This is a genomic window from Paenibacillus sp. MER TA 81-3, from assembly GCF_023713585.1.
GTDB classification, from domain to species: domain Bacteria; phylum Bacillota; class Bacilli; order Paenibacillales; family Paenibacillaceae; genus Paenibacillus_B; species Paenibacillus_B profundus.
In genome coordinates, this window is record NZ_JAMAWB010000025.1 from 1 (window position 1) to 93,212 (window position 93,212).

Consider the following 93,212-nt stretch of genomic DNA (forward strand, 5'->3'; position numbering starts at 1 on the left):
CCTGTTTGGTGGCGATAGCGGAGGGGTTCCACGCGTACCCATCCCGAACACGACCGTTAAGCCCTCCAGCGCCGATGGTACTTGGACCGCAGGGTCCCGGGAGAGTAGGACGTTGCCAAGCAGACAAACCACTGACATTATGTTAGTGGTTTTTTGTCTTGTCCACAACTTATCCCCATAATTTGTGGAATTGTGAGTAACTATAATTTATGAAATCATTCTTTGGAAATAATCCACAAGTTGATAACTCAGCAAACTAGATCCAGAAGTGCTTTATTATATTGTTTTAATTCACACTTTCCTCTATAAATGTTCATAACCCGTGGGTAAGTGCGACTATCGCTCCCTTTTTAAGTAATGTATGCACAAAGGGTGACGAATGAATTAGTTATAAGGTTATAAGTATCGTCATATCCACATGTTAATAAGTTGACGTTGGATACCAATGGCACTATCTTTCAGCATTGTAAGGCAAGCGAAAGTTAATTCGATGGGACGGACTCTTTCTTTTTCATACAATGGTAGTATAGAAAGGAGGTCGAGTCTGATGAGAAGCATTAAACGAGAGTATACGATTAACGCATCGGTTCTGATTCCGTTACACACGAAGGTTGCACATGTGTGCTGCGAGATGAAACAGGACCCAGAACAGGAATGTGCCATCACAGAACTGCGACCTGACTCAATGGAAAGCACCGCCTGTCAACCACGCTCTATTCGGTGGAAGCGTTGGGTTATTTATAGCTTGTTAATTGCGCTTATTGTTCCGGTATTAATCTGGGCAGGGATGGCCGCTATCGCTCCGGCATGGATGGACCAAGAGAAGCTGGCTGCGTTCCGTCAGGAAATTGAACGGGATGCGGTGACGATACAAGGACAGCATCGGGTACATATCGAGGAGATGCCAGTCTATGTATCGAATGCGCTGTTAGCAATTGAAGACCATCGATATCGTCTTCATCCAGGCATCGACCCAATCGGATTGGCACGTTCAGTATGGATTAATGCGACGAAGCAGAAAAAGGCCCAGGGCGGGAGCACCATTACGATGCAGCTTGCACGGAACCTGTTTTTGACGCATGACAAGACATATTCCCGCAAGCTGAAGGAAATAGCAATCGCGGCGAACTTGGAATGGAACTACAGCAAGCAGGACATTCTAGAAATGTACTTCAACAAAGTGTATTTCGGCCACGGTCGTTACGGTATAGAAGATGCAGCACGTTACTATTTCGGCAAAACGACGGTTATGAACGGTGAGCTGCCGACGATTAATGTGGAGGAAGCGGCAATGCTGGTCGGGTTGCTGAAGGCCCCGGAACGTTATTCCCCGGCTAAAAATATGGACCTTGCCGTCAAGCGCCAGCGAGTCGTCCTAAAGCGAATGACCGATCTGGGCATGATTACAGAAGCGGAGCGGCAACAGGCGTTGAATACGGAAATTAACGTAGGTTCAAATAAGAAATAGCAAATGGCACACGATTCGGGCAATGACCTGGTTCGTGTGTTTTTCTTTTCTCATGAAGGATACATATCGTCTGATGATGCTTAGCTTCATTCTCCCCTTAACTCAGTGACGATTGAGATGAAAATAGTAGGGCTGAATGTTTGAATGCTTGTATTCTGAACAAGTGGGAGAGTGGTGATAAGGAACTTAAGGCAGGACCATGGGCAACAAACCTGAACAAAGAACCTGAGTTACATAGACTCGCTCCCCATTAACTCAATGATAACTGAGAAGAGTATGAAGTAACGCAATTGAGCGCAGCTATACGGATGTCCTGAATAAGAGGGAGAGTGTTACTAAGGAACTAGCGCAGGGTATTGGAGCACGTAACCTAAGCGAGTTATTATTTATGGATATGGGTGCATCGTAGTATAATGAAGACAGGAGAGGGGGAATGTCTGCCGGATGAAGGAATGGACGTTTGTCGTATTTATTTATTTGCTAGTCGTCAATATTGTTGGCTATCAGTTGATGGTAATCGATAAGAAACGCGCGGTAAGGCAGCGTTACCGCATCCCTGAGCGAAAGCTGTTCTTGACGGCATGGCTCGGTGGAGCACTGGGTGTGCTCACGGCGATGTACAACAAACGCCATAAGACGCAGCACGCTACGTTTACTGCCGGCATCCCGTTTATTTTACTCGTTAACATTTTTGTGTTTGGTTTCATATTGATTCGTTTTGGTTAAAAATAGGTCAAGAGTAATATGTTGTGGTATGCTGGTTATATAGCGGTGAAAAATAGAGAGAGTGGTGATAGGTATGGTATTCCAACGCATTTTAGTAGCTTATGACAGCTCAGAACCTTCCCGCAAGGCGTTAGACCACGCCATTAGCATTGCAGAAAATAACGGAACGACGCAATTGCGCGTGGTGCATGTGTTTCAATTCCCGCAATATTTCGTAGGTACGGCGTATGCGACGGCCTCGGCCGAGACGAATGAAGAGCTGTACGAATATGCGGAACGCATTCAGCAGGAAGCGGAGCAAAAGGTATCGCTGCTTGGCGACCGTGCGGCAGTCACGTTGCTGCAGGGTCCTGCTGGACCATCGATTGTAGCTGAAGCGGAAGAGCACAAGTGCGACCTGATCATCATCGGCAGTCGCGGCTTGAGCGGGTTGAAGGAATTCGTGCTGGGCAGCGTCAGCCACCATGTGGTGCAGCATGCGAAAGTACCAGTTCTCGTCATGAAATAATGCATCTCTCTACAGACCGGCAATGGGCGTAAATCGCATCGTTGCCGGTTTTTTGGCGTCTTGATTAGCAAGCAGCACTCAAAACCGAACATTGAAAATGCAAATGACAATATCATTCGCTTTTAATGGTTGACATCCTCAGTGACGCCTTGTTAAACTTAAGTTGCACTCATAATTGGCGAATGTTGATTTGCCTTGACAATCGAATAATTGATTCTCGTATAATTCTGGGAATATGGCCGGAAGTTTCTACCCAAAGACCGTAAATTTTTGGACTACGAGAATGACGAACATACGGCGGTTATTTAAGTTGGCGTCTTCTGTCTTCATGGAAGAGCAGGAGGTGCGGACATGCTCATTATAGATAGTCTGCCGGCCGTTGTTTGCTCATTTCTCATATTGACCAACCGATAAACGTTCAGGGGAGACATCTGCTTCCACTGAATTTTTTTATTTATTTGGATAGGGAAAGCATGGAACTTGTCGAAAGCGGGTGGATTACATGGAGAATGTGACGAACAAGGAACAAGAACGCCTGCCGTTAGTGGGCGTCATTATGGGCAGCACTTCCGATTGGGAGACGATGAAGCTGGCGTGTCAAGTGCTTGCGGAGCTGGGCATTCCGTTCGAGAGCCGCGTCGTCTCGGCGCATCGGACGCCGGATGAGATGTTCCGCTATGCGGAGTCGGCGGTCGAGCGCGGATTGCGCGTCATTATCGCGGGAGCTGGCGGCGCGGCGCATCTGCCCGGCATGGTGGCGGCGAAGACGGTACTGCCGGTCATAGGCGTACCGGTGAAGTCGTCCCATTTAAGCGGGATGGACTCGTTGCTGTCCATCGTGCAGATGCCAGCCGGCGTGCCGGTAGCGACCGTAGCGATTGGACCGGCGGGAGCGACGAACGCCGGGCTGTTGGCCGTGCAGATGCTTGGCATGCACGATGAGGCTGTGCGCGCCCGCTTGGAGGCGCGCAGGGAAGCGGTGCGGCAGCAGGTGCAGGCCACGGGGGCCCTCGAATGAGGGCGCCTGTGGACAGCTGCACGCTGCCGGAAGAGCGAAGCTCGCGCGCCGATGCGCCGGTGCTTGCACCCGGCGCGACCGTCGGCGTGCTCGGCGGCGGCCAGCTGGGCCGCATGCTGGCGCTTGACGGCGTGCGCATGGGCTACCGCTTCGTCGCGCTCGAGCCGGCGCCGGATGCGCCTTGCCGGGACGTAGCCGCGATCATCGCGGCCGACTACGGCGACGAAGAAGCGGCGCACCGCCTGGCGGCACGTTCCGACGTCATCACGTATGAGTTCGAGAACGTGTCCGCCGAAGCGGTCGAGCGGCTGGAGCGCGCAGCGTACGTGCCGCAAGGAAGCCGCCTGCTGCGCCTGACGCAGCATCGCCTGCGCGAGAAGGAAGCGCTCAGCGCCGCCTGCGTGCCGGTCGCGCCATACGCGGCCGTAGCGTCTGCCGCCGAAGTGCGTCAGCACTTGGCGGCCTTCGGGGGAGCCGGCGTGCTGAAGACCGCCACCGGCGGCTACGACGGCAAAGGCCAACGCATTCTCCGCCATGAGGATGAGGCCGAGGATGCGTACAACGCCCTCGCTGCGCTAACGCCCGAGCTCATACTGGAAGCGTTCGTTCCGTTCGTTCATGAACTATCCGTCATAGCTGCTCGCAGTCCGCGAGGTGAAATTGCTACCTTCCCGGTGGCCGAAAATGTCCACCGTCATCACATCTTGCATCTATCGATCGTACCAGCGCGCATTCCTGGAGCCGTGCAGGCGGAGGCGGAACGATTGGCCCGGCACATCGCCGAAGCACTTGATGTCGTCGGCCTTATCGCCGTCGAAATGTTCCATACCGCAGATGGCAGCCTTATCGTTAATGAGTTGGCTCCGCGCCCGCATAACTCGGGGCATTATACGATGGATGCGTGCCGAACATCCCAATTCGAGCAGCACCTGCGAGCGATATGCAACCTGCCGCTTGGGGATACTACGCTGCAATCGCCGGTCGTCATGGCGAATCTGCTCGGCGATCATGCTGCGGACATGGTACAATGGTTCCGTGCCGAAGATCTGGCCGCGAAGCGCTGCGGTGTTACGCCGAAGCTGCATTGGTACGGGAAGTCGGAAGCGAAGCTGAAGCGTAAAATGGGGCATATTAACATTTTGGCGCCTACCATCGACGCTGCGCTTGAATGGATGAAAGAAACGAACATGTGGAGGAACGTAAACGATGATTGAACGGTACTCACGCCCGGAGATGCGGGCCATTTGGACGGAAGAGAACAAATTTAAAGCCTGGCTTGAAGTCGAACTATGCGCTTGCGAAGCATGGGCAGAACTCGGTGTCATTCCGAAGGAAGATACAGTGGAGCTGCGTGCGAAGGCAAGCTTCGACATCGATCGGATTATTGAAATTGAGGCGGAAACCCGCCATGATGTCATCGCCTTCACGCGTGCGGTCTCGGAGACACTCGGGCCGGAACGGAAATGGGTGCACTATGGCTTAACGTCTACCGATGTGGTAGATACCGCTTTGGGATACTTGATGAAGCAAGCGAATGAGATTATTGAGCAGGACCTGATCCGTTTCATTGAAATTCTGAAGAACAAAGCGCTTGAATACAAAGATACGCCAATGATGGGACGCACCCATGGCGTGCATGCGGAGCCGACGACGTTCGGCCTCAAGATGGCGCTCTGGTATGCGGAAATGCAGCGCAACCTGGAACGGTTCCGCCAAGCGGCGGACGGCGTCCAGTACGGCAAAATTTCCGGGGCGGTCGGCACTTATGCGAACATCGACCCGTCAGTAGAGAAATTCGTCTGTGAGAAGCTCGGCACGAAGCCGGCGCCAATCTCCACGCAGACACTGCAGCGCGACCGCCATGCCGAGTATATGGCGACGCTGGCGCTGATCGCGACTTCGCTCGATAAGTTCGCGACTGAAGTTCGCGCCCTGCAGAAGAGTGAGTTCCGCGAAGTGGAGGAAGCGTTCGCGAAAGGACAGAAGGGTTCTTCCGCGATGCCGCATAAACGCAATCCAATCGGCAGCGAGAACATTTCCGGCTTGTCCCGCGTGATGCGCGGTTATATGCTCTCCGCATACGAAAACGTGCCGTTATGGCATGAGCGCGATATTTCACACAGCTCGGTTGAGCGTATCATCTTGCCGGATGCGACGATGCTGATGAACTATATGCTGAACCGTTTCATGAACATCGTGAAAAATTTGACGGTGTTCCCAGAGAACATGAAGCGCAACATGCAGCGTACATTCGGCGTGCCATTCTCTGGCCGCGTTATGACGAAGCTTATCGATCATGGCTGGAGCCGCGAGCAAGCGTACGACACGGTACAGCCGCGTGCGATGCAGGCATGGGAAGAGCAGCGCAGCTTCCGCGACATTATTGAGAGCACGCCGGAGATTACGTCCGCGCTGAGCGCGGAAGAGATTGCCGATGCTTTTAACCCAACGTGGCATCTGAAGCACGTGGATACGATTTTCAAGCAAGTGGGATTGATTGAATAGAATGTGAACCAGACTGGAGTTGCCGCCTATGTGCGGCAATTTCTCCATAGAGCGCGTCATGCGCTCTAGTTCGCTATGTCGGCCAGTCATTTGGCCGCTAGCCGTGCAATAGGCTGAAGCGTAATTCCGCTTTGATTCGCATCATGCTTGGGGGAGGCTGTTAACGTGTCAACCGTAGCGATATCATCTGCAGTAGATTTGGTGAAAGCTCCGCTTGTGTATAAGGGGAAGGTGCGCGAGCTGTATGACTTGGGGGAACATTTTCTCATCGTGGTGACGGACCGTATTTCGGCGTTCGATTATGTGCTGGACCCGGCCGTTCCTGAAAAAGGAAGCGTGCTGAATCGCTTGAGCGCGTTCTGGTTCGAGGAGACGAAGCCCCTCATCGGCAATCACGTCGTGCATACCGATGTGGATCGTCTTGGTGACGTTGTCACGGACAAAGAGCTGCTGCGCGACCGCATCATGGTGACGAAGAAGGCGGAGCGCATCGATATTGAGTGCGTCGTGCGCGGCTATATTACCGGCGGCGGCTGGCGCCAATATAAGCAGACACAGGCCGTGAACGGTATCGATCTGCCTGCCGGGCTGCGGAAGAACGAGCGCTTTCCTGCGCCGCTGTTCACGCCTGCGGCGAAGAACGACGTCGGCCATGACGAAGACATTTCATTCGCGCGCATGCAGGAACTGGTCGGGGCGGAGCTGGCGGACAAGCTGCGCGACAAAAGCGTCATGCTATACGAGCATGCCCGCAGCTACTGCGAGGAGCGGGGCATCATTCTGGCGGATTGTAAATTCGAGTTCGGCCTCGTCGACGGAGAGCTCATCTTAATCGACGAAATGTTCACGCCGGATTGCTCCCGTTTTTGGGCGAAGGAAAATTATGCGCTCGACATTGAAATCGACAGCATGGATAAGGAGCCTGTGCGCACCTATTTGGCGAATTCGGACTGGGATCAGAACAGCAAGCCTGATTCGCTGCCGCAGCACGTCGTTGAGGAGACGACGCGCCGGTATGTGGACATTTGGACAAGATTGACGACATAGGGTATGGGGTAAGCTGACTGCATGGTTCGTGCTTAGTGAGGGCCCATAGAGGACCGATTGAACAGCCACTGTCATATGTGGAGTGTGAATCGTTTATGAGTGATAGTTGGGAAAGGGAGCATCGCCACGGTATGAGCCGAGCGGTGCTTTTTTTGTGTTAACAAATACAAATTGACTATTTGCGTAACTAGTGATAAATTAAATCATACTAAGTCTATAGGAATTTATTGATTTAATTATTTTCTAAGGATAGTGATAGAGATGAGAGGTCAACTGATTAACGAGTTAGCAGAGCAATATGATCAGATCGTTTCTTGGCGCAGACATTTGCATCAGCATCCTGAGCTTTCATTTCAAGAAACGAACACGGCAAAGTTTATTGCCGAGCAGCTCACAAGTTTCGGAATAGAAGTGAAAGTGGGCGTAGGAGGCGGAGGCGTTATTGGATATTTGCGCGGTAAGCAAGCTGGACCGACGATTGCATTCCGTGCCGATTTCGATGCGCTTCCGATTCACGAGGAGAACGATGTTCCTTATAAATCGACCGTCGATGGAGTTATGCACGCTTGCGGACACGATGGGCATACGTCCACGCTGCTTGGTGTGGCCAAAGTTCTGAGCGGCTATCGCGAGCAACTTCAAGGAACACTCGTATTTATTTTTCAGCATGCCGAAGAGAAGCCGCCTGGCGGCGCTAAATTGATGATCGAAGACGGCGCTCTAGACGGAGTAGACTATATATACGGTGCTCACTTGTCCAGCGAGATCCCACTCGGACAGATTGGATTGCGGGAAGGAGCCTTCATGGCAGCGGCCGATGCGTTTGCCATTACGATTCAGGGGAAGGGCGGGCACGGTGCTAAGCCTCATCAGACCGTTGACGCTCTTGTCATCGGCAGTCAGCTCGTTCATGCCTTGCAGCTCATTGTGGCCCGCCGCGTGAACCCACTTCACTCTGCCGTCGTGACAGTCGGTGTATTTCAAGCCGGAACTGCTTTTAATGTCATTGCCGATAAAGCGCGAATTGAGGGAACGGTGCGCACATTCGATCAAGCCGTGCGCGAGCAAATCGAAACCGATATCCGCTCGATAACGAAAGGCATCAGTGAAGCAAACGACGCAGGCCACGACGTTGCGTATACGTATGGTTATCCCGCGCTCGTCAATCCGCACACGGAGACAGAACAGCTCCGCGGTCTCATTGCAGACTTGTTGGGCAACGATGTTTTCTATGATCAACAACCATCGATGGGGGCTGAGGATTTCGCTTACTATCTGCAACACAAGCCGGGGGCGTTTTTTAACGTAGGCTCCAGAAATGAGAGTCAGGATACGGCTTATCCGCATCATCACCCGCGTTTTGATATCGATGAGCAGGCCTTGCTCGTCGCAGGCAACGTATTTTTAGCTCTGGCAGCTCATTATTTACTTAAATGAGGTAGGTACAATGATTGAATTACAAAATGTGCACAAAGTGTACGCAGGCAAAGAAAAAAGTGTAGCAGCTCTGACAGGGATCAATCTTAAAGTTGAACAAGGGGACATTTTCGGTGTCATCGGATTTAGCGGAGCGGGCAAGAGCACGCTTATTCGCACGATTAACTTTTTGGAAAGACCCTCTTCCGGGCATGTAATCGTTGATAATAAAGAGTTGGGCAGCTTAACAAGCAAGCAGTTGCGTGAAGCAAGAAAACGAATTGGCATGATATTTCAAAATTTTAATCTGTTAGATTCAAAGACGGTTTTCAAAAATGTTGCCATTCCTCTTATATTAAACGGTACGGACAAAAATCAAATTGCGCAGAGGGTACATGAGTTGCTAACATTTGTTGGACTGGAAGATAAGGCTGACAGTTACCCAAGCGAGCTCTCAGGGGGGCAAAAACAGCGTGTGGGCATTGCTCGCGCCTTAGCGACCAACCCGTCGGTTCTGTTATGTGACGAAGCTACATCAGCACTCGATCCGCAAACAACGGCATCCATCCTGCAACTGCTGGAACGAATTAATCGGCAATATAACATTACCATTTTAATCATTACTCATGAAATGCATGTCATTAAAAACATCTGCAATCGTGTGGCTGTGATGGAAAATGGAGAAATTATTGAACAAGGAAATGTGCTGGATGTGTTTGGCAACCCACAGGCAATGACAACGAAAAATTTTGTCAGCACCGTTATTCATGATGAGGTGCCGCCAATTATTTTGGACAGTATCCGCAACGCACAGGGGAATAGCCGCTTTTTCAAACTCAAATTTATTGGGAATAGCGCTCAAAAGTCATTATTATTCGATATTGCCAAAAAATTTGATGTGCAAGTCGATATATTATTCGCTACCGCCACAGAGATGCAAGGCACGACGCTCAACAACTTCATTATTGAACTGCGCGGAGCAGAGACACAGGTTGAACAAGCCTATCATTTTATGACGAAGCAGCATATTACGGTAGAAGAAGTGATGAAACATGAATAATGCGATAACAAGTGAACAAGTCATTCAGGCCATACAAGAGACGTTGCAAATGGTAAGTATTTCGTTGCTTGTCGGTGCGCTTATCGGGATTCCGCTAGGGCTGCTGCTAGTTCTTACGCGCAAAGGCGGAATTTTAAAAAATAGCGCCATTTTTTCCGTTTTAAACAACATAATTAATATTGTACGCTCGTTGCCATTTATTATATTGCTGGTAGCGATTGTGCCTTTCACGAAATTTATTGTCGGATCATCGATTGGAACTAATGCCGCGATTGTGCCTTTAATCGTATATATAGCTCCTTATATAGCCAGACTTGTTGAAAATTCAGTGTTGGAAGTGGACCAAGGCATCGTCGAAGCGGCAGAAGCGATGGGAGCGACACCGCTGCAGATCATTTGGCATTTTATTTTGCCTGAAGCTTTGAGCTCCTTAATCTTATCACTAACGACTGCGACCATCGGCTTAATCGGCGCAACCGCTATGGCGGGCACAGTCGGTGGCGGCGGAATTGGCGATCTTGCCATCAGTTATGGTTATGAACGGTTTAATACGGTGGTCATTGTGATTACGGTCATTATTCTCATTATTTTGGTGCAGGGCATTCAAACATTGGGCAATGTGCTGGCTCGTAAAATAAGAAGGCAATAATTTCGTGCAAAACACTAGAATGAAATAGATAAGTGGAGTCAAATGGGGAGAGATAAAATATGAAAAAAAGAGGTAAGCTGCTGCTGATGGGTTTACTTGCGGTCAGCGTGTTCATGCTTGCGGCTTGCGGGAATTCCAACGAACAAGCGAGTGATAAGAAAACGTTGCGGGTCGCTGTCTCGGCTGGTCCTTACAATGAATTATTCGATACCGCAGTCAAACCTATTCTCGAGAAACAAGGTTATACGATTAAAGGGGTAAATTTCTCGAATATGTTGCAAGCGGAAGTTGCCATAACCGAAAATGCGATCGATTTTAATGTGTCTCAGCATACTGCCTACGTGAATGCGTTCAACAAGGAAAAAGACGCGCAGCTCGTTCCGATTGTCCATATTCCAACTGTGCCGGCAGGCATTTTCTCTAACAAGTTCACATCGATACAAGACGTTAAATCGGGAGCTAAGGTTGCGATTCCGCAGGATCCTTCTAATGCGGCGCGCGCCTTTGCATTGTTGCAGAAGGCAGGTTGGATCAAATTGAAAGAAGGCATCGATCCGACGCTTGCGACGAAAAACGATATTATCGAAAATAAACAAAATCTCGATATTACGATGATGGACTCTTCGCAGATCCCGCGGGCGATGGATGATATTGATTTTGCCGTCTTGCCTGGAAGTATCGTGTATGCTGCGAGCATTGATGCCTCCAAATCCTTGCTGGCTGAAGATGTCGTTGCCGATCTGGAGCTGAACGTGGTCGTTAATAAAGGAAACGAAACGAGTCAATGGGCGAAAGATATTGTGGCTGCCTATAAATCCGATGAATTTAAAAAATATATGAGCGAGCATAATAAAGATAACTATTGGGTCATCCCTGATGAATTAAAGTAAACAAGCTGATATCGCAACCTTGTTCCAATGTTCGATTGGAATAAGGTTGTTTTTTGAGACTGCCCAACAAGCCGAAGTCCATACTGCCGCGTGAGAGAGCAGATGAAGCAGTGAGATAGATGGGAGAGGAAGATAGCGTTCAGGGTAACCAAATTGCTGTTGACAGAGAACAGGGGAGCATTTATGATTACGATGCAAGCGTTTTCAGTTAGTCATCTAAGGGATTTATCCCATAACGGAAAGAAATCAACTGATTTTAGTTCCGTTTTTTCTCTATTTAATGCAAACGTTTGCACAAATTGAGGAGAGGGGTTAAGGCATGAGGAGGACATGGAAAGCTGCAATTTCCCGTATGCTTGCCGGTGTAATGCTGGTAGGCATGCTGCAGGGGACGTTTGGAGGTGAAGTTTATGCTCTATCGCCACTGCTTGATCAACGTGATCAACCATTTCAGGATCGGCAAGATCAGAGTCAAACTCTAGTAAAAAATCAATTTGAAGCTCTAAGGCAGGCTGAAGCCAGCCAAACAGCGGAAGCCGCGCTCAAGACCATTGATTGGAGCATGGTGAAGTCGCTCGGGACTTCGCCGACGGCCGGATGGCAGGGATTCAAGCTGGATCAGGTGAAGCTGACGAATGACGGCAGCTATCTGTATTTCAGGGTCGATGCGGTCAAGGCCGAGCCATGGCAATACATAGACATTGCTTTGCAAGTAAACGGTGCCGATTCCGGCATCTTAGACAATCCGTTGAATCGGCAGTTTAATTATGTTGGAACGGCGGCGAAGCCAAAGTATCACATCGTGATGGAAGCCAAGCCTGGGGGTGAAACGGACTTGTATGAAAGCGGTTCCAAGAAGCCGCTGCTGAGCATGGGTGATCTGAAGGGGGCCTACTTTGAAGTTGCAGCTAATTCAAGCCTATTGATGGGGGCTATACCGCTGCAGCAGCTCCTCCTGAAAAAGGGAGACGAGTTGCGAACCATTGTCGTACTAAGCGGGGATAGAGCCGATGAGCATGGCGCGTTTGATGTCATTCCCGAAATGCCAGACAACGCTATCGCGGACGATTGGAATATGAAGGAGAACCCAAGCCGTCAATCGAGCTACAGCCAAGCTTACACTGTCTCCTATTCTCCGTCAATTGACGGGGAGAAGGATGCATCGTGGGGCGAGGTGCCTGACTTGGGCTTTTCTGTTACCGATAGCACATACGGTAAACCAAGCAAACTGGGCGGAGTGAAGCTGACAAATGACGGTAAGAAGCTGTATGTCTGGGTAGATGCTGAAGTACCGAACTGGGGAGAAAAGGGACAATTTATCGATATTGCTTTAAATGTGAATGAGGCAGATTCGGGTGTGTCCGACAATCCGTGGGGGTCCCCGTATAACTTTAGCGGCACGGCTCAGAAGCCGCAGTACCATATTATGATGCGTGTGCAGCATGATAACGGAATTAACGGAGCGGCGCTGTACGATTCCATGAATATGAAGACGCCTATCCTGTCCAGCTGGACGGAACAGAAAGGTGCGGAATTCGCCGCTAATGGCAAATCCGGCTTCGAGGCAGCGATACCGCTTCATCATTTGAAGCTGAAGAACGGGGATCGTCTGCGTCCGCTCGTCGTGTTGAGCGGCAACCAAGATGCCGAGCATGGGGCGTTCAATGTGATTCCCGAAGCTGCCGGCAATGCGCGCGCAGCTAGCTGGAATGAAGCGGCGGCCCCTAACGTGCAGAGCGAATACGGAGGCGCGTATGTTGTGGCGCGCATGAGCGATAGGCTGGAGCTCATCAGTACAGAGCCGGCCGAACATCATATGCAGGCTGACGTGGATCAGCCCATCGTCATGACCTATTCCGAGCCGATTGAGGTTACCGGAGCAGGGATAACGTTGATGGATAATAAGGCGACGGCAATTGAAGCTGCCGCCACGAGCAGCGATCAGCAGTTGATAATTGTTCCGAATCAACCGTTGGCTTACGAAGCGGAGTACACGGTAACGGTTCCCGCTGACGTGCTGACGGGGCTCGGGACCAAAACGGCCAATCAGGCGTATTCGTTTGCATTTAAGACGAAGTCGCAGCCATCGATGCGTGCGGCAATTGCCGATCAGGACAATGAGATACTTTTGACATTGAATGATGTCGTCCGCGATCTCGATTACAAGGCATTTGCCGTATATAATGGCGCAGTGAAATTAAACGGCAAGTCTGAAAAGGGGGAAGATGATAAATCGGTTGTCATTCGTCTGACCGATCCGATTGACGATGTAGCGAATCCATATGTCGTTCGATACGAAGGAAATCCGCAGGGTATTTATCGCGACCGTCCGCTTACGATGCGCGGCATTCTGGACAGCTATGTTTATATGGGTGACGAGTTGGGCGTTACATTGAGCCCGGAGGCCAGCACGTTCAAAGTGTGGGCGCCGACAGTTGCCAAGGCAACGCTTGCTTTGTACGATAGCGCTGAGTTGGCGAAGGAAACGCCGAGCCGGGAACTGCCGATGGAGCGCGATGCGGATACGGGCGTATGGTCGGCTGCGGCCAGCGGCAACCTGAACGGAACGTATTACATGTATAAGCTGCAGTTCCCGGACGGGACGATGACGTATGCGCTTGATCCTTATGCGCGGTCTTCTTCCGTAAATAGCGGGAAGTCGGCGGTCGTCGATCTGGCAGCAACCAATCCGTCCAATTGGGCTGCGGATGTGAAGCCGCCGTTCCTCCAGCCGACGGATGCCGTCATCTATGAGCTGCATATGCGCGACTTCTCCATCAGCTCCGATTCGGGAGTGTCTGCCCCTAACCGTGGCAAGTTTACGGCCTTTACGGAGACCGGAACGACACTCACAGGGAAGCCGGATATGAAGACGGGCATCGACCATTTGAAGGAGCTTGGGGTTACGCATGTGCATTTGTTGCCTACTTATGACTTCGGCTCCGTCAATGAGCAGAAGGTGGATGAACCGGCATCGGCTGAACGTAAATTCAACTGGGGTTATGACCCAGTGAACTATAACGTGCCGGAAGGTTCCTATGCGACCGCTTCAATACAGGAGGACCCGGCGAAGCGAATTCGTGAATTCAAGGCCATGGTGCAGGCGCTCCACGATCAAGGCATTCGTGTCGTTCTGGACGTCGTATACAACCACACGTTCGTAACCGGTATGGAATCGGACTTGTCCGTATTCGACAAGATCGTGCCAGGATATTATTACCGGACAGATGCTGCAGGAGCGTTGACGAATGGATCAGGCGTCGGCAACGAAGTGGCGACCGACCGGCCGATGGTCAGCAAGTATGTGCGGGATTCCGTCAAGTATTGGGCGGAGCAGTACAATGTGGACGGCTTCCGCTTTGATTTGATGAAGCTTGTCGATCTCAATACGACACGTGGCATTATCAGTGATTTGAAGGCGATTGATCCGAGCATCATCGTGTACGGCGAGCCTTGGTCTGGCGGCAATACGCCGCTTGCATCCGAGCTGCAGATAGAGAAAGGCAAACAGCGCGACGAAGGCTTTGCGGTGTTTAACGATAATTTCAGAGGGGCGATCAAGGGCGGCAGCGACGACGCATCTAAAGGGTTCGCTACAGGAGCGAGCGGTCAGGAAGCCGGCATTGTGAAGGGAGTACTGGGAGCGACGACAGACTTCACTGCGGCACCGACGGAGACGATTAACTACGTCACGGCGCATGACAACTTGAATCTGTGGGATAAGGTGCTGAAGACGCAAGGCAAGGATGCGGACATTAAGACGAATCCATTTGCAACGTTGACGGAGCGCAATGTGCTCGACAATGAGACCGTAAAGCGCTCATTGCTAGCTAACGGCATCGTGCTGACTGCGCAAGGGATTCCGTTCCTGCATGCGGGCGACGAACTGCTGCGCAGCAAATTCGGCGATCATAACAGCTATCAGAGTCCGGATGCGATTAACCAGATTATCTGGAAGCAGAAGGATGAATATAAGCCGGTATTTGATTACTTGAAGGGGCTGATTGAGCTCCGCACATCACATCCGGCCTTCCGGATGACGACGAAGGAAGCGGTAGCCTCCAATCTGGAGGTGTACCGTCAAGACGGACAGATTGTCGCCTTTAAGCTGAAAAACTACGCGAATGGCGACAAGTGGCGTAATATTGCCGTTATTTACAATGGCGCCGCTGTGGAGCAAGATGTCGCACTTCCATCCAGTGAGACATGGAACGTGGTCGTCGACCATACAGCTGCGGGCGTGCAGACGATTCGAACGGTACAAGGCGGCAAGGTGAAGGTTGCCGGATTGTCGATGATGGTGCTGTACGATCAAGCTGACGACTATATGCAGGTGCCCGCGAAGCTGGAGTCAGAACCGAAGGAGATCGGTTTGGAGCCAGGCGCTTCCAAGCAGTTGACGGCGGTTGTTAAGGATCAGAACAATCGTCCGATGTTGACGGAGAAGGTGACGTGGACTACCTCCGATGCAGCAGTAGCCACAGTTAGCGGAGCGGGTAAAGTTACCGCGATGAAGGAAGGAACAGCCGTCCTGACAGCAGCCTCCGGACAGCTTCAAGCCAAAGTCAAGGTAACGGTTGCCAAGCTGGAGCCGACCACGCTGACTATTTACGGTACAGACCAACTTTATATAGGGCGTACGGCGCCTTTTACGGCTGTAGTGAAGGATCAGTTCGGACAGACGATGTCTGGCGCGAGCGTGCGGTGGAGCTCCTCTGATCCGACAGTGGCACGGGTTGATCGCGCCGGGAAGGTATCCGGCGTTCAAGAAGGAACCGCCACGATTACGGCTCAAGCCGGCTCTGCTCAAGCCTCGCAGAAGGTTGCAGTCAAGCCGCTCTTGAAGCGTTACGTACAACAAATTAATTACGTTCGTCCAGACGCTAACTATGATAAGTGGGGGTTATGGGTATGGCAGACAGGCGTACAGGACGATGGACATGAGTTCCAACGGTACGAGAACGGCATGGCAACGGCGATGATTGAAGTCGGGCCGGAGACGGAAAGCATCGGATTTATTATTAAGAAGGGCGATTGGGAGGAAAAGGACACCGATTCCGACCGATTCATACGCACGAATCTGAATGATACGCTGACCAAGGTGTACGTTTATAGCGGACAATCGGCGTTGAGAACGCTGCCTGCCGTGACGGGACCAGTTCTCGACAACGGGAACATTATGTTCTATTACCGGGACGATGCGTTATTCGAGAGCGGAGAGCTGGACCGAATTTCAAAGGTTGAAATTGTCGTCAACGGCACCGCTTATCCGATGATGTATGATACCGACAATGAGCGCTATGTATACACGCTGAAGGATGCGGTTACTGGGGAGTATGAATACAAATTTGTTGTAACTAAGGACGGCAGCACGACGGAACTTACCGATCCGAAGAACACGGTGAACGGACGCTCCGTCGTCAACTATAAAAAACCAGAGTTAGCAATTCAGGCGACCATCGAGGGCGGCCCTATTTATGCAGGACTGCATCGTGTGCTGAACATTCAATATGAATCCAAAGACATGATTGGTATTCGCGAAATCATTGCAGACTTATCGACTCTGGGCGGCAGCGCGGCGACCAACGTGGATACGGAACTGCTTGCGCACTCCTTTACGGTTCGGGATGATATCGAACCGGGTATGAAGGAGAGCCCGATTACGCTAATTGACGAGTACGGAAATCGGCATAAGTCATCCGCACAAGTGGAAGTTATCGCGAAGCCGGCATCCACGGGCAAGCTCGGATTTGATTGGGATGAAGCCCGGATTTATTTCGTGCTGATGGATCGGTTCTATGACGGCGACCCTAGCAACAATGGGACAGCCGAGCAAGGCTATGACAAGCACCATTTGGAAGCTTATCATGGCGGTGATTTCCGCGGTCTGATCGACAAGCTTGACTATATTGAACATCTTGGCATCAATACGCTTTGGATTACGCCGATCGTCGAAAATATCGATTTCAATCAAGGGGCGAGCTTCAACGGCAAGCAATATGCTTACCACGGCTATTGGGGTAAGAACTTTGAGAAAATCGATAAGCATTTAGGGGACTTGGATACGTTCAAGGAGCTGATTGAGAAAGCGCATGATCGCGGCATCAAAATTATGGTGGATGTCGTGCTTAATCATACTGGCTATGGGTTAAAGCCGGATGATCGCAGTCCAGGCATTACGGCAGAGGATAAGCAGCGATTTGAGGGCATGCTGAGAAGCGACGGCGTCAGCGCCGATGCGAACCCGGTTCGCGGCGAGCTTGCAGGTCTGCCGGACTTCATGACGGAGCTTCCGCATGTCAGGGATACCATTATCAACTGGCAGGCAGGTTGGTTGGAGCGGGCGAGAACCGATCGTGGGGATACAATCGATTACTTCCGGGTCGACACGGTCAAGCATGTGGATGATACGACATGGAAGGCATTCCGCAACAAGCTGACCGAGCTCAATCCCGAATTCAAGCTGATCGGGGAATACTTCGGCGCTTCCGTGGATAACACGGGTTCATACTTGAGAGCGGGTGAGATGGACTCTTTGCTGGACTTTGATTTCAAAGGCAAGGCCAAAGATTTCGTCAACGGCAAGCTTGATGCGACGGAGGCGGCGCTGCAGGATCGTGAAGCGCGCATGGATAATACCGCGATGCTCGGCCAGTTCCTGAGCAGCCATGACGAGGATGGCTTCCTGAGCCGCTATGTGGGCGGCGACAAAGGCAAGCTGATGGTGGCCGCGGCGTTGCAGATTACGGCAAAAGGCCAGCCCGTCATCTACTATGGGGAAGAGCTGGGACGATCGGGTGCTAACGCCAAAGATATGTCTCAGGGGCATCTGAGCGAGAACCGGGGCGATATGCCGTGGGATAAGCTCGATGAGGAGAGGAAGCTGTACGATCATTACAGCAAGCTGCTCCACATCCGCGCTGCTCATTCCAAGGCTTTCTCGAAGGGAGAGCGGACGAAGCTGGCGGGTGGAGACGCTGATGGTTATATGATCTTTGCAAAAAGCTATCAGAATGACACGGTTATCGTCGGCTTAAATCCAAATGCCGATGTGAAGGAGAAAGTGACGTTCACCGTTCCTTATGCGCCTGGCACGAAGGTGGCGGACGAATATAGCGGCACCGACTATGTGGTTAGCGCCGAGCAGACGGTTACGGTAAATATTCCGGGCAAGGATGACGGCGGTACCATTGTGCTTGCTGCAGAGAAAAAGGATACCGACACGAAGTCTGATGCAGAAACTGGAAACGTAAGCGATGGAGGCACAAGCTCTGGCGGCGGTACAGGCAACGCTAACGGAACAGCCGGTACCAGTGGAATGGAAGCGGGTGATGCGGGATTTACAGTTACGGCAGATGGTGTTCGTTACGAGCCGGGAACATTCACCAAAGTGACGAACGTCGATGGCACGGTAACGGCCGAGGTTCGAATTAGCGACGTGTCGGTTCGTACCATGTTGAAGCTGTTAGGCAAAGCGCAGGACAAACATATGTGGACAATCGCCATTCCTAACGAATCGGCAGACGTTCGAATCGTGTGGCCGATGAACGCGCTGAAGAAGGCTGTTCAAGAGCAGCCGACGCTGGAAATCGCCGTGCAAACGGGGGCGGGCAGTTACCGTCTTCCGATGACACACGTAATGAAAAATGAAAGCGGCGACGCTGCATTGAACTTGGCGTTGCAAATAAAGCAGCTAGCCGGTGAACAACTGAAGCTGATTCAAGCAGCAGCATCCTATTTGATAGGTTCCAACATGCCGACAGCAGTACAATTCCAATTAGGCTGGGAGGAAAACGGCAAGTTAGAAGCATTAGAGGCAGACGGCAGCTTCACGGCACGTTCGATCACCGTGCCTGGACACCATGCTGCTTCTCGTATTGTGGCTGTGAAATATAATGAGGCAACGAAGGCCTTCTCGTTTGTTCCATCGCGGGCAGAGCGTTCTGCAGATGGGAAGCATACCGTTCTTACGATGAAGCATCACGGTACTGGCATCTATGCGGCATTGAGCTATGCGCCTACCTTCGCGGACTTAAACGGCCATTGGGCGAAGCATGACCTGGAGTTGTTGGCTTCTAAGCTCATCGTCAACGGCCAGGAGCACGGGCGATTCATGCCGAATGCATCTGTGACCCGAGCTGAGTTCGCAGCAATGCTTATACGAGCATTGGGATACGGTGACCGGCTAGGTCAGCACCCAATCCAACAGGCTCCATTTAAAGATGTGTCAACTTCCGCTTGGTTTGCGGATACAATCGCATTGTCTGTGGAGTTAAAGCTTGTTCGAGGTTATGCGGATGGCACGTTTAAACCGAATGAGCCAATTACACGAGAGCAGATGGCGCAAATGATCGTGAATGCCGATGCACTTACGGAAATGAAGCAGCTGGGTGCGGGCAATGATGCAGCAGCGGCTAGCTTCAAAGACAGCAAACAGGTTGGAGCATGGGCGAAGGAGGCTATCGATTCCGTGGCAGCTTCCGGTCTGATGAACGGATTCGAGGATAAGACGCTGCGCCCTGGCGCGAATGCAACCCGTGCGGAAGCCGGATCTCTGCTGAAGCGGTTGCTTTTGCAGCTGCATTACATCTCTGAATAGGGCTGAGCTAAGCATGACCATGCAATAATACTCGGTTTAAACAGATAAACTCCCAGGCTGCTTTTATAGCGGCTTCGGGAGTTTTTTTATATTGCCGCGAATGGGGACAAGTTGTGGAAATTCGGGCGTTAGCAAGTATTGACATTAAATCTGTTGATGAGTATAGTTAATTACACGAGTAACTAACTAATCTGGTGGTGGATATCATGGGATTCATTATCGATGACAGCCGTCCGATCTTCATGCAGATCGCCGAACGAATTGAAGACGATGTCATTGAGGGAAGGCTGCTTGAAGAGTCGCAGGTGCCTTCCAAGATTCAGATCGCGACTTTTTATCAAATAAATCCGGCGACTGCTGCGAAAGGGGTAAGTCTGTTGGTGGAGCAAGGCATTCTGTACAAAAAGCGCGGAATCGGCATATTTGTAGCGACGGGCGCGCGCACGTTATTAATGGAGAAGCGGCGGGAGCAATTCTTTGAACAGTATGTCGTGTCGATGATACAGGAGGCGGAGAAGCTTGGCATTACGGCGGAGCATTTATCGGAAATGATTAAGAGAGGGGCGAAGCGCGATGAGTAATATTTTGGAGGTGCAGCGGTTAACGAAGTCATACGGTGGTGCGACGGCAGTTAATGAAGTGAGCTTTGCGTTGGAGCAAGAGAAGATATATGGACTGCTCGGAAGGAATGGCGCCGGCAAGACGACCATTATGCATATGATTACGGCTCAATTATTCCCGACGAGAGGTGAAGTGAAGGTATTCGGGGAGAATCCGTATGAGAACGAACGCATTTTGAGCCGAATCTGCTTTATTAAGGAAAGCCAGAAGTATCCGGACACTTATCGTGTTGTGGATGTTCTGGAGGTGGCGGCAGCTTTTTATCCCAATTGGGATCGCGACTATGCGTACGCCTTGCTCGAAGATTTTCGGCTCCCGCCGAAGCGGAACATGAAGAAGCTGTCCAGAGGGATGCTCTCGGCCGTAGGAATCGTTGTAGGTCTGGCGAGCCGTGCGCCCTTAACGATATTTGACGAGCCTTATCTGGGACTCGACGCCGTATCCAGGAGCTTGTTCTACGACCGGTTAATCGAGGATTACGGGGAGCATCCGCGAACTGTCATTTTATCAACGCATCTTATCGACGAAGTCAGCCAACTGTTAGAGCACGTGCTAGTCATTGACGAAGGCAAGCTGATTATGAACGAAGATGCTGACGATCTGCGCGGACGCGCATTTACGGTAGTCGGTACGTCTTCCACAGTGGATGCTTATACCGCGGAAAAAGAAGTGATTAACCGCTCCTTGTTCGGCGGATTGGCCTCGGCCACCATAGTTGGGGACATGACCGTGAATGACAAGAAACAGGCAGAAGCGCTTGGGCTGGAACTGGCTGCCGTATCGCTGCAGCAGCTTATCGTCTATCTGACGCGTGGCAATCTCGAACGAAAGGCGGTCGAAGCCTAATGAACCGTATAGCCAGCATCATAAAAATGCATTACAGAGATAAATGGACATGGTTCATCATCCCTTGGTCGATTATGATGTTTAGCTTTGTCGTAAACCTTATAGTCGGTGTCTTTCTACGCAGTGAAGAAGTTCATTATACGGGTGGTATATCCTCCATCTTTATTTATCTATTCATTGCAGGCATGTTTACCTTGTCACAGACGTTTCCGTTCGCCATCAGCCTGAGTGCGCGAAGGAAGGACTACTTCTTAGGGACAGCAGCCATGGTTGCAATGGTAAGCGCCGTTACGGCAGCTGCGTTGCTTCTGCTTGGTATCGTCGAGACACAGCTAACGGGAGGCTGGGGCGTAAGGGTTCAATTTTTCCATCTGCCGTATGTGAATGACGGAAATATGCTCCAACAGCTATGGATTTATTTCAGTGTATTGCTGCACTTGTTTTTTTTCGGATTTGTAATGGCAAGTGTGCATCGGAGGTTCCGGATGACTGGCTTAATTCTGTTATTGGCCATCATGCTTGTCGTTCCTGCTGTAGCCGTCACAGTGCTGACATATTATCGCTGGTGGGGCGATTTATTCGGTTGGCTCTCCGGCTATACCGCGTTCCAGCATACTTTATGGATGCTGCCGCTGACCATCGTATATGCGCTGTTATCGTACCTGTTTCTTCGCAAATCAACCGTATGAAATTGAAAATGATTGCTGCCATGCCGTCAGGGATACACCTTGGCGGCTTTGTTGTGACGAGGAAGAACATGCGATAAATACAGCTGATCATCGTATAAAAAAGCGGCGTCCTTAGCTGCATTCTACAATTCGTTCAGCGAGAGTATGTTGCATAGAAGTACCCTTAGCTCCACTCATCTTTGTGCTCAGAGGAAGTACGATGCATGGAAGCGCCCTTTGGCCCACTCTCCCATGCGCTCAGCGAGAGCACGTTGCTTAGAAGTACCTTTAGCTCCACTCTCCCACGAACTCAGAGAAAGCACGTTGCATGGAAGCGCCCTTAGCTCCACTCTCCCATGCGCTCAGCGAGAGCACGTTGCATGGAAGCGCCCTTAGCTCCACTCTCCCATGCGCTCAGAGAAAGCACTTTGCATAGAAGTACCCTTAGTTCCACTCTCCCATGAACTCAGAGAGAGTACGTTGCATGGAAGCGCCCTTAGCTCCACTCACCCTTGTGCTCAGCGAGAGCACGATGCATGGAAGCGCCCTTAGCTCCACTCTCCCATGCGCTCAGCGAGAGCACGTTGCATGGAAGCGCCCTTAGCTCCACTCTCCCATGCGCTCAGAGAAAGCACGTTGCATAGAAGTACCCTTAGTTCCACTCTCCCATGAACTCAGAGAGAGTACGTTGCATGGAAGCGCCCTTAGCTCCACTCACCCTTGTGCTCAGCGAGAGCACGATGCATGGAAGCGCCCTTTGGCCCACTCTCCCATGCGCACAGAGAGAGCACATTGCATAGAAGTACCCTTAGCTCCACTCTCCCATGCGCTCAGAGAAAGCACGTTGCATAGAAGTACCCTTAGTTCCACTCTCCCATGAACTCAGAGAGAGTACGTTGCATGGAAGCGCCTTTAGCTCCACTCACCCTTGTGCTCAGCGAGAGCACGTTGCATAGAAGTACCCTTAGCTCCACTCTCCCATGCGCTCAGAGAAAGCACGTTGCAAAGAAGCGCCCTTAGCTCCACTCTCCCATTTGCTCAGTAAATTTAGTAAACGATGTCTCTTGGCTTTGTAATTAAAGTGTCTGAGTACGAGTATCATTTTTCGTAGCTAGTTCCAGATGATTCATTTTGCCTCAGTAGGTTCATTAGCAGCACCTCCCCATGAAACAGAGGGCGATACGGAAATCCATGAGCTGAACAGTGGAAAATAGCGTGGAATCGCAATGACTTGTTTTTTCTGACTCAAGGGTAGAGTGTCGCAAGGCACTTGGGACGAGGCATAGCTGGATGGAATCGGAAATGGATCGGGATGTGGAATCGACAATGGCAATTCGACTTCGCTCGGGAACATAAACAGGAGGTCTAGGTTAAAAAACGAACTATATATTTTAATGTTGTTTTAATGTTCGTGTTTTGCGGTTGACAGGGGGTTGTAACCTTGTTAAACTAAACTCAAATTCAATATATAACGTATGATGATAGCTCTCGTATAATTCCGGGGATATGGCCCGAAGTCTCTACCCAAAGACCTTAAATTTTTGGACTACGAGAGAAAGCGTCAAGTAGCCGTGTGCCCTCTTAGGGCGGGCTTGCTTTCGTTTTCTTTCCTCTGTTCGAATGGGTCCGAGATAGAGCTACTGCAGCTATCAGCGGGCCTTTTTATGTCATTCATCCAGAATCTTCTTCATCCTTGCCTCACATGTTCAGCATTCCAGCCAACGATAATTCATTTCGTTCGGCACCCATTTCATACTCACACTGGGGAGGACCTATCCAATGTTCAAAGTAAAGGTTTATGTCACGACGAAAGCAAATGTACTTGATCCGCAAGGCACGGCCGTTCAACAGGCGCTGCACACGATGGGTTACGGCGATGTCGAAGAAGTGCGCATCGGCAAATACTTGGAACTGACGATTGACACGGAAGACCGCGCCCAAGCGGAAGCGGATGTGGAGAAGATGTGCAAGCAGCTGCTCGCGAATCCGGTCGTTGAAGACTATCGTTACGAGTTGGAGGACTAAGGGCATGAAGGTAGCTGTACTCGTTTTTCCGGGTTCCAACTGTGATTGGGATTGTGTGCATGCGGCAGAAGAGACGTTGGCGGAAGCGACGGTGGAGCGTGTCTGGCATACGACTGAAGATTTGACTGGCTATGATTTGATTATGGTTCCGGGCGGATTCTCGTACGGCGACTATTTGCGCAGCGGCGCGATTGCCAGGTTCGCTCCGGTGATGAACGCGGTGGCGAAGGCGGCGGACAAGGGCGCCTATGTGCTCGGCATTTGCAACGGATTTCAAATTTTGACCGAAGCGGGTTTGCTCCCGGGCGCACTGCGCCGCAATACAGGGTTGAAATTCCGCTGCCATCACTCGAAATTACGTGTCGTTCAATCTAACACGGCGTTTACGAGCGAATACGGGCAGGATGAGGTCATCGATATCCCAATCGCTCACGGCGAAGGCAACTATTACTGTGATGAGCAGACGCTGGAGCAGTTGAAGCGCAATAACCAAATTGTATTTACGTATGAAGAGAACCCGAATGGGTCTTTGGAACATATAGCAGGCATTATTAACGAACAAGGCAATGTGCTCGGCATGATGCCGCATCCGGAGCGTGCGGTCAGCGACCTGCTCGGATCGAAGGACGGCGTGCGCATGTTTCAGTCAATTATGAAGGCTTGGAGGGAACGTCATGCAACGAACGTTAACTAAGAACGAGACGGGTACCGCATTGGAGCAAGGCAAGGCAAACATGCTGAAGGAGCCGTCGGCACAGCAAATTGCGGAGGAGCGGATTTATGCGTCGATGGGCGTGACGGATTCGGAATATGCGCATATTTGCGAGCTGCTCGGCCGTCAGCCGAACTACACGGAAATCGGCGTATTCAGCGTCATGTGGTCGGAGCACTGCGCCTACAAAAATTCCAAGCCCTTGCTGAAGCGGTTCCCGACGACAGGCGAGCGTGTGCTGGTCGGTCCGGGTGAAGGCGCCGGCATCGTCGACATTGGCGACGGTCAAGCGGTGTGCTTCAAAATCGAGAGCCATAACCACCCTTCCGCCATCGAGCCTTATCAAGGCGCAGCGACAGGGGTTGGCGGCATCATCCGCGACATCTTCTCGATGGGCGCGCGTCCGATAGCGCTGCTGAACTCGCTCCGCTTCGGCCAATTGACGGATGAGCGCGTGCGCTATTTGTTCGAGCATGTCGTATCTGGGATTGCAGGCTACGGCAACTGTATCGGCATTCCAACGGTCGGCGGCGAAGTGATGTTCGATGCGAGCTACGAAGGAAACCCGCTCGTGAACGCGATGTGCGTCGGCTTAATTGATCATCAGGATATTCAGAGCGGTGTGGCGAGCGGCATCGGCAACCCGGTCTATTATGTTGGACCTCCGACAGGGCGCGATGGCATCCACGGGGCGACATTTGCTTCGGAGGAACTGACGGAAGAGTCGGAGGCGAAGCGTCCGGCGGTTCAAGTCGGTGATCCGTTCATGGAAAAATTAGTGATGGAATCGTGCTTGGAGCTCATTCAATCGGGTATCGTCATCGGCATTCAAGATATGGGCGCAGCGGGCTTGACCTGTTCTAGCGCCGAGATGGCAAGCAAGGCGGGCAACGGTCTGGAGCTGCATCTGAACGAGGTGCCGCAGCGCGAACGCGGCATGACGCCTTACGAGATGATGCTGTCTGAATCGCAGGAGCGCATGCTGTTCGTCATCGAAGAGCATAACGAGCCTATAGCGATGGAAATATTCAACCGCTGGGGCGTCATCTGCCGCCAGGTCGGCCGCGTGACGGATGATGGCCGACTCCGCCTGACCTATGGCGGTGAGGTGGTAGCGGATATGCCGGTGCGCGGCTTGGTGGACGAATGTCCGGTCTATGAGAAGCCATCTCAGGTTCCGGCTTACTATACAGCGAACGAACAGGTGGATACAACGAATTATCCAGAAGTGACGGATGTTAACGATGCTTTGTTCAAAGTGCTTGGTTCCCCGACGGTGGCGAGCAAAGAGTGGGTATACCGCCAGTACGATAGTATGGTGCGCGCCAGCACGGCGGTAGCGCCTGGATCGGATGCCGCAGTTGTCATGGTGCGCGGCACGCGCAAGGCGCTTGCGATGACGACGGATTGCAACGGACGCTATGCGTATCTTGACCCGTATATGGGCGGTCGCATTGCGGTGGCGGAAGCGGCGCGCAACATCGTATGCTCTGGTGCGGAACCGTTAGCGATTACGGACAACTTGAACTTCGGCAATCCAGAGAAGCCAGAGAACTTCTGGCAAATGGAGCAGGCCGTCGATGGGATGGCGGAAGCGTGCCGTCACCTGTCGACTCCGGTAATCGGAGGGAACGTCAGCTTATACAATGAAAATGCAAAAGGGGCCATCTATCCGACTCCAGTAGTCGGCATGGTCGGTCTCGTACATGATGTGGATCATATTACGCAGCAAGGCTTCAAGCAGGCAGGCGATATTGTGCTCCTGCTCGGCACAACGAAAGTAGAGCTTGGCGGCAGCGAGTTCCAGACTGTTATCCATGGCGTGACGGAAGGGCGTCCGCCGGTGGTGGATTTGGATGTGGAACAGCGTCTGCAGCGCGCCGTGCTTGGCGCGATTCAAGCGGGTAAGGTGCAATCTGCTCATGATGCGGCGGAAGGCGGGATCGCGGTTGCGCTCACGGAGTGCGCCATCAGCGGAGGCATTGGTGTGACGGCAGATTGGCAAGTGGAAGGTATGAGACCGGATGTGGCGTTGTTTAGTGAATCTCAATCCCGAATCGTGCTATCGGTTGCTCCGGAGCATGAGGAAGCGGTCGTTGAGTGGTGTGCCCAATATGAAGTGCCTGTTCAGCGCTTAGGCGTCGTTGGCGGAGACCGGATTCAGCTGCGGGTGAACGGCAAGGATGCCATTGACGTGACACGATACGAAGCGGAGCGGGTGTGGAAGGATGCGATTCCATGTCTGATGCAATAAAGCAGCATGCGAAGGAACGTGAAGAGGCGGCCCGGGTGTACGACTTGGCGGGTATGGACGAGAGAGGCAGTTACTTCAACGAAGGAATAGGCAAAGACGGTCCGTTCGACCGTCTGCGCGAGGAGTGCGGCGTATTCGGCGTATTTGGATATGCCGATGCCGCCTCGCTCACGTACTACGGCCTTCATACGCTGCAGCACCGCGGTGAGGAGAGCTCAGGCATCTGCACGTCAGACGGCCGCGCGTTCAGCTATCACCGCGGCATGGGCCTCGTGAAGGAAGTGTTCGACAAGGACCGCCTAGAAAGCTTGCTTGGCGACCGCGCCATCGGTCACGTGCGCTATTCCACGTCTGGCGACAGCCGCTTGACGAATGCGCAGCCGCTCGTGTTCAAGACGCGGGACGGCGACTTGTCCGTAGCGACGAACGGGAACATCGTCAATGCGCCTGCTATTCGGCGGGAGCTGGAGCAGAAGGGCTCCATCTTCCAGACGACGAGCGACACTGAGGTCATTGCCCATTTGATCGCCCGTTCGGAGGCCGACCTGGTGACGGCGGCGAAGGAAGCTCTTCGCCAGCTCGCCGGCGGCTTCGCGTTTCTCATTATGACGAATGATAGGCTGCTTGTTGCATCAGATCCGCATGGCTTGCGTCCGCTGGCGATGGGGCGCATCGGTGATGCGTATGTGTTTTCGTCTGAATCATGCGCTTTGGACGCGGTGGGCGCGGAATTCATCCGCGCGATCGAGCCGGGCGAGCTGCTCGTGTTCGACGAGATGGGCTACCGCTCGGAACGATTCGCGCCCGTGGAGCGCCGCGCTTTGTGCGCGATGGAATTTATATATTTTGCACGTCCAGATAGTCAAATGCATGACATCAATCTTCATACCGCCCGCAAGCGGATGGGGAAGCAGCTGGCGCAAGAGTCGTTTGTCGAGGCGGATATCGTATCCGGCGTGCCGGATTCCAGCATTTCCGCCGCTATCGGCTACGCGGAGGCGACAGGCATTCCCTATGAGATGGGCATGATTAAGAGCAAATATTCAGGCCGCACGTTCATTCAGCCTAGCCAGGAGCTGCGCGAGCAGGGCGTCAAGATGAAGCTAAGCGCGGTGCGCAGTGTAGTGGAAGGCAAGCGTGTCGTCCTCATCGACGACTCGATCGTGCGCGGCACGACGTCACGCCGCATCGTCAAGATGCTGCGCGATGCGGGCGCGCTGGAGGTGCATCTGCGCATCGCGTCGCCACCGTTCAAGCATCCGTGCTTCTACGGCATCGATACGCCGGACAGCAATGACTTAATCGCTTCGACCCATTCCGTAGAAGAGATTTGCGGCTTGATCGGCGCGGATTCGCTTGCGTTCTTGTCTCACGAGGGCACGGTGGAGGCGATCGGAGGCGCGTTCGCGAAGGAAAAGAAGGGCGGTCTGTGCATGGCCTGCTTCGATCACGATTATCCGACGGAGCTGGCTGCCGCGGCGAAGACATCGGGCTGTAGCTGCTGAAAAAATGAACCGTACATGAGGATGCAAAGTTGTTGCCCATCGGTATTTGAATTTTGCAAATGAAAAATATATGTTCAAACCGGACACTTTTCAGCACCGAGAAGGTTGCAAGAAACCGAAGAAGGAGGAGCGGAGTGTAGGCGGGACTACATGAGCACTGGACTTCAAGGTTGAATGCAAGATTCGATGTCGAATATGCTACTAGATGATCATCGTGATCAAAAGGGGCCTTTTTGAATAACCTCTAAAACATGAGTAAGGGAGAGAAACCCATGTCTGAAGCTTACAAACAAGCGGGTGTCGACATCGCGGCAGGCAATGAAGCCGTCGAACGTATGAAGAAGCATGTGCGCCGCACGTTCCGCCCTGAGGTGATGACGGATCTCGGCGGCTTCGGCGCTCTATTCCAGCTGAACAGCAAAAAATACGAGGAGCCTGTGCTCGTATCGGGAACCGATGGCGTTGGAACGAAGCTGATGCTTGCCTTTGCCATGGATAAGCATGATACGATTGGCATCGACGCGGTGGCAATGTGCGTGAACGACATCGTCGTGCAGGGGGCGGAGCCGCTGTTCTTCCTGGATTACTTGGCCTGTGGCAAAGTGAAGCCGGAGCGCATCGAGAGCATCGTGAGCGGGATTGCGGAAGGCTGCGCGCAGGCGGGCTGTTCGCTCATCGGGGGCGAGACGGCAGAAATGCCGGGCATGTACGAGACGGAAGAGTACGACATCGCAGGCTTCAGCGTGGGGGTTGTCGATAAGAGCCGCATTGTTAACGGAGCAAGCATCAAGCCGGGAGATGTCATTCTCGGTCTGCCATCGAGCGGCGTGCACAGCAACGGCTTCTCGCTCGTGCGCAAGCTGCTGCTGGAGCAAGCGGGCTACAGCTTGAATGCGCAGGTGCCGGAGCTAGAGACGGAGGCGACGCTCGGTGAAGTGCTGCTTACACCGACACGCATCTATGTTAAACCGCTGCTTGAACTGATGAAGCAGGTGCAAATTAAAGGGGCGGCGCACATTACGGGCGGCGGCTTCCTCGAAAATATTCCGCGTGTACTGCCGGAAGGGACAGCGGTTCATATTGATTACGGCTCATGGCCGGTGCATCCGGTGTTCCGCTTGATGGAGCGGGTGGGCGCCTTGAAAGCGGAGGAGCTGTTCACAACGTTCAACATGGGAATCGGCATGATCGTCGTCGTATCGGCACAGGATGCGGATGCCGCAGCGGCATGCTTGTCAGAGCAGGGGGAAGCGGTGTACCGCATCGGGACTGTAACGGAAGGTGCACGGGAAGTACGGATACCGGAGGTCGGGATATAATGCGTCCGATGGATACGATTTCTGTTCACAAAGAAACGGCAGACTTCAGCGTGCCGTCGTTAGAAGTGCGTGACGGGGAGCGGATGCCGCGTATCGCGGTGTTCGCCTCCGGTTCAGGCTCGAACTTCCAAGCGCTTGCAGATGCGGCTTATGCGCAGCAGTTGAATGCGGATGTGGCGCTCCTTATTTGCGACAAGCCTCGCGCTTATGTCCTTGAGCGGGCGCAGGCGGCGAACGTGCCCTATGTGGTATTTGAGCCAAAGCAATATTTGTCACGCGAGCAGTATGAACACGATGTGCTGCATGTGCTGGAGGAATACGACATCGATTGGATTGTGCTTGCCGGCTATATGCGGCTCATTACGCCAGTGCTCCTTCATGCATATGAAGGGCGCATGGTCAACATTCATCCATCGCTGCTCCCGGCCTTTCCGGGCCTGCACGCGGTACGCCAAGCGCTGGATTACGGCGTGAAGGTGACGGGAGTGACGGTGCATCTCGTAGATGAAGGGATGGATACGGGTCCGATTGTGGCGCAGCAAGCCGTCATGATTGAACAGGGTGATACGGAAGCGGCATTGACTGCACGTATTCAGGCGGTGGAGCACGAGTTGTATCCGCAGGTGGTAAGCCGTCTGGTGAGCGGGAAGAGCTAGTTGTTCGGATATAGGAATCCGGACAAGAGAGAAAGCGTTTTGCAGGTGAGCATATGGGCAGCGGGTTCCAACAGCATTGCTGGATGCGCAGGTTGAGGCTGTCTGGACGAATGGACTTTATCACATTAAAATGGTATACAATCATAATTCCAAATGTTAGCACAACGGAGCGGGGATGGAAGCGAGCTATACATCCGCCGGGCTCGGAAGTGGCAGCCATATATTTTTAGCAAGGGAGAGGACAACATGACGATTCAAAGAGCGCTTATTAGTGTATCCGACAAGACGGGTGTCGTTGAATTTGCGCGTGCGCTGGCAGAAGCGGGCGTGCAGCTTATTTCAACCGGAGGAACGAAGTCACTGCTGGAGCAAGCGGGCGTGCCGGTAACGGGTATTTCGGATGTGACTGGATTTCCCGAAATATTGGACGGACGGGTAAAGACGCTCCATCCAGCCGTACACAGCGGTCTGCTTGCGGTACGAAGCAATGAGGAGCATCGCAAGCAGCTGGAAGAGCTCGGCTTATCCGCGATTGATATGGTCATTGTCAATCTGTATCCGTTCCAGCAAACGATAGCGAAGCCAGATGTGTCCTATGAAGATGCGATTGAAAATATAGATATCGGCGGGCCAACAATGCTGCGCTCAGCGGCCAAAAACCACGGTGACGTTACTGTAGTGGTCGATGCGGCGGATTATGAGGCGGTGCTGGAAGAAATCCGTAACGGCGGAGATACGACGCTTGAGACGCGCAAACGCTTGGCAGCGAAGGTATTCCGCCATACGGCGGCGTACGATGCGTTGATCGCGGACTATTTAAGCGGGCAGGTCGGCGAGACGTGGCCAGAGCGCTACACGGTCACGTACGAGAAGGTGCAGTCGCTTCGTTACGGGGAGAACCCGCACCAGGAAGCGGCGTTCTATCGCCAACCGTTGGCAGCGCCGGGCAGCATTACGACGGCGGAGCAACTGCACGGCAAGGAGCTGTCCTACAACAATATTAACGACGCAAACGCCGCTCTCTCCATCGTGAGCGAATTTCAGATGCCAGCGGTTGTTGCCGTAAAGCATATGAATCCTTGCGGGGTCGGTATCGGTGCTACCGTGTTTGAAGCGTATCAAAAGGCGTACGAATCTGATCCAACGTCCATCTTCGGCGGTATCGTTGCCGCGAACCGGACAATCGATGGGGACACGGCACGCTTGCTGCACGAAATCTTCCTCGAAATCGTCATCGCGCCGGATTTCACGCAAGAGGCGCTGGATATATTGCAGCAGAAGAAAAATTTGCGTCTGCTGCGCACCGGCGTCGTTCCGACTCCGGCAGAGCGCGGCGCGTCCCGCCAGCTCACCTCGGTGAACGGCGGCTTGCTGGTGCAGGAGAATGATCTGCATACGCTTGACGCTTCCAAGCTGCAGGCTGTGACTGAGCGCAAGCCATCAGAAGCCGAACTGGAGCAGCTGTTGTTCGGTTGGAATGTGGTCAAGCACGTGAAATCGAATGCCATCGTGCTCGTGAAGGATGGCATGACTGTCGGCGTAGGCGCAGGACAGATGAACCGCGTCGGGGCAGCCCGTATCGCGATCGAGCAGGCTGGAGAGAAGGCGCGAGGCGCGGTGCTTGCATCGGATGCGTTCTTCCCGATGGGAGATACGCTCGCCTTAGCGGCGGAAGCTGGCATTACGGCTGTCATTCAGCCCGGCGGCTCCATCCGCGACGACGAGTCCATTCAAGTGGCGAATGAGCATGGACTGGCAATGGTCCTTACCGGTGTCCGTCATTTCAAGCATTAGGAACGGGGGATGTGCAGATGAAGGTATTGGTCATTGGCAGCGGCGGCCGCGAACACGCGCTGGTCTGGGCGCTTAAGCAGAGTCCGAAAGTGGATGAGGTGCTGTGTGCGCCGGGCAATGCCGGTATTGCGCAGCTTGCGGAGTGCGTTGCGTTATCCGTCAACGATTTCGAAGGCATTGCTGCCTATGCTGCGGAGCAGAAGGTGGACCTTGTCGTGGTCGGTCCGGACGATCCGCTCGCAGACGGCATTGTTGATGCGCTGCAGGCGCACGGCTTGCGCATCTTCGGGCCCGACCGCAAGGCGGCCGAGATTGAAGGCAGCAAAGTGTTCATGAAGCACTTGCTGCGCAAATACGATATTCCGACTGCGGCTTATGCGGTCTTTGATGACGCGGATGCGGCGAAGCGTTATGTGCGGGAGCAATCGATGCCTGTCGTCATCAAGGCGGATGGCTTGGCGGCAGGCAAAGGCGTGACGATTGCGCACAGCTTGGCGGAAGCTGAGCAGGTGCTGGAGGAAGTGATGGTCGAACGCAAGTTCGGCGCTTCCGGCCAGCAGGTGGTCATTGAAGAATTTATGCAGGGCCAAGAGATGTCCATTCTCGCGTTTGTGGATGGCGAGACGGTGCGTGCTTGCGTGCCTGCCCAGGATCATAAGCCGATATTCGATGGTGACCAAGGTTCGAATACGGGTGGCATGGGGACGTACAGCCCTTTGCCGCAATTCTCGGAAGCGGTGTTCGCGAACGCTGTCGACACTATTGTTCAGTCGGCAGCCCGGGCGATGGTTTGTGAAGGAAGGCCGTTTAAAGGCTTGCTCTTTGCCGGGTTGATGATTACGCCGGAAGGGACGCCGAAGGTCGTTGAATTCAACGCGCGCTTCGGGGACCCGGAGACGCAGGTCGTGCTGCCGCGCTTGAAGAGCGATCTGTTCGACGTCTTGTGGGCGGTGGCAGAAGGAACGCTGCATGAGGTGGAACTGGAATGGCACGAGGATGCAGCGGTATGCGTTATCGTGGCATCCGAAGGTTACCCTGGCGCATATCGCAAAGGCGACGTCATCACAGGCTTGGATATAGCGGCAGAGCAGGCACTGCTCTTCCATGCCGGAACTTCCCGCGATGCGGATGGGGTGTGGAGGACGAACGGTGGACGCGTGCTTGGCGTGGTCGGCCGGGGTGAAGATGTGGCGGCTGCAGCGGCGCAGGCGTACAAGGCAGTCGATATGCTCCGTTTCGACGGGATGCAATATCGGAAGGACATTGCGGCCAAAGCGAAAACGCCCATAATATAACTTGATGCGAATTGAATGTAATGCGGGTTTATCGAGCTCTCTCCCTTATTTGCTAGGAGAGAGCTTTTTTATGTTGCACAATTTGAGGTGAAGGGGTCAACTCATTGGATATCGTACAGTGGAAAGGCGCGTTAGAGGGCCTCAAGAGACATTTGATTGGATTTGATCCAGTAGAATCCGTGTTGAAGCAGTTGGGAGCAGAATAAAGTGGGATTTAATTGGATGTTTTCCAATGGAGTGGCGATTCCAGGGGGGAGATGCAACATTCTGCTGTATGTTTTCCAATGCACTTTGGCTTGCGTTAGGACACGGTAGTAGGGGGGATTACCTTTGGCATTTCAGTAGCAATATCTCAGCAGTTCTTCAACTCAGTGAATTGAAACTGGGCAACAGTGCCAATCCCCCCCTCAGCTCAGCTTGAAGCGGGGCAATAGAGCCAATCTCCCCTCAACTCAGTGGTTTGAAGCGGGGCAATAGTGTCAATCTCCCCTCAACTCAGTGAATTGAAAAAGGGCAATAGAGCCAATCTCCCCTCAACTCAGTGGTTTGAAGCTGGGCAATAGTGTCAATCTCCCCTCAACTCAGTGGCTTGAAGCTGGGCAATAGTGTCAATCCCCCCTCAGCTCAGTGGCTTGAAACTGGGCAATAGTGTCAATCTCCCTTCAGCACAGTAACTTGTAACGCGGTATTTCAGTATCAGCATCTATTTGAACTAGTAACTTTATAGCTCGGCGTTTCAGGACTGGTATCACAGTAATTTTGATATGTCAGTTTCTTAGCATGAATGTCTTAGGAGCTCTGTACCTCGGTACTAGGGGCTTCTAAGTTTCTTGGATCTGGATCTAGCAGTATCGCAGTATGGTGTATCGGTAGCTTAGCGTCATAGCGTAGGGGTGTCTCATTGGCAGTATATATTGGGGTTGGCTATACTTTTGGGTGATTATTAGTATAAAAATATGTTTAAAAAGAAAAATGAATCTCATATAATGTACTCAATATATAATTAAAGTATATAATGGGGTGGGTGGGATGGATGTTGTGAAAATGGTGGTTTGACGAAGAGATACGGTGTGCAGCGCGGTATTGAGCAGGTTGATCTGACGGTAAAGCAAGGGGAAGCATTTGGATTTATTGGGCCGAATGGGGCGGGAAAGTCTATAACGCTGCGTACGATGATGCAGTTGATTCGTCCGACGGCAGGCACTGTTGAGCTATTCGGCGAACAGGTGAGCAAGGAGCGGCCGGATCTACGTAGACGCATCGGTTATTTACCCTCTGAGGTGCACTATCATCCAGATATGACGGGGATGGAGGTATTAGCGTTCGCCGCGTCCGTACATGGGCTCGCGCTCAAGTATACGCCGGCGCTTGCTTACGCGGAACGTCTGAAGCTGGATGTGCGCAAGCCGTCAAGTCTTATTCGCTCGGCAACCGCAAGAAGCTTGGCATCGTCCAATGCATGCTCCACCAACCGGATCTTATCGTTTTGGATGAACCGACGACCGGTCTGGACCCGCTCATGCAGCATACGTTCTTCGACATGCTGAGCGAGCAAAATGAAAAGGGGACGACGATATTTTTCTCTACGCATGTATTGAGCGAGGTGGAGAAGCTGTGCCAACGGGTTGCGTTTATTAGCGAAGGAAAGCTGCTGCGCGTCTGTGATGTCGACTCCATTCCCAGGCAAGGACGAACGCATCGTGTATGTCCGCTTCCGACAGCCTGGGGATTGTACGGACAGATACCAGCTGCGAAGCCTCGATCCAGGTGTCGTATATGACGGCAGAGAGCATCGGCTGTTGCTGCACGGGGAGCTGCATCTTGCCCTGCGTCAACTGTCGTCTCACGAGATAGATGATATTCGCATCGACCAGCCGTCGTTGGAGCAAGTTGTTCATGGCAGAGTATGAAGCGGGCAATACGCTGGAGGGCGTGTCTATACACCACAGAAAGGCCGTGAAACAGAAGGGAGTGCTGGAAGGCTTCGGGTTCCATACCGAGATGCTAGGCAGCTTCGAAGGCTGGATGGGGGGAGAACCGCTTGTCTTCTTTACCATGCTGCTCGGGGCTTTTGCAGCGATATGGGTGGCTTCTACGGTATCCCGCGAACGGGACGGCGGCACGGCTGATTTTATGTTCACGCTGCCGATATCGCGTGGCGGGCTATTCATGGGCAAAGCGGCTGCCCATCTGTCGGGTCTACTTCTCATCACTGCGCTAAGCTATGGGGTAACGCTATTGTTCGGGCAGTGGTTCAGCACAATAGAGGATGCCGAGATTTTGCTGGTATACATGGCAGCTAGGGCATTGGCGGCGCTGGCGTTTGCCGGTGTCGGGTATTTGATTACGGTGTTCGTCGCTTCGGAGCGGGCAGGTCTTGCAATAAGTATCGGCATCGTCATTATTTCGTTTCTTCTCAATATGCTGGCAGGGATAAATGAGTCGTTATCCTGGCTCTCCGACTTCAGTCTGTTCACGATTTTCAGCGGAAAAGAAATGTTCACTTCGGGCAGCTTGCCATGGAACGGCGTATTCATTACGATATTACTATATATAGTCGGAGTGCTGGGAGGCTGGCGGCTGCTTTCCCGCCGGGATTTATAATGGGTTAGGTCAGCCGCCGACAGCATCCGTGCAGAAAGGGGAACACATGTCACTTGAACAGTAAAGCCATCGCCATCGTGAAAGCGGGTCGGCGCTTATTTTTCGAACAAGGAATTCAAGAGACGAGCATGGAGCAGGTGGCCGAAGCGGTTCCGGTCGCGAAGATGACCATTTATAAATATTTTCAAAGCAAAGAAGGACTGCTGGATGTCATTATCGATCAGATGTTGAAGGAATTACATCAGCATCTCCGCAAGGTCATTGCGGAAGCGAGCGATACGTACGATTTGTTCAAGCGGATGATGGAGTACCATGAGTTCGACGACGTATCCCAATCCTTTATTAGCGATCTGGTGCAATATTATCCGGCTACCTTTCAGAGGCTGATGTCTTATTCGGAGGAGCATATATTGCCGGAATTCGAGGAGGCAATCTTCCGTGGGCAGCAGGAAGGGCATATTCGCAAGGAGCTGTCTCCGCATCTTATCGTCAGGTTCCTCATTTCGATGAAGCAGTTCTTGGCGCAGCCGGGCAAGCTGGACGGATGCTTCAGCATGCGGACGATCTCGGAGCAGCTGATGACGATGCTGTGTCACGGCATGTTGGTTGATCGCGATCAGCATCACGCATAATTTATCCCCCTTCCTCCATAATAATGTCGTATAAGAGGTTGAAATTATATGGCAGGAGGGAAGCGAGGATGAAAAATCCGTATCCGTTAGGTGACGCGTTAACACAGCTGTATTTGTCCCAAGAGCATACGCGGGGATTGGATGAGGCATCTGCATTGGAATCGATGCTGCAGGACGGCACGGATTCTCCGTCATCTCCGGCCGCTCAGTCCGAGGAGTCGACTTCTGCCGCGCTGCTGCACGAAGGCATGTCGGATGGAACGCTTGAAACGCATCAAATGGTGCAGCGTTCCTACGGTTTATATTAGCGGGGTGCAGGCGAGAATATCCTTAAGGTGAAAGTGTTAGTCCCATGCTGTGGTTCATAGTAGAACAAGGGACGACTAACCATCGGGCTGTATGGGAAGATAAGAGCTGTAATGCTGCGAGAGCGGTGTTGCGGCTATTTTTTTGCTGGAAAATAGGAAGACATTGACGTGTTGAGGACTTGACACCTAAAGAAAGCTGGAGTAGAATTTACTTAATTCATAGTAAATTAATCGGAATTATAAGATATTGAACAATACATTCATTGTTGGGGAAAAAGTGAGGGGAATGGCGATGGAACGACAAATCGATATTCGTTGGCAGCAGGAACGGTTGGCGGCAACGCTGCATTATCCAGAGGAGCGGGCGCCTTTTGAGTCTGGATCGGAGCAACGCACTCCGGTCACGATTATTTGCCACGGCTTCGTCGGCAGCCGGATCGGCGTCGATCGGCTGTTTGTGAATGCCTCGCGACGGCTTGCGCAGGAAGGGCATATTGTGATCCGGTTTGATTTTGCCGGCTGCGGTGAGAGTACAGGCGAGTATGGACATTTCGGCCTCGACGATATGATAGAGCAGACGCAAGCGGTGGTGAATTATGCGCTGGGCTGCGGCAATGTCGACCCGCAACGCGTGACGCTCATCGGTCATAGCCTGGGCGGGGCTGTGGCGCTCCTAACGGCGGTACGTGATCCGCGCATTAAGCGGTTGGTGCTGTGGTCTCCCGTCGCTTACCCGTTCAACGATATCGTACGCATCGTCGGACGCGAACGGTATGACGAGTCGATAACCCATGGCGCATCCGATTATTTGGGCTACACGTTCACTCCGGCCTATTTCAATTCACTAGGCAAGCATCAACCGTTCCAAGAGGCGTCGAAGTTCAACGGGGACGTGCTGCTCGTCCACGGCACGAGCGATGACATCATTCCAGCGGACTACACCTTCCTGTACCAGAAGGTGTTCTGGATGCGCAGCGATGGGCAGTGCGACAAGGAGATCGTCTTTCAAGCCGACCATACGTACTCTAGCGGCGAGCATCGGGAGAAGCTGTTCTCCTGCACGATTCAATGGCTGAAGCAGTGGGAGAAGCGTCAGGGGGAATGGGCGAACTGGAGCATCTGAGCGGCGTTAAGGATGATGGCAGACTGAACAATATGAAACAGTGTCGATTGATAGAACGATGCAAGACAGCGCAGAATGAGCGCCGCGAGAGAAACGGAGCCAGATGGCGAAGTAAGGCGAGATGCAAGATAGGTTGCTGCAGAGCGAAGAGGACGGGCGAAGAGCCGGCTTCTTCGTTTTTTTGCTATGAAGGAGTAGTTTAGCTCTGTGCAGCGATAAATCAAATTTCAAGCGAAAATATGCAGCCTAATCTCCGTGCAATCGCCCTTATGTCCATTCTCCCATACAGTCAGGAGGGATGGCATCCGGAATAGGGAGCATGCCGAATGTAAGCATGCCGAATGTAAACATGCCGTATTATAAAATACCGTACGTTGATTATGACTGAAGCGACCGCTTAGGTTGGGCAGTGAATGAGCGTGGTCATTGGACGTGCCGCCACCTGGTGGAAGGGGAGAATGAAGCAAAGGGTCGGATGAAGCGAATCACCATCAGTCAGGACTTATAATTGCACGGAAGGAACAATTGTTTAAAATCTGCCTAGAAGGAGACGGAAGGTGCCATAGTGGACAACGGGTTCAAATAAATGGAAATAAAGGAAATGTAATTGGGGGGCGGCGTTGTGAATGTTGCTTATTGAGGTGCTTGCGGAAGGCGGCATTACCCGGATAGTCGCCATCTGCCACAGTCAGCTGGACTATGACGGTGCGATCTGGCCTGTTCGCAGCATTCGGTTACCTTTATGAACAATGGCGATCGCGTTCAGTATGCATATGATGAAAATAGCGGAAACTATATCCGTCATATCAACGACGAGCCGCATCTTGACATGGCAACTGGCAAGCCGCTCACGGCCGATAATGTGCTCTAATCGAAGCGCCGCACCGCGTCGTCGATAATGTCGGGCGGCTTGAAGTGAAGTTGGATGACGGCGGCGATGCCCTTTTGTTCACAGGCGGGCGGAGCTATAGCGGCACATGGCAGCGCAACGAGCAAGGTGCTTTTGAATTCATGCTTGTCCAGACAAGCCCTTCCGCTGAAGCCGGGGAAGACTCCTATGTTGATTGTGCCGCACGAGCCTCCGTTGCTCCAACACATCGATTGGAAATGATTAGAATTGTTACATAAAACCGCGTGGTATCAAGGATTACGGCCCTATTTTTGAAAAAACACGAAAATTGTCGAAAAAGACAGGATAGTCGCCTTAAAAATGACGTAAACTTTCGACAAATGCTCACTTTCGCTTTACGGTTTCTTTACAAACCTACCGGGTCATGTGATAAACTATGTAAGGCTTGAAAAGTTTACATCACATACGCAATTTCTCGTTGCAAAGGAGATCTCGGAATGTTCAAGAAGAAGGACGTGTTTTTCGAAACGCTGCAAAATATGGCGGATACGCTCGTTCAAGCAGCAGAAACGTTCGCACAAGGTGTAGAAGATTTGAGTGATGTGTTGTCTTTTACCAAGGAAATGAAGGAATTAGAGAGCAAATGCGACATGTATACCCACACGATTTTGACAGAGCTCAACAAAACCTTCATTACGCCAATCGAGCGTGAGGATATTATGGCGCTGACGACGGCATTGGATGACGTTCTTGACGGGATGGAGGCCAGTGCTTCGCGTTTCGACATGTACCAGATGCTTGAACGTGATGAAATCGTGGTGCTGTTCGCAGATATTATTAAACGCAGCACCTATGAAATTCAGAAAGCAATTCGTTTGCTATCACAGAAGAAGCTCCTTGCGATTCGCGAGCACAATATTCGCGTTAACGAGCTGGAAAATGCGGCTGACGATATTTATCGCCGCGGTGTTCGGGCTTTGTTCGTCGATGTGAAGGACCCAATTGAATTGATAAAACGCAAAGATGTGTATGAACGATTGGAAGAGACTACGGATAGCTGCGAGGATGTAGCGAACCAACTGGAATCGATCGTCATGCGGAATTCCTAATAACTGTCGTAGCATAAGCAAGCTGAGTGTACGAAGGAGGTTGGGTATTGCGCGGACGCGAGCGGTTCTCGGTTCAGTGCAATCGCGGTAAATGGAAATAGATATGACTTTAATGGTCGTGGGAGTCGTCATCATTTTGGCGCTGGGCTTTGACTTCATCAATGGCTTCCACGACACGGCGAACGCTATCGCGACGTCGGTATCAACGCGGGCATTGCCGCCGCGAGTAGCGATTCTAATGGCTGCCACGATGAACTTCGTCGGAGCTCTTACGTTTACGGGCGTGGCGAAGACGATTGGGGGCAGCATTGCCGATCCCGCCAAGCTGGAAAATGGGTTGGAGATCGTGGCAGCAGCGCTTATTTCAGCTATTATTTGGAACTTGGTTACGTGGTGGTTCGGCATTCCGTCCTCCTCCTCCCATGCGCTGATTGGCGCGTTGGCAGGGGCGGTGTTCGCTGGAGCCGGGATGGATTATTTGAACTTAGGCGGATTCAAGAGCATCGTTATCGGTCTCATCATTTCGCCGATTATTGCATTTGTCGTTGGTTATATCGTCATGACGATACTGAAATGGATCTTCGGCAGACATAGTCCGCATACCGTCAACAAAGGATTTCGGACATGCCAGATTATTACGGCGGCGTTCCAATCTTTCACCCACGGGACGAATGACGCGCAGAAGGCGATGGGTATTATTACGTTCGCTCTCGTAACGGCGCAGGTTCAGACCGATATGGAAGTCCAATTGTGGGTTAAGATTGCAGCCGCTACGGCGATGGCACTCGGTACGTCCATCGGCGGCTGGAAGATTATTAAGACGATGGGAACGAAAATTTTCAAGATTGAACCAATTAACGGCTTTGCCGCTGATTTGTCCGCCGCTTCGGTTATTATGTCGGCGACGCTGACGCACTTGCCAATTAGCACTACGCATGCTATCACCTCCGCGATTTTGGGGGTTGGGTCCGCCAAGCGTTTCTCGGCTGTCAAGTGGGGGGTAGCAGGTCGAATCGTCATTACGTGGTTTATTACGATTCCGATTTGTGCGGTGCTGGCAATGATTATTTTAAAAATAATCCATTTTGCCTTTTATTAATAAATAGGGGTGTTCCGGGAGTAGAGCTTCTACTTCGCGGGAACACCCCTTATTTGTGCTTGCAGACGAAGCTAATTGGGAGATGGCGGACATGAGAGGGAGGCTGCCCCACAGTAGAAATCTACTATGGAGACAGCCTCGAGGTGCTTGAGTAGGGAGGGGATCCCTGTTGTCCGGTGTGCAATTGTCGTCCATCCGGCAGGCGCATAACGGTGCTGATGAATCCGGACTGGATTGTGCTGAATGCCGATCCTGCTTGGGGGGAGAAGGCGGTGTTTCAGCGATTCATCGTTTACGTCGCTGATTCGGGTGCGTCCGGCGCTGCTTCACTGGTCTTCTCGTACCGATGCGATTGCTCGGGCTGCGTCTGCGTTGCCGACGTCTTCTCCGTCTGCGCTGGGATTGTTCTTCATCCCATTCGTCCGCCTCGTCGTCGCCTTCCTTCTTGCCCTTCTTATTAGGAAGAAGGCTGCCCATGAGCAGCTTCGCTACCGGTGCAATTTGCGAGACGCTCTGCATAACCTTTTGAACCTTGTTCATCGTAGACACGATTCCGTCGATACCGCCCATACGGTCGATGACCTGCTTGATGTCGTTGATGGAGAAGCTGCTTTTTTTCTCTGCATTGAGAGTAGTCACCGGTGTCTCTGCGACCGGGGTGTAGGGTACGATGGCCGTATCGGGCGGTGATGGCGGCTGGAATTGAGAAGGAGGGAGGCCGCCTGAGAAGCTGCGGGTCCACTGAGCCGATGCGGATGGGGAGTGCTGCTTCGGTATGTGCAAGCTTGGCACGGACATGAGATCCTGCTGATACGTCGGGACCTGTCGTCCGTGGTGAGGCGCGTTCATATGATCACGACCTTTTTCAATAAAATATTGATTGGCTCTATCCAATGGGTTAGTATACTGTATGTGGTAGGCGAACAACTCGATTGGACGATCGCCCGTAGGCGCACGCCCAATCTCAAATGGAAACGCTTTATTTTTACTACTATTCTCTAAAGCACGAACTTGGTAACGCTTGAAAAGGTAGGATAAAGGAAGTACAATGAGGGTACAAGCGATGAAGTAGGGGTGGATAAGGTTGCAATTGAAAAAATTGAACGATAAGACGATCGACCAGCTGTTCGAGGCAGTTTTGACCCTTGAATCAGTGGAAGAGTGCTATATTTTCTTTGACGATCTGTGCACGGTGAATGAAATCCAATCCTTATCCCAGCGATTAGAGGTTGCTCGCATGTTGGGCAAGGGCTGTACGTACAATCAGATTGAAGCGGAGACCGGAGCGAGTACAGCCACGATTTCGCGTGTGAAGCGTTGCTTGAATTACGGGAATGACGGGTACAAGATGTCATTGGAGCGTCTCGGGCGATAAGTATGAAGCCAGGTCTGTTGGTTATTAGCCACGGTTCACGAGACGGCTCTTGGGTTACACTAGTAGATGAAGCGATTGCCAAGGCTGCGTGGCCGGAAGGCGTACCGATCGCTTCTTCTTTTTTGGAATGCGTGCCGAACCGGACTATTCAGGACGGCATCGACGCATTGGAAGCGCAAGGGGTAGACCACATCGGGGTCATCCCCTTGTTCGTGTCCGCGGGCAGCACGCACGTGGACGAGATCGCGTACGCGCTCGGCGTGACGGCGGCGCCGCTTGCGGAGACGGGGCTGGCGCCGTTCCGCGTGAACGCGCGCGTGCTGTACGGGCGCCCGCTGGACGGCGGGGCCGTGGCGGCCGATCTTGGCGCGGCCAGCGGCGAGTGGCCCGGATTGGCTGACGGCAAGGAGGCCAACGGAGGCGCGGGGGGCGATGCCGCGCGAGCGCTCGGCGGAGCCGATGATGCGGAGGAGGATATTCTCCTCCGCATGGTGGAGGCCCGCCTGCGCGGGCTGGGCGTGCGCCCCGGCGCGGATGGCGTGCTGCTGGTAGCGCACGGCAGCCAGCACGAGCCATTCCAGGCGCGCTGGCATGACAGCCTGCGCGGCTTGGAGCGGCTGCTCGTGAAGCGCGGCATGTGCGCGGCTGCGTCGCACGCGCTGCTCTGCTGCGAGGACGTCGCGGCCGCAGCGCAGCGATTAATGAGCTTGCTTGGCGGCGCAGCAGATGGATTTGGTGAGCGCGCGGAGAAGCTAGCCGCGCCGTTCCCGATGTTCGATACTGCTCCATCCCTTGGAGCAGATGATGAGCTCGGCAATCATGCCGTGAAGCGGCGTGTTGCGGTGGTGCCGGTATTTCTGAGCCGAGGGTATTTTACGACTCATGTTATTCCTGAGCGCTTGGCTGACGTTCCGGTTATGTATGACGGACAGACGCTGCTGCCGCATCCAGCGCTTGGCCGATGGCTGGAGCGCGAAGCAGAGAGGTTGCTGGCGATGCTGGCAGGCAGGTTGAAGGACTGAAAATAGTTGTTTTTTTCACCAAAACGTTTAACATAGAAGATTGAACGATATATGAGCCGGTTGTTCTGATTGGCATGCAAGTAGAGAGTACGGCGCTGGTGAGATTGTTGCTGCGCACGGATAATGGTTGTGAGACCACATCGATATGAATAGATTGTAAATGGGTGACGCAGTCATGATAAAAAAAGCGAGACTAATCTATAATCCGACCTCCGGACGGGAGGAAGGCAAGAAGCGGCTGGCGGATATTTTGCAGATGCTGGATGCCGCAGGCATCGAGACGACAACACACGCAACGGACGGCGAAGGCGATGCGACGACGAGTGCAGCGGAAGCAATCGACCGCGGCTACGATATGATTATCGCGGCTGGCGGAGATGGCACGTTGAACGAGGTCATTAACGGCATGGCAGGGAAGCCGGAACGGCCGCCGCTTGGCATCATTCCACTCGGGACGACGAATGATTTCGCCCGGGCGCTTGGCATTCCGCGCAATTGGGAAGAGGCGTGCTCGATCATTACGCGGCAGATGACGCGGGTCATCGATCTGGGGCAGGCGAATGATAAATATTTCATCAACATCGCGGGCGGCGGATCGTTGACGGAGCTGACATATGAGGTGCCAAGCAAGCTGAAGACGATGATTGGACAGCTCGCTTATTACATGAAGGGCCTCGAGAAGATGACGCGCTTGCGTCCGACGGAGCTGCGCATCGAGCTGGATGGCCATGGCGTATTCCATGAGGAATTCATGTTATTCCTCATTACGAACACGAACTCCGTCGGCGGCTTCGAGAAGTTGGCGCCGGATGCGCGCATCGACGACGGTCTGTTCGACGTCATCATGCTGAAGAAGTGCAATCTGGCGGAGTTCATTCGCGTGGCAGGCATGGCGCTGCGCGGCGAGCATGTGAACGATCCGCTCATCATGTATGCGCAGACGAAGCGCGTGTCGGTAACCTCGCCGGATACGGTGCAGCTCAATCTGGACGGGGAGTACGGCGGAATGCTGCCGGCGACGTTCCAAGTGCTGCCGTCGCATTTGCGGATTTTTGCGGATGTCCCGGATGAGGGATAAAAGATTGGAAGCATTGTTCGGATGAGAACGAACGGCTTGGCTTGCTGCTGTTATGGGGCGGGTCAAGCCATTTCTTCTCTTCAGGAATGTTTACATGATGTGGGGCGATAAAGTGAATTAAATCACTTTACACTTCCCGGAGAAGGTATGTCTGTTTTCATCCTTTGTCTCACTCTCCCCCTCATTCAGAATGGCAGCACCTCCTCCCTTTCAAACGAAAACTTGTTGACGGTCATTCATGTTGTTATAGCCCTTATGTCCAATCTCCCACATAGTCAGGAAGGAGGAAGTCGAGGAGCAAGCACATGGCGTATCATTCATATACCATGATTGGTATGAAGATGGTTTGCATAAAGCAGTCGATCTAATGGCAGAGAATCTGAGTCGTTATAGGTCATGCTGTCTCCTGATGGAAGGGAAAATGAAGGATTGGTACGGTTAAAGGTTTCCTTTTTTACAGTTTCCTGATGGAATGGGAGAATGGAGCAAAGGAGGGTGAGGAGCGAGAGTGAATCACCGTCGATCTGAGCAGGTCACGGAACGAGCGGAGTAACATCATTTCGTATTTTTGAGAGTCAATCTCTTAGTATTTGACAGAAGGTACGCCTTCAGGCGGTTTTTTAGCGATAAGACATAAAAAATCTGCTTTTGAATGTGGTTGCTGATCTTTGAAAGGCCTCGGATAAAGGTGTTTTCATTGAAGGCGGAGTTATGTGGTATGATGGGGAACGATACTGGAGAGCTGTAGTTGTTGTATGATGTACAAGTGTATGGGATTCAAACGCAAGGCTAAGATGGCTAAATGATATAGAGCAACGAGGAAGCAGGAGGGCATAGCGTGAAAGGGAACAAGCAAGGCAAGCGGCCAGGGCGCCGGAATGTAGCAAGGTCTGCATCTGCGACGCGTTCACGGACGGCGGCGGGTGGACGCGCGGCACATGCAAACGAGCGGACGGCTCCGGTGCAGAAAAATGAAGAGGTCGTGCTGGACATTATCGGATTGACCCACGATGGCGAAGGTGTCGGCCGGGTGGAGGGCTTTACCCTTTTCGTGCAGGGCGCGCTGCCGGGCGAACGGGTGCGGGCACTCGTGCTGAAGGTGAAGAAGCAGTATGGCTATGCCAAGGTGCTGGAGCGTTTGGTCGACAGCCCGCATCGGATGGAGATAGAATATCCGGCAAATTACTATGGCGGCTGCCAACTGCAACATCTGGCGTATACAGAGCAGCTGCGCTGGAAGCGTCAGCATGTCATTGATGTGCTGGAGCGAATCGGCAAGTTCCGCGTAGAGCCTGTGCTTGAGGAAAACGGGGAACAGGCTCAGAGTGAGGCGGCAGAGGTATCGGGTCTGAACAGTAATGAAAATGGACAAGCAGGTTCTAACGATGCTGCTGTCGAACGGGAAGACGGCGCTTCGGAAATGCAGATGCAGGCGCATCCGGTCAAGGTGCTGCCGACGCTCGGAATGGAACACCCTTGGCGCTACCGCAATAAGAGCCAAATGCCGGTTGGCAAGAATGATCGGACGGGCGAGCTGATCGGCGGATATTTCGCTAAGGCGAGCCATCGCATTATCGATACGGATGTGAGCCTTATTCAACATGAGGCGAATGATGAAGCGATGCGCGCCGTGAAACGGATTGCCCGCAAATACAGCATTGAGCCGTACAATGAGGAGACGCATAGCGGCCTGCTGCGTCACGTTATCATGCGCGTCGGCTTCTGTACGAACGAACTGATGATTACGCTCGTCACGAACGGGGAGCGGATTCCACATGAAGCGGATATCCTATCCGAGCTGGCAGAGGCTCTGCCGCAGCTGAAAAGTGTGTGCCAGAACATTAACACAAAGCGCACCAATGTCATTATGGGCGACAAAACCCGTGTGCTATGGGGTTCCGAATATATTACCGATTATATCGGGGAAATTAAGTTTGAGATTTCCGCACGTTCGTTCTATCAGGTAAATCCGGTGCAAACGGAAGTTCTGTATGAGAAGGCAGTGGAGTATGCTGGCCTGAGCGGGCAGGAGACCGTCATTGACGCGTACTGCGGCATCGGGACGATCTCGCTGTTCCTGGCGCAGCGCGCGAAGCGGGTTCTCGGCGTGGAAATTGTTGAGGAAGCGATTGCCGATGCGCGCCGCAACGCGGAGCTGAATGGGATTACGAATGCGGAGTTTGCTGTTGGCGCAGCCGAAGAGGTCATTCCGCGCTGGAAAGAGCATGGCGAGACGCCGGATGTGATTGTGGTTGATCCGCCGCGCAAAGGCTGTGATCTAGCCTTACTGGACACGATGCTGGAAATGCGTCCGGAGCGGATCGTGTATGTATCGTGCAACCCGTCTACGTTAGCGCGCGATTTGCGTATTTTGGCGGATGGAGGATACTCGGTGGTTGAGGTGCAGCCCGTGGATATGTTCCCGCATACGCCACATGTGGAGTCGGTGACACTGCTTACCTTGAAGTGATTCAGATGTAAAATCTTTGCATATAAAGAAAAATAGGAAAATAAAGAAGGCGCTCGGATGTGAGTTATCCAGGCGTCTTCTTATTGTCTGTCTTTTATCAGCTAGGACATTAACTAGCAAAAAATCTCCGATGAATACCGAGGGTGTGAGCCTGTTCCTACAGGGTGGGCATATCATGATCTGCATCCAACACTTTACATTTAATAAAATACCTATAATAATTAATGATTATATCATTATTTGCGGGGTGTTCTATGAATCCGGTCTATATTACAAGTATAGGTAAATTTCTTCCTGGCTCTCCGGTCAGTAATGATGAAATGGAGGATTATCTCGGCAAAATTGGAGGCAAGCCTTCGAAAACCAAGCGGCTCATTCTTGAGAAGAATCAAATTCGGTTTCGCTATTATGCAATGGATAAAGAACAAAAGAGCTTATACACGAATGCAGAGAGGGCTTCCCTGGCTATTCGCGATTCATTGGAACGAAATGGGAATGTAGCAGAGCATGATATCGGGTTCCTTGCGACAGGTACGACAAGAGGTGACGTACTTCTGCCTGGCTTTGCCAGTATGGTGCAATGCAGAGACCGGGTTGCCTGTTATGGAAATTGCATCGTATTCCGGGTTATGTGCTAGTGGGACGCATGCGCTTAAAAATGCTTATTTACATATAAAATCTGGCGAGCATGTAGCGGCGATCGCTTGTGCCAGTGAGTTTTTGAGCCGTGAATTTAAACATACAAAATTTGAAGCGCAAAGTACTTATAGCAACAGGCGAGTACCGTTCAATACGGAGCTCTTACGATTTATGCAGTCGGATGGAGCGGGTGCAGATATATTGAAAAATATGCCTGACAATCTGCTGCGTATTGAATGGATTGATAACAAGTCGTATGCGAATCTATATGATGTCTGTATATATTCTAGAATGAGTAAAGAAGACGGAAATCGTTCCTGGCTTGAACATTCATCCATTCATGAAGCGGCGGATCATGGAGCTCTCAATCTGAAGCAGGACGAGGGTGAGCAAGTCTTGTGCATCGTTCCAGAAAGTGGCATATTCCAAACGTCTTTTATGCTGGTGACCGTAGTGGGATCTTCATCTGAAAAATGAATAAGTTATATTTGACGAAGCCGGGAGCCAGTCGAGACAAGGGATTCGGTGGTATCAAATTTAATGGGGGATAATCAACAGATCTGGATGTACATAGAGTGGAAGGATGAATAAAATCAATGGCTAGAACTTACTATGCAGAAGGAAGACAGCTTGCTTATTTATTGCGGGGCTTATTCATTATTGGTGGACTTGCTATTTATTTCAACATTCCAGGATTGCACTGGGCTTTCTTCTTCGGCATTCTTATTGGTTCAGTTATAGTAGCAGATATCCTTGGGGCCATCTGGACACGGAAGAGACGTAACAAGAAGAAGCAGAAAACCAAACCAACGAATAAGAAGACTGCTCAGACAGCCTCAAGGCGAGCAACTAAGGGTTGTAGAGACGATGAGGTCGTCTTAACAAGCCGATTAGATGATTTATCTGGAGCAGAATTCGAGCGGTTACTTGCTCTTTACTTCAGAGATCAGGGATACACGGTGAAAGAAGTAGGTGTTGGCGGCAATGATGGCGGAGTGGATCTTGTGATTATCGATGGCCGCGGCGAGAAGACCGCTGTACAGGCCAAGTGCTATGCTGAACATAATCTTGTTCCTGTCATGACTGTCCGTGAATTGGTTGCGGCAAAACGAAATCACGACTGTATTCTGTCGTTACTTATCACTACATCTGATCTTACTTCTCCTGCAAAGAAGGAAGCAGAGCAGTTCAAAGTTGACTACTGGCATGGGGCTCTTGTTGAGCAGAAGCTGAGGTCATGGGAAAGTGGCAACCAAGTAAAAAGCGTCGTCCTGTTAAAAAGAGTAAGGCTGCGGCAAACTCGGTGATCGCAAAGGCAAAAAAGGAAGTTGCAGCATCAAGCACAGTGACATGCAAGTGTGGGGCTCCTATGACACGAAGAAAGAGCAAGCAAGGAGTTGAATTTTGGGGTTGCAGTACCTTCCCAAGATGCCGACATACGAAAGCGATATAGTCAAAATCCAGCTTATTCGGAGGGTATACAAAATGGCAATTCCCGACTTTCAATCTATCATGCTACCATTCTTGATACAGGTCAGTGATGAACAAGAACATAGGCACCGCGATACCATTGAAATCCTAGCCGAGCATTTCATATTAACTGATGAAGAACTGGATGAAAAATTGCCTAGTGGTCGGCAGGCTATATTTGATAATCGAGTAGGTTGGGCCAGAACTTATTTAATGAAGGCTGGGCTACTTGAGTACCCACGCCGAGGTTATTGCAAGATTACCACGAAGGGTAGAGATGTCTTAAAGTCAAATCCCAGCATAATAAATATCTCCTTTCTTCGTCAGTTCCCTGAATTTCTGGAGTTTCATACCGCCAAGAATAATAGTGATCAAAAGTCAGATGAACAGCCGTTGCATTCGGAACAACGTACTCCTGGCGAGAATCTTGAGTACAGCTAATTAGTTCTTCGCAAAGAGCTTGCCTTTGAGCTTTTACAGCGGTTAAAAGCGGGAAGTCCACAGTTTTTTGAGAAGGCGGTTGTGGAACTTCTAGTTAAGATGGGATATGGAGGTTCAATCTCAGACGCTGGGAAGGCGTGGTAGGCCGTCCTGAGATTCAGAAGTTCGTGGGCGCATTACAGGGACAAAAAGCCCGAAAAGGGGTCTTCATTACAACATCCAGCTTTACAAAAGAAGCACTAGAATACGTAACTTTTATCGATAATAAAGTTGTGTTGATTGATGGTGAGCAGCTTACCCAGTTGATGATTGATTACGATCTTGGGGTTTCCACCGTTGCGGTGTATGAAGAAAAGAAAATAGATCTCGACTTTTTCTCGGAAGACTAACCTAGGTTGAATCCTGAAAAATGAAAGTAATCCCGACCCGCCCTCTCTCCACAGAGAGGGCTTTTTCCTTATCTTGAACGCCTGAGTAGGATGAGTGTCAGGTACCCGGCACGTTCTCCAGCGGTTTGCTAGCTCATCACTTTCACTCCCCCACTTTTTGGATTTTAATATTTTTTTCATTTACTATATATTTTTTAGAGAAATTTTAGTATTATTTTTAATTGGAATCCGAATAATAAATGTTGATTTAAAATTTTTGTTCGGTTTTACAACACCTTATATACAAAACTTACATTTACTGCAAATGAAATGTTGATGTATGGAGATGGGAATGGAGATAAGATGAAGAAGAACATTTATTTTAACCATGATGGCGGCGTTGATGATTTAATTTCGTTATTTTTGTTATTGCATATGGACAATGTGGAGTTGACGGGCGTGTCGGTCATTCCGGCGGATTGTTACTTGGAACCGGCTATGTTTGCAAGCCGTAAAATCATTGATCGTTTCGGTAACGGCGGTGTGGATGTAGCCGCGTCGAATTCCCGCGGGAAAAATCCGTTTCCGAAGGACTGGCGTATGCATGCGTTCTATGTTGACGCCCTGCCGCTTCTTAACGAATCCGGTAAAGTGGTGACTCCAGTAGCGGACAAGCCGGCACATCTTCATATTATAAATACGCTGCGCGCAACGGAAGGCAAGACGACCTTGCTGTTTACGGGCCCGCTTACCGACCTTGCTCGCGCATTAGATATCGACCCGACGATTGAAGAAAAGGTAGAACGCCTTGTATGGATGGGTGGTACCTTCCGTGAAGCAGGCAATGTGCATGAGCCTGAGCATGACGGAACGGCAGAATGGAACGTATTCTGGGATCCGGAAGCGGCTGCTCGCGTATGGGCCAGCGGGATCGAGATTGATCTGGTCGCACTGGAAAGCACGAATCAAGTGCCGCTTACGCTCGATGTTCGTGAGCGCTGGGCAGCGGAACGCAAGCATATCGGCGTTGATTTCCTAGGCCAATGCTATGCGATGGTGCCGCCTCTTGTTCATTTCTCGACGAACTCGACATACTATCTGTGGGATGTATTAACGACTGCGTTCGTTGGCAACAGCGATCTTGTGAAGGTGCAGACGATTAACAGCATGGTGATTACGGAAGGCGCAAGCCAAGGCCGCACTGTTGAAACGGCTGACGGTCGCCCGGTACATGTCGTCTATGACGTGAATCGCGACGCATTCTTTGATTACATGACTGAATTGGCGAAAAAAGCAACGGAGAGGGAGTTGTAATGTCAGAGAAAAAGCGAGTCATTATTGATACCGACACGGCTGGAGACGATACGATTGCCATTTTAACGGCGCTTCACTATTTTCAAGTAGAAGGCATTATGATTACCGGCGGTAATGTCCAGTTCGATCAGCAGGTTGAAAATGCGCTCTACACCGTTCAAGTAGCGGGAAAAGGCGGACAAGTCCCTGTGTACAAAGGACATGAAGGCCCAATCATGGGGCTTGGCCAAAAAAAGCATCGTACGGTCGAGGATGTGCACGGCAAGGATGGGATGGGGGATTCATTTTTTGAAAAAGCGATTCAGTCTCCCGAAAAAGGTCATGCCGTCGATTTTCTTATAGATGCCGTCCACAACAATCCAGGAGAGATCCATCTGATCGCGATTGCACCGTTAACGAATATTGCGATGGCGATTAAGAAGGATCCGACCATTGTACCGAACATTCCACATCTCTATATTATGGGCGGCACGAACAATGCGCTAGGAAATATTACGCCGAGTGCGGAGTACAATTTCTACGTTGATCCGGAAGCGGCAAAAATCGTGCTTCATTCGGGCATTCCAATCACCATGGTTGGTTGGGAAATGTGCACGCAATATTCCATCATGGACGATAACGACCATGAAGAGATCGAAGCGCTCGGGACGAAGGGCGCGAAGTTTTTCAAGGACGTCAACAAGGTCGTGATGAGATTCAATAAAACGGTTCATCGACTGAACGGCACGACGCATCCGGATACGCTGCTCGCAGCCGTAGCGGCGGACGAGAAGATCATGACGAAGTCCAATCTGTATCATGTGGATGTCGAAACCGTCGGTGAGCTGACAAGAGGCTACAGCCTTGTGGATATTAACAATCGTTTGGAACGCACTCGCAATGTTCGCGTCTGTGAAGCGATTGATCGAGATGCTTTTAAAGAAATGCTGTTGGACGTATTGAAGTCTATTAACTAATGACTGCAAATGGTCGCTTTAGCGGCCGCTTTCAGCCCTTTCGCTTTACATTCTGGGTCATTGACACGATGAAGAAAGGATAGGTATATGCAATACATTTGGGGACTTCTAGGAATCTTAGGCATTTTTATGATCGCAGTTGCGTTTTCAAAAAATCGCAAAGCGATTAATCCGAGAACGGTTATTGGCGCGTTTGCGATTCAATTCATTTTTGCATTGATTGTGTTGAAGTGGGAATTCGGCAAAAAGATGCTGAACTACTTGTCTACGGCCGTTCAGAGCATCATCGATTCCACGAATGCGGGCATTCAGTTCTTGTTCGGCGGGATACTGGGTGCGGAAAAGGCGGGCTTTACGTTCGCGCTGCAGGTATTGCCGATTATCATCTTCTTCTGTTCCTTGATAGCGGTTCTGTACTATCTCGGCATTATGCAGTGGGCTACGAAAATCATTGGCGGATTTCTGGCAAAGGTGCTCAAAACGAGCGAAACGGAATCGATGTCAGCAGCTGCGAATATTTTTCTAGGTCCGACAGAAGCGCCACTTGTTGTTAAGCCTTATATTGAGAAAATGACCAAGTCGGAGCTGTTCGCGATTATGGTCGGCGGACTGGCGTGCGTCTCTGGTTCCGTTCTGGGCGGATACGCGATGCTTGGCGTTCCGATTGAATATTTGCTTGCAGCAGCATTCATGGGAGCTCCGGGCGGCTTGCTGCTGGCCAAAATTATCATGCCTGAAACCGATCATCATCTTCGAGTGGAACGGGTTAGCATGGTAAAGGATACAGAGTCCCGAAATGTTATCGATGCCGCGGCTCGCGGAGCTTCGGACGGGCTCAAGATCGCTGCCGGCGTAGGTGCCATGCTGCTGGCATTTATATCGCTCATTTTCTTAGTGAACATGATCATTGGCTGGGTTGGCGGCGTGTTCGGAATTGAGGCGCTGACGCTGGAGCAGATTCTAGGCTACCTGTTCGCGCCGATTGCCTTCCTGATCGGTGTTCCATGGAGTGAAGCGTTGCAGGCAGGTTCCTTCATCGGTCAAAAGTTCGTGCTGAACGAATTTGTAGCGTACACTTCGTTTGCGCCTGAGATTGTAAATCTGTCTCCAAAAAGTGTTGTCATCATCAGCTTCGCGCTCTGCGGCTTTGCCAATCTGGCTGCGATTGCACTCCTCATTGGAGGCTTGGGCGGGATTGCGCCTTCAAGAAGACAAGATCTTGCCGAGATGGGCTTCCGTGCGGTCATTGCCGCAACATTGGCTAACCTATTGAGCGCGGCTATTGCCGGGATGCTCGTGTAGCAGCACCTACGCCATAAAAAGCAACAGCTGGGCAAATAAAACAAACGCTTGGACTATGATGAGCCCAAGCGTTTGTTGTTGGCTAATGAAAAGAGGAAGCTGATATCTTATTGTGCTTTTACGAATTCAGCCGATTGTATGCCGGCTTGGCGGCCGAAGATGATGATCTCTGCAACGGAGTTGCCGCCGATACGGTTTTGACCGTGCAAGCCGCCTGTAAGCTCGCCTGCTGCATATAAGCCAGGAATAGGTTGGCCGTCTTTATTCAACACTTCTGTGTTCGTATTGATTTTCACGCCACCCATGGTGTAGTGAATCCCAGGGGAGATTTTGATTGCATAGTATGGCGCACCGGACAAGTCGTTGTCCATCGCAGTTGTTCTGCCGAACTCGGCATCCTTTTTATTCTTCACTGCGCTGTTCCATGTATCCAGCGTCGCTGTTAGCTGATCTGCCGGAACACCCATTTCTTTGGCTAAAGCCTCGATCGAATCGCCCTGAATGACAAAGCCCATTTCTTCATACTGCTGAATCGCTTTAGCGCGGGATTTTACGCCGGAATCAAATACAAGATAAGCTGATTTTTCAGGCAGCTTATTGATTGCAGCAGTGACATTGTCACGAGTGTCCAGCTCGATGGTGAAACGTTTGCCCTCACTAGAAACAAGGATCGCTCCTTCACCGCGAACCGCTTCTCCGATGAGATAGGATTTGTCCTGCTGTACCGTAGGGTGAACCTGGATTTGATCCATATCTACTGTTACACCGCCGAGCTTTTCAATCATCTTAATGCCGTCACCGGTGCTGCCTACTTGGTTTGTTGTCACAAGACCTTTCAGATCGGAGCGAACCTCGCCAATCATATCCATGTTAGCGCCATAACCGCCGGTTGTCACAACGACAGCATCCGCTGTAATAGTTTTCTCATCTTTATTGTCGAAGAGGACCTTAACGCCGTTTACTTTGCCATCCTTCTCCGTAATTTCCGTCACATTAGCATTTACGAAAAGAGGAATTTCTTTCTCTTGAACATTTTTCACCAAGCCGTTGACAAGATATTGCCCTACCGCTGAGCCGTCTTCAGGACGGTGTGTGCGCTTTTCGTTCATACCACCCGTAATCGTGATATTGTTCAAACGAATTCCGATCGAATCAAGCCATTCGATTGCATTTGCGGAATTGTCAACGAAGAAACGAAGCATTTCTTTGTCATTAGTATCATGACCGCCTTTTAAAGTCTCTTCGTAAAATAGATCATTGCTGTCCTCAATGCCTTGCTCTTTTTGGAACTTGGTCTGGGAAGCATTCATACCGGAGGATGATTTCATCGTATTGCCGCCGGCAATCGGCATTTTTTCGAAAATAACCGGGTTCATGCCTTTTTCTTTTGCTTCAAGTGCAGCAGACATTCCGGCACCGCCTGCACCGACAATGATGATATCATAGTTATCTTTTAATTGATCGATAGGTGTATAGTTGGTTTGAGAAGCTCCCGACACGGCTTCCGTTTCTTGGGACTCCGTCGGTTTTTCATTGCCCTGGCTCTGGTTTTGATTCTGGTTCCCGCTACCGCATCCCGCGATTACGAGCATGAAAGAGAGAACGAGAATAAACGTTGCTGCTGCTTTCTTTTTCATTTTAACAACCCCCGTTTTTCTATGATGTTATTTAGATGAACATAAAGAGCCCAACGAAAAGGGAGAGAGTAACGGAGAAAATGAGATGCGGTGATCGTACCGTCGCCTTTATTCTCCGAACTTAAAATCGTTCACGGTTACCTCCTCTGGTCTGCTTCGGAAGCTTTTTTTAGGTTCACTTTATTTTAATATACTATCGCCCCCATTTATAGTGATTTATTTCACAATATTTTAATTTTGTCTTTGATCATGCATCGGGTTTCTAAAATACATCAAATCAGTTACGATTACCGAGTTAGGAGGCTGCTGTTATAAAGGCGCTACCATTATAAGCGGGGTACTCTTGTCAGAGCTGCTGTAATCGCTCTGCAGATAGTGTGGAGGAGGAGGAGTTCCCTTTATATATGAAGATTGATAAAGTATGCATAAGGAGTATACTCCCGGGGCGAAGCTTGCGCCAAGCTAATTGCTTATCACATATCGGCTGCTGACAAGCCAGATGAACTCGAATGGGTGAAGTGTCATTTTATGGTCGGGGTGGACAGCGGGCAAGCGGGGATCTTTGATGTCAGCAAGTATCGAATTCCGGATTCCGAAGCTCAAGGGACGGATTCCGATACGGACAGTGACTGGTATTTATCCTGCTGCGACATTACGGAAAGCGATGAGGAAGCCGGTGTCATGGACGGGGGCGTCGTCTCGCATTCCGGCTTTGGAGATGGAGGCTATGCGGCGTATTATGCCACAAATACTCAGAACCAAGTTATAGGTGTAAAGATTATTTTCATTAAAGATGCCGATCTGTAAGTGAAGAAATGGTGGCAAAGTCTGAGACAGGAGCACCGCCCAATGCTTGAGATGTTTAAGTTAAACGGTCAAAGCCCAAGCATAATGATGTCCTGAAGGTGGTGGGACGTTATTATGCTTTTTTGTCATGTCTCAGTAAACGAAATAACTCCTGCTTATGCAAGTTTAGTTTATAAGTCTCCATTTTTGATCATAGAATCAAAGTGTACCCTGAGGCGTTTATACATGGGAGGAAATGAACATGACGAATGTGATTAAAGCCCGTCCTAAGCTGTATGTCATGGACAACGGCCGCATGAGCATGGACAAAAACTGGTTGGTCGGCATGCATAATCCGGCTACGATCCTGAATCCGAATGCGGCGACGCAGTTCGTGGAAGTTCCGGTGTATACCGTATTGATCGATCATCCGGAAGGAAAGATTTTGTTCGATACGGCCTGCAATCCGAACGGGATGGGCAAGGAAGGGCGCTGGCCCGAAATGATGCAGCTCGCGTTCCCTTGGGCAGCGAGTGAGGAGTGTTATCTGCATAATCGGCTGGAGCAGTTGAATGTCTCGCCACGGGACATCAAGTATGTCGTTGCCTCCCATTTGCATCTGGATCATGCCGGATGCTTGGAACTGTTCACGAACGCGACGATTATCGTTCACGAGGATGAGCTGAACGGTGCGCTGCAATCTTATGCCCGTAACGATAAACAAGGATCCTACATATGGGCGGACATCGATGCCTGGATCAAAAATCATTTGCAGTGGAAAACGATTAAGCGGACAGAGGATCAGTTGGAGCTGGTCGAAGGCATTACCCTTCTGAACTTCGGAAGCGGCCATGCTTGGGGCATGCTGGGCCTGCATATCGAAATGCCGGAAACGGGCGGGATCATCCTCGCTTCCGATACTATCTATACGGCGGAAAGCTACGGCCCGCCGGTGAGGCCGCCGGGCATTATGTATGATTCGATTGGGTACCGGAATACGGTTGAAAGGATCCGCACTCTTGCCACCCGAACGAAATCCCAAGTGTGGTTCGGACACGATGCGAATCAATTCAAGGAGCTCCGCAAATCAACCGAAGGATACTATGAATAAGAAGGCAAAGAATACGGCGCTATTGACAACTTGGTTCATAGGTCGGATTTCCTTACAAATGTTGCATATTATATAATCCTTTTGTGCGACATCTGTTCAACATTACAGAGAAAAATCCGAACCCATCGGAGAAGCTGAGGTAGTGTCATATGAGCTGTATAAGAAAACTTCTTTTTTGCATGTTAGCTATAACTTTAAGTTTAGGAATCTGTCTCCCCAATGTGAGTGCTTCCCCAATCCGAGTCACCGTGGACGGGCATGATGTGGCTTTCCCAGATGAACCTCCGTATGTCGATAAGACATCCAACCGGACGATGGTTCCTGCCAAATTCGTATCCGAAAAGCTTGGCGCAAAAGTAAAGTGGAACGGGGCATTAAACCAAATCGCTTTTATGTATAAAAATGACACCGTCAATTTGGGGATTGGCGACAATTATGCGCAGGTGAACGGAAAGACGGTAACCTTCGGTGGAGGAGCGACGGTCAAAAACGGCCGTACGATGATTCCGCTTCGCTTTATCAGCGAAATTTTTCATGCTGATGTAGATTGGCAGCCGGAGCACAATCAGGTCAACATAACAACTTCTGTAAAAAACGTTCAAAAAGGAACGTGGATGTGGGATAGCAAACTTATCGAAAGGGATCAAGAAAAAATAATAAACTTTGCAAGCGATAACGGTGTGGCGTCCATTTATCTTCAGATTGATAGAGATATTGCTCCAGAGATTTATGCAAGCTTTATTCGAAGCGCAACAGAAAAACAAATTATAGTGGAGGCGCTAGCGGGGCGTCCTGAATGGGCCTACAAAACGAAGCAGGATGAAATTAAAAAATTTATGACATGGGTTAAAAGTTACAATGCGTCCGTTGGAGGGGAAGAGAGCTTTGCGGGTCTGCACTTTGATATTGAACCTTATCTTTTAGCCGGATGGAAGACAGACAATAAGGCGGTTCTTGAAAGCTGGATGGACAATTTAAGGCTGATTGAAAAGGAAACCAAGGGGAGCGGCTTGAAAATTACGTTAGATGTTCCTTATTGGCTGAATACCGTAAAGGTTCCTGGCACTGAATACAGCTTCAGCGCATGGTTATTGGAGAAGTTCGATTGTCTTGTGATTATGGATTATCGCAATTTTGCATTAGGCAAGAATGGGATTGTGGAAAATGCAAATGCGATGATGAGAGAAGCATCGACTCTTAACAAAGAAGTGATCGTTGCCGTGGAAACCGCTAAAAGTTTAGAGAGTGATCGGGCATCGTTTTATTCCAAGAGTAGTGAAGCCATGGAAATAGAGCTGCAAGCAGCTCATAAAAAACTGTCTCGATATTCAAGTTATGCTGGCTTTGCGATTCATGACTACATAAGCTGGGCCGCAATGAAATAAGCAAATTTTGAATCAGATCGCGAGTAAAGGGACAAATATCTCCGTAAGTCTTAAATTCCCCACCCTTATGGGCTGGTTTCGTAATGAAAATCCATACAACGACATGGTTGTAGTTATGCTAGCATTTCGAGGTGTGCAGAAATAATTTTCGCATGAGCTACTACAATAAAAAAGTCCCGATGAACGCTTACTTCACCGGGACTGACTTTGCGGTTCACGACTAACCTTACTGCCACTTCATTCAGAATAAGCATTACTCCATAGATTTATTCATTATTCAAATTGATTTTAAAGACATCCCCATTACCACCAAAAACGATCATCCCACCTTCAGGCAGTACTACAAAGAATGATGGTTGCTTGCCTTCGAAAAGTTTACAACCTTTCCCTTCGCGTCATAAACGGCAAATCCCCTACTTACCGGAGCCTCAACGGTCATGACTCGATTGGCTGATTTATCAAAAACCGAGTTGAAGAAAAAATTAACTTGAACACCCATCAGAAGTACAATGCTAAAGACAATAGGCACATTATTTGGAATCATATCAATCGACCTTCATAACCATAAATTTGGTGTAAACATCTTTAACCTCTTTAATTTTAGAACGGCCTATGGGTAATTCCATACCATTGGACATTAGAACAACTCCGCTAGCAAACTTCCTCACATGAAGCAGATTAATAATAATGGAACGATGGATTTGCAAGAAGTTGCAGTCTTTTAAGGCCAAAGCATAATCTGAAATGGTGCCTTTGCTTTCATAGGTTTGATTAGAGGTAATAAAATGTAGTTTTCTTTTTATGGTTAGGCTTTTGGCAGCTTCAATACTAATGAGGTCATCATATTTTACAACGACTTCTTCATAGGCTGATTTAATGACCATAAACTTTTTATCAAGTGCTTGAAAGTATTGGCATAGCTTTATCATTTTCTTCTATCCAGGTTATGTAACCCTCTTATTTTTGGGCTGTTTGAATTCCGTTCATTCCACCCATTTCAATATCCAAAATCAAAATATGGAATGGAGTTTCAAGACGCTCATAATAGGATACCAACTGCTCTCCCGAGTCGAATAATTCGATTTCAAATTCTATATTTGTTATATAGACAAAGCAATCAGAATGCTTTTAACAAGTTCTCTTTGTTTTTCCTCATCATCGCAAATAGCCACTCTATACATAAATGATACACGCCTCATTTCCGTTACATTTATACTGGAACTGTATGTAAGCATGATACAACTGTTTGACTTTATATAGATAACTTTTGGATGAAATGAATATTCAAATCCCTCAAATGCATTTCAACTGCAAGCCTCTCTCAGAGATAGGTTGTGTCGGGTTAGGCTTTTGATTTTAGTACCTAGCTTTGATATAGTAAGCTAGTTAACAGGGTTAGTGGGAATTTAAATGATTAGGCCGCAGATGAACGATGTTGTATATTTCATTATGTTTGGTTAAATAACCGTGTGAAATGGATAAACCCAACCAAGGACGGGGAACTCTACATACAAACAATCATGGAGTGATTATATGAGTAAAGCTAAGGGTAAAGGTGGAACAGGTAGAGGAACGGACAAAAAGGGTTGGAATAGATGGCAAGCTAGTGCAAAGAGAGCAAAAAACAAACCAAAACCTTATACAAGCAAAGGCACTAAAAAAGTGGATGGCGCAAAGACAGATGGCGCAAAGAGCACCAGCAATAATAAAGGATAAAGGTGTGAAATCCGAAATATAGAACATCTTTACAACAAAAGTTGAATCAAAATCGAGAAAAAGCGGGATTTAAAGAAGAGGAGATGGGATCGTTTGGATAATCAAGAAGTGATAAGCGAATTACCTTCAAATTATGAGGAATTAAAAAAATCTGTGAATCGAACGTCTAATTGGAGAGAACGTTTAGATGCTGTCGAAGAGTTAGGTCAGTGGAAAAACAAACAAACAATCAATCTACTAACGTATAGAATGATTAGCGATGATGTGTATCAAGTTCAAGAGGCTGCTTTTCGTAAGCTCAAAGAATTTGGCGAAGATGTTCAATTGCCATCAAGGAAAAAAGGCGACTTGATTAAAGGAGTTACAAAAATCTTATTGAGAATTAAGAAGAGCTTGCCAGAAGGTCATACGTATGAAGAGTTCAAAGAGAAGTTGAAAAAGATGAGAATTGATGTGTATGATACGTACGAAGGTGATAAGGGCGCTGACTTCGATACATGGCTTGAAAACACGTGGGCATCGTTAGCGAAAAAGTAGGATGACTACTCAAAATGTCATGCTACAATAGCACTGAAAGGAGTGATCACATGGCAATAGAAATCAATGTTCAGGCAACACCGAATCCGAATGCAGTCAAGATCAATACGAGTGAACGAATATTTGAAGGTCCCGCAAGTACATCTCTGAAAAGCGGTGCTGAAACAGATCATCCCTTGGCTCGTGCTCTGTTGAGCATCGAAGGTATCGATAATATTTTCGGGATTAATGATTTTGTCACGATCAGCAAGAAAGCGGATGCGGAATGGGATACGATTCTACCAAAAGTGGAAGAGGCTTTTAAAGTAGTATACTCCTAAGTACGCAACAGTGATGAACACCTCCAAGAAATCGTGATGGACAGCGATGTAGGGGGTGTTTTTTCTTTGGAATGGGATTGTTGAAAATGCAAATGCGATGAAATAAGTTGAGTTCAACTAGAGACAACATCACCGCAATAGAAAAACACCTCTTCGTCGCGTGAAGGAGTCAAGCAATCACCGCCTTACCGAAGAGGTGTCTTCTATATAAGTTACTAGGCTATCCGTTCTTATCCCCGAAATACTCTTGATACTGGCTTGGCGTGACGTGGGCGTACTTTTTAAAGATGCTAATAAAGTACTTGTAGTCGCTGAAGCCGATATCCTGCGCGATCGTATATACTTTGTTATCGCCTGATTTCAGTAAATCGATCGACATTTGGATGCGATAGCGGTTGAGGAACTCATTGAACGTATAGCTTGTCTCTGCCTTGAATTTTTGATTCAAGTAATAGGCGCTTAAGTCAAGCTGCTCCACGAGGTCGTGAATGCTGATTTTCTTGGCATAGTTCTCCTGCACATAGGCGATCATTTGGGACACATATTTCGATGTCTTCGTTTCTTTCTCCAAAAATTTGCTGTTCAGAATCTCTTCTTTTTCTTGCGGATGATTGGAGATGATTTCATATTTGCGTATTAAGTCCACTTTGGCCTTGGCAGATTCCAGTGCTGCAATCAATTGGTCATCCTCTAATGGCTTCACTAGAAACTCGGTTACGCCTAACTGTAATGCTTGCTTGGCGAGATGAAATTCATTATAGCCGGAGATGATAATGCTGCTGAAGGTATGCTTCTGCAGTCCCTCTCGAATCATGGAGATGCCATCCATAATCGGCATGTTGATATCCGTAATGACAATATCCGGCTCAAGATCGCAGATTTTTTCATAGCCATCTTGTCCATTAAGCGCTTCTTCAATCACGATACAATCGTATTTCAGCCAATCAATGCTAAATCGTATTCCCCTGCGGATCATATCTTCGTCTTCAACAAGCAGAACTTTAAACATCATTTCCACTCCATTCGTAAGGAATTGTCAGTGTCACACAGGTGCCTTTTCCTTGCGTGCTGTCGATGTGGATGCCGGAGTCCTCGCCATAGAGAAGCACTAAACGGCGATGGACGTTGTATAGTCCGATATGCTGTGTCGTGTTATTTTGGCTTTGCAAGATTTGGTTTACGTTCTGCAACGTTTCCTCATCCATGCCTTGCCCGTTATCGCAAACCTCCAGCATCAGCTTCCCGGCAGAAGGGTAGATACGGATTTCAATAAGCACATTGCTTTGGTTCCGATAGCCATATTTGATAGCGTTTTCAATTATTGGCTGTAGCAAAAGCTTAGGGACATATATATCCAGGGTTTCCTCCGCTACTGAAATCCGATACTCCAGTCGTTCATTGAATCGAATGTGCTGCAGCTTCAAATAATCCCGCACGTAATTCATGTCATCCTTCAGCTGGACGCTGCGATCATTCCCGATGCTGTATCGAAGCAGTCTCGATAGAATCATGACGATGTCCTGCGCTTGATTCGCGTCAATCTTAATCGCATAGCGCAAGGTCTCCAGCACGTTGAATATAAAATGCGGATGGAATTGGGATTGCAGCTGCTTCACTTCGATAATGGTGCGGAGCTCGGACAGCTCTTTATTTTTCTTCATCAAATCCTTTAACCGATCAAGCATCGCATTATACTCATCGCCGAGAATTTCGAACTCGTCATTCGTCTGGATGTCGACATAGCCGTTGAAATTCCCTTCGCGCAGCTGTGCCAAAGCAAGAACTAATTTATCGATCGATTCGGAATTGCGAGCAGACATTTTGTTCGACAGGAAATGAATGATGACCCATAACAGCAGGCTGGCAGCAAGGACAAAGATAGACACCGTATAGTAGGTGTATTGCTCGGACTTGTAGGAATTGAGCGTGATCACTTGAATGGGTGTGCCCGGTATGCGCTTGGAATACATGTAGTACGTCCCGTCGTTCAACAGAACATGTCCTTGATCGTCGAGCTTGGGGCTGAATTTGTTCAGCACGCCCTTGGTGACATTGCTGGTTGTGGCAATTATCGTGTTATGTTCGTCGGTGATCATCGCAATTTCATTGTTTTGTTCAAAAATAAGCTTCTGCATGTCGGATTCATACAGTTGATAGACGATATAGCCTATCGTCTGCTTGTCCTTGACAATCGCTTTGCCGAACGTATAGCTCGTATCGCGATCATGCGAGTAACGGAAGCTGTTCATTTCGGTCAGTGTGTCGTTCGGTCTCTGAACAATCCGGTTAATGAGATTGCTAAAGGCAAAGTTGGAATACAGTGCATCTGGCGAATCGGAGCTAGCCCGGAAGATGCCATTCGTATCGACGATATGGAAGATACTCTTGACCTTCTGATGATTGTTGAATTCATAGAATTCGGAGTACACTCTTTCACTGCCCAAATGCGTGGTCATATAGTTCATTACAGCAGGCGAGACGGCCATCCGATTGATTTCCTCGTTGTATTGTCGAAATACCTCCGCCATAGACTGACTGATGGATTGGGCAGCCTCCGTTGTTTTTTGAGTTAAGTTCATTCTTCCGTTAATGATGGTGAAAATGAAAAATAATACGATTAAAATGGAAAACGGAATAACCGTATAGAGTCGAAATAAGTGACGGGTTGATTCCTTGAAGTTACGAATCTTTTTCTGTTCCATGTCGCCCTCCACCTATGATAAGACCTTTCAACACTATTATACTGACTCGTAGTTGACAGCAGATAATCCAAATACAACCAAGCCGGCCCTTGTGCTGCAGGTACCGACTTGGATGTGGGTGAAGTATTAAAATACGCGTTCAAAAAGGTCGGTTTTCAGCACCGAGAAGGTTGCGTGAACTCGAAGAAGGAGCAGCGCAGTGTAGGCAAGACTACATGAGCAGCGGACTTCGAGAGTGAACGCAAGACTCGATGCCGAGTTACTTTCTGTATCACATCGTGATCAAAATCGACCTCTTATAATGAAACTTCTTTTTGTCCAGAGAGCTTAAGGAATACGAGCAGCGATACGACCGTAATAACGGTAAGGATCGTGGACAGTGCTGCGGCAACGCCATAGTTCCCGCGAATGACCTCGGTATAAATGGCAACCGTAACGGTCTTCGTCTTGCCTGTATATAAGATGATAGAGGTGCTTAATTCAGTAATGATGGTAATCCAGCTCAATATCGCACCGGACACGACGCCTGCCAGCATCATCGGCAGGGTAATCTTGAAGAATGTCTTCATCTGGGAAGCTCCCAGGCTGATGGCTGCTTCTTCAATCCCATCGTTAATCTGATGCAGAATGGCTGCACTCGATCGAATCGTATAAGGAAGACGCCGAATGACGAACGAGATGATCATGATGAGTGCGGTTCCGCTTATTGCCAGCGGCTTATTGTTGAACGTAATCAACAAGGCAATCCCTAGAATGGAGCCAGGCACGATATAAGGGAACATCGTGAAAATATCAAGTGTGTTCGTTAAAGCATTCTTTCTGCGAACAGTTACATAAGCGATCAGAATCGCGAGCAGGATAATGACGACCAGCGACACGATGGCTAGGAAGAACGTGTTCGTAATGACGCCGCCGATATTATTGAAGGCATCCCGATAGCTTTGCAGCGAGAATCCGTCAACAAAGATTCGGCCGTTCGATTTCAGGAAAGAAGTATAGATGACATATAGCTGCGGCAAAAGCGCGATTAACGTATACAGGTAAATGACTGCATGTGCTGCTATGTTGCCGATTCCTTTTTTCTTCTTGGCTTCAATTGGGTGCAGCGCGCTCATCGTGAAGGCTTTGCGATTGGCCACGAATTTTTGCAGCAAGAAGATCGCGGTTGCGAACAAGACGACAATGACGCTGATTGCGGCAGCAAAGCCGTCATCGCCGCCGACCTCACTGATGAATTCGTTAAAGATCAATACAGGGACTGTCTTGAACCCTTCACCAATCAGCATCGGTGTACCGAAATCGGCGAGTGCGCGCATGAATACGAGCAGACCGCCTGCGAGCAAGGTTGGCGTAATGAGCGGGAGCAGCACTTTGCGCATTTTGCCGAAGCCCTTATAGCCCATGCTTTCTGCAGCTTCCATCAGCGATTGGTCGACATTCTTAAGTGCTCCCGATACATACATGAAGATGAGAGGGACCATTTGCAAGGTTAACACTACTAAAATACCGGTAAATCCGTATATATCAGGCATCGTAATCCCAAATGTGTTGCTTACGAATTTGGTAATGACGCCGCTTCTGCCTAACAGCAAGATCCAGGAGTAAGCTCCAATGAACGGAGCCGACATCGACGAGAGCAGGATCAATATCCGAATGGTTGAATTCCCTTTAATCTTAACGGTAGTCATGATATAGGCAAGCGGTGTTGCAATGATAGCCGCAAGGGCGGTTACACAGATGGTTACTTTTATACTGTTGAATAGTGCATTGGTATAGTAAGGTTTACTGAAAAACTTCACGAAATAGGCGAGTGAAAAGTCACCTGTCGTGCCGTTGTAAAAGCTTTTGACCAGCATTGTAAATAAAGGCAGGGCCAGGAACAAAATATAGAAAGCAAAGATCAGGAACGAAATGTTAGTCCAGACGTCAAATCGTTTGCGCGTCCCCTTCATAGCTGATCGCCCCTTGTATAGTTCAATTCACCCGTGGCATCGTATACATTGATTTTATCCGTCTTCACTTTCAGATAAATGATTTGACCAGGTTCTAGTATTTGTGCAGTTTTCGATTCCTGCGTAATTTCCACGCGTTGACCGGATTCCAAATCGACAAAGTAATGCGTGTTCTGTCCCAAAAATACGCTGTGCACAATGGTTGCCTTCATGCCGGTTTGTTCCTCGGTGATGATGAATTCCTCAGGTCGAACCGAAATTTTGACGTTAACTTCAGCTTGCTTATTCGATGCCGGCAATTGAATGTTAGAAAGTTCTTCGGAATAGCTTGAATCGAAATGTACATTATAGCTGCTTCCTTGACGCGTTACGCTTCCTTCGATAATGTTCGTGCGGCCGATAAAGGTAGCAACGAATACATTCGCAGGCCGTTGGTAGATTTCTTGTGGCGTGCCCAGATGCTGAATGATGCCTGATTTCATAACCGCAATGCGATCGGATACGGCCATCGCTTCTTCCTGATCATGCGTTACGTAGACGGTTGTAATCCCGACTTCTCGTTGAATGTCTTTAATCGCGTTCCGCATGTCGACCCGCAGCTTGGCATCCAGATTGGATAGCGGTTCATCCATCAGCAGCACATCCGGCCGGATAACAATCGCTCTGGCTAGCGCAACGCGCTGCTGCTGGCCGCCGGACAGGTTCTTCGGCATGCGATCCTTGTATTGTTCGATTTGCACGACTTTTAAAATATCATCCACTTTGGAGCTAATCTCCGCTTTGGATAATTTCCGATTCTCCAGCCCGAATGCGATATTTCCTTTGACGGTGAGGTGAGGGAAGATGGCATAGCTCTGAAACACCATCCCGATATTCCGCTTACCCGGCTCGACCTGATTAATGACACGCTCGTTAAAGTTAATCGTTCCGCCTTCAATGCTGTTGAAGCCGGCAATCATGCGCAGCAGCGTTGTCTTGCCGCATCCCGAAGGACCAAGAAGGGTGAAAAATTCACCCTTCTTAATCTCCAGGGACAACTCAGGAATGACGGTGGTATCGCCATATTTTTTTACTAAGTCTTTTATCGTTATTGTCACGCTCATTGTTGTCACCTAACCTTTTAGAGGTAGTCAAAAAGTCCGTTTTTGATCACGAAGCACGGCAGAAGGTAACTCGCTGAAAACCGGACTTTTTGACACGCTATTATAAATTATTTGATGCTAGTGAACAGCGAGATGTATTGCTCGATGATTTCGGATTTGTGCTCACTTACATAGTCCGTATCTTCATTAATCATGTTGATGTCGGCATATGGCGTCATGTAGTCTCCAAGCTTCGTATCTATACGAAGCGGACGGTTCGTTAATTGCGTGCCGAACGCATCTTGCGCTTCTTGTGAAAGAATGAAGTCGATGAACTTCTTGGCATTGTCCATGTGCGGTGCGTCTTTGATAACAGCGGACGCTGCATCCAGGAATACTGCGCCTTCTTTCGGATACACGACTTCTACAGGTGCACCGTTTCTGACATACGTGTTAGAAGGGTCTTCGTAAGTTAAGCCAACAACATATTCACCGTCAGCGACACTCTTGTGAACCGCACCGGAACCGCTTGCAATTTTACCGTCCAGGTTCTGAATCAATTTGCTAACATAGTCCCAGCCTTTCGGATTCTCGTAGTCGCCGCCCATTGCTTTCAGCATATTGGTTAGCTGAGCGAAGGCGGAGCTTGAGCTTGCTGGGTCAGCAGAGGCAATTTTTCCTTTCAGCTTTGGATTCAGCAAATCTTCATAGCTTTCAATTTTGATATCGCCGATCAGGTTCTTGTTCACGAGGAGCACGCTTCCATCTGAAATATAAGGAGTAGCGAAGCCCGTCGTATTGCGATGACCTTCAATTAAATATTGGTCTTCAGGTGATACGTAAGGTTCGTACAGGTCGGCATGTTCACGGAAACCAGCCATGGAACCGCCGAACATTACGTCAGCGTAAGGATTTTGTTTTTCAGACTGTAAGCGCTTAAAAATTTCGCCCGTTCCAGCCGTTACAAGCTCAACCGTAATCCCCGTTTTCTTTTCGAACATTGGAATGATGGTTTTGATGATTTCTTCGCTATTCGGACTGTAGATGACGAGTTTATTTGATGAAGCTGAATCCGACTCACTATTTCCACAACCGCTTAGCGCCCCCACAACTAGCATGCAAGCTATCAGCAACATAGAAAACCTTTTCATTTTTTATTCCCCCTGAACTGAGTTCATTTTCGTTGCATGTTTATTGTAGCAGTGTTGGTACCGCTTACAGAATCCCACAATCCGAAAACATTGTCTAAAATTCGCAAGTTATTTTTGGGCGAAAAGGGGGCTTGTCATACCTTATGTGGGGGGCTTTTGTTGTATGCGGGGGTAATTTTTACTTGTGAAAAATTATATAAATTAGCTGAAATACTTAGCACTTGTGGTAATCGACTAGGGATGGAAACCGTACAAAAAACTATCATGAGTGGAGAGATTATTTATTGGGATCTTATATGAATCAAAAGTATTATTGTTTTTTTCTATCATTTGGTATAATTGACTCCCTAAATTAGGGGGGATTAGTGGAATGTTACGACTTAAAGAACGTTCATATAGCTGGGCATTAAAGCATATTGAAAAATATGGAGATACTGATATTTTCCCTCTACCATTTGAGTTTGAAGCTATTCGCACTTATTGGGACTCGGATATTAAGCCAGAGTTAAGTCAAATGAATGTTTTAGATTGGGACTTCGTGCGTATCGTAGATTACTTACACCCAAACATCGATATGGTTTCCGTATTTCCACCCAATTAGATCCAATAGATTCAATCATCTTTACTGCACTAATGTATGAGATTGGAACGGAACTTGAAGAATATAGGATTCCTAAAGATCAAAATATAGCATTTTCGCATAGATTTGACCCACATCAGGATGGTCGAATGTATGATACCGATTATAACTGGGAATCATTTCAAAACTATTGTGTAGACCAAGTTGATTCCGAGGAGTACGAATATGTTGTTGTTGCAGATATTGCAGACTTTTTTCCAAGAATATATTCACATCCACTAGAACAAGCATTAGGTGAGGCTACAACAAAAGCTAACCACGTAAAAGCATTGAAGAGATGTTTAAGTCAACCTAACGGCAGCGTTTCTTATGGGATACCTGTAGGGCAGGCGGCCTCCAGATTGCTCGCTGAGTTAGTGCTAGATGATGTTGACCGTGGATTAATGGGCGAAGGTTATAATCACTGCCGTTTTGTAGATGACTATAGAATATTTTGTAGGACAGAAAAGGAAGCTTTTGAGGCACTTGCTACACTAGCAAACCTTTTATTTGAGAATCATGGTTTGACATTACAACAACATAAAACTAGAGTAATGACACTGGAGAAATTCGAGAATTTATTGAGAAATGAAGATGACCAAGAAATAAGCATACTATATGAACAGTTTCATGAAATAATAGATAGAATAGGTATACATAATGTCTATGATGACTTTGATTTTGATGGTCTTGATGAAGAAACACAAGACGAGATTAGGCGTTTAAACCTTGAGGAAATATTAGAGGAACATCTAAATGATGTGGATAATATAGATATATCTTTAGTACGCTTCTTGCTTAAACGTTTGAGCCAAATAGGTAATCCAGATAGTGTTGACTGTCTCATAGAGAATATTGAAAAGTTATATCCTGTATTTAAAGAGGTAATGATGTACTTTCAAGCAATCGAAATCGAAACTGAGACGAAGCATAAAATAGGTTCAAAATTGATAGATATTTGCCAAGATTCTGTTGTTGGCCATCTGGAATACAATCGAATTTTAATGTTTAATATCTTTACCAATGATAACGAATGGAATAATGAAGATAAATTTTCTCGATTATATACAGAGTTTCCCGATCAATACTCTCAAAGGGAGTTAATCTTAGCAATGGGAAGAGCTGGACAAGACTACTGGTTCCGCCCAAGAAGACGTAATGTTTCTGATTTCACACCTTGGGTTAAGCGTGCGTTTTTAGCCGCTTCAAGCTGTTTGCCAGGCGATCAAGCTGCACATTGGTATAGGTCATTACCGCGGCTCGATTCTTTAGAGAGAGTTATAACGAAATGGGCATTGACACATCCTGTTGCAGATTGAAAAATTTCATAATAATTTTGAAATTTACAAGAAGCCTAGTTAAATCTAGGCTTTTTATCTTTCATATCGCAATATACCCTATATTCAAAAGCTACAATGCTTAAATGCTTTATGGGTGAACTCTTATCGTAAATGAAGTTAAATTGTTTATTAAATTCCTATTGTTGATTTCTAGCGAGTAGAGTGTGGAGTAGGAACAATCTTTATAAGAAGTTATAGCTTTGATAATACATATAAAATGACGTAAGCTTCTTTCAAGGAGATGTTGAAAATGAGTGGTGCAGTACATTTGTTGTTAAAATTTAAAAATCAAATAATAACTCTAAACGGTAAGCAGAGCGATACAGTAACAGAACACGAAATGGTATGCACTAGCCAAAATAGGCTTATTTGGGGTCAATCTTCTAAAAAGAGAATCAGTGGAGTTTCTAAATTGAATAGAAATAGATATAAGGATCAAATAAGTAGAGGAATTCAAACCTATGTATTTTTTGTAACTAAAGTAAGAGGGGAACAAGAAGTATTTATGGGTGAGATGTGTAATATTTATGGTGTCGGTGAGATTGAGAATGATAGTAGTTTAATCAAATATATTCCAAATTATTATTCTGGAAACGTTGGAACTGAGAATGATACTAATAATCTATTTGTGGAAGTTAAAACATTCATAAAATTAAATCCAAGCATTCTTAATTATATTATTATTGAAAGTTCAAAAACAAGATCTTGTATAACTGAACATAAAAGTAGTACTCCAGTATTTCAGGTGCTAATCTCAAATGATGTAGAAAATTATCTACTTGATTATACTAAAGAGCATACTTTTAAAAATAACTACCAGAATGACACTTTTGATAAAAATATAGACGAGGGTAAAGAATATCCTGAGGGTAGTGTGTCCTATAAAGTACATAGAAAATTAGAAAGGAATCCCGAAGTTATTAGGGATGCTAAGGCTTTGTTTAAAAAGAGGAATGGGAGTTTATTTTGTGAAACGTGTAAAATCGATTTCTCAGTAGTGTATGGGGAACGTGGACAAGACTTTATAGAAGGTCATCATAAAAAGCTAGTTTCAGAGATGAAAGATGGAGAAGCAACTAAGGTTGAGGATATAGCGATGCTTTGTTCAAATTGTCATAGAATGATACATAGAAAGCCGATGATTAGTGTAGAAGAGTTGGAAAAAATCATTGCTATTAATCGTCAAATTAAAGTTGTAGATTAATAGAAAGTGTCACATAAAAGAGAAGATTTATCTTGTGACACCTGAGGTCTTTGAATATTCATACTATTTTTTAAGGAATGAACTTCTGTACTCTATCGGACGACATAGCCTAGCGCACCGTGTACGCGGTGTTTGTTATACCAGTTCACGTAGTCGCGAAGCTCAATCGTAAGCTGCTGAAGGCTATAAAAGCTCATTTAATGGATGAATTCGGACTTCATAATCTGAAACCTAGCTTCAGCAACGGCAATTTCATAAGGGCAAAACGAAGCAATCTCCTACGTAAATAGTGTCTCATCAATCCGTTTATTCTAAAATTTACTGCCTCGGTCGTTATGGAATAGTTAAATTTTACGTAAATCTCTTGAATGGAAGCAAATCCACACTGACTTGATAGCGACCCTTAAGTTCAAGAGTCGCTATCAGTAATGTCTATGGGATTATGAGTTTTGAGTAATTCCATTGTCGCTGCCCACCGGACTCCATCCCGATCCGATGTCACTACTCAGTGGAGACCATCCTGTTCCGATGTTGCTCACTTGCCACCCTGACCCAATATTGTCACCCAATGGTGACCATCCCGTACCTATGTTATCCAGACTCGTTCCCAAAGACGAGCCGGTAGAACCGAACAAGAAAAGAGCCATGGACATCGTGATTAATGCTTTTTTCATCTGAATCCACCTCATTTAGTAGAATATTTGTAAACCGATTCTTGTGCTCTGGTGTAGCATGCAGTTCATATTCTTGAAAGGTAATGACAGCCGTTCCTACATACTGCATATTTTTGAGTGCGAGAGCCAATTCCAAGGATAGGGCATTATATTCAAACCCTAAATCATGATGAGCCGTTTTCAAATAATACTGTGCTAATGCTTGTGTGAGACGTAATTTATGTTTTAAGTGGAAAGGGTCTTTCCTGGATAATAAATCGTCGACGTTAGATTTGTATTTCTCCAGATACTGAGCAGCATCATGGAATGCATCATTGCTGACATAGCTCTCCAACGCAATAGGGAGTACCAGAAGTACTTGGTCACCCTTCAGGAGGCTCATAAGCTCCTCGATAGGTTCCGTTTGCTTCATCTCAATGTAGATGTAGAGTTCGTTGCATCTGGCTAGCCGAACGTAATGGTCACCGTACACGGCATACTGCTGAGTGATTTTTAATGCACCTTCAAAGTTTTTCATTCCCATTAATGCAACTGACTCATACAACCAGCCTTCTGCCACATAATCATCTTGCCCTTCTTCAAATGCAATATTTCGTAACTCTTTTGCATAGAGGAGGAGTTTTGACCAGTTCTCTACTACATTATAGAACGTCAGGATACGGTAATACGCATCGAGTCTTAACTTATCTGGCAGTATTGGCAAATATTCAATCAGTTGACACAATGCTTCGTTCCCTGCTCCGCTTGTATCCAAATCTCTCAATATGAGAAACCTTCTGTAGTATGAGAGGGCTATTTTTTCGCTTCGGCTGTATCCGTTGCGGACGATGATGTCATAGAAAGGGAGTGAGTAGTTGCGCTTGGTTGATTGGAAGATGCGTTCGGCTATTTTGAAGGTGGTGTCGATCATTTTGGAACGATTGGTTTCTTCGTAGAGGAGTTGTACAAGTTGTTTGACAAGGTCATATTTTTCAACTTCGATGCAGTGGAGGATAAAATCGCTTGTCTTGTCAGGCCGTAATCGTCCCATTTCATTGCAGCATTCCCCTATAAATTCTTCATAGAATGAATGCTTCGGTAATCCGAATGCTTGATTAATGGCATGGAGCTGAGGCAACATAAGCGACTGCTTATTGTTAAAAATATAGCTAATTGATGAACTGTCTATGCATGAAGCCTCTGCTAATTCCTTTTGCTTCCACCCCCTTAAGTTCAGTTCCTCTTGTAACCTTTGGCGGAGTTCCATCGGAGCTACATGAAGATTACTTGTCATTTTGTATCCTCCTCATACAGTAATTCATCATTAACACCCAAAATCCTTCCTTTATTTCTATATTATTGAAATATCCTTTTGCCTTTAAGTATACTTTAAGATGGTGTAAATACCGAATTGACATCTGGTTGAATTATGACACTATTTTTGTCGAAAGTTGGAGAAGGTATAATATATGTTTCTGACAGTTTAGCAATGGCTATTGAGACAGTACGGGGGATGACGAACTCGGGGTGATCTAAGCTATAGATCTGCATGAGTTTTAGCCTGTCCCCCTTTACATCTCCGCTCATTTCCAACATACTGAGAATAGAAGGAAGCATGTCTGTACAGGATAAAGAATGATGCCAGTTGGGCAGTGCACCGTAAGGCCGCGCTAGTTCCTTGTACAAGCGGTATGTGCTTACCTTTCTAGACAAGCTATTAAGGGAGAGTGATCCGATGTTAAGTGAGAAGCTGCTCGCGAAGTTGAACGATCAAATGAATTATGAATTTTATTCTTCCCAGGTGTACCTGGCTATGGCGGCTTATTGTTCGTCGGAGAGCTTTGATGGGTTTGCGAACTTTTTCATCGTGCAGGCGGAAGAAGAGAAGTTCCATGGAATGAAAATATTCCACTTCATTAATACATTGGGCAAACGTGCCGTTGTTACCGGCATGGAGCACCCTCAGAATGAATACAGCTCATTGCTGGACGCTTTTGAGCATTCCTATGCGCATGAGCAAACCGTGACGAAGCGTATTTATGAATTGTCCGATATTGCGTGGAATGAGCGCGAGCATGCGACAATTAACTTCCTCAAGTGGTTTATTGATGAGCAAGTGGAGGAGGAAGCCACCTTCGACAGCATCATCCAGAAGCTGCGCCGCATTGATAATGACAGCAACGCCTTCTATATGCTTGATTCCGAGCTGGCCAAACGCACCTTCACGCCACCGGCAGGCGAAGCCTAATTCATTCAGCAACCCAGAAGCTGTTTTCCCCTGAGCGTGCATGAGGGAAAGCAGCTTTTTTGGTGGCACGCAAACAGGCGTAGAACGTTGCCTCAGTCAGGTGTCGAATTGGTGGACGCAAATGATTACTGGCCGCTGCTTCAATCTTAGTACTAATCGCTATTGTTATCGCTGCAACGAACAAATAAGTTGGAAAGGGATGTGAGGATAAATGGAGATCAACATGAATGAGCAGAATGGTTCTAAAGTAGCCGTCATTTCAAGCGACAGCGTCATAATAAACAACGTCAACGACGCCCTGGATCTAATGGGCAATGTTCGATATAACGGCTGCGACAAAATCCTGGTCAGGAAAGAGCATCTTACAGAAGATTTTTTTGAACTCAAAACAAAACTTGCCGGTGACATTTTGCAGAAATATACGAACTATCACATCATCATTGCGATCGTTGGGGAATTTGAATCTTATGGCAGCAAAAGTCTGAATGACTTTATCTATGAATGCAACCACGGAACACGAGTGTTTTTTAAGAAGACGGAAGCTGAAGCTTTAGAAGCACTTCATAGCGTAGATGTATAACAGTAGTTTCAGTGCAATTCAGTCATGGTATCTCTAGAAAACACAGTAGAGCGGGTTTACAATAGTTGCTCCCAATCTATCTATGGAGCGATTATCGTTGGCCCGCTTCATTCACGACATTCCCATACATGACAGTTGACAGCACCATGTCAAAAACATCGGAGAAACGGTAACTATGGTGTGCCAGAAATTCAGTGGAGGTCAGCTCTTCAATAGAAGCAAATATGATGTAGGCCACAACCTGTTGATCAATCTCTTGGCGAAAGACCCCCTGCCGCCCTCCATCCTCCAATATTTTCACCAGGTGATGGATAATGACCTCTTTACGGAGGCGTGTAAACTTGTCATGCAGAACCGCTACGCTCTCTTTGATATCCTCCAGTGCAGACCTCTCTATGGCGCTTAATCGCTGCGTCATCAACGTCATAAAAGTACGAAGCTTCTGTAAGGGATCGAGCTCGCTTGCGCTTAATTCAGAAATATCATGTTTAATCTCTTGGAACATGTTTTCGATTACAATCTCAAGCAGGTCATATTTGGATGCATAATACCGGTACAATGTGGCTTTGCTCATGCCAATGCCTTTCACCAGATCATCGACAGAGACGGCTGAATAGCCATATTGGAAAAACAGAGATGTTGCATGCTTGAGGATTTTATCTTCTGTCTTTTTGCTCATAATGCAGTTCCTTCCTGATGATAGAGGGTAATTGGCCGTAACCGGCACTTCGATAGCTTCATTCTAAACAAGTGCCCAAATTAATGCAATTGGCAGTAAGACGACGTATGGGATGATAAGCTTTAGCGTAACGCTCCATGTGCCTGTCAGCCGTCTGAGGAACAGCGGTGCAAGAATCCAATACAACTGCGCGGTGTAGAGTCCCGGAAAGTATTTCCCGAAGTAGATGCTCCATGTTGTATGGGCGATTGCATTGCCTAAAGATCCGTATGCAATGAAGAAGAGTGCCGGAATGAGAAGGAAAGGCAGACGTTTAACAAAGGCTAGTATAGCGGTGACCGTAAACAAGGAATAGGAGATCATATTGAGCAGTAAAAAGAAAGGAACGGAGTAGGCCTCTCCCCCATAAATAGCAGGAAATTGACTGGAGAAGCCAGTAATAAATTCTTCGGAAAAATGAATAAACTGCCATGACAGTATTCCGAAGTAAAGCGGGAGAACGCTCAGCGGTTCGCTTAAAGCCCAGCCTCTTCGATATAAGGTTAGAAATATAGCAAATGCAAATAGAACCCCGATAACAAACGTCACAATCAATTCATAACCCGAGCTCAGATAGGTAAATAAACAAACCATAAACAAAGAAAGGAAGGAACCGATCATGCAATCTGTTTTTGTAATGTTGCCCATGTTACAACCTCCATTCCGTAATAACGAAACTAATAATACTTAAATAGTTTCATAGTATCATTATATCGTTGGATTCAAACGGTTGTCAAGAATAACCAGATCCAGCGCTATGGAGCGGGCAATGCCCGCTTTTCTTTTATGCTCATTTGTGCTATCCTAGTATGTTAGGATATAAGGAAACGATTGTGGAGATGCTGCAAGAGATGTTAAAAGGTATGTGATAAGATTAAATATATTTAAAATTAAGGAGACACATGACATTTAAAGAATTGAATATTATACCCGCGATTTTAAATGCTTTAAGTAAAGAGAACTATAATACGCCAACACCCATACAGGAACAGGCGATCCCAGCTGTGTTAGCCGGCAGAGATTTACTTGGCTGCGCTCAAACGGGAACAGGGAAGACGGCCGCGTTTGCTGTACCGATTGTCCAACTATTAAGCGAACAGCATAGCAGACCCAATTCAAAACGCCGTATTCGCTCATTGATTCTAACACCGACAAGAGAACTTGCTCTTCAGATTTCTGATAACATGCAAGCGTTCAGTCAATACACCGATTTGCATTGCACGGCTATCGTTGGTGGCGTTTCACAAAAAGTACAGGAGCGGTCGCTAAATCAAGGTGCTGATATTATTATTGCAACTCCAGGCAGACTCATCGATTTGATGAATCAGAAGAGTATCGATTTGCAATATGTCAAAATATTAGTACTGGATGAAGCCGACAGCATGTTGGATATGGGTTTTATCCATGATGTGAAGAAAATCATCACAAAAATGCCCAGCAAGAAACAAACTCTTTTCTTCTCAGCTACGATGCCGCCAGAAATATCCAAAATGGTCAAAACGCTGCTGGTTAATCCAGTGAAAGTAGAAATCACGCCGGTGTCTTCTACTGTGGATAGAATAAAGCAATCTATTTATTTGGTAGATAAGGAAAACAAACAAAAGCAATTGAATCATCTTTTAAAAGATAAATCCATTGCTTCGGCACTAGTGTTTACCCGTACCAAGCATGGCGCTGACCGGGTTGTGCGTGAACTGGCTAAAGTGAAAATTTCTGCTCAGGCCATTCATGGCAACAAATCTCAAAACGCCCGCCAGATTGCATTGAGCAATTTTAAGAGTGGCGTAACGCGAGTGTTGGTAGCGACGGATATCGCAGCGAGAGGAATTGATATTGAGGAGCTTTCACATGTGATCAATTTCAATCTCCCTAATATTCCAGAAACCTACGTTCATCGAATTGGCCGTACCGGTAGAGCAGGACTGAGCGGGATCGCTATCTCCCTTTGCGAAGTTGAAGAAATACCGTATCTCAAAGATATTGAGAAATTGATCGGAAAGACCATTCATGAAGTGAAGGACCATCCTTATCCGATGCTGCGTACAACTCAGACTTTAAAGGCGGAAGGCTCATCGACATCAGCAATCTTTAAACCTGCCAAATCCAAGGCGAACCCTATGCTCAAGCCTAAGTCGAAGTGGTTCAAAAAAGGAAGTAAAACAAGCAAATAACATTGCTGGAATTCATAAAATAAATCTAGGAGTGGTAATCTGAGAAAGCACAAGAAGAAGCCAATGTCATTTGACGAACTGTTGAAGGAATTGCAAGGCCAGAGAACGATTGAAGAAGATTCGAGTCATATTTCATTAGACGAGTTGTTCAATGAATCATTCATGGTCAAGCATTCCAACTTTAAAAGTTTTGAAGAGTTTTTAGAGAAAGGCAACTTTCAAGTACAGACGCGAGAAGATATCAATAACATTCCTGACGAACTTTTTGATCGGCATGTTGCAAGAGAGACGGGGTTTGCGAATTGGAAATCCATGCTGAATACAGCGACTATGGATTATGCCAGTAAATAATGAATATAAGAAAGAAGCTGATTTAAGGATGCCGATTCAGGCTTGACCTTAGCTTAGCTATAATCAGGTGTTTGCTTTACGGCACATGTGGAGCGCGCGGTGCGTTGTTGGTAGTGCAGAGCATTTACCTGATTGTATCTCCTTAAATGTTCCACTCGTACATTGACTATAGTCAACATCTTTAGTAAGATTAAGTCAACAGTTCCCACCACGCCTCTTAACAATGCGTACCAAGGTGGGCCTTTTTATTTGCGGAGGAAAATTTATGGAACATGTTCCTGCTCAGTCTGTCAAGCCCCCGGCAACATATGAACAACAATTAAATATTCTCAAAAGCCGTGGACTCAATGTTAATAATGAGGATATGGCCGTTCGTACTTTGCAACGAATCAATTATTACCGGTTAAGCGCATACGGATTAAGTCTCAAGCATGATGATAAATAGCATATCGACACAACTTTCGAACAGCTACTCGCTTTATACGAGTTTGATCGTCGATTTCGCATCATTATGGAAGTGGTTGAGCAAGTGGAAATTTCTTTCCGTACTCATATTTCATACTACATCGCTCATACATACGGTGCTTTGGGACATTTAGAACAGGAACATTTTAGAAATCATGAAGTGTTTCTGATTGAACTCGAAAAAGAGATAAAGCGTTCTCAGGAGATATTCATAAAACATCATATTGAGAAGTATGAAGGGAAAATACCCGTCTGGGTAGCTATTGAAGTTCTTTCGTTCGGAGCGCTCTCTAAACTTTTTTCCAATATGAAACGTGATGATCAGAATCACATTGCGAAAAGTAATTATCGTCGAGCCCCTGTTATTTACCTCGAAAGCTGGCTTAAGTGTTTGTCCTATATTCGCAATATATGTGCTCATTACGGTCGATTGTATAACCGACCACTTACAAGCAAACCGAGACTCGATCGGAAATCAAAACAGCTGGGAATTGAACAAGGAAAAATTTTTGCACACTTATACGTATTAAAGGAACTCATTCCTGATCGAAATAAGTGGACAGATTTCGTAACTCGCTTAGAAGCATTGCTCACTGAGTACAAAGACGTGATTGAATTAGAACGAATCGGATTCCCTGAGGACTGGGAATCCATCCTGATGATGAGGGGATAATCCTGGAATGGTTGCGACAATTACTCATGTCATTATCAATCCAAATCCGTCAAATGATTGACCATAATGAACCAACAACCCATCGATCGTGAACAAGATAATAGTTGCTAGAAATGTTCCAATCGCAACAGAGCGCTTTTTTTGGATTCAGCTCCTCAACACTCCCAACCATCCAGCCTAAAGTGCTAACCTCATCCTACAACAAATACAATGAGTCGTATGATTCTCAAGTTGGAAGAAGCTCCTACTGAAGTATTTATAAATCGTTCGGCATGACTTCGTTCTTTCTGATTATGGAATGAATACTTGTGAACTGTAACCCGCAGGGGCACTCTTTTCTCTTTTTACAGTGTCCATCCTGCGGGCCATGTGCTTGCTCAGAGTTCAGGCCGTTTTTGATGATTCCAAAGCTGCTTGTTTCTTGTTGCGTTCCAGCTCTTTTACCCCCATATGGGCCAGTATGCAGAAAATAACGCAGCAGACAACAGCAGTCAATAGTACATAGAAGCCTCCATTCCAGCCCACCTTGTCAACCATTACGCCAAAGAGGGTAGTACCTAAAGACGCACCCAGAATGTAGCTCATGAAGCCGCGCAAGCCAACCGCAGACCCTACGGCGAATGGCGGCACAACCTCCAAAGTCTGCACGGAAGCCAAAAATTGCGGGACGTAAATCAAACAGCCGATAATGGCGGCGAAGATAGTAGTGCCAAGCAAAGTGCCGCTCTGCCAGTAACCGATAATGCAGAAGAAAATCAACACCATAGCAATGATAGCCGGTGGCATGCGGTATCCCTTGAAAAACCTGTCCGAAAGGTAACCAACCAAGAGCGTGGAAGGAATAGCTGCCCACTCAAAAAATAAAAAGGCAACGCTCATTTCGGCTTTGCTGAAATGTTTTACACTCAACAGATAAATGGGCAACCAACTTATAATGCCAAAACGAACCATGTACACGAAAACGTCTACAAAGGAAACAAACCATGCATTTTTATTGAACAATACATAATTTTTGAAGATTTGCCAGACAGACATATCTTCTGGCGGTTTGGAATCGGCCTTTTGTTGCATAGCCGGGTCCGATTCGTCCTTGATGATTTCGTTCAACGGCGGCAAGCCTTCGCTTACCGGAGAGCCTTTGGTCAGGGCTAATACCACCATGGCAAACACAATAGCGACTGCTGCCGGAACCTGGTAGCTTGCCGCTTGCCAGTGCTCGGAGCCAAGCATAGCGAAGCCGACACCAACGATAGGCGCTACGATTCCGCCGCCCAGATTATGCGAGATGTTCCAGATGGCGCCGACAACGCCTCTCTGCTTGCGCGGGAACCAGTTCGCGATGGTAATGAAGCTAGGCCCGACTCCCATTCCTTGAAAAATTCCGTTCAGGATAACGAGCGCGGCAAACATCCAGAATGCCGTAGTGAATCCCATCATAATATTGACCAGTCCGCACATGAGCAAACCAAGCGCCATATACCTTTTCGGATCGGCTTTATCCGCCAGACTGCTCATGAGGCCCTTGCTGACTCCGTAAGCAATGAGCAGACAACTGCTTAATAGCCCGACTTCTGTAGCGCTAAGATGGAGCTGCTCCTTCAGATAAGGAGTGGATAATGCAAAATTATTGCGGACAATATAATAGGCCATATAACCGAAAAACACACCTAATAAAGACTGCAGCCGGAAGAGCTTATAGGTTTTTTGAACATGTTCCGGCGCTATTTTTGTAGTAGCGGTTTTAGGCTTTAAAAATGAAATCATACCATCATCCTCGATTCTTAGCTGTTAATGAACACTTTTGTAGTAACGGCAACTGCTTCTAATGCCGGTTTCATGATAGTGCTTTCAAAATGGTGATTCCAAAAAAATCCTAATGTCATCATGACCTCCCCGCTTTTTGATGATCGCTGTTCCTCACCTTTTTATTATCGTGCCAGTTCAACCTGCAAAACTATCAGCAAAGTTCTGATTTTTTGTAGGATAAAGAGGAGGTGTTGTCAGAAAAATTCCTATAGAAGATGTAAAGATGATGAGCAATATCGTGAAAATGCTGAAAATGGCTTAGTTTATAGAGGATGCATCCAGTTTCATGCTATACTTGGGGATGCGAAATGCGACCCAGAGTGCAGATGCCTTCTGCGGGAATCTCTTGCGAAGAATGGAGTAAATCATGCTCAGGCTGCCGAGGATACTGCTTATTATTTTGCTTGCCGTACTTGTGTCAGGATGTTCCAACAGTCGTTCGAGTTATCACATTGTTTTTTCCGAGCCGGACGATGCCCCTGTCGATTCTCAAGATGGAACACCGTCCCCGGTGCGTGTGGCCATTTCAAGTGTGCTGTCACCGAGCGAGACGATTAAGCACTACAGAACAATTGCCGATTATGTGGGAGAGAAGCTTAACAGACCTGCTATTCTCATTCAGCGCAAGAGCTACAATGAGATAAGCATGTTAATGATGAATGGCGGCGCTGACATCGCTTTGCTGTCGTCAGGCGCGTATCTAACCTACAGGCAAGTAGAGGGGCTTGAAGCGATTGCGATGCAAGAGCGAATGGGAGTTCCGTATTATTACGGTTATCTTGTCGTAAATCGTGACAGCAATATTACAGATATTAACGATTTAAGAGGAAAAAGCATCGCGATTACCGACCCCTTCAGTTATTCCAGCTATATTTTTGTGAGCGAAAGGCTGGCTGAATTCGATGAAACGCCGGAGCATTTCTTTGGCCGCTATGTGTACACGTACAATCATGAAGGCTCGCTCAAAGCCGTTATTGACAGGGTTGTCGACGCTGCAGCCGTGAATAGCTTGGTCTACGAACAAGCCAAGCTGAAAAATCCTGAATTAGCCGACTCTTTGCAAATTATCGCCAAATCAGAACCAGCAGGCACCGGTCCGGTCGTAATCAGCAGCAGCTTATCGGATGAAGACAAGAACATCATTAAAGAGTTGTTTTTGTCCATGCACGAGCAAGCAGCCATACAACCAGCGCTGCAGGGTTTGTTTATTGACCGGTTTGTCCCTTTTGACCCGCAATTCTATGACACCGCTTACAGTAAAAGGTTCTATAAACGAGGCCGCCTATGAGATGGATGAGCAAGCTTCGGATCAATCAGAAAATATTTGGAACCATCTTCGTTGCGCTGCTCTTTCTTGCCTCTGTCTTAGGGTGGATCATTTGGGATTCGCTTACGAACATGATGGCTGAAGAGCTTAAAAAACGCGGCGCCAATATTGCGTATAATATCGCGGCCTTGTGCTCCGACTATATTCTTACGGATGATCAATTTTCGATTCATCTGCTTATCTCCCAGGCACAAAAGGCGAATGAGGACGTTCGCTATATCCTGATAATCAATAGCAATAACGGGCTTGTGGGGGATACGTTCTCCGGCAATCTGCCGAAGGGGATAGTAAGCGCGCATACTCCCGATGGTCTGGATGGCCAGCAAGTTGCGGCACTAACTTCAGATGAAGGGACTATCCACGATATCCTTGTCCCCATCGAGGGGGGAGATGTAGGATTCGTTCGCGTTGGCATGGCGGAAACAGCCGCTCAAACCTATATTTTTAGTAAGATTGGTGAGTTGATTTTTGCAACATTATTGGTTTGCATAGGCACAGCCGGAATTACTTATTATGTTACTCGCTTTATCACGAAACCGATCAATAACTTGGTTGCTGTTGCAACAGGCATATCAGCCGGGAAGTTGTCCTTGCGGGCTAAAGTCGCGAGTAACGATGAAGTGGGGAAGCTAGCGCAGGCTTTTAATGAAATGGCTGACAACTTGATTAGCTCCAACACCGAGGTAGAAATGCTGTTGAAGGAGCTGCAAGATAAAGAGCGGCTTCGCGACACGTTGATCTTGAAGCTATTATCCGCTCAAGAAGATGAGCGAAAAAGAATCTCCCGCGAACTTCACGATGAAACAAGCCAAGCTCTTACTTCGCTAATGGTTACGATGCGTGTGTTGGCTAATGAAGCGAAAGATACCGAGCAGCAGGAGCTGCTTCATACCAGCCGGGAGATTGCATCGAGTATTTTGCGGGAAATTAGAGATTTGGCAGTAGAATTAAGACCGCCTATTTTAGATGATATGGGATTAATTCCGGCAATAAAGAAATATGTGCAAAAGTTTGAAGAGAAGCACGATATTGCAGTGAATCTATTCGCCCCCGAAGATGATATTGTTATTGATAGTCATACTGCTGTAGCCTTGTACCGAATTCTTCAAGAAAGCTTGACGAATGTAGTCAAGCATACAGCAGCGACCCAGATTGAGATTACGATGGGAATCGCAGATCATTGCATACAATTGACTATCCATGATAACGGTCACGGTATCCGGCCGGAAGATTTTGAAAGGGCTCGCCAGCAAAATCGGATCGGAATATACGGTATGAAGGAAAGAGCCGAACTGCTTGGCGGTTCATTCTTTGTCAAAACTACGAGTGTCGGCGGGACCGAACTTAGGGTGTCTATCCCGCTAGAGCTGGAAAAAGGGTGCAGTGATGGAACAGACAATAACAATCATGCTAGTTGATGACCACGCTTTGCTGCGGTCGGGCTTGAAGCTGCTGCTGCAGAAGAAGCCATCCTTGGAAGTTGTGGGCGAAGCCGCCGATGGAATTGAAGCCCTTCAGCTTTACGAAGAAGTAAGACCTCATATTTTAATACTCGACATCAGTATGCCGCGCTTAGACGGCATTCAGGTTCTCAGAGAAATCAAATTGCGTTATGAGCAAGCGAAAGTCATCGTGCTCACCATGCATGAAGATGAAGACTACATCACTTCAATCATGCAAGCTGGGGCTTCGGGTTACATCCCTAAGGCGGCAGTAGATGAAGAATTGTACACAGCCATTGATTCCGTTATGAACGGATACGTATACCTTCGGCCGCAAGAAACTCGGACATTGCTGTCATCGATGCTCAAAAAAACGCCAAAAGAAGCAGAGTCACGGAATCCTTACGTAATTTTAAGTCCGCGCGAGCGCGAGGTGCTGCGGTTTCTTGCGAGAGGATATACGCTAGTTGAGACAGCTCAGGAATTAACAGTAAGCATCAAAACGGTTGATACTCATAAGACAAGAATGATGAATAAGCTGAATGTTTCTAGAAAAAGCGAACTTGTTGAATATGCGATGAAATATAAACTTATAAATGACGGACAAGCATAATGCGTCCATCTCTTTCCAATCTGAAATGTTCAGAGTAATGGAACAACCCGGCTGACTTTTGTCATGGCCGGGTTGTTTTTGTTCTGCGAACTATTATTGTATCGTATAAGGCAGCTTGAACGTCCACAGCTCGGTGCCGTTGTCCGGTGATGTGCTAGTTCAATTTACATAGGTCAAAAGGTGCGAAAAACAAAATAAAGAGGGTGAAGGAGGATTTTGGTAACTTATGTCGAATGGTTCAATATACCTATCAACACACAACTGAAGGGAGTCAAAAGAAGTGCAACGTACAACCGGAACGAGACTAAATCCGCCGAACAAGACATCTGCCTACCAAGGCAATAAAACGGGCAGCGGTCAAACAAGGGTGGCTGGTTCTCAAATAAACAGAGTGTCAGGCGCTCAAGCGGCAGGAGCGAGAAAACACGGTGATGGCACAAGGAACGAACATACTATTGTTTGTCGGAAATGTAAGTCACCGCAAATTGTAGCCAACAAAAGAGGATATAGCTTTGCCAACTTTTTTAAAACCTTAGGCTGGATGGCATTGCTTCCCCTCTTGATAATTATATTGGGCATGGTTGTAGTAAATGCAATCATGTGGAAAACAGACTTGCCGATAAATGACGGGCTAATAAGCTTAATTATTGTTATCTTTCATTAAGCTTGTCATTACCTGTCAGTATCCTTGTTGGATTTGTAGGAAGAAGTGAAATCGTAAACGGCTGTATGAATTGCGGCTTTAAGTGGACACCTGGTAAGAGAAAATAAAAGTAACGGAAACAACCCGGCTGACTTCATCGTCTTGGCCGGGTTGTTGTGATCTAATTACTTCATCGTATAGGGCAGCTTAATGAAAAGTAATGTTGAGATTGTGTAAAATAGGTAGCGTTCATCATAGGCCCAAATAATCTGCAAACGCTGTAATTCCTTGCTACGAAAGGGTTGCAGCGTTTTTATATGAAAGCAACATATTGACATCCAAAATTAGTATATGTTATATAGAAATAAGGTGTTAGCACTCTTCTGGTTTGAGTGCTAAATATTTGGCCAGCCGATTTTAAGCACATCTACAACAAGCTTATATACTATACTCACATACATTTTTCATTACTTTTTAAATTGAAAGGAGACCTATTCATTCATGGCAAAAAAACAGTTTAAAGCAGAATCGAAAAGATTGCTGGAAATGATGATTAACTCCATTTATACGCAGCGAGAAATTTTTTTACGAGAGCTCATTTCTAATGCTAGCGATGCCATCGACAAAATATATTACAAAGCGCTAACCGATGATCAATTGGTGTTCGACAAAGAAAATTATTACGTCAAAGTAGCTGTCGATAAGGCAAGCAGAACATTGACCCTCTCCGATACGGGGATTGGCATGACGAAAGAGGAGCTTGAAAATAACCTGGGGGTTATCGCCAAGAGCGGCTCGTTAGCATTCAAGAATGAAAATGAATTGAAGGACGGGCACAATATCATTGGTCAATTCGGGGTTGGATTCTATTCCGCTTTTATGGTGGCGGATGTGGTTACGGTAATCAGCAAGGCTCTGGGCAGCGATGAGGCTTTCAAGTGGGAGTCCAAGGGCGCAGATGGGTACAACATTGTGCCGTGCGAGAAAGATTCCGTAGGTACCGAGATTATTTTGAAAATCAAAGAGAACACCGAAGATGACCAATATGATGAGTATCTGGAAGAGTATCGCTTGAAATCGATTATTAAAAAATACTCTGATTTTATTAGATACCCTATCAAGATGGATGTGAAAGGACAGAGACCTAAAGAAGACAACGAAGATGAGCTCGAAGAATATCAGGAAGAACAAACCGTAAACAGCATGGTTCCGATTTGGCGGAAAAACAAGAATGAGCTTACACCAGAAGATTATGAGAATTTTTATGTCGAAAAGCGTTACGGCTTCGACAAGCCTATTAAGCATATCCATATCAGTGCCGATGGCGCTGTCGTATACAATGCAATACTATTTATCCCGGAAAATACGCCGTTTGACTATTACACAAAGGAGTATGAGAAAGGGCTAGAGCTGTATTCCAATGGCGTGTTGATTATGAATAAGTGCGCGGACCTGCTGCCTGACTATTTTGGCTTTGTCAAAGGAATGGTCGATTCCGAGGATTTATCTCTGAACATTTCCCGCGAGATGCTGCAGCATGATCGGCAATTAACTCTCATTGCCAAAAACATTAAGAACAAAATCAAGGGTCAATTGCAAAGCTTGCTGAAGGATGAAAGAGAGAAGTATGACCAATTTTACAAATCCTTTGGCAGACAGTTGAAATATGGGGTATACAGCGATTACGGAACTCATAAAGAAGTGCTGCAGGACTTGCTGATGTTCTACTCTTCCACAGAGAAGAAGCTGGTCACGCTGGATGAATACGTATCGAGAATGCCTGAAGATCAGAAGTATATCTACTATGCTTCCGGCGAATCGATTGACAGAATCGAGAAGCTCCCGCAGACCGAGCTGGTAGCCGATAAGGGTTATGAGATCTTGTACTTTACCGACGATATCGATGAGTTCGCGATCAAGATGATCATGAGCTACAAAGAGAAAGAATTCAAATCGGTATCGAGCGGCGACTTGGGAATTGAAGCGGATGATAATGAAACGGATTCCGATGCGGAAGAAAAAGACAACAAAGAGCTCTTTGATGATATGAAAAACATTCTGACCGACAAAGTGAAAAACGTCAGAGCGTCGAAGAGACTGAAATCCCATCCGGTCTGCCTCTCTACCGAGGGAGAATTGACGATAGAGATGGAAAAAATATTGAAAGCAATGCCGAACAGTCAGGATGTAAAAGCGGACAAGGTGTTGGAAATCAATATCAATCATGACGTATTTAAGTCTTTGAAGGACGCTTATGAGAACGACAAGGATAAGCTTACTCTCTATACCAACCTGTTGTATAATCAAGCGCTGCTGATCGAAGGACTGCCGATTAGCGATCCGGTCGAATTCACAAATGATATTTGCAAAGTAATGGTGTAGTGCAAGCTGATAAAGAAAATGACCCGTCTCTGGCGAAATCCAGGGCGGGTTATTTGTTGTTTATAATGTTACTCTAAAGGTGAAATGCTTCCCATCAGAAAAGTGGAAAAACAGGTGCTGGGGATATCTCGGCAGTAAGTGGCAGATTCGATAAAGTAAGGTATAATGGAAATATCGATTAATCTCCTCAGTGGAGGTGTTTTTATGGCAATCCGTAAAGATGACGTACTAAAATTATTTGAGCAGCTCCCGGAAGCTGCTCAACAATCAGCAATTGATTATTTACAGTTTTTGGTGTTGCGGCATCAACGGCCGGATTGGGATGAGATTTCCGAATTAGCCCCTGATGATATTCCTTTAAATGAGGATGAGCGACGCCAGTTAGACAGTGATAGCGGATTTATGTCGTGGGAGGAAGCGATGAATGAACTCGACTTACCGACTGACACTAAGCCGTGATGCAGTCAAATTTGTTGCGAAACAAGAAAAGTCGATTCAATTGCGAATACGAAAAGCATTACTTGGCTTGTCAGTCCGGCCACCGGTTGGCGATATAAAGCCTCTTAAAGGTAAGGATAAGTTTTTTCGTCTAAGGGTTGGCAGCTATCGCGTTATTTTTGAGGTTAATCACAAGGAACAAGTTGTATGTATTCTAACAATGGAAAACCGTGGCGATATTTATTGAAAACCTGAAGATGTCTGCATAACCTCCCCGTGAACAGGGAGGTTATTTTTATTAGCAGCTACCTCTATTAAATTGGCTAGTTTGGGGGACGCATTGACGAAAAAAAAGGGATGCGGGATGCGATCGAAGGTTCTCATACCGATAAACAATTGAGTTCGAGAGATGCTAGCAGATGATGAGGTGGTTATAAAGGTTATTCCGAAAGCGAATATCGGTAAGAATTAAGAGGGGTTTTTACGAACAAACGAGTAGGCAAGGTGTATTCGAATGACCGTAGGATAGATCTTTTTAGTCGTAATCTTGATCCGGTTAATCCTTAGCGTGTTAGTTCATACAAAATTATCAACTGCTGTTATGCGTTACAGCTAATCGTTGAGCCTCAACAATATATGTATCCAAAAGCTGACTAAGCCGAACAACATACTCATCTGTAAGTTGCTGGGCCATTGTTAGATTGGCCGCTTGTCTGCGTGTTTTGATGAGATCGCCAATGGATGTGAACTGCAGCAACTCAGACTTCATTTCATCACCTCTCAAATCTATAGGATATACCAATAGTACCGAATAATCCCTTATAAGTGAATGATCTCTGGTTAAATATTGTCTATCTAATACCGTAATAGCTTGTCATTGGAATGAGATTCCCCCGAAAACTTCTCTCACCGTTTCGACCTCCTCTCGTCACTCTCCCCATCATTCAGATGATACTCCCATCGTGTGTGACACTTCGTATCTTTTACCCACTCTCCCACACGGTCAGGAAAGAATGAAAACGTTAAAAGGCATATGCCTATTCGTGTAGAAAGCAGGGCATTAAGTGGCCAATGGTATGTTAGTTGCTAATTTTTAGCTTCCCAGCTGAGCTTATGTGTCTTTCTGAAGGAAGGGGAGAATGAAGCAAAGGTGTTGATGAAACAGATCACTGAGTGCCTCATATGAATTTCCGTAATGCCATCCCTGCCGCTTTTCCGGATCTGCCCGTATTCCGCGCGGATGATATCCAGCCGCAATGGTCGGGCGGAGATCTGTGCGTTCAAGTATGCGCAGACGATCTTCAGGTAGCCTTCCACGCGCTGCGCAACTGGGCTCGAATTGCGCGTGGAACGGCCGTGCTGCGGTGGACGCAGGACGGCTTTCAACGTTCTGGCCAAGCCGATACCTCCGGGGGCACGCCGCGCAACCTGATGGGATTCAAGGATGGAACCGGGAATCCAGATACAACGGATGCAGCGAAGATGAATGAGACGGTATGGGTTCAGCCTGGGACAGTCGCATCTTGGATGGAGGGCGGCAGTTATATGGTCGTCCGCCGGATACGGATGCGTATCGAGATATGGGACCGTTCCACTCTGCAGGACCAGGAAGTGACCTTCGGACGTTATCGAACAACGGGCGCCCCTCTCGGCGGCCAAGATGAGTTCGACCCTCTTGATCTGGAGAAGCGCGACGCCTCAGGCAATCTGGCCATCCCGGAGACGGCACATTCCAGATTGGCGCACATGGATGGCAAGGTGCAAATATTGTGCCGCGCCTTTTCGTATTCAAGCGGTATTGATGCGAAGACCGGGTAGATTGATGCGGGTTTGTTCTTTATCTGCTTCCAGCAAGATCTGCGCAAGCAGTTCTTACCGATGCAGCATAAGCTGGCGGCTGCGGATAAGTTGAATGAATATATCGTGCATGTAGGCAGCGCTAGTCGTCCTTGGTTTCGCTATTATTCATTTCAGTGCGAAGCTGCCGATTTGGCCGTTCTTTATGGCGGCTACCACACTTATCTACTATTTGGTTATTCGCTTCTTGGGCGAGAGTATCCATGCTTTGCAGGTGGCAGGGAAGCTGTCTGCTCATAGTCAGGCAGGGCTGCCTTCAATCGGATGGCTGGGGGCTTATCCGACTTGGGAGACTTTTGTGCCGCAGCTTGCCGCTTTGCTGTTCATTATGTTCATGCTGCTGCGCGGGTCTTGGGGCAAAGGCAAGCAGCAGAAGAGTCTGAGTTAGCCAGAAGGCTGCTAATTGCAGACTGCCCTCTAACACAAAGGACGGAACGGATCCGTCCTTTTCCCTTATCTCGCATTGGAGTTCATCCAGTGAAAATGCAATGGGCAACTCTTAATGACAGGTTTGATTGGAAATCATCCAGTGTTTTCGCGCCATTCATCTGTTATAGTTAGAAAGGAGTCACATCCACTGGACAAAATGCAGTCTGCAAGCCGTTTAGCTGCTCCATCCGCACATTTGACTGTACGTTTTCCAATGGAAACTACCTCGACCGCAGGCAACAAGGCAGCTTAACTCATATATTCGCCGAAGTCATAGCTCTGCTCCTCATCCGCGATAGCCTGAATCTCTTCCGAGCCGATATTCAAATAGATATAGCCGTCTTGCGCCTGCTTTTTCAGCGCGCGTTCCTTGACGAACTTGGGACTCGCATCGCCGGCGTCTTCATCATAGACGAGCAGAATGCCGTCTGTTTTGCGGAATAACAGCTCATCCCGGGCGACGAACTGCCATTTTCCGATATAAGGCCCGTTGCTCACCGCTCTATAGTAATCAACCCCTTGCAGGATTTGCTCGAAATACGTTTTTTTCTCGTCGCTCCATTGCTCCTCCGGTTGGCTGTAGGCCGTGATGATAGAACATTTCAAATGCGGATACTGCGCCTTCAGCGAGATGGCTGCTTCGCATGCCCATAGATCGACCCCGTACTGGCCGGGGGTGATGACCCATTCCAATCCTTCTTCCACCAGGGGGATCAATCTGGCTGCAATGGCTTTGCGGATATAGGGGATTCCTTTATGTTTATTGCCGTAAATACCGAGCTCGTGCGCGCGGTAGCCGGTAATCAGAAGATTTTTCACACCGAAATTCCTCCACTTATGCAATAGTAGAACGCTCTATTTAGTATTATACCTTTGTCGAATAAAGAATGTTAATGCACAGGAATATGGTTCTAATAGACCATATATTCAGGACCTGGGTTTTGACTACTTGGGTCTAAATTCCCTGTTACGACTCCTTGCATATTGGTTAATATGAGTAAGAATATAAATCTTAGGGGGACAATCGCTTGAAGAAGTGGACAGCAGTATTATTATCAGCAATTTTGGTACTAGGAATTACGGCATGCGGAAATGCGAAGGAAGCAACCGGGGGGAATAACACGACTGCGGAACAACCGGCGGGTGAGACTAAAGAGACCGCGGCGGCGCCGACAGTAGATGAACTGATTCAGAAGACAGCGGATGCCAGCAAAGACTTGAAGAGCTTCTCTATGGATGCTTCAGTCAAGCAAAACATTACGGTAAGCCAAGGCGACCAAAAGCAAGAGCAGAAGGTCGACATGCAGATGAAGACAGACATGACCAAAGAGCCGCTGAATATGTACCAGGAAATTAAAATGTCCATCCCGGATCAAGGGGAACAGGATATTAAGCAGTATATTACGCAAGAAGGCATTTACTCGCAAGTCGGCGGAGCATGGACGAAGGTTCCGGACGAGATGAAGGATCAATTGATGGCGACCGTTGAGGCATCTGCCAAACCGGAGCAGCAGTTGGAGCAATTCAAATCGATCTCCAAAGACGCGAAGGTGTCGGTTGAAGGGAACGAATATGTGCTGTCTGCCGATTTGTCCGGGGAAGGCTTGAAGGAACTGGCTAAGTCCCTGATGAGCCAATCGGGCAATGACCCGCAAACGGCTGCTTTGATGGAGCAAATGAACATCAAAAGCATCAAAATTACGTATGGCGTGAATAAAGATACGTATTTGCCTACGAAGTCCGACGTCAACATGACGATGGACATGGAGCAAGATGGTCAAGGCATGTCTTTGGAGATGGTACTGACAAGCACTTTCTCCAAGCATAATGAAGTCGGCGAGATCAAAGTGCCGCAAGAGGTGCTGGACAGCGCCAAGTAAGACAGACGACACCGTCGGATCCTCTGGATTCGGCGGTTTTTTTGCACTTTTTTTTCGTGTCGTAATGCTTTTACCCTGTTCGTTCCAGTATTAATGAGTGATGATAGAAGCATGAATTGCTTTGCTGTGCAGCAAAGCGATACTTCATTTTAGAGGAGAAGATAACGATGGCTATTGTTCAAGTCAGGTCCACGAACCCGGATCTTTCTTTTATGATCAAGAAAAATCCGAATAGTGGCATGATGTTCAGATCGATTCGAAAAGGAGAAGTCTAATAAAATTACACCAGAGAATGAGTTATATAAGGAAGTGGCGGCAAATCTGTTATTTGAGGTGGCAAGTGAAAAAGAGATAGACCCTAGGCTGTAGCTCATGCATAAGCGTTCTTTCACTCATGACTTCCGTCGTGAGAGTTAGAACGCTTTTGCTCTAATTATTCTCAAATGCGTTCATTTTTCGACACAAAATACCGATAACAGAAGAAGGAAACGTATGTTCGGTGTAGAATGTTAAAAAATTGAATGCTTTAAGTAGGAAAATAAGAGAGGTGCCGTTCTGAATGGACAAGAAGGCCAAGCAAATATTAATGAAAACCTTCTGGAGCAGCAGCGGCTGGAAGGATACCCGCACGATCCTTTTTTCGGGGGAAGATTTCGAATATGCGAAAGATAAAGGCTTGATGTTCGATCCGATCACGATCGGCCATGATGAATGTGTGCTGCGAATGATTGAATTGCATAAAGTGATTACGAAGGAAATGGCGGCGAAAGCCTTTTTGCATAGTCTGTCTACCAGAAAGGTGTATTTGAGAAGCGCGCTCTCCAGTTGGGCGTTGACCCATCGAATGGTTGCGCACCCCTTCGAGAGCAATGTCGGGAAGTATGCGACTAACAATAATGGCAGCACCTATGCTTGTTTTGGCGAGTGTTATGTATGCGATACATATGGCGTAGCCGTTCATGAAGATTATACGAATGAAGATATCAATGTGTTGAATTTCGAGAGAATCAAGTGGGGCGGGGTGCGTCTGAATCATATGCTGTATTGCATGCTTGATCTGGAGCAATTGCTCACAGAAGCAGATATAGCGGTGAGCGAAGAAGACGTGGACATTTTTAATAATATACTATATAAGTTGAATTATTGAATCACTTAGAATCTTACACAAAGACGATCGATGATGGACAAGGGATATTTCATGATCTCGTCCATAAACTGCTGAACATTTTTGCGGATTTCGGCGACTGTGTGAT

Annotated in this window: 85 protein-coding genes, 1 rRNA gene, 7 pseudogenes and 2 riboswitches; of the genes and pseudogenes, 77 read left to right on the forward strand and 16 right to left on the reverse strand. The window is 48.2% G+C overall.

Going from position 1 to position 93,212, the window contains the following annotated elements; all coding sequences use genetic code 11:
- Positions 1-4: 4 nt before the first annotated feature.
- The 36 genes and pseudogenes from rrf to M3650_RS26350 all read left to right on the forward strand — a co-directional run bounded on the left by rrf (position 5) and on the right by M3650_RS26350 (position 41,306).
- Positions 5-121, forward strand: a 5S ribosomal RNA gene (gene rrf / locus M3650_RS26175).
- A gap of 426 nt (positions 122-547) precedes the next feature.
- On the forward strand, positions 548-1,468 hold the full coding sequence (locus M3650_RS26180) for a transglycosylase domain-containing protein (protein WP_251579012.1): 921 nt from the start codon (positions 548-550) through the stop codon (positions 1,466-1,468).
- A 444-nt stretch (positions 1,469-1,912) separates the two neighbouring features.
- Positions 1,913-2,194 (forward strand): DUF1294 domain-containing protein, encoded by a 282-nt coding sequence (locus M3650_RS26185; RefSeq protein WP_251579013.1) that lies wholly within the window; start codon positions 1,913-1,915, stop codon positions 2,192-2,194.
- A gap of 73 nt (positions 2,195-2,267) precedes the next feature.
- A complete protein-coding gene (locus M3650_RS26190; protein WP_019419253.1) occupies positions 2,268-2,702 on the forward strand; it encodes a universal stress protein in 435 nt (144 codons plus the stop codon).
- Positions 2,703-2,899: 197 nt separating this feature from the next.
- Positions 2,900-3,000: riboswitch (purine riboswitch) on the forward strand.
- A gap of 204 nt (positions 3,001-3,204) precedes the next feature.
- Positions 3,205-3,720, forward strand: a complete 516-nt coding sequence (purE, locus tag M3650_RS26195) for a 5-(carboxyamino)imidazole ribonucleotide mutase (RefSeq protein ID WP_251579014.1) — start codon at positions 3,205-3,207, stop codon at positions 3,718-3,720.
- Positions 3,717-4,934, forward strand: a complete 1,218-nt coding sequence (purK, locus tag M3650_RS26200) for a 5-(carboxyamino)imidazole ribonucleotide synthase (protein ID WP_251579015.1) — start codon at positions 3,717-3,719, stop codon at positions 4,932-4,934. The genes purE and purK overlap by 4 nt, the downstream gene beginning before the upstream one ends.
- Complete coding sequence (purB, locus tag M3650_RS26205) at positions 4,927-6,225, forward strand: adenylosuccinate lyase (RefSeq protein WP_019419250.1); 1,299 nt, start codon at positions 4,927-4,929, stop codon at positions 6,223-6,225. Before purK ends, purB begins: the two co-directional genes overlap by 8 nt.
- A 165-nt stretch (positions 6,226-6,390) precedes the next feature.
- On the forward strand, positions 6,391-7,272 hold the full coding sequence (locus M3650_RS26210; RefSeq protein ID WP_251579016.1) for a phosphoribosylaminoimidazolesuccinocarboxamide synthase: 882 nt from the start codon (positions 6,391-6,393) through the stop codon (positions 7,270-7,272).
- A gap of 261 nt (positions 7,273-7,533) precedes the next feature.
- Positions 7,534-8,709: a M20 metallopeptidase family protein gene (locus tag M3650_RS26215; RefSeq protein ID WP_251579017.1), complete on the forward strand. Its 1,176-nt coding sequence runs from the start codon at positions 7,534-7,536 to the stop codon at positions 8,707-8,709.
- Positions 8,710-8,719: 10 nt separating this feature from the next.
- Positions 8,720-9,748 carry a methionine ABC transporter ATP-binding protein gene (locus M3650_RS26220; RefSeq protein WP_251579018.1) on the forward strand — a complete coding sequence of 343 codons (1,029 nt, stop codon included), beginning with the start codon at positions 8,720-8,722 and terminating at the stop codon, positions 9,746-9,748.
- A complete protein-coding gene (locus tag M3650_RS26225) occupies positions 9,741-10,397 on the forward strand; it encodes a methionine ABC transporter permease (RefSeq protein ID WP_019419246.1) in 657 nt (218 codons plus the stop codon). Before M3650_RS26220 ends, M3650_RS26225 begins: the two co-directional genes overlap by 8 nt.
- A 59-nt stretch (positions 10,398-10,456) precedes the next feature.
- Positions 10,457-11,287, forward strand: a complete 831-nt coding sequence (locus M3650_RS26230; RefSeq protein WP_019419245.1) for a MetQ/NlpA family ABC transporter substrate-binding protein — start codon at positions 10,457-10,459, stop codon at positions 11,285-11,287.
- A gap of 319 nt (positions 11,288-11,606) precedes the next feature.
- Positions 11,607-19,886, forward strand: coding sequence for a type I pullulanase (pulA, locus tag M3650_RS26235; RefSeq protein WP_251579020.1), 8,280 nt, complete (start codon positions 11,607-11,609; stop codon positions 19,884-19,886).
- A 206-nt stretch (positions 19,887-20,092) separates the two neighbouring features.
- A complete protein-coding gene (locus M3650_RS26240; RefSeq protein ID WP_251579022.1) occupies positions 20,093-20,467 on the forward strand; it encodes a GntR family transcriptional regulator in 375 nt (124 codons plus the stop codon).
- Complete coding sequence (locus tag M3650_RS26245) at positions 20,460-21,353, forward strand: ABC transporter ATP-binding protein (RefSeq protein ID WP_251579024.1); 894 nt, start codon at positions 20,460-20,462, stop codon at positions 21,351-21,353. Before M3650_RS26240 ends, M3650_RS26245 begins: the two co-directional genes overlap by 8 nt.
- On the forward strand, positions 21,353-22,042 hold the full coding sequence (locus M3650_RS26250; protein WP_251579026.1) for a hypothetical protein: 690 nt from the start codon (positions 21,353-21,355) through the stop codon (positions 22,040-22,042). Before M3650_RS26245 ends, M3650_RS26250 begins: the two co-directional genes overlap by 1 nt.
- Positions 22,043-23,489: 1,447 nt before the next feature.
- Positions 23,490-23,590: riboswitch (purine riboswitch) on the forward strand.
- A gap of 210 nt (positions 23,591-23,800) precedes the next feature.
- Positions 23,801-24,046, forward strand: coding sequence for a phosphoribosylformylglycinamidine synthase subunit PurS (gene purS / locus M3650_RS26255; RefSeq protein WP_019418990.1), 246 nt, complete (start codon positions 23,801-23,803; stop codon positions 24,044-24,046).
- A gap of 4 nt (positions 24,047-24,050) precedes the next feature.
- On the forward strand, positions 24,051-24,740 hold the full coding sequence (gene purQ, locus M3650_RS26260; RefSeq protein WP_251579028.1) for a phosphoribosylformylglycinamidine synthase subunit PurQ: 690 nt from the start codon (positions 24,051-24,053) through the stop codon (positions 24,738-24,740).
- A gap of 40 nt (positions 24,741-24,780) precedes the next feature.
- Entirely contained in the window at positions 24,781-27,012 is a 2,232-nt protein-coding gene (gene purL, locus M3650_RS26265; protein WP_251579118.1) for a phosphoribosylformylglycinamidine synthase subunit PurL, read from the forward strand.
- A 53-nt stretch (positions 27,013-27,065) separates the two neighbouring features.
- On the forward strand, positions 27,066-28,517 hold the full coding sequence (gene purF, locus M3650_RS26270; protein WP_251579120.1) for an amidophosphoribosyltransferase: 1,452 nt from the start codon (positions 27,066-27,068) through the stop codon (positions 28,515-28,517).
- Positions 28,518-28,789: 272 nt separating this feature from the next.
- The gene (purM, locus tag M3650_RS26275) at positions 28,790-29,836 is read left to right on the forward strand and encodes a phosphoribosylformylglycinamidine cyclo-ligase (protein WP_019418994.1); all 1,047 of its coding nucleotides are present in this window, start codon (positions 28,790-28,792) and stop codon (positions 29,834-29,836) included.
- Positions 29,836-30,492: a phosphoribosylglycinamide formyltransferase gene (purN, locus tag M3650_RS26280; RefSeq protein ID WP_483311793.1), complete on the forward strand. Its 657-nt coding sequence runs from the start codon at positions 29,836-29,838 to the stop codon at positions 30,490-30,492. The genes purM and purN overlap by 1 nt, the downstream gene beginning before the upstream one ends.
- 246 nt (positions 30,493-30,738) lie before the next feature.
- Complete coding sequence (purH, locus tag M3650_RS26285; protein ID WP_251579029.1) at positions 30,739-32,286, forward strand: bifunctional phosphoribosylaminoimidazolecarboxamide formyltransferase/IMP cyclohydrolase; 1,548 nt, start codon at positions 30,739-30,741, stop codon at positions 32,284-32,286.
- Between the two features lie 17 nt (positions 32,287-32,303).
- Entirely contained in the window at positions 32,304-33,581 is a 1,278-nt protein-coding gene (purD, locus tag M3650_RS26290; RefSeq protein ID WP_251579030.1) for a phosphoribosylamine--glycine ligase, read from the forward strand.
- A gap of 1,070 nt (positions 33,582-34,651) precedes the next feature.
- Positions 34,652-34,870, forward strand: a pseudogene (locus tag M3650_RS33235) (ATP-binding cassette domain-containing protein); the annotation flags it as partial.
- Between the two features lie 26 nt (positions 34,871-34,896).
- Positions 34,897-35,112 (forward strand): annotated as a pseudogene (locus M3650_RS33240) (ATP-binding cassette domain-containing protein); the annotation flags it as partial.
- Positions 35,113-35,206: 94 nt separating this feature from the next.
- Positions 35,207-35,491: a hypothetical protein gene (locus M3650_RS33245; protein ID WP_251579031.1), complete on the forward strand. Its 285-nt coding sequence runs from the start codon at positions 35,207-35,209 to the stop codon at positions 35,489-35,491.
- On the forward strand, positions 35,478-36,185 hold the full coding sequence (locus M3650_RS26310) for an ABC transporter permease subunit (protein ID WP_251579032.1): 708 nt from the start codon (positions 35,478-35,480) through the stop codon (positions 36,183-36,185). The genes M3650_RS33245 and M3650_RS26310 overlap by 14 nt, the downstream gene beginning before the upstream one ends.
- A 53-nt stretch (positions 36,186-36,238) precedes the next feature.
- The gene (locus tag M3650_RS26315) at positions 36,239-36,817 is read left to right on the forward strand and encodes a TetR/AcrR family transcriptional regulator (protein ID WP_251579033.1); all 579 of its coding nucleotides are present in this window, start codon (positions 36,239-36,241) and stop codon (positions 36,815-36,817) included.
- A 68-nt stretch (positions 36,818-36,885) separates the two neighbouring features.
- Positions 36,886-37,125, forward strand: coding sequence for a hypothetical protein (locus M3650_RS26320; RefSeq protein WP_251579034.1), 240 nt, complete (start codon positions 36,886-36,888; stop codon positions 37,123-37,125).
- Positions 37,126-37,417: 292 nt separating this feature from the next.
- Complete coding sequence (locus M3650_RS26325; protein WP_251579035.1) at positions 37,418-38,248, forward strand: alpha/beta hydrolase; 831 nt, start codon at positions 37,418-37,420, stop codon at positions 38,246-38,248.
- Positions 38,249-38,874: 626 nt separating this feature from the next.
- Positions 38,875-38,994: a DUF3048 domain-containing protein gene (locus M3650_RS26330; RefSeq protein ID WP_251579036.1), complete on the forward strand. Its 120-nt coding sequence runs from the start codon at positions 38,875-38,877 to the stop codon at positions 38,992-38,994.
- A complete protein-coding gene (locus tag M3650_RS26335) occupies positions 38,991-39,119 on the forward strand; it encodes a DUF3048 C-terminal domain-containing protein (RefSeq protein WP_251579038.1) in 129 nt (42 codons plus the stop codon). The genes M3650_RS26330 and M3650_RS26335 overlap by 4 nt, the downstream gene beginning before the upstream one ends.
- Positions 39,120-39,163: 44 nt before the next feature.
- Positions 39,164-39,376 carry a hypothetical protein gene (locus M3650_RS32775; protein WP_369011152.1) on the forward strand — a complete coding sequence of 71 codons (213 nt, stop codon included), beginning with the start codon at positions 39,164-39,166 and terminating at the stop codon, positions 39,374-39,376.
- A gap of 219 nt (positions 39,377-39,595) precedes the next feature.
- On the forward strand, positions 39,596-40,207 hold the full coding sequence (locus M3650_RS26345) for a DUF47 domain-containing protein (RefSeq protein WP_019419962.1): 612 nt from the start codon (positions 39,596-39,598) through the stop codon (positions 40,205-40,207).
- 112 nt (positions 40,208-40,319) lie between these two features.
- On the forward strand, positions 40,320-41,306 hold the full coding sequence (locus M3650_RS26350; RefSeq protein ID WP_483311794.1) for an inorganic phosphate transporter: 987 nt from the start codon (positions 40,320-40,322) through the stop codon (positions 41,304-41,306).
- A 285-nt stretch (positions 41,307-41,591) separates the two neighbouring features.
- Here the strand turns inward: M3650_RS26350 and M3650_RS26355 are convergent, their stop codons facing one another.
- A complete protein-coding gene (locus M3650_RS26355; RefSeq protein WP_251579044.1) occupies positions 41,592-42,200 on the reverse strand; it encodes an oligopeptidase in 609 nt (202 codons plus the stop codon).
- 190 nt (positions 42,201-42,390) lie between these two features.
- On the opposite strand from M3650_RS26355, the gene M3650_RS26360 reads away from it, so the two are divergent.
- The 13 genes from M3650_RS26360 (at position 42,391) to M3650_RS26415 (ending at position 53,741) form a co-directional block, all read left to right on the forward strand.
- Complete coding sequence (locus M3650_RS26360) at positions 42,391-42,681, forward strand: YerC/YecD family TrpR-related protein (protein WP_251579045.1); 291 nt, start codon at positions 42,391-42,393, stop codon at positions 42,679-42,681.
- Positions 42,682-42,683: 2 nt separating this feature from the next.
- On the forward strand, positions 42,684-43,703 hold the full coding sequence (locus tag M3650_RS26365) for a sirohydrochlorin chelatase (protein WP_251579046.1): 1,020 nt from the start codon (positions 42,684-42,686) through the stop codon (positions 43,701-43,703).
- Between the two features lie 175 nt (positions 43,704-43,878).
- Positions 43,879-44,781 (forward strand): diacylglycerol kinase, encoded by a 903-nt coding sequence (locus tag M3650_RS26370; protein WP_251579055.1) that lies wholly within the window; start codon positions 43,879-43,881, stop codon positions 44,779-44,781.
- An 838-nt stretch (positions 44,782-45,619) separates the two neighbouring features.
- Entirely contained in the window at positions 45,620-47,251 is a 1,632-nt protein-coding gene (gene rlmD, locus M3650_RS26375; RefSeq protein ID WP_251579057.1) for a 23S rRNA (uracil(1939)-C(5))-methyltransferase RlmD, read from the forward strand.
- A gap of 254 nt (positions 47,252-47,505) precedes the next feature.
- A complete protein-coding gene (locus tag M3650_RS26380; protein ID WP_251579058.1) occupies positions 47,506-47,889 on the forward strand; it encodes a hypothetical protein in 384 nt (127 codons plus the stop codon).
- Complete coding sequence (locus M3650_RS26385; protein ID WP_251579059.1) at positions 47,855-48,367, forward strand: beta-ketoacyl synthase N-terminal-like domain-containing protein; 513 nt, start codon at positions 47,855-47,857, stop codon at positions 48,365-48,367. The genes M3650_RS26380 and M3650_RS26385 overlap by 35 nt, the downstream gene beginning before the upstream one ends.
- A gap of 119 nt (positions 48,368-48,486) precedes the next feature.
- Positions 48,487-49,197 carry a restriction endonuclease gene (locus M3650_RS26390; RefSeq protein WP_251579060.1) on the forward strand — a complete coding sequence of 237 codons (711 nt, stop codon included), beginning with the start codon at positions 48,487-48,489 and terminating at the stop codon, positions 49,195-49,197.
- 62 nt (positions 49,198-49,259) lie between these two features.
- Positions 49,260-49,343, forward strand: a complete 84-nt coding sequence (locus tag M3650_RS26395; RefSeq protein ID WP_251579124.1) for a topoisomerase DNA-binding C4 zinc finger domain-containing protein — start codon at positions 49,260-49,262, stop codon at positions 49,341-49,343.
- A gap of 32 nt (positions 49,344-49,375) precedes the next feature.
- On the forward strand, positions 49,376-49,801 hold the full coding sequence (locus tag M3650_RS32365) for a winged helix-turn-helix domain-containing protein (protein ID WP_311295138.1): 426 nt from the start codon (positions 49,376-49,378) through the stop codon (positions 49,799-49,801).
- Positions 49,802-49,968: 167 nt separating this feature from the next.
- Positions 49,969-50,190 (forward strand): restriction endonuclease, encoded by a 222-nt coding sequence (locus M3650_RS32370; RefSeq protein ID WP_311295139.1) that lies wholly within the window; start codon positions 49,969-49,971, stop codon positions 50,188-50,190.
- A gap of 342 nt (positions 50,191-50,532) precedes the next feature.
- A complete protein-coding gene (locus M3650_RS26405; RefSeq protein WP_251579062.1) occupies positions 50,533-51,483 on the forward strand; it encodes a nucleoside hydrolase in 951 nt (316 codons plus the stop codon).
- The gene (locus tag M3650_RS26410) at positions 51,483-52,439 is read left to right on the forward strand and encodes a nucleoside hydrolase (protein ID WP_251579063.1); all 957 of its coding nucleotides are present in this window, start codon (positions 51,483-51,485) and stop codon (positions 52,437-52,439) included. The genes M3650_RS26405 and M3650_RS26410 overlap by 1 nt, the downstream gene beginning before the upstream one ends.
- Positions 52,440-52,526: 87 nt before the next feature.
- The gene (locus M3650_RS26415; RefSeq protein WP_251579064.1) at positions 52,527-53,741 is read left to right on the forward strand and encodes a NupC/NupG family nucleoside CNT transporter; all 1,215 of its coding nucleotides are present in this window, start codon (positions 52,527-52,529) and stop codon (positions 53,739-53,741) included.
- Positions 53,742-53,848: 107 nt separating this feature from the next.
- On the opposite strand, the gene M3650_RS26420 is transcribed toward M3650_RS26415, so the two are convergent.
- Positions 53,849-55,378, reverse strand: coding sequence for a flavocytochrome c (locus tag M3650_RS26420; RefSeq protein ID WP_251579065.1), 1,530 nt, complete (start codon positions 55,376-55,378; stop codon positions 53,849-53,851).
- 513 nt (positions 55,379-55,891) lie between these two features.
- Between M3650_RS26420 and M3650_RS26425 the strand changes: the two genes are divergently transcribed.
- The 3 genes from M3650_RS26425 to M3650_RS26435 all read left to right on the forward strand — a co-directional run bounded on the left by M3650_RS26425 (position 55,892) and on the right by M3650_RS26435 (position 58,660).
- Positions 55,892-56,185, forward strand: coding sequence for a DUF4241 domain-containing protein (locus M3650_RS26425; RefSeq protein ID WP_311295140.1), 294 nt, complete (start codon positions 55,892-55,894; stop codon positions 56,183-56,185).
- 241 nt (positions 56,186-56,426) lie between these two features.
- Positions 56,427-57,275: an AhlS family quorum-quenching N-acyl homoserine lactonase gene (gene ahlS, locus M3650_RS26430; RefSeq protein WP_251579066.1), complete on the forward strand. Its 849-nt coding sequence runs from the start codon at positions 56,427-56,429 to the stop codon at positions 57,273-57,275.
- Between the two features lie 158 nt (positions 57,276-57,433).
- Complete coding sequence (locus M3650_RS26435) at positions 57,434-58,660, forward strand: copper amine oxidase N-terminal domain-containing protein (protein WP_251579125.1); 1,227 nt, start codon at positions 57,434-57,436, stop codon at positions 58,658-58,660.
- 266 nt (positions 58,661-58,926) lie between these two features.
- Here the strand turns inward: M3650_RS26435 and M3650_RS26440 are convergent.
- Both M3650_RS26440 and M3650_RS32375 read right to left on the reverse strand, forming a co-directional pair.
- Positions 58,927-59,117 (reverse strand): annotated as a pseudogene (locus tag M3650_RS26440) (hypothetical protein); the annotation flags it as partial.
- Between the two features lie 88 nt (positions 59,118-59,205).
- Positions 59,206-59,841, reverse strand: a pseudogene (locus M3650_RS32375) (LytR/AlgR family response regulator transcription factor).
- A gap of 352 nt (positions 59,842-60,193) precedes the next feature.
- Here M3650_RS32375 and M3650_RS26450 point away from each other — a divergent pair.
- The 3 genes from M3650_RS26450 to M3650_RS26460 all read left to right on the forward strand — a co-directional run bounded on the left by M3650_RS26450 (position 60,194) and on the right by M3650_RS26460 (position 61,233).
- Positions 60,194-60,376 carry a DUF3934 family protein gene (locus tag M3650_RS26450; RefSeq protein ID WP_251579069.1) on the forward strand — a complete coding sequence of 61 codons (183 nt, stop codon included), beginning with the start codon at positions 60,194-60,196 and terminating at the stop codon, positions 60,374-60,376.
- 93 nt (positions 60,377-60,469) lie between these two features.
- Positions 60,470-60,913, forward strand: a complete 444-nt coding sequence (locus M3650_RS26455; protein WP_251579071.1) for a HEAT repeat domain-containing protein — start codon at positions 60,470-60,472, stop codon at positions 60,911-60,913.
- Between the two features lie 50 nt (positions 60,914-60,963).
- On the forward strand, positions 60,964-61,233 hold the full coding sequence (locus M3650_RS26460) for a NifU N-terminal domain-containing protein (RefSeq protein WP_019419993.1): 270 nt from the start codon (positions 60,964-60,966) through the stop codon (positions 61,231-61,233).
- Between the two features lie 220 nt (positions 61,234-61,453).
- Here M3650_RS26460 and M3650_RS26465 read toward each other — a convergent pair whose 3' ends face one another.
- The 5 genes from M3650_RS26465 to M3650_RS26485 form a co-directional block, all read right to left on the reverse strand.
- Positions 61,454-62,242 (reverse strand): response regulator transcription factor, encoded by a 789-nt coding sequence (locus tag M3650_RS26465; RefSeq protein WP_251579073.1) that lies wholly within the window; start codon positions 62,240-62,242, stop codon positions 61,454-61,456.
- On the reverse strand, positions 62,235-63,935 hold the full coding sequence (locus M3650_RS26470) for a sensor histidine kinase (RefSeq protein ID WP_251579075.1): 1,701 nt from the start codon (positions 63,933-63,935) through the stop codon (positions 62,235-62,237). The genes M3650_RS26465 and M3650_RS26470 overlap by 8 nt, the downstream gene beginning before the upstream one ends.
- 296 nt (positions 63,936-64,231) lie before the next feature.
- The gene (locus tag M3650_RS26475) at positions 64,232-65,887 is read right to left on the reverse strand and encodes an ABC transporter permease (protein WP_251579077.1); all 1,656 of its coding nucleotides are present in this window, start codon (positions 65,885-65,887) and stop codon (positions 64,232-64,234) included.
- Positions 65,884-66,990, reverse strand: coding sequence for an ABC transporter ATP-binding protein (locus tag M3650_RS26480; RefSeq protein ID WP_251579079.1), 1,107 nt, complete (start codon positions 66,988-66,990; stop codon positions 65,884-65,886). The genes M3650_RS26475 and M3650_RS26480 overlap by 4 nt, the downstream gene beginning before the upstream one ends.
- A gap of 107 nt (positions 66,991-67,097) precedes the next feature.
- On the reverse strand, positions 67,098-68,120 hold the full coding sequence (locus M3650_RS26485; RefSeq protein ID WP_251579080.1) for an ABC transporter substrate-binding protein: 1,023 nt from the start codon (positions 68,118-68,120) through the stop codon (positions 67,098-67,100).
- 36 nt (positions 68,121-68,156) lie between these two features.
- On the opposite strand from M3650_RS26485, the gene M3650_RS26490 reads away from it, so the two are divergent.
- From M3650_RS26490 to M3650_RS26505, 4 genes are all read left to right on the forward strand, one after another.
- Entirely contained in the window at positions 68,157-68,420 is a 264-nt protein-coding gene (locus M3650_RS26490) for a hypothetical protein (RefSeq protein WP_251579081.1), read from the forward strand.
- Between the two features lie 70 nt (positions 68,421-68,490).
- Complete coding sequence (locus M3650_RS26495; RefSeq protein WP_251579082.1) at positions 68,491-68,721, forward strand: hypothetical protein; 231 nt, start codon at positions 68,491-68,493, stop codon at positions 68,719-68,721.
- A 32-nt stretch (positions 68,722-68,753) separates the two neighbouring features.
- A complete protein-coding gene (locus tag M3650_RS26500) occupies positions 68,754-70,058 on the forward strand; it encodes an RNA-directed DNA polymerase (RefSeq protein WP_251579083.1) in 1,305 nt (434 codons plus the stop codon).
- A 271-nt stretch (positions 70,059-70,329) separates the two neighbouring features.
- Positions 70,330-71,283 (forward strand): HNH endonuclease, encoded by a 954-nt coding sequence (locus tag M3650_RS26505; protein ID WP_251579085.1) that lies wholly within the window; start codon positions 70,330-70,332, stop codon positions 71,281-71,283.
- Positions 71,284-71,375: 92 nt separating this feature from the next.
- Here the strand turns inward: M3650_RS26505 and M3650_RS26510 are convergent, their stop codons facing one another.
- A complete protein-coding gene (locus tag M3650_RS26510; RefSeq protein ID WP_251579086.1) occupies positions 71,376-71,480 on the reverse strand; it encodes an IS3 family transposase in 105 nt (34 codons plus the stop codon).
- Positions 71,481-71,874: 394 nt separating this feature from the next.
- Positions 71,875-73,230: a helix-turn-helix domain-containing protein gene (locus M3650_RS26515; protein WP_251579087.1), complete on the reverse strand. Its 1,356-nt coding sequence runs from the start codon at positions 73,228-73,230 to the stop codon at positions 71,875-71,877.
- Between the two features lie 441 nt (positions 73,231-73,671).
- Here M3650_RS26515 and M3650_RS26520 point away from each other — a divergent pair, with 441 nt between their 5' ends.
- On the forward strand, positions 73,672-74,184 hold the full coding sequence (locus M3650_RS26520; protein ID WP_251579088.1) for a ferritin: 513 nt from the start codon (positions 73,672-73,674) through the stop codon (positions 74,182-74,184).
- A gap of 211 nt (positions 74,185-74,395) precedes the next feature.
- The gene (locus M3650_RS26525) at positions 74,396-74,764 is read left to right on the forward strand and encodes a DUF4180 domain-containing protein (protein WP_251579089.1); all 369 of its coding nucleotides are present in this window, start codon (positions 74,396-74,398) and stop codon (positions 74,762-74,764) included.
- Between the two features lie 91 nt (positions 74,765-74,855).
- Here the strand turns inward: M3650_RS26525 and M3650_RS26530 are convergent, their stop codons facing one another.
- Positions 74,856-75,443, reverse strand: a complete 588-nt coding sequence (locus tag M3650_RS26530) for a TetR/AcrR family transcriptional regulator (RefSeq protein WP_251579090.1) — start codon at positions 75,441-75,443, stop codon at positions 74,856-74,858.
- A gap of 63 nt (positions 75,444-75,506) precedes the next feature.
- Entirely contained in the window at positions 75,507-76,130 is a 624-nt protein-coding gene (locus M3650_RS26535; protein ID WP_251579091.1) for an HXXEE domain-containing protein, read from the reverse strand.
- 254 nt (positions 76,131-76,384) lie between these two features.
- Here M3650_RS26535 and M3650_RS26540 point away from each other — a divergent pair, with 254 nt between their 5' ends.
- The 4 genes from M3650_RS26540 (at position 76,385) to M3650_RS26555 (ending at position 79,142) form a co-directional block, all read left to right on the forward strand.
- Entirely contained in the window at positions 76,385-77,653 is a 1,269-nt protein-coding gene (locus tag M3650_RS26540; protein ID WP_251579092.1) for a DEAD/DEAH box helicase, read from the forward strand.
- Between the two features lie 63 nt (positions 77,654-77,716).
- Positions 77,717-78,004, forward strand: a complete 288-nt coding sequence (locus M3650_RS26545) for a hypothetical protein (RefSeq protein ID WP_251579093.1) — start codon at positions 77,717-77,719, stop codon at positions 78,002-78,004.
- 265 nt (positions 78,005-78,269) lie between these two features.
- Positions 78,270-78,449, forward strand: a complete 180-nt coding sequence (locus tag M3650_RS26550; RefSeq protein ID WP_251579095.1) for a hypothetical protein — start codon at positions 78,270-78,272, stop codon at positions 78,447-78,449.
- Between the two features lie 3 nt (positions 78,450-78,452).
- Positions 78,453-79,142: an Abi family protein gene (locus M3650_RS26555; RefSeq protein WP_311295143.1), complete on the forward strand. Its 690-nt coding sequence runs from the start codon at positions 78,453-78,455 to the stop codon at positions 79,140-79,142.
- A gap of 384 nt (positions 79,143-79,526) precedes the next feature.
- Here M3650_RS26555 and pgtP read toward each other — a convergent pair whose 3' ends face one another.
- The gene (pgtP, locus tag M3650_RS26560; RefSeq protein ID WP_251579097.1) at positions 79,527-80,906 is read right to left on the reverse strand and encodes a phosphoglycerate transporter PgtP; all 1,380 of its coding nucleotides are present in this window, start codon (positions 80,904-80,906) and stop codon (positions 79,527-79,529) included.
- Between the two features lie 409 nt (positions 80,907-81,315).
- Here pgtP and M3650_RS26565 point away from each other — a divergent pair, with 409 nt between their 5' ends.
- The 7 genes from M3650_RS26565 to M3650_RS26595 all read left to right on the forward strand — a co-directional run bounded on the left by M3650_RS26565 (position 81,316) and on the right by M3650_RS26595 (position 88,040).
- Positions 81,316-82,236 (forward strand): substrate-binding domain-containing protein, encoded by a 921-nt coding sequence (locus M3650_RS26565; protein WP_251579098.1) that lies wholly within the window; start codon positions 81,316-81,318, stop codon positions 82,234-82,236.
- The gene (locus M3650_RS26570) at positions 82,233-83,693 is read left to right on the forward strand and encodes a HAMP domain-containing sensor histidine kinase (protein ID WP_251579099.1); all 1,461 of its coding nucleotides are present in this window, start codon (positions 82,233-82,235) and stop codon (positions 83,691-83,693) included. Before M3650_RS26565 ends, M3650_RS26570 begins: the two co-directional genes overlap by 4 nt.
- On the forward strand, positions 83,662-84,330 hold the full coding sequence (locus M3650_RS26575; protein ID WP_251579100.1) for a response regulator transcription factor: 669 nt from the start codon (positions 83,662-83,664) through the stop codon (positions 84,328-84,330). The genes M3650_RS26570 and M3650_RS26575 overlap by 32 nt, the downstream gene beginning before the upstream one ends.
- Positions 84,331-84,610: 280 nt before the next feature.
- Positions 84,611-84,994 (forward strand): hypothetical protein, encoded by a 384-nt coding sequence (locus M3650_RS26580; protein WP_251579101.1) that lies wholly within the window; start codon positions 84,611-84,613, stop codon positions 84,992-84,994.
- 480 nt (positions 84,995-85,474) lie between these two features.
- Complete coding sequence (gene htpG / locus M3650_RS26585) at positions 85,475-87,355, forward strand: molecular chaperone HtpG (protein ID WP_251579103.1); 1,881 nt, start codon at positions 85,475-85,477, stop codon at positions 87,353-87,355.
- A gap of 204 nt (positions 87,356-87,559) precedes the next feature.
- A complete protein-coding gene (locus M3650_RS26590) occupies positions 87,560-87,814 on the forward strand; it encodes a hypothetical protein (RefSeq protein WP_251579105.1) in 255 nt (84 codons plus the stop codon).
- Complete coding sequence (locus M3650_RS26595; RefSeq protein WP_251579107.1) at positions 87,780-88,040, forward strand: type II toxin-antitoxin system RelE family toxin; 261 nt, start codon at positions 87,780-87,782, stop codon at positions 88,038-88,040. Before M3650_RS26590 ends, M3650_RS26595 begins: the two co-directional genes overlap by 35 nt.
- A 342-nt stretch (positions 88,041-88,382) precedes the next feature.
- On the opposite strand, the gene M3650_RS26600 is transcribed toward M3650_RS26595, so the two are convergent.
- Complete coding sequence (locus M3650_RS26600; RefSeq protein WP_251579109.1) at positions 88,383-88,562, reverse strand: aspartyl-phosphate phosphatase Spo0E family protein; 180 nt, start codon at positions 88,560-88,562, stop codon at positions 88,383-88,385.
- Between the two features lie 434 nt (positions 88,563-88,996).
- Between M3650_RS26600 and M3650_RS26605 the strand changes: the two are divergent.
- Positions 88,997-89,731, forward strand: a pseudogene (locus M3650_RS26605) (Dyp-type peroxidase); the annotation flags it as partial.
- 1 nt (position 89,732) lies between these two features.
- Positions 89,733-90,038, forward strand: a pseudogene (locus M3650_RS26610) (FTR1 family protein); the annotation flags it as partial.
- 290 nt (positions 90,039-90,328) lie between these two features.
- On the opposite strand, the gene M3650_RS26615 reads toward M3650_RS26610, so the two are convergent.
- Positions 90,329-90,898 carry an SLOG family protein gene (locus M3650_RS26615; RefSeq protein WP_251579111.1) on the reverse strand — a complete coding sequence of 190 codons (570 nt, stop codon included), beginning with the start codon at positions 90,896-90,898 and terminating at the stop codon, positions 90,329-90,331.
- Between the two features lie 209 nt (positions 90,899-91,107).
- Here M3650_RS26615 and M3650_RS26620 point away from each other — a divergent pair, with 209 nt between their 5' ends.
- The 3 genes and pseudogenes from M3650_RS26620 to M3650_RS26625 all read left to right on the forward strand — a co-directional run bounded on the left by M3650_RS26620 (position 91,108) and on the right by M3650_RS26625 (position 93,106).
- Positions 91,108-91,959, forward strand: a complete 852-nt coding sequence (locus M3650_RS26620) for a DUF6612 family protein (protein ID WP_251579113.1) — start codon at positions 91,108-91,110, stop codon at positions 91,957-91,959.
- Between the two features lie 167 nt (positions 91,960-92,126).
- A pseudogene (locus M3650_RS33250) lies at positions 92,127-92,225 on the forward strand (hypothetical protein); the annotation flags it as partial.
- Between the two features lie 293 nt (positions 92,226-92,518).
- The gene (locus tag M3650_RS26625) at positions 92,519-93,106 is read left to right on the forward strand and encodes a hypothetical protein (RefSeq protein WP_251579116.1); all 588 of its coding nucleotides are present in this window, start codon (positions 92,519-92,521) and stop codon (positions 93,104-93,106) included.
- Positions 93,107-93,212 lie beyond the last annotated feature (106 nt).

Bases quoted from the DNA above. Each gene is read 5' to 3' on its own strand.
- M3650_RS26180 (WP_251579012.1), top strand. From the start codon at position 548: ATGAGAAGCATTAAACGAGAGTATACGATTAACGCATCGGTTCTGATT.
- M3650_RS26185 (WP_251579013.1), top strand. From the start codon at position 1,913: ATGAAGGAATGGACGTTTGTCGTATTTATTTATTTGCTAGTCGTCAAT.
- M3650_RS26190 (WP_019419253.1), top strand. From the start codon at position 2,268: ATGGTATTCCAACGCATTTTAGTAGCTTATGACAGCTCAGAACCTTCC.
- purE (WP_251579014.1), top strand. From the start codon at position 3,205: ATGGAGAATGTGACGAACAAGGAACAAGAACGCCTGCCGTTAGTGGGC.
- purK (WP_251579015.1), top strand. From the start codon at position 3,717: ATGAGGGCGCCTGTGGACAGCTGCACGCTGCCGGAAGAGCGAAGCTCG.
- purB (WP_019419250.1), top strand. From the start codon at position 4,927: ATGATTGAACGGTACTCACGCCCGGAGATGCGGGCCATTTGGACGGAA.
- M3650_RS26215 (WP_251579017.1), top strand. From the start codon at position 7,534: ATGAGAGGTCAACTGATTAACGAGTTAGCAGAGCAATATGATCAGATC.
- M3650_RS26220 (WP_251579018.1), top strand. From the start codon at position 8,720: ATGATTGAATTACAAAATGTGCACAAAGTGTACGCAGGCAAAGAAAAA.
- M3650_RS26225 (WP_019419246.1), top strand. From the start codon at position 9,741: ATGAATAATGCGATAACAAGTGAACAAGTCATTCAGGCCATACAAGAG.
- M3650_RS26230 (WP_019419245.1), top strand. From the start codon at position 10,457: ATGAAAAAAAGAGGTAAGCTGCTGCTGATGGGTTTACTTGCGGTCAGC.
- pulA (WP_251579020.1), top strand. From the start codon at position 11,607: ATGAGGAGGACATGGAAAGCTGCAATTTCCCGTATGCTTGCCGGTGTA.
- M3650_RS26240 (WP_251579022.1), top strand. From the start codon at position 20,093: ATGGGATTCATTATCGATGACAGCCGTCCGATCTTCATGCAGATCGCC.
- M3650_RS26245 (WP_251579024.1), top strand. From the start codon at position 20,460: ATGAGTAATATTTTGGAGGTGCAGCGGTTAACGAAGTCATACGGTGGT.
- M3650_RS26250 (WP_251579026.1), top strand. From the start codon at position 21,353: ATGAACCGTATAGCCAGCATCATAAAAATGCATTACAGAGATAAATGG.
- purS (WP_019418990.1), top strand. From the start codon at position 23,801: ATGTTCAAAGTAAAGGTTTATGTCACGACGAAAGCAAATGTACTTGAT.
- purQ (WP_251579028.1), top strand. From the start codon at position 24,051: ATGAAGGTAGCTGTACTCGTTTTTCCGGGTTCCAACTGTGATTGGGAT.
- purL (WP_251579118.1), top strand. From the start codon at position 24,781: ATGCTGAAGGAGCCGTCGGCACAGCAAATTGCGGAGGAGCGGATTTAT.
- purF (WP_251579120.1), top strand. From the start codon at position 27,066: ATGGACGAGAGAGGCAGTTACTTCAACGAAGGAATAGGCAAAGACGGT.
- purM (WP_019418994.1), top strand. From the start codon at position 28,790: ATGTCTGAAGCTTACAAACAAGCGGGTGTCGACATCGCGGCAGGCAAT.
- purN (WP_483311793.1), top strand. From the start codon at position 29,836: ATGCGTCCGATGGATACGATTTCTGTTCACAAAGAAACGGCAGACTTC.
- purH (WP_251579029.1), top strand. From the start codon at position 30,739: ATGACGATTCAAAGAGCGCTTATTAGTGTATCCGACAAGACGGGTGTC.
- purD (WP_251579030.1), top strand. From the start codon at position 32,304: ATGAAGGTATTGGTCATTGGCAGCGGCGGCCGCGAACACGCGCTGGTC.
- M3650_RS26310 (WP_251579032.1), top strand. From the start codon at position 35,478: ATGGCAGAGTATGAAGCGGGCAATACGCTGGAGGGCGTGTCTATACAC.
- M3650_RS26320 (WP_251579034.1), top strand. From the start codon at position 36,886: ATGAAAAATCCGTATCCGTTAGGTGACGCGTTAACACAGCTGTATTTG.
- M3650_RS26325 (WP_251579035.1), top strand. From the start codon at position 37,418: ATGGAACGACAAATCGATATTCGTTGGCAGCAGGAACGGTTGGCGGCA.
- M3650_RS26330 (WP_251579036.1), top strand. From the start codon at position 38,875: ATGTTGCTTATTGAGGTGCTTGCGGAAGGCGGCATTACCCGGATAGTC.
- M3650_RS26335 (WP_251579038.1), top strand. From the start codon at position 38,991: ATGAACAATGGCGATCGCGTTCAGTATGCATATGATGAAAATAGCGGA.
- M3650_RS26345 (WP_019419962.1), top strand. From the start codon at position 39,596: ATGTTCAAGAAGAAGGACGTGTTTTTCGAAACGCTGCAAAATATGGCG.
- M3650_RS26350 (WP_483311794.1), top strand. From the start codon at position 40,320: ATGGTCGTGGGAGTCGTCATCATTTTGGCGCTGGGCTTTGACTTCATC.
- M3650_RS26365 (WP_251579046.1), top strand. From the start codon at position 42,684: ATGAAGCCAGGTCTGTTGGTTATTAGCCACGGTTCACGAGACGGCTCT.
- M3650_RS26370 (WP_251579055.1), top strand. From the start codon at position 43,879: ATGATAAAAAAAGCGAGACTAATCTATAATCCGACCTCCGGACGGGAG.
- M3650_RS26380 (WP_251579058.1), top strand. From the start codon at position 47,506: ATGAATCCGGTCTATATTACAAGTATAGGTAAATTTCTTCCTGGCTCT.
- M3650_RS26385 (WP_251579059.1), top strand. From the start codon at position 47,855: ATGGAAATTGCATCGTATTCCGGGTTATGTGCTAGTGGGACGCATGCG.
- M3650_RS26390 (WP_251579060.1), top strand. From the start codon at position 48,487: ATGGCTAGAACTTACTATGCAGAAGGAAGACAGCTTGCTTATTTATTG.
- M3650_RS26395 (WP_251579124.1), top strand. From the start codon at position 49,260: ATGACACGAAGAAAGAGCAAGCAAGGAGTTGAATTTTGGGGTTGCAGT.
- M3650_RS32365 (WP_311295138.1), top strand. From the start codon at position 49,376: ATGGCAATTCCCGACTTTCAATCTATCATGCTACCATTCTTGATACAG.
- M3650_RS26405 (WP_251579062.1), top strand. From the start codon at position 50,533: ATGAAGAAGAACATTTATTTTAACCATGATGGCGGCGTTGATGATTTA.
- M3650_RS26410 (WP_251579063.1), top strand. From the start codon at position 51,483: ATGTCAGAGAAAAAGCGAGTCATTATTGATACCGACACGGCTGGAGAC.
- M3650_RS26415 (WP_251579064.1), top strand. From the start codon at position 52,527: ATGCAATACATTTGGGGACTTCTAGGAATCTTAGGCATTTTTATGATC.
- M3650_RS26420 (WP_251579065.1), bottom strand. From the start codon at position 55,378: ATGAAAAAGAAAGCAGCAGCAACGTTTATTCTCGTTCTCTCTTTCATG.
- ahlS (WP_251579066.1), top strand. From the start codon at position 56,427: ATGACGAATGTGATTAAAGCCCGTCCTAAGCTGTATGTCATGGACAAC.
- M3650_RS26450 (WP_251579069.1), top strand. From the start codon at position 60,194: ATGAGTAAAGCTAAGGGTAAAGGTGGAACAGGTAGAGGAACGGACAAA.
- M3650_RS26460 (WP_019419993.1), top strand. From the start codon at position 60,964: ATGGCAATAGAAATCAATGTTCAGGCAACACCGAATCCGAATGCAGTC.
- M3650_RS26465 (WP_251579073.1), bottom strand. From the start codon at position 62,242: ATGTTTAAAGTTCTGCTTGTTGAAGACGAAGATATGATCCGCAGGGGA.
- M3650_RS26470 (WP_251579075.1), bottom strand. From the start codon at position 63,935: ATGGAACAGAAAAAGATTCGTAACTTCAAGGAATCAACCCGTCACTTA.
- M3650_RS26475 (WP_251579077.1), bottom strand. From the start codon at position 65,887: ATGAAGGGGACGCGCAAACGATTTGACGTCTGGACTAACATTTCGTTC.
- M3650_RS26480 (WP_251579079.1), bottom strand. From the start codon at position 66,990: ATGAGCGTGACAATAACGATAAAAGACTTAGTAAAAAAATATGGCGAT.
- M3650_RS26485 (WP_251579080.1), bottom strand. From the start codon at position 68,120: ATGAAAAGGTTTTCTATGTTGCTGATAGCTTGCATGCTAGTTGTGGGG.
- M3650_RS26490 (WP_251579081.1), top strand. From the start codon at position 68,157: ATGTTTATTGTAGCAGTGTTGGTACCGCTTACAGAATCCCACAATCCG.
- M3650_RS26495 (WP_251579082.1), top strand. From the start codon at position 68,491: ATGTTACGACTTAAAGAACGTTCATATAGCTGGGCATTAAAGCATATT.
- M3650_RS26500 (WP_251579083.1), top strand. From the start codon at position 68,754: ATGTATGAGATTGGAACGGAACTTGAAGAATATAGGATTCCTAAAGAT.
- M3650_RS26505 (WP_251579085.1), top strand. From the start codon at position 70,330: ATGAGTGGTGCAGTACATTTGTTGTTAAAATTTAAAAATCAAATAATA.
- M3650_RS26510 (WP_251579086.1), bottom strand. From the start codon at position 71,480: ATGAGCTTTTATAGCCTTCAGCAGCTTACGATTGAGCTTCGCGACTAC.
- M3650_RS26515 (WP_251579087.1), bottom strand. From the start codon at position 73,230: ATGACAAGTAATCTTCATGTAGCTCCGATGGAACTCCGCCAAAGGTTA.
- M3650_RS26520 (WP_251579088.1), top strand. From the start codon at position 73,672: ATGTTAAGTGAGAAGCTGCTCGCGAAGTTGAACGATCAAATGAATTAT.
- M3650_RS26525 (WP_251579089.1), top strand. From the start codon at position 74,396: ATGGAGATCAACATGAATGAGCAGAATGGTTCTAAAGTAGCCGTCATT.
- M3650_RS26530 (WP_251579090.1), bottom strand. From the start codon at position 75,443: ATGAGCAAAAAGACAGAAGATAAAATCCTCAAGCATGCAACATCTCTG.
- M3650_RS26535 (WP_251579091.1), bottom strand. From the start codon at position 76,130: ATGGGCAACATTACAAAAACAGATTGCATGATCGGTTCCTTCCTTTCT.
- M3650_RS26540 (WP_251579092.1), top strand. From the start codon at position 76,385: ATGACATTTAAAGAATTGAATATTATACCCGCGATTTTAAATGCTTTA.
- M3650_RS26545 (WP_251579093.1), top strand. From the start codon at position 77,717: ATGTCATTTGACGAACTGTTGAAGGAATTGCAAGGCCAGAGAACGATT.
- M3650_RS26550 (WP_251579095.1), top strand. From the start codon at position 78,270: ATGGAACATGTTCCTGCTCAGTCTGTCAAGCCCCCGGCAACATATGAA.
- pgtP (WP_251579097.1), bottom strand. From the start codon at position 80,906: ATGATTTCATTTTTAAAGCCTAAAACCGCTACTACAAAAATAGCGCCG.
- M3650_RS26565 (WP_251579098.1), top strand. From the start codon at position 81,316: ATGCTCAGGCTGCCGAGGATACTGCTTATTATTTTGCTTGCCGTACTT.
- M3650_RS26570 (WP_251579099.1), top strand. From the start codon at position 82,233: ATGAGATGGATGAGCAAGCTTCGGATCAATCAGAAAATATTTGGAACC.
- M3650_RS26575 (WP_251579100.1), top strand. From the start codon at position 83,662: ATGGAACAGACAATAACAATCATGCTAGTTGATGACCACGCTTTGCTG.
- htpG (WP_251579103.1), top strand. From the start codon at position 85,475: ATGGCAAAAAAACAGTTTAAAGCAGAATCGAAAAGATTGCTGGAAATG.
- M3650_RS26590 (WP_251579105.1), top strand. From the start codon at position 87,560: ATGGCAATCCGTAAAGATGACGTACTAAAATTATTTGAGCAGCTCCCG.
- M3650_RS26595 (WP_251579107.1), top strand. From the start codon at position 87,780: ATGAACTCGACTTACCGACTGACACTAAGCCGTGATGCAGTCAAATTT.
- M3650_RS26600 (WP_251579109.1), bottom strand. From the start codon at position 88,562: ATGAAGTCTGAGTTGCTGCAGTTCACATCCATTGGCGATCTCATCAAA.
- M3650_RS26625 (WP_251579116.1), top strand. From the start codon at position 92,519: ATGGACAAGAAGGCCAAGCAAATATTAATGAAAACCTTCTGGAGCAGC.